General features: G+C 68.4%; 108 protein-coding genes (2 of these 108 running past the window's edge). 60 read left to right on the top strand and 48 right to left on the bottom strand.

Annotation, left to right across the window (positions count from 1 at the left end; all coding sequences use genetic code 11):
- From AB0N61_RS08360 to AB0N61_RS08340, 5 genes are all read left to right on the top strand, one after another.
- Positions 1–900, top strand: the end of a protein-coding gene (locus tag AB0N61_RS08360) for an acyltransferase family protein (protein WP_363363079.1). It extends 1,245 nt beyond the left edge of the window; the window shows 900 of its 2,145 coding nt (coding positions 1,246–2,145); the start codon falls outside the window, past its left edge; its stop codon occupies positions 898–900.
- Positions 901–967: 67 nt separating this feature from the next.
- Positions 968–3,046 carry an acyltransferase family protein gene (locus AB0N61_RS08355; protein ID WP_363363077.1) on the top strand — a complete coding sequence of 693 codons (2,079 nt, stop codon included), beginning with the start codon at positions 968–970 and terminating at the stop codon, positions 3,044–3,046.
- A 107-nt stretch (positions 3,047–3,153) separates the two neighbouring features.
- Complete coding sequence (gene glf, locus AB0N61_RS08350) at positions 3,154–4,290, top strand: UDP-galactopyranose mutase (RefSeq protein WP_363363075.1); 1,137 nt, start codon at positions 3,154–3,156, stop codon at positions 4,288–4,290.
- 10 nt (positions 4,291–4,300) lie between these two features.
- Positions 4,301–5,119 carry an ABC transporter permease gene (locus tag AB0N61_RS08345; protein WP_363363073.1) on the top strand — a complete coding sequence of 273 codons (819 nt, stop codon included), beginning with the start codon at positions 4,301–4,303 and terminating at the stop codon, positions 5,117–5,119.
- Positions 5,119–5,856, top strand: coding sequence for an ABC transporter ATP-binding protein (locus tag AB0N61_RS08340; protein WP_167944949.1), 738 nt, complete (start codon positions 5,119–5,121; stop codon positions 5,854–5,856). The genes AB0N61_RS08345 and AB0N61_RS08340 overlap by 1 nt, the downstream gene beginning before the upstream one ends.
- 25 nt (positions 5,857–5,881) lie before the next feature.
- On the opposite strand, the gene AB0N61_RS08335 is transcribed toward AB0N61_RS08340, so the two are convergent.
- Genes AB0N61_RS08335 through pseB form a run of 3 tightly spaced genes read right to left on the bottom strand, consistent with a single transcriptional unit; the run spans position 5,882 to position 8,726 of the window.
- Positions 5,882–6,724, bottom strand: coding sequence for a glycosyltransferase family protein (locus tag AB0N61_RS08335; protein ID WP_363363072.1), 843 nt, complete (start codon positions 6,722–6,724; stop codon positions 5,882–5,884).
- A complete protein-coding gene (locus AB0N61_RS08330) occupies positions 6,610–7,734 on the bottom strand; it encodes an aminotransferase class V-fold PLP-dependent enzyme (protein ID WP_363363071.1) in 1,125 nt (374 codons plus the stop codon). Before AB0N61_RS08330 ends, AB0N61_RS08335 begins: the two co-directional genes overlap by 115 nt.
- Positions 7,735–7,736: 2 nt before the next feature.
- The gene (gene pseB / locus AB0N61_RS08325) at positions 7,737–8,726 is read right to left on the bottom strand and encodes a UDP-N-acetylglucosamine 4,6-dehydratase (inverting) (protein ID WP_363363069.1); all 990 of its coding nucleotides are present in this window, start codon (positions 8,724–8,726) and stop codon (positions 7,737–7,739) included.
- A gap of 106 nt (positions 8,727–8,832) precedes the next feature.
- Here pseB and AB0N61_RS08320 point away from each other — a divergent pair, with 106 nt between their 5' ends.
- A complete protein-coding gene (locus tag AB0N61_RS08320) occupies positions 8,833–10,329 on the top strand; it encodes a bifunctional UDP-2,4-diacetamido-2,4,6-trideoxy-beta-L-altropyranose hydrolase/GNAT family N-acetyltransferase (RefSeq protein WP_363363067.1) in 1,497 nt (498 codons plus the stop codon).
- Here the strand turns inward: AB0N61_RS08320 and pseI are convergent.
- Positions 10,326–11,387: a pseudaminic acid synthase gene (gene pseI, locus AB0N61_RS08315; RefSeq protein WP_363363065.1), complete on the bottom strand. Its 1,062-nt coding sequence runs from the start codon at positions 11,385–11,387 to the stop codon at positions 10,326–10,328. The two genes, AB0N61_RS08320 and pseI, sit on opposite strands and share 4 nt — an antisense overlap.
- A 91-nt stretch (positions 11,388–11,478) precedes the next feature.
- Here pseI and AB0N61_RS08310 point away from each other — a divergent pair, with 91 nt between their 5' ends.
- Both AB0N61_RS08310 and AB0N61_RS08305 read left to right on the top strand, forming a co-directional pair.
- A complete protein-coding gene (locus tag AB0N61_RS08310; protein WP_363363063.1) occupies positions 11,479–12,168 on the top strand; it encodes a hypothetical protein in 690 nt (229 codons plus the stop codon).
- Between the two features lie 43 nt (positions 12,169–12,211).
- Positions 12,212–12,577 (top strand): hypothetical protein, encoded by a 366-nt coding sequence (locus AB0N61_RS08305; protein WP_363363062.1) that lies wholly within the window; start codon positions 12,212–12,214, stop codon positions 12,575–12,577.
- 30 nt (positions 12,578–12,607) lie between these two features.
- Here AB0N61_RS08305 and AB0N61_RS08300 read toward each other — a convergent pair whose 3' ends face one another.
- From AB0N61_RS08300 to AB0N61_RS08285, 4 genes are all read right to left on the bottom strand, one after another.
- A complete protein-coding gene (locus AB0N61_RS08300) occupies positions 12,608–13,219 on the bottom strand; it encodes a hypothetical protein (RefSeq protein ID WP_363363060.1) in 612 nt (203 codons plus the stop codon).
- A 4-nt stretch (positions 13,220–13,223) separates the two neighbouring features.
- Entirely contained in the window at positions 13,224–14,180 is a 957-nt protein-coding gene (locus AB0N61_RS08295; RefSeq protein ID WP_167944930.1) for a glycosyltransferase family 2 protein, read from the bottom strand.
- Between the two features lie 98 nt (positions 14,181–14,278).
- Positions 14,279–15,577, bottom strand: a complete 1,299-nt coding sequence (locus AB0N61_RS08290) for an O-antigen ligase family protein (protein WP_363363059.1) — start codon at positions 15,575–15,577, stop codon at positions 14,279–14,281.
- Entirely contained in the window at positions 15,574–16,989 is a 1,416-nt protein-coding gene (locus tag AB0N61_RS08285; RefSeq protein WP_363363056.1) for an O-antigen ligase family protein, read from the bottom strand. The genes AB0N61_RS08290 and AB0N61_RS08285 overlap by 4 nt, the downstream gene beginning before the upstream one ends.
- Positions 16,990–17,075: 86 nt before the next feature.
- Between AB0N61_RS08285 and manA the strand changes: the two genes are divergently transcribed.
- From manA to AB0N61_RS08265, 4 genes are all read left to right on the top strand, one after another.
- On the top strand, positions 17,076–18,218 hold the full coding sequence (gene manA / locus AB0N61_RS08280) for a mannose-6-phosphate isomerase, class I (RefSeq protein ID WP_363363054.1): 1,143 nt from the start codon (positions 17,076–17,078) through the stop codon (positions 18,216–18,218).
- Between the two features lie 157 nt (positions 18,219–18,375).
- A complete protein-coding gene (locus AB0N61_RS08275) occupies positions 18,376–18,693 on the top strand; it encodes a WhiB family transcriptional regulator (protein WP_363363053.1) in 318 nt (105 codons plus the stop codon).
- 91 nt (positions 18,694–18,784) lie between these two features.
- Complete coding sequence (locus AB0N61_RS08270; RefSeq protein ID WP_363363051.1) at positions 18,785–21,865, top strand: glycosyltransferase; 3,081 nt, start codon at positions 18,785–18,787, stop codon at positions 21,863–21,865.
- Positions 21,862–23,244 carry a DUF5719 family protein gene (locus AB0N61_RS08265; protein ID WP_363363049.1) on the top strand — a complete coding sequence of 461 codons (1,383 nt, stop codon included), beginning with the start codon at positions 21,862–21,864 and terminating at the stop codon, positions 23,242–23,244. Before AB0N61_RS08270 ends, AB0N61_RS08265 begins: the two co-directional genes overlap by 4 nt.
- A gap of 30 nt (positions 23,245–23,274) precedes the next feature.
- Here the strand turns inward: AB0N61_RS08265 and AB0N61_RS08260 are convergent, their stop codons facing one another.
- Positions 23,275–23,616 carry a metallopeptidase family protein gene (locus tag AB0N61_RS08260; protein ID WP_167945259.1) on the bottom strand — a complete coding sequence of 114 codons (342 nt, stop codon included), beginning with the start codon at positions 23,614–23,616 and terminating at the stop codon, positions 23,275–23,277.
- Positions 23,617–23,781: 165 nt separating this feature from the next.
- Here AB0N61_RS08260 and AB0N61_RS08255 point away from each other — a divergent pair, with 165 nt between their 5' ends.
- The 4 genes from AB0N61_RS08255 to AB0N61_RS08240 all read left to right on the top strand — a co-directional run bounded on the left by AB0N61_RS08255 (position 23,782) and on the right by AB0N61_RS08240 (position 27,076).
- Complete coding sequence (locus AB0N61_RS08255) at positions 23,782–23,988, top strand: DUF3499 family protein (protein ID WP_363363048.1); 207 nt, start codon at positions 23,782–23,784, stop codon at positions 23,986–23,988.
- Between the two features lie 78 nt (positions 23,989–24,066).
- Entirely contained in the window at positions 24,067–25,026 is a 960-nt protein-coding gene (locus AB0N61_RS08250) for a biotin/lipoyl-binding protein (protein ID WP_363363047.1), read from the top strand.
- A complete protein-coding gene (locus AB0N61_RS08245) occupies positions 25,023–25,865 on the top strand; it encodes an ABC transporter ATP-binding protein (RefSeq protein ID WP_363363045.1) in 843 nt (280 codons plus the stop codon). The genes AB0N61_RS08250 and AB0N61_RS08245 overlap by 4 nt, the downstream gene beginning before the upstream one ends.
- Positions 25,862–27,076 carry an ABC transporter permease gene (locus tag AB0N61_RS08240; protein ID WP_363363043.1) on the top strand — a complete coding sequence of 405 codons (1,215 nt, stop codon included), beginning with the start codon at positions 25,862–25,864 and terminating at the stop codon, positions 27,074–27,076. The genes AB0N61_RS08245 and AB0N61_RS08240 overlap by 4 nt, the downstream gene beginning before the upstream one ends.
- Before the next feature lie 30 nt (positions 27,077–27,106).
- On the opposite strand, the gene AB0N61_RS08235 is transcribed toward AB0N61_RS08240, so the two are convergent.
- The gene (locus AB0N61_RS08235) at positions 27,107–27,916 is read right to left on the bottom strand and encodes an RDD family protein (RefSeq protein WP_363363042.1); all 810 of its coding nucleotides are present in this window, start codon (positions 27,914–27,916) and stop codon (positions 27,107–27,109) included.
- 16 nt (positions 27,917–27,932) lie between these two features.
- On the opposite strand from AB0N61_RS08235, the gene AB0N61_RS08230 reads away from it, so the two are divergent.
- A complete protein-coding gene (locus AB0N61_RS08230; protein ID WP_363363183.1) occupies positions 27,933–28,925 on the top strand; it encodes a stage II sporulation protein M in 993 nt (330 codons plus the stop codon).
- An 11-nt stretch (positions 28,926–28,936) separates the two neighbouring features.
- Here the strand turns inward: AB0N61_RS08230 and AB0N61_RS08225 are convergent, their stop codons facing one another.
- From AB0N61_RS08225 to AB0N61_RS08205, 5 genes are all read right to left on the bottom strand, one after another.
- Positions 28,937–30,244, bottom strand: coding sequence for a DUF58 domain-containing protein (locus tag AB0N61_RS08225; protein ID WP_363363040.1), 1,308 nt, complete (start codon positions 30,242–30,244; stop codon positions 28,937–28,939).
- Positions 30,245–31,168 (bottom strand): MoxR family ATPase, encoded by a 924-nt coding sequence (locus AB0N61_RS08220; protein ID WP_363363182.1) that lies wholly within the window; start codon positions 31,166–31,168, stop codon positions 30,245–30,247.
- Positions 31,169–31,267: 99 nt separating this feature from the next.
- Positions 31,268–32,461, bottom strand: coding sequence for a DUF4350 domain-containing protein (locus tag AB0N61_RS08215; RefSeq protein WP_363363038.1), 1,194 nt, complete (start codon positions 32,459–32,461; stop codon positions 31,268–31,270).
- Positions 32,458–33,099: a DUF4129 domain-containing protein gene (locus tag AB0N61_RS08210; protein ID WP_363363035.1), complete on the bottom strand. Its 642-nt coding sequence runs from the start codon at positions 33,097–33,099 to the stop codon at positions 32,458–32,460. The genes AB0N61_RS08215 and AB0N61_RS08210 overlap by 4 nt, the downstream gene beginning before the upstream one ends.
- On the bottom strand, positions 33,096–34,544 hold the full coding sequence (locus tag AB0N61_RS08205) for a hypothetical protein (protein ID WP_363363034.1): 1,449 nt from the start codon (positions 34,542–34,544) through the stop codon (positions 33,096–33,098). The genes AB0N61_RS08210 and AB0N61_RS08205 overlap by 4 nt, the downstream gene beginning before the upstream one ends.
- 96 nt (positions 34,545–34,640) lie before the next feature.
- Between AB0N61_RS08205 and mtrA the strand changes: the two genes are divergently transcribed.
- From mtrA to raiA, 5 genes are all read left to right on the top strand, one after another.
- Positions 34,641–35,321, top strand: a complete 681-nt coding sequence (mtrA, locus tag AB0N61_RS08200; RefSeq protein ID WP_167944901.1) for an MtrAB system response regulator MtrA — start codon at positions 34,641–34,643, stop codon at positions 35,319–35,321.
- Between the two features lie 7 nt (positions 35,322–35,328).
- A complete protein-coding gene (gene mtrB, locus AB0N61_RS08195) occupies positions 35,329–37,005 on the top strand; it encodes an MtrAB system histidine kinase MtrB (RefSeq protein WP_363363032.1) in 1,677 nt (558 codons plus the stop codon).
- Positions 37,002–38,720, top strand: coding sequence for an LpqB family beta-propeller domain-containing protein (locus tag AB0N61_RS08190; RefSeq protein WP_363363031.1), 1,719 nt, complete (start codon positions 37,002–37,004; stop codon positions 38,718–38,720). Before mtrB ends, AB0N61_RS08190 begins: the two co-directional genes overlap by 4 nt.
- A 108-nt stretch (positions 38,721–38,828) precedes the next feature.
- On the top strand, positions 38,829–39,518 hold the full coding sequence (locus tag AB0N61_RS08185) for a phosphoribosyltransferase family protein (RefSeq protein ID WP_363363029.1): 690 nt from the start codon (positions 38,829–38,831) through the stop codon (positions 39,516–39,518).
- 94 nt (positions 39,519–39,612) lie between these two features.
- Entirely contained in the window at positions 39,613–40,269 is a 657-nt protein-coding gene (raiA, locus tag AB0N61_RS08180) for a ribosome-associated translation inhibitor RaiA (RefSeq protein ID WP_363363028.1), read from the top strand.
- 63 nt (positions 40,270–40,332) lie between these two features.
- Here the strand turns inward: raiA and AB0N61_RS08175 are convergent, their stop codons facing one another.
- On the bottom strand, positions 40,333–41,670 hold the full coding sequence (locus AB0N61_RS08175) for a hypothetical protein (protein WP_167944894.1): 1,338 nt from the start codon (positions 41,668–41,670) through the stop codon (positions 40,333–40,335).
- 63 nt (positions 41,671–41,733) lie between these two features.
- Positions 41,734–42,336 (bottom strand): PadR family transcriptional regulator, encoded by a 603-nt coding sequence (locus tag AB0N61_RS08170; protein ID WP_363363027.1) that lies wholly within the window; start codon positions 42,334–42,336, stop codon positions 41,734–41,736.
- Positions 42,337–42,500: 164 nt separating this feature from the next.
- Between AB0N61_RS08170 and secA the strand changes: the two genes are divergently transcribed.
- Entirely contained in the window at positions 42,501–45,308 is a 2,808-nt protein-coding gene (gene secA, locus AB0N61_RS08165; protein WP_363363025.1) for a preprotein translocase subunit SecA, read from the top strand.
- Between the two features lie 66 nt (positions 45,309–45,374).
- Positions 45,375–46,601, top strand: coding sequence for a pyridoxal phosphate-dependent aminotransferase (locus AB0N61_RS08160; protein WP_363363023.1), 1,227 nt, complete (start codon positions 45,375–45,377; stop codon positions 46,599–46,601).
- Here AB0N61_RS08160 and AB0N61_RS08155 read toward each other — a convergent pair.
- Together AB0N61_RS08155 and AB0N61_RS08150 are read right to left on the bottom strand one after the other, a co-directional pair.
- The gene (locus tag AB0N61_RS08155; protein ID WP_363363021.1) at positions 46,525–47,769 is read right to left on the bottom strand and encodes a P-loop NTPase; all 1,245 of its coding nucleotides are present in this window, start codon (positions 47,767–47,769) and stop codon (positions 46,525–46,527) included. The genes AB0N61_RS08160 and AB0N61_RS08155 overlap by 77 nt on opposite strands.
- On the bottom strand, positions 47,766–48,386 hold the full coding sequence (locus AB0N61_RS08150; RefSeq protein WP_363363019.1) for a hypothetical protein: 621 nt from the start codon (positions 48,384–48,386) through the stop codon (positions 47,766–47,768). Before AB0N61_RS08150 ends, AB0N61_RS08155 begins: the two co-directional genes overlap by 4 nt.
- Before the next feature lie 97 nt (positions 48,387–48,483).
- Between AB0N61_RS08150 and AB0N61_RS08145 the strand changes: the two genes are divergently transcribed.
- Positions 48,484–48,762, top strand: a complete 279-nt coding sequence (locus AB0N61_RS08145; protein WP_167944883.1) for a helix-turn-helix domain-containing protein — start codon at positions 48,484–48,486, stop codon at positions 48,760–48,762.
- Here AB0N61_RS08145 and AB0N61_RS08140 read toward each other — a convergent pair.
- Positions 48,750–49,361, bottom strand: coding sequence for a hypothetical protein (locus tag AB0N61_RS08140; RefSeq protein ID WP_363363017.1), 612 nt, complete (start codon positions 49,359–49,361; stop codon positions 48,750–48,752). The genes AB0N61_RS08145 and AB0N61_RS08140 overlap by 13 nt on opposite strands.
- A gap of 126 nt (positions 49,362–49,487) precedes the next feature.
- Here AB0N61_RS08140 and AB0N61_RS08135 point away from each other — a divergent pair, with 126 nt between their 5' ends.
- Positions 49,488–49,874: an Rv3235 family protein gene (locus AB0N61_RS08135; protein ID WP_185274854.1), complete on the top strand. Its 387-nt coding sequence runs from the start codon at positions 49,488–49,490 to the stop codon at positions 49,872–49,874.
- A gap of 24 nt (positions 49,875–49,898) precedes the next feature.
- Positions 49,899–51,386, top strand: coding sequence for a PAS domain-containing sensor histidine kinase (locus AB0N61_RS08130; RefSeq protein WP_167944876.1), 1,488 nt, complete (start codon positions 49,899–49,901; stop codon positions 51,384–51,386).
- Positions 51,387–51,462: 76 nt separating this feature from the next.
- On the opposite strand, the gene AB0N61_RS08125 is transcribed toward AB0N61_RS08130, so the two are convergent.
- On the bottom strand, positions 51,463–51,711 hold the full coding sequence (locus AB0N61_RS08125) for a WhiB family transcriptional regulator (RefSeq protein ID WP_028503730.1): 249 nt from the start codon (positions 51,709–51,711) through the stop codon (positions 51,463–51,465).
- 233 nt (positions 51,712–51,944) lie between these two features.
- Between AB0N61_RS08125 and AB0N61_RS08120 the strand changes: the two genes are divergently transcribed.
- Complete coding sequence (locus tag AB0N61_RS08120) at positions 51,945–52,328, top strand: hypothetical protein (protein WP_363363014.1); 384 nt, start codon at positions 51,945–51,947, stop codon at positions 52,326–52,328.
- A gap of 3 nt (positions 52,329–52,331) precedes the next feature.
- Here AB0N61_RS08120 and bcp read toward each other — a convergent pair whose 3' ends face one another.
- Genes bcp through aroA form a run of 3 tightly spaced genes read right to left on the bottom strand, consistent with a single transcriptional unit; the run spans position 52,332 to position 55,207 of the window.
- Positions 52,332–52,805 carry a thioredoxin-dependent thiol peroxidase gene (gene bcp, locus AB0N61_RS08115; RefSeq protein ID WP_363363012.1) on the bottom strand — a complete coding sequence of 158 codons (474 nt, stop codon included), beginning with the start codon at positions 52,803–52,805 and terminating at the stop codon, positions 52,332–52,334.
- 9 nt (positions 52,806–52,814) lie between these two features.
- Entirely contained in the window at positions 52,815–53,885 is a 1,071-nt protein-coding gene (gene rsgA / locus AB0N61_RS08110; RefSeq protein WP_363363010.1) for a ribosome small subunit-dependent GTPase A, read from the bottom strand.
- Positions 53,882–55,207: a 3-phosphoshikimate 1-carboxyvinyltransferase gene (gene aroA / locus AB0N61_RS08105; RefSeq protein WP_363363008.1), complete on the bottom strand. Its 1,326-nt coding sequence runs from the start codon at positions 55,205–55,207 to the stop codon at positions 53,882–53,884. The genes rsgA and aroA overlap by 4 nt, the downstream gene beginning before the upstream one ends.
- Before the next feature lie 69 nt (positions 55,208–55,276).
- Between aroA and AB0N61_RS08100 the strand changes: the two genes are divergently transcribed.
- The 3 genes from AB0N61_RS08100 to AB0N61_RS08090 all read left to right on the top strand — a co-directional run bounded on the left by AB0N61_RS08100 (position 55,277) and on the right by AB0N61_RS08090 (position 57,550).
- The gene (locus tag AB0N61_RS08100; protein ID WP_167944866.1) at positions 55,277–55,945 is read left to right on the top strand and encodes a sigma-70 family RNA polymerase sigma factor; all 669 of its coding nucleotides are present in this window, start codon (positions 55,277–55,279) and stop codon (positions 55,943–55,945) included.
- A complete protein-coding gene (locus tag AB0N61_RS08095; protein WP_053095677.1) occupies positions 55,942–56,187 on the top strand; it encodes a zf-HC2 domain-containing protein in 246 nt (81 codons plus the stop codon). Before AB0N61_RS08100 ends, AB0N61_RS08095 begins: the two co-directional genes overlap by 4 nt.
- Positions 56,188–56,248: 61 nt before the next feature.
- Positions 56,249–57,550, top strand: coding sequence for a GNAT family N-acetyltransferase (locus AB0N61_RS08090; RefSeq protein ID WP_363363005.1), 1,302 nt, complete (start codon positions 56,249–56,251; stop codon positions 57,548–57,550).
- A 61-nt stretch (positions 57,551–57,611) separates the two neighbouring features.
- Here AB0N61_RS08090 and AB0N61_RS08085 read toward each other — a convergent pair whose 3' ends face one another.
- A complete protein-coding gene (locus tag AB0N61_RS08085) occupies positions 57,612–61,289 on the bottom strand; it encodes a multifunctional oxoglutarate decarboxylase/oxoglutarate dehydrogenase thiamine pyrophosphate-binding subunit/dihydrolipoyllysine-residue succinyltransferase subunit (protein ID WP_363363003.1) in 3,678 nt (1,225 codons plus the stop codon).
- A gap of 159 nt (positions 61,290–61,448) precedes the next feature.
- Between AB0N61_RS08085 and AB0N61_RS08080 the strand changes: the two genes are divergently transcribed.
- From AB0N61_RS08080 to AB0N61_RS08070, 3 genes are all read left to right on the top strand, one after another.
- Positions 61,449–62,903: a GuaB1 family IMP dehydrogenase-related protein gene (locus tag AB0N61_RS08080; RefSeq protein WP_363363001.1), complete on the top strand. Its 1,455-nt coding sequence runs from the start codon at positions 61,449–61,451 to the stop codon at positions 62,901–62,903.
- Positions 62,904–63,017: 114 nt separating this feature from the next.
- Positions 63,018–64,334: a hemolysin family protein gene (locus tag AB0N61_RS08075; protein ID WP_167944857.1), complete on the top strand. Its 1,317-nt coding sequence runs from the start codon at positions 63,018–63,020 to the stop codon at positions 64,332–64,334.
- Positions 64,331–65,392 (top strand): hemolysin family protein, encoded by a 1,062-nt coding sequence (locus AB0N61_RS08070; protein WP_167944854.1) that lies wholly within the window; start codon positions 64,331–64,333, stop codon positions 65,390–65,392. Before AB0N61_RS08075 ends, AB0N61_RS08070 begins: the two co-directional genes overlap by 4 nt.
- Positions 65,393–65,454: 62 nt before the next feature.
- Here AB0N61_RS08070 and AB0N61_RS08065 read toward each other — a convergent pair whose 3' ends face one another.
- On the bottom strand, positions 65,455–66,522 hold the full coding sequence (locus AB0N61_RS08065; protein WP_363362998.1) for an NADH:flavin oxidoreductase/NADH oxidase: 1,068 nt from the start codon (positions 66,520–66,522) through the stop codon (positions 65,455–65,457).
- A gap of 56 nt (positions 66,523–66,578) precedes the next feature.
- Here AB0N61_RS08065 and AB0N61_RS08060 point away from each other — a divergent pair, with 56 nt between their 5' ends.
- From AB0N61_RS08060 to AB0N61_RS08040, 5 genes are read left to right on the top strand one after another with little or no spacing between them, the layout of a single operon-like run.
- Positions 66,579–67,415 (top strand): NAD(P)H-hydrate dehydratase, encoded by an 837-nt coding sequence (locus tag AB0N61_RS08060; protein WP_363362996.1) that lies wholly within the window; start codon positions 66,579–66,581, stop codon positions 67,413–67,415.
- A 20-nt stretch (positions 67,416–67,435) separates the two neighbouring features.
- Entirely contained in the window at positions 67,436–68,650 is a 1,215-nt protein-coding gene (locus AB0N61_RS08055; protein ID WP_363362994.1) for a hypothetical protein, read from the top strand.
- Between the two features lie 4 nt (positions 68,651–68,654).
- A complete protein-coding gene (locus AB0N61_RS08050) occupies positions 68,655–68,987 on the top strand; it encodes a thiamine-binding protein (RefSeq protein ID WP_363362992.1) in 333 nt (110 codons plus the stop codon).
- Positions 68,988–68,996: 9 nt separating this feature from the next.
- Positions 68,997–70,217, top strand: a complete 1,221-nt coding sequence (locus tag AB0N61_RS08045; protein ID WP_167944845.1) for an MFS transporter — start codon at positions 68,997–68,999, stop codon at positions 70,215–70,217.
- Between the two features lie 28 nt (positions 70,218–70,245).
- Positions 70,246–70,854 (top strand): NUDIX domain-containing protein, encoded by a 609-nt coding sequence (locus tag AB0N61_RS08040; RefSeq protein WP_363362990.1) that lies wholly within the window; start codon positions 70,246–70,248, stop codon positions 70,852–70,854.
- Here AB0N61_RS08040 and AB0N61_RS08035 read toward each other — a convergent pair.
- From AB0N61_RS08035 to AB0N61_RS08025, 3 genes are all read right to left on the bottom strand, one after another.
- Positions 70,851–72,059, bottom strand: a complete 1,209-nt coding sequence (locus AB0N61_RS08035) for a homoserine O-acetyltransferase (protein ID WP_167944843.1) — start codon at positions 72,057–72,059, stop codon at positions 70,851–70,853. The two genes, AB0N61_RS08040 and AB0N61_RS08035, sit on opposite strands and share 4 nt — an antisense overlap.
- A 143-nt stretch (positions 72,060–72,202) precedes the next feature.
- On the bottom strand, positions 72,203–73,525 hold the full coding sequence (locus AB0N61_RS08030) for a bifunctional o-acetylhomoserine/o-acetylserine sulfhydrylase (protein ID WP_167944842.1): 1,323 nt from the start codon (positions 73,523–73,525) through the stop codon (positions 72,203–72,205).
- A gap of 141 nt (positions 73,526–73,666) precedes the next feature.
- Positions 73,667–73,843, bottom strand: a complete 177-nt coding sequence (locus tag AB0N61_RS08025; RefSeq protein ID WP_363362986.1) for a hypothetical protein — start codon at positions 73,841–73,843, stop codon at positions 73,667–73,669.
- 73 nt (positions 73,844–73,916) lie between these two features.
- Between AB0N61_RS08025 and AB0N61_RS08020 the strand changes: the two genes are divergently transcribed.
- From AB0N61_RS08020 to AB0N61_RS08005, 4 genes are read left to right on the top strand one after another with little or no spacing between them, the layout of a single operon-like run.
- Complete coding sequence (locus tag AB0N61_RS08020; protein ID WP_363362984.1) at positions 73,917–74,903, top strand: DMT family transporter; 987 nt, start codon at positions 73,917–73,919, stop codon at positions 74,901–74,903.
- Complete coding sequence (locus tag AB0N61_RS08015) at positions 74,897–75,679, top strand: SDR family oxidoreductase (RefSeq protein WP_363362982.1); 783 nt, start codon at positions 74,897–74,899, stop codon at positions 75,677–75,679. The genes AB0N61_RS08020 and AB0N61_RS08015 overlap by 7 nt, the downstream gene beginning before the upstream one ends.
- 2 nt (positions 75,680–75,681) lie before the next feature.
- Positions 75,682–76,392, top strand: a complete 711-nt coding sequence (locus AB0N61_RS08010) for a uracil-DNA glycosylase (RefSeq protein ID WP_363362980.1) — start codon at positions 75,682–75,684, stop codon at positions 76,390–76,392.
- Positions 76,393–76,396: 4 nt separating this feature from the next.
- A complete protein-coding gene (locus AB0N61_RS08005; protein ID WP_363362978.1) occupies positions 76,397–77,014 on the top strand; it encodes an N-acetyltransferase family protein in 618 nt (205 codons plus the stop codon).
- A 9-nt stretch (positions 77,015–77,023) separates the two neighbouring features.
- Here the strand turns inward: AB0N61_RS08005 and AB0N61_RS08000 are convergent, their stop codons facing one another.
- From AB0N61_RS08000 to AB0N61_RS07975, 6 genes are all read right to left on the bottom strand, one after another.
- Positions 77,024–77,818, bottom strand: a complete 795-nt coding sequence (locus AB0N61_RS08000; protein WP_363362976.1) for an ABC transporter ATP-binding protein — start codon at positions 77,816–77,818, stop codon at positions 77,024–77,026.
- Positions 77,815–78,606, bottom strand: coding sequence for an ABC transporter ATP-binding protein (locus AB0N61_RS07995; protein ID WP_363362975.1), 792 nt, complete (start codon positions 78,604–78,606; stop codon positions 77,815–77,817). The genes AB0N61_RS08000 and AB0N61_RS07995 overlap by 4 nt, the downstream gene beginning before the upstream one ends.
- The gene (locus AB0N61_RS07990; RefSeq protein WP_363362973.1) at positions 78,603–79,469 is read right to left on the bottom strand and encodes an ABC transporter permease; all 867 of its coding nucleotides are present in this window, start codon (positions 79,467–79,469) and stop codon (positions 78,603–78,605) included. Before AB0N61_RS07990 ends, AB0N61_RS07995 begins: the two co-directional genes overlap by 4 nt.
- Complete coding sequence (locus AB0N61_RS07985; RefSeq protein ID WP_363362970.1) at positions 79,469–80,416, bottom strand: ABC transporter permease; 948 nt, start codon at positions 80,414–80,416, stop codon at positions 79,469–79,471. Before AB0N61_RS07985 ends, AB0N61_RS07990 begins: the two co-directional genes overlap by 1 nt.
- 13 nt (positions 80,417–80,429) lie before the next feature.
- Positions 80,430–81,950 carry an ABC transporter substrate-binding protein gene (locus AB0N61_RS07980; RefSeq protein ID WP_363362968.1) on the bottom strand — a complete coding sequence of 507 codons (1,521 nt, stop codon included), beginning with the start codon at positions 81,948–81,950 and terminating at the stop codon, positions 80,430–80,432.
- 93 nt (positions 81,951–82,043) lie between these two features.
- On the bottom strand, positions 82,044–82,970 hold the full coding sequence (locus tag AB0N61_RS07975) for an alpha/beta hydrolase (RefSeq protein WP_363362966.1): 927 nt from the start codon (positions 82,968–82,970) through the stop codon (positions 82,044–82,046).
- 171 nt (positions 82,971–83,141) lie between these two features.
- Between AB0N61_RS07975 and AB0N61_RS07970 the strand changes: the two genes are divergently transcribed.
- Genes AB0N61_RS07970 through AB0N61_RS07960 form a run of 3 tightly spaced genes read left to right on the top strand, consistent with a single transcriptional unit; the run spans position 83,142 to position 84,841 of the window.
- Positions 83,142–83,618 carry a carboxymuconolactone decarboxylase family protein gene (locus AB0N61_RS07970; protein WP_167944824.1) on the top strand — a complete coding sequence of 159 codons (477 nt, stop codon included), beginning with the start codon at positions 83,142–83,144 and terminating at the stop codon, positions 83,616–83,618.
- A complete protein-coding gene (locus AB0N61_RS07965; RefSeq protein ID WP_363362964.1) occupies positions 83,615–84,337 on the top strand; it encodes a tyrosine-protein phosphatase in 723 nt (240 codons plus the stop codon). The genes AB0N61_RS07970 and AB0N61_RS07965 overlap by 4 nt, the downstream gene beginning before the upstream one ends.
- A 33-nt stretch (positions 84,338–84,370) precedes the next feature.
- Positions 84,371–84,841 carry an SIP domain-containing protein gene (locus tag AB0N61_RS07960; protein ID WP_363362963.1) on the top strand — a complete coding sequence of 157 codons (471 nt, stop codon included), beginning with the start codon at positions 84,371–84,373 and terminating at the stop codon, positions 84,839–84,841.
- 13 nt (positions 84,842–84,854) lie between these two features.
- On the opposite strand, the gene AB0N61_RS07955 is transcribed toward AB0N61_RS07960, so the two are convergent.
- The 4 genes from AB0N61_RS07955 to AB0N61_RS07940 form a co-directional block, all read right to left on the bottom strand.
- Positions 84,855–85,301, bottom strand: coding sequence for a Fe-S oxidoreductase (locus AB0N61_RS07955; RefSeq protein ID WP_363362962.1), 447 nt, complete (start codon positions 85,299–85,301; stop codon positions 84,855–84,857).
- Positions 85,298–86,101 (bottom strand): arginase family protein, encoded by an 804-nt coding sequence (locus AB0N61_RS07950; protein WP_363362960.1) that lies wholly within the window; start codon positions 86,099–86,101, stop codon positions 85,298–85,300. Before AB0N61_RS07950 ends, AB0N61_RS07955 begins: the two co-directional genes overlap by 4 nt.
- Positions 86,102–86,168: 67 nt before the next feature.
- The gene (locus tag AB0N61_RS07945) at positions 86,169–86,912 is read right to left on the bottom strand and encodes a PspA/IM30 family protein (RefSeq protein ID WP_053095704.1); all 744 of its coding nucleotides are present in this window, start codon (positions 86,910–86,912) and stop codon (positions 86,169–86,171) included.
- Positions 86,913–86,967: 55 nt separating this feature from the next.
- Entirely contained in the window at positions 86,968–89,010 is a 2,043-nt protein-coding gene (locus AB0N61_RS07940; RefSeq protein ID WP_363362958.1) for a TPM domain-containing protein, read from the bottom strand.
- Positions 89,011–89,132: 122 nt separating this feature from the next.
- Here AB0N61_RS07940 and AB0N61_RS07935 point away from each other — a divergent pair, with 122 nt between their 5' ends.
- The 5 genes from AB0N61_RS07935 (at position 89,133) to AB0N61_RS07915 (ending at position 93,154) form a co-directional block, all read left to right on the top strand.
- Positions 89,133–89,972, top strand: a complete 840-nt coding sequence (locus AB0N61_RS07935; protein ID WP_363362957.1) for a DUF3097 domain-containing protein — start codon at positions 89,133–89,135, stop codon at positions 89,970–89,972.
- Between the two features lie 43 nt (positions 89,973–90,015).
- Complete coding sequence (gene trmB, locus AB0N61_RS07930; RefSeq protein WP_167944809.1) at positions 90,016–90,741, top strand: tRNA (guanosine(46)-N7)-methyltransferase TrmB; 726 nt, start codon at positions 90,016–90,018, stop codon at positions 90,739–90,741.
- Positions 90,738–91,592, top strand: a complete 855-nt coding sequence (locus AB0N61_RS07925) for a CPBP family intramembrane glutamic endopeptidase (RefSeq protein ID WP_363362955.1) — start codon at positions 90,738–90,740, stop codon at positions 91,590–91,592. Before trmB ends, AB0N61_RS07925 begins: the two co-directional genes overlap by 4 nt.
- A gap of 28 nt (positions 91,593–91,620) precedes the next feature.
- A complete protein-coding gene (locus AB0N61_RS07920) occupies positions 91,621–92,013 on the top strand; it encodes a DUF1304 domain-containing protein (protein ID WP_363362953.1) in 393 nt (130 codons plus the stop codon).
- 64 nt (positions 92,014–92,077) lie between these two features.
- The gene (locus tag AB0N61_RS07915; RefSeq protein ID WP_363362951.1) at positions 92,078–93,154 is read left to right on the top strand and encodes a DNA polymerase IV; all 1,077 of its coding nucleotides are present in this window, start codon (positions 92,078–92,080) and stop codon (positions 93,152–93,154) included.
- Between the two features lie 19 nt (positions 93,155–93,173).
- On the opposite strand, the gene AB0N61_RS07910 is transcribed toward AB0N61_RS07915, so the two are convergent.
- The 5 genes from AB0N61_RS07910 to AB0N61_RS07890 form a co-directional block, all read right to left on the bottom strand.
- Positions 93,174–93,575 carry a RidA family protein gene (locus AB0N61_RS07910; protein ID WP_363362949.1) on the bottom strand — a complete coding sequence of 134 codons (402 nt, stop codon included), beginning with the start codon at positions 93,573–93,575 and terminating at the stop codon, positions 93,174–93,176.
- A gap of 54 nt (positions 93,576–93,629) precedes the next feature.
- Positions 93,630–94,607 carry a zinc-binding dehydrogenase gene (locus AB0N61_RS07905; protein ID WP_363362948.1) on the bottom strand — a complete coding sequence of 326 codons (978 nt, stop codon included), beginning with the start codon at positions 94,605–94,607 and terminating at the stop codon, positions 93,630–93,632.
- Positions 94,608–94,649: 42 nt separating this feature from the next.
- Positions 94,650–95,072, bottom strand: coding sequence for an organic hydroperoxide resistance protein (locus tag AB0N61_RS07900; protein ID WP_363362946.1), 423 nt, complete (start codon positions 95,070–95,072; stop codon positions 94,650–94,652).
- Positions 95,073–95,097: 25 nt separating this feature from the next.
- Entirely contained in the window at positions 95,098–95,526 is a 429-nt protein-coding gene (locus AB0N61_RS07895) for a MarR family transcriptional regulator (RefSeq protein WP_363362944.1), read from the bottom strand.
- Positions 95,527–95,616: 90 nt separating this feature from the next.
- The gene (locus tag AB0N61_RS07890) at positions 95,617–97,959 is read right to left on the bottom strand and encodes an arylsulfatase (protein WP_363362942.1); all 2,343 of its coding nucleotides are present in this window, start codon (positions 97,957–97,959) and stop codon (positions 95,617–95,619) included.
- Positions 97,960–98,278: 319 nt separating this feature from the next.
- On the opposite strand from AB0N61_RS07890, the gene AB0N61_RS07885 reads away from it, so the two are divergent.
- Positions 98,279–100,729, top strand: coding sequence for a LuxR C-terminal-related transcriptional regulator (locus tag AB0N61_RS07885; RefSeq protein ID WP_363362940.1), 2,451 nt, complete (start codon positions 98,279–98,281; stop codon positions 100,727–100,729).
- 31 nt (positions 100,730–100,760) lie between these two features.
- Here the strand turns inward: AB0N61_RS07885 and AB0N61_RS07880 are convergent, their stop codons facing one another.
- Complete coding sequence (locus tag AB0N61_RS07880; protein WP_167944770.1) at positions 100,761–101,183, bottom strand: DUF6325 family protein; 423 nt, start codon at positions 101,181–101,183, stop codon at positions 100,761–100,763.
- Between the two features lie 26 nt (positions 101,184–101,209).
- Positions 101,210–101,596, bottom strand: coding sequence for an SHOCT domain-containing protein (locus AB0N61_RS07875; RefSeq protein WP_167944767.1), 387 nt, complete (start codon positions 101,594–101,596; stop codon positions 101,210–101,212).
- 170 nt (positions 101,597–101,766) lie between these two features.
- Here AB0N61_RS07875 and AB0N61_RS07870 point away from each other — a divergent pair, with 170 nt between their 5' ends.
- The 8 genes from AB0N61_RS07870 (at position 101,767) to AB0N61_RS07835 (ending at position 111,169) form a co-directional block, all read left to right on the top strand.
- Positions 101,767–103,440 carry a SulP family inorganic anion transporter gene (locus AB0N61_RS07870; protein WP_363362938.1) on the top strand — a complete coding sequence of 558 codons (1,674 nt, stop codon included), beginning with the start codon at positions 101,767–101,769 and terminating at the stop codon, positions 103,438–103,440.
- Entirely contained in the window at positions 103,433–103,864 is a 432-nt protein-coding gene (locus AB0N61_RS07865) for a DUF6325 family protein (protein WP_167944762.1), read from the top strand. Before AB0N61_RS07870 ends, AB0N61_RS07865 begins: the two co-directional genes overlap by 8 nt.
- 1 nt (position 103,865) lies before the next feature.
- Entirely contained in the window at positions 103,866–104,222 is a 357-nt protein-coding gene (locus tag AB0N61_RS07860; RefSeq protein WP_363362935.1) for an SHOCT domain-containing protein, read from the top strand.
- 31 nt (positions 104,223–104,253) lie between these two features.
- Positions 104,254–104,928 (top strand): GAP family protein, encoded by a 675-nt coding sequence (locus tag AB0N61_RS07855; RefSeq protein WP_363362933.1) that lies wholly within the window; start codon positions 104,254–104,256, stop codon positions 104,926–104,928.
- Positions 104,929–104,953: 25 nt separating this feature from the next.
- Positions 104,954–106,315, top strand: a complete 1,362-nt coding sequence (locus AB0N61_RS07850) for a hypothetical protein (protein ID WP_363362931.1) — start codon at positions 104,954–104,956, stop codon at positions 106,313–106,315.
- 76 nt (positions 106,316–106,391) lie between these two features.
- Positions 106,392–107,021 (top strand): hypothetical protein, encoded by a 630-nt coding sequence (locus tag AB0N61_RS07845; protein ID WP_363362930.1) that lies wholly within the window; start codon positions 106,392–106,394, stop codon positions 107,019–107,021.
- 15 nt (positions 107,022–107,036) lie between these two features.
- A complete protein-coding gene (locus tag AB0N61_RS07840) occupies positions 107,037–108,728 on the top strand; it encodes a SulP family inorganic anion transporter (RefSeq protein WP_363362928.1) in 1,692 nt (563 codons plus the stop codon).
- 107 nt (positions 108,729–108,835) lie between these two features.
- The gene (locus tag AB0N61_RS07835) at positions 108,836–111,169 is read left to right on the top strand and encodes an arylsulfatase (protein WP_363362925.1); all 2,334 of its coding nucleotides are present in this window, start codon (positions 108,836–108,838) and stop codon (positions 111,167–111,169) included.
- Between the two features lie 18 nt (positions 111,170–111,187).
- Here AB0N61_RS07835 and AB0N61_RS07830 read toward each other — a convergent pair whose 3' ends face one another.
- Both AB0N61_RS07830 and AB0N61_RS07825 read right to left on the bottom strand, forming a co-directional pair.
- The gene (locus AB0N61_RS07830; protein ID WP_363362923.1) at positions 111,188–112,816 is read right to left on the bottom strand and encodes a SulP family inorganic anion transporter; all 1,629 of its coding nucleotides are present in this window, start codon (positions 112,814–112,816) and stop codon (positions 111,188–111,190) included.
- A 74-nt stretch (positions 112,817–112,890) separates the two neighbouring features.
- Positions 112,891–113,442, bottom strand: the 3' portion of a protein-coding gene (locus AB0N61_RS07825) for an ion channel (RefSeq protein ID WP_363362920.1). 162 nt of this gene lie beyond the right edge of the window; the window shows 552 of its 714 coding nt (coding positions 163–714); the start codon falls outside the window, past its right edge — the gene reads right to left on this strand; it ends in the stop codon at positions 112,891–112,893.

Here is a 113,442-nt window from a genome sequence, read left to right as displayed (position 1 = left end):
GAGGACGTCGTCGCGTCGGCATGCGAGGGGCCTGCGGCGCTCGCTCCGGGGGCCGAGTGCGTCGACCCTTTCGGGGCCGCGGACTATTCGATGATGACGAAGAAGAACGAGTACTTCTACACGCCGAAGGAGTGCGGCGAGTTCCTGCCGATCCTCACCTTCGGCGACCTCAAGACCACGCACGAGTGCGACTTCTCGCGCGGAGTCGAGGATCCGACGAGAGTCTGGCTGATCGGCGATTCCCACGCCCAGCAGTGGCAGGGAGCCGTGTTCGACATCGCCGAGGAGAAGGGCTGGATCGTCGACACGAGTTTCTACGGCGGGTGCCCCGTGGCCGACGTCGAGTTCATCGGGTTCCGCAGCGCGTGGGGCGCCGCCGATGTCGAGCGGTGTCGCGAGTGGTCGAGCGACCTCGCCGACACGGTCGCGGAGGAGGACCCTGACCTGGTCATCACCGCGATGGCGTCGCGACTCCAGCTGGTGGACGACGGGAGCGACCGGCCGCAGATCGATCAGATGTCGGACGGGTTGCTGAGGTACTGGACGCGCTGGAGCGACGAGGGGATCAAGGTGCTCGCCCTCGCCGACCCTCCGTTCAACGCCGAGGTGCGAAACCCCGACTGCGTGCTGCACAATGCCCAAGAGCCGCAGGCGTGCGCACGTCCTCGAGGCGAGGCGCACCCCGTCGACCCCATGGTCGTCGCGGGTGCGGCGGCGAGGTCCCCGTCGATCAGCGTGCTGGATCTGACCGATCGATTCTGCGACGCAGCCTCGTGCTACGCGGTGGTGGGCGGCATGCCCGTCTACTACGACGCGGACCACTTGAATCTCGAATACTCCAGACTGCTCGGAAGCGAGATCGAGGCAGCGGCCGAGCGACTGCTCGCCGCGGGCGGCTAGGCTGACAGAGGCACACGGTCGACCCGAGACGACTGCGGCGAGCCCCACCGCCGGTACGCCACCCCTCATGAAGACGACGCACCCGACATCGCTTGCACCTGCATCGGCCGACACCGGACCACCGCTCGCCCGCCGTGCCGACATCGACGGTCTTCGCGCGCTCGCGATTCTGCTGGTCGTCGCGTACCACGTGTGGTTGGGCCGTGTCTCGGGCGGCGTCGACGTCTTCCTGATGGTCTCCGCCTTCTTCCTCACCGCGTCGTTCGTGCGGCGAGTCGAGTCGCAGCGTCCGCTCGCCCTGTCATCCTTCTGGCTGCGGAGGTTCCGGCGGCTGCTGCCCGCTGCGGCAGTGACGATCCTCGGGGTACTCGGCGTCGCGCTCTCCGCGTATCCGCAGACCGAGTGGCCGCGTGTCTGGCGTGAAGCCTGGTCGAGTCTCTTCTACGTCGAGAACTGGACGCTGGCCCTCTCAGAGGTCGACTACTACGCGCGCGACTCCGTCACTCCGAGTCCGTTCCAGCACTTCTGGTCGCTGTCGGTGCAGGGACAGGTCTTCGTCCTGTGGCCGCTCATCATCGCCGCGGTCTGGCTGGTTCTCCGCCGTCGGCGGCACCTCGTCATCCCTGCTCTGGCCATCGTCTTCGGGGTGATCTTCGTCGCCTCGCTCGGGTTCTCCATCGTCGAGACGATGCGTGCCCAGTCCTTCGCCTACTTCGACACCCGTACGCGACTGTGGGAGTTCGCCGCCGGCTCACTCGTCGCCATCGCTCTCCCGTACGTCCGCGTGCGACCGTCGATCGCGGCACTCCTCGGCTGGATCGGGATCATCGGCATCGTGATGTGCGGGATCGTGCTCGACGTGCAGGGCGGATTCCCCGGCTACCTCGCCCTGTGGCCGGTGGTGTGCACGGCGCTCGTCATCATCGCCGGACGCGACGCCCCTCGCGGCGGCCCGGCGATGATCCTCGAATCCGCACCGCTGCGCTTCGTCTCGCGCGACGCCTATGCGCTGTACCTCGTCCACTGGCCGGTGCTCGTGACCTGGATGATGCTGAGCGGCAGGTCAGCGCCGGGATGGCTCGCGGGAGCCGGCATCGTCGTGGTCTCGTTCGTGCTGGCGCGGATCGTGTCGGCGCTCGTCGAGCGGCCGATTCGCGATGCTGTCGCGCTCGGCCGCTCCCGCCGACTCGGCGTCCTCGTTCTCGCGGCCTCCGTGCTGGTGGTCGCCGCGCCCCTCGCAGCCTGGCAGATCACGATCGAGCAGCGCACGGCCGCCCTGATGGCCAGCGACAGCGGCGGATATCCGGGTGCCGCCCAGATCGACTCGCCGATCGATCTCGCCGTCACCGATCTCCCGCTGATGCCGCTCGCCACGGCGCTCGATGACGAATGGGTCGATCTGAAAGGCAGCTGCGCGGGGGAGCTCGAGCCCGTCGAGCCCGCACTGGAAGGCAGCTGCGCGCAGAACGCGACCGCAGAGGACTCCGACGCCTCGCGGGTGCTGGTCATGGGGGATTCGCACGCGCAGCAGCTCATGTCGCCTCTCACTGTTCTCGCCGACCAGCAGGGGTGGGGCCTCGTCGCCCTGCTGAAAGGCGGGTGCGCGATCGGCATCGGTGCTCCGACGTGGTCGGCGGCGGGTCCGCCCTGCGACGAATGGAGAGCTGCGGCGATCGAGTACGCGATCAGGGTGCAGCCGGATGCGGTCTATCTGGTCGTGACCCGCGCCACGCCGGCGTCTGTCGAGGTGCTCGTGGAGGGGGTTCGCGAGATCGTGGACGAGCTCACGGCGAACGGCATCCAGGTGATCGCGGTGCGCGACAATCCGCGTTTCGACTTCGACATGTACGAGTGTGTGCTGGCGGAGTCGGACGCCGGTCCCGGTGCCGACGCCGCATCGTGCGACGTGCCCGAGCTCGCCTTCGCCGACGAGGACGACTTCGCCGACCTGACGTCGGACGACGGGGTCATCGCCGTGGATTACCGCCCCTGGCTGTGTCCTGACGGCGTGTGTCGCGGATCGATCGGCAACGTCGCCGTCTACATCGACGACAACCACCTCTCCGACTCGTACGGGCGCACGCTCGCTCCCATGCTCGCGGAGATGCTGAACGTCGGAGGGCGCCTCGAAGCCGAGGCCGGCTGACGGGTCGTGGGCTGACAGGTTGCGCCGAGTGCGCTGCAGGTAGAGTTGTCTGCTGTGTGCCGCGCGACGCCGTGCGGATGTCAGCCTTGTGGGCAGAAAGCAGCAACATGGATCTTCTTGTCGTCGGGTCGGGCTTCTTCGGCCTCACCATCGCAGAACGTGCCGCCGATGCCGGCCGCAAGGTCACGGTCATCGACCGCCGCCACCACATCGGCGGAAACGCCTACAGCGAGGCGGAGCCCGAGACGGGCATCGAGGTGCACCGCTACGGCGCCCACCTGTTCCACACGTCGAACTCCACGGTGTGGGAGTACGTCAACAGGTTCACGAGCTTCACGAACTACGTGCACCGGGTCTACACGACGCACGACGGAACCGTGTTCCCGATGCCGGTCAACCTCGGCACCATCAACCAGTTCTTCCAGTCGGCCTACACACCCGACCAGGCGCGTGCCCTCGTGCGCGAGCAGGCGGGGGAGTTCGACGTCAAGACGGCGGCCAACTTCGAGGAGAAGGGCATCGCCCTCGTGGGCCGTCCGCTGTTCGAGGCCTTCTTCCGCGACTACACCGCCAAGCAGTGGCAGACGGATCCGCAGAAGCTCTCCGGCGACATCATCAGCCGCCTGCCCGTGCGCTACACGTACGACAACCGCTACTTCAACGACACGTGGGAGGGGCTGCCGACGGACGGGTACACCGCATGGATCGAGCGGATGGCTGATCACCCCAACATCGAGGTCAAGCTGAACGTCGACTTCTTCGACGAGGGTCAGCCGTTGAACAAGAAGGCGACCGTCGGGCAGCTGCCCATCGTCTACACGGGGCCCGTGGACCGCTACTTCGACTACACCGCGGGCGCCCTCAGCTGGCGCACGCTCGACTTCGAGCAGGAAGTGCTGAACGTCGGCGACTTCCAGGGCACCAGCGTGATGAACTATCCCGACATGGACGTGCCCTACACGCGGATCCACGAGTTCAAGCATTTCCACCCGGAGCGCAAGGACGTCTACGAGTCGGACAAAACCGTCATCATGCGCGAGTTCTCTCGATTCGCGAATCGCGAGGACGAGCCGTACTACCCGGTGAACACCCCGACCGACCGCGACGGCCTGCTCGCGTACCGCGAGCTCGCGAAGGGCGAGAAGGACGTGCACTTCGGCGGACGTCTGGGCACCTATCAGTACCTCGACATGCACATGGCCATCGGCTCGGCGCTGTCGCTGTGGAACAACTCGCTCTCGTAGACTCGACACCGTGAGTCACGCTGCTGTCGGGGCGCCCGGGACGCCCCGGCGCTATCTGCATTCCCTCTGGCTGTTGTCGGCCCGAGACCTCAAGGTGCGATACGCGACGAGCCTGCTCGGGTACCTGTGGTCAGTGCTCGATCCGCTCGTCATGAGCGTGATCTACTGGTTCGTCTTCACGCAGATCTTCAACCGCGACGTCGGCGAGGACCCGTACATCGTGTTCCTCATCAGCGCTCTGCTGCCCTGGGTGTGGTTCAACACCTCGGTGACGGACTTCACGCGCGCGTTCAAGAAGGATGCGCGCCTCGTGCGATCCACGGCGATCCCGCGCTCGATCTGGGTGAACCGCATCGTGCTGAGCAAGGGTGTCGAGTTCCTCTGCTCACTGCCGGTGCTCGCCGCGTTCGTGATCATCAATCTGCTCGTCGAACAGGATCCGGCGCATACGGTGCAGGTCGGCTGGGGCATCCTCTGGATGCCGGTCGCGGTCTTCCTTCAGGCCGTCCTCCTCATCGGACTCGGGCTGCTGGTCGCACCGCTCTGCGTCATGTTCGTCGACCTCGAGCGCACGACCGCGCTGATCCTGCGGGCGATGTTCTACGCGACGCCGATCATCTACAACGTCACCGACCTCCCCGGCATCTTCCAGACGCTCGGCGCCTTCAACCCGCTCGCCGGGATCTTCATGCTCTACCGGATGCCGTTCTTCCCGGACCAGTGGAACCTCTTCACCCTGCTCGTCAGCGTGGGGATGACCATCGTCATCCTGGCGCTCGGCGTGTGGACCTTCAGATCCCTCGAGCGCACCGTGCTGAAGGAGCTGTGATGCCCGTCGCCATCGAGGCCAGGGACCTGGGAGTCCATTTCCGCCGGAACCGCCGCGGCCGCCGGAACTTCAAGGACCTTTTCGCCGGAGCATCGCGGCGGTCGCGTCCCGGTGAGTTCTGGGCCTTGCGCGATGTCTCCTTCACGGTGCAGCAGGGTGAGTCGATCGGGGTCGTCGGTCGCAACGGGCAGGGCAAGTCCACGCTCCTGCGCCTCGTTGCGAAGGTGCTCCTCCCCGACGAGGGCGCGGTGACCGTGCACGGTGGTGTGGCCCCTCTGATCGAGATCACGGGCGGGTTCGTCGGCGATCTGACCGTCCGCGAGAACGTCGCTCTGATGGCGGGGCTGCATGGCATGTCGCGCGCCGACGTGTCGCGACGGTACGACGGCATCATCGAGTTCGCGGAGCTCGCGGGCTTCGAGGACACACCGTACAAGCACCTGTCGAACGGAATGAAGGTGCGTCTGGCGTTCTCCGTCGTCTCTCAGCTCGACGAGCCGATCCTGCTGGTGGACGAAGTGCTCGCGGTCGGCGACAAGTCGTTCAAGGACAAGTGCTACAGGCGCATAGACGAGCTGCTCGCCGAGGGTCGCACGCTGTTCTTCGTCAGCCACAGCGAGCGGGACCTCCGCCGCTTCTGCACCCGCGGTCTCTATCTCGACAAGGGCGGGCTCGTGCTCGACGGCCCGATCGCGGACGTCCTCGATCGATACAACGCGGACTACAACCGCGGCTGACGCGAGTCGATCGCGGAGCGCCCGGTCATTCGCCGAGCTTCTTCTGCTCCACGTGGGCGTTGATGCCGGCGAGCTCGGGATGCGCGTCGAGCACGGCCACGATCTCGCCGACGTCCAGCGCGGCGGCGTCGTGCTCCTCGATGAGGGTGCGGATGACCGTCAGGTCTTCGGGCGTGTCCAGAGTCACCCGATATCGCGATGCGTCGGCGTCCTGGGTGATCGAGTGGATGCTCGCTCGCGGCGAGCCGCCCGCGTAGAGATAGGGGGTGACGTGCTCACGCTCGGCCGGATCCGTGGCGTTCTCGTCGGCTTCCGCGAGAGCACTGGCGGAGAACACCTCGAAGTCGAAGCCCCGCGGATACGTGCGTGTGAGCACGTTCGAGACGTGGGCGTGAGGATCATCGAGCTCGAGGAATCGTCCGACGCCCCGGGTGATCACCGCCGGATCGATCAGCGGGCAGTCAGACGTCACTCGCACGACGACGTCGAGGGCGGAGGCGGAAGCCGCTCCAGCGAATCGACTCAGCACGTCGGCCTCGCTGCCGCGGAACACCTCGACGCCCCGCGCATTCCCGAGGGCGGCGAGCGGGTCGTCTGCAGCATTCGTCGTGGTGGCGAGGATGATCGGCAGGCCGGTGGTGGCGAGCCTGTCTATGTGGTGATCGAGCATCGAGCGGCCGCCGGCAGGGATCAGCACCTTCCCGGGAAGGCGGGTGCTGGTCATCCGCGCCTGCGTGATGATGCCGATCCGCGTCAACGCAGGGCCCTTAGAAGCGACTCGACGACCTGGTCGGCCTGGTCGTCGCTGAGCTCGGGATGGATGGGGAGCGAGAGCTCCTCGGCGTAGAACGCCTCCGCATTGGGGCACATGCCGCGACGATAACCGGCATCCGCATACACGGGATGCCAGTACACGGGCATGTAGTTCACCTGCACACCGATGCCGTCCGCCCGCATGCGGTCGAAGACCTCTCGACGGCGCTCATCGAGGATCCGCACCGGGTACAGATGCCGGATCAGCTCGACATCGTCGCGCTGGATCGGGGTCCGAACGCCGTCGACCCCGGCGAGAGCCGCGTCATACCGGCGGGTGATCTCCGCGCGACGTCTCCTGAACGTGTCGAGCCGTGCGAGCTGGGCGATCCCGAGCGCACAGGCGATGTCATCGAGTCGGTAGTTGAACCCGAACTCGTGGACCTCCTGATGCCACGCGCCCTCGGTCGTGACCTCGAAGCGATCGGCGTCCCGCACCAGCCCGATGAAGTGGAACTCATGCGCCTTCTGCGCGAGGAGCGGATCCTTGGCGACGAGCGCGCCGCCCTCGCCGGTCGTGAGGTTCTTCGTGGGGAAGAACGAGAAGGTCGTCAGATCGGCGAGATCGCCCACGGGCCGGCCCCTGTAGCTGCTTCCGATCGAGTGTGCGGCGTCGTCGAGGACCAGCGCACCGACTCTCGCGGCTGTGGCGGCGAGCCTGTCGTAGTCGGCGGGGTGGCCCGCGTAGTCGACGGCGGCGATCACCTTCGTGCGCTCATCGACGAGCGCGTCGACCGCATCCGGATCGATCAGTGCGGTGTCCTCCTCGACGTCGGCGAACACGATCTTCGCCCCGAGGACGGAAGCCATCGCCGTCGTGGCGATGAACGTCATCGGCGTCGACACGACCGTGTCACCCTGCGAGACGCCCGCGGCCGCATACGCCATGTGGAGCGCGGCGGTTCCGGACGTCGCGGTCACCGCCCGGTGCCCTCCGGCGACCTCGCCGAGCCGTGCCTCGAAGGCGGCGACCGCCGGACCTGTCGTCAGCCAGTCGCCCCGGAGGACCTCGACGACGGCCTGGATGTCGTCTTCGGAGATCGACTGCCGTCCATAGGGCAGCACCGTCAGATCCCCGCTTCGATGATCTCGGCGATCTCCTGCTGCGAATACCACTGGTCGTTGCTGTCGGAGCGGTAGGCGAAGCCTTCCGGCACGGGCACCGCCCCTGCCGGCATCCGGTAGCCCCAGGACGCGAGGTCGGGCTGGATGATGAAGTACTTGCCGTCGCTGACCGTGACCGCTCGACGGCCCTCCTCAGGGCTGATCATCTCTTCGTGGAGCTTCTCGCCGGGCCGGAGACCCACATCGACGAGGTCTGCTCCCGGCACGACGGCGTGCGCGAGGTCCGTGACCTTCATCGACGGGATGCGGGGCACGAGCAGTTCGCCCCCCTGCATGAGCTCGAACGTGTCGACCACCATCTCGACCGCCTGCGGGAGCGTGATGAAGAACCGCGTGCACCGCAGGTCGGTGATCGGAAGAGGCTTGCCCTCGGAACCCAGACGCGAGAAGTACGGGATGACGGATCCGCGCGACCCCATGACGTTGCCGTAACGGACCACTGCGAATCGTGTGTCGTATGCGGCAGCGTAGTGATTGCCCGTGATGAAGAGCTTGTCGGCGGTGAGCTTGGTCGCGCCGTACAGGTTGATGGGACTCGAGGCCTTGTCGGTCGACAGTGCGACCACGCGCTTCACACCGGCGTCGATCGATGCCTCGATGACGTTCTGGCTGCCCAGGATGTTGGTCTTCACGAACTCGAACGGGTTGTACTCGGCGGTGTCCACCTGCTTGAGGGCAGCGGCGTGCACCACGTAGTCGACGCCGTGCAGCGCGCGAGCGAGACGCCTCTCATCGCGGATGTCGCCGATGAACCACCGCAGTCGAGGGTCGTCGCCGAACTGCTGTCGCACCTCGTACTGCTTGAGCTCGTCCCGCGAGAAGATGACGAGACGCCGGGGATTGATGTGGGTCAGGGCGTGACGTATGAACGCCTTGCCGAATGACCCGGTGCCGCCAGTGATGAGGATGCTCGCGCCCTCGAGAACCGACACTCTGTCTCCTCAGCGTTGTCGTGATGGCATGGATGCTCGGGTTGTTCCATGCCCGGCCTATCCTATCGGGTGGGCGTAGGTGCGCCCCGGAGAAGAGGGACGTGGGATGAGCGGGCGTCGGGTCCTCCTGCACTGCAACGCCGGTGTCGAGGCGGGCATGGGCCACCTCATGCGCACCCTCACGATCGCCCGCACGGCGCGTGACCGGGGATGGCAGGCGTCCGTGTTCGGTGACGTGGACGAGGTCGGTGCGGACATCCTGCGGCGGATGGACCCGGAACTCGAGCTGTTCACCCCGGACGGCGCCGCGGCGGGCCTCGACGACTTCGCCGCGCTCGGGCGGGACGCCGATGTGATCCACCTGGACACCTACCGCGAGGTCCCCGATCTCTCCGCTCTCGGACCGCTGCTCAGCAACATGCAGGATGGTCCGTTCGGAGTGCGCGATGCCGACCTCGCGATCGACGGCAATCTCGCGTCCGAGCGCACGTTCGCGAGTCCTGAACGCAGCAGAAGCCATCTGGCCGGCATCGACGCTGCGGTCGTGCGGGCTCAGGTGCTCGCACGGCGCGACGTCACGAGAACGCCATCGGCCACGCCCCGCGTGCTGATCGTCATGGGCGGCACGGATCCCCACGGGGTGACGGCGCGGGTCGTCTCCGCCTTCGATCGCATCGCCTCGCGGGTGGAGATCACGGTGATCGACCCCCGGCGCCGTCCGGACGTGCTGTCGGCCGCGAAAGCGTCGCGTCATGCCGTCGAGGTCCTCGGATTCGTCGACGATCTCCCCGCGCTCGCCGCATCGCATGACCTGGCCGTGACCGCCGCCGGCACCTCGGTCTGGGATTTCGCGTGCATGGGAGTCCCGATGGCGCTCGTCTGCGTGGCGGACAACCAGCGAGCCGGCTACCGTCAGGTGGTCGGACAGGGGCTCGCGGTAGGTCTGGGGGAGCCGCCCCACGAGGGATTCGAGGAGCGGATCGCGTCGCTCGCCGATCTCCTCGCCTCTCCCGCATCGCTCGCGGAGACGGCCGCCGAACTCAAACGGACCGTCGATGGACTCGGGAGCTGGCGGATCGTGGCGTCCTGGGAACAGCTGCTGACGACTCGCCCGTCCCTCGTGTCTCGCCCGGGCGTCGTCGCCCGCGCCGCGACCGTCGACGATGGTCCGAGGCTCTTCGAGTGGCGCAACGACCCAGGGGTCCGCCACAACTCCCGCTCCCGGGGCGAGCTCGACTGGGGGTCGCACAGCGACTGGCTCGCGCGAAGCCTGCAGAATCCCGACCGGCGGCTCCTGATCATCGAGTCCGACGGGGTCCCCGTCGCGACCTGCCGGTGGGACCGAAGGTCGGCCGACGAGTGGGAGATCTCGATCACGGTCGCCCCCGAGAGCCGGGGCCGGGGTCTGGCGGCTTCGGTGCTCGACGCCGCGGAGCGATCGCTCACCGCACGGCCGCCGGTTCGCATGGTCGCCACGGTGCATCGCGACAACACCGCGTCACGGCGATTGTTCGAACGCGCGGGCTATCTGCCGCACCTGCCGACCGACGACGCGGGCTTCGTCACCCTGGCGCGGTGGCGGCTCACGTCCGCGGAGGTCTAGAGCGCGTCCCAGGTCAGCGGGGTGCCGCGTTCCACGTCTCGCGTGAACGTTCGTCCGTTCACCAGGGCGAAGTCATCGGGGCGCAGTCCACCGGCGGGACGGATCGACCGCACGTTCTCGGGTCCCACCGTGTCGCCGGCCCGGACGTCGGCGACGACGAAGAGGGACCGTCGAAGGGCGAGGACCGCCTGTTCCTGAGCTGTCGGCCCGAACGACACACCGCTGGTCGATGCGACGCGTGCCTGCTCGGCGGCGACCACCAGTTCGCGGAATTCGTCGGGTGAGAGCGAGAAGTCGGCGTCGACGCCGCCGTCCGTGCGGTCGAGCGTCACATGCTTCTCGATCACGACCGCGCCGAGGGCGGCAGACGCGACCGCGACACCGATGCCGAGAGTGTGATCCGACAGGCCCACCGGGACGTCGAATGCATTCCGCAGCGCCTCGATGTTGCCCAGACGCGCTTCCTCGGGGACGGCCGGGTAGGCGGCGGTGCACGCGAGAAGCACCAGCTCGGTGCCGCCGGCGCCGCGGATCGCGGTGACGGCCGCGTCGATCTCAGACAGCGTCGCCATGCCGGTGGAGACGATCATCGGCTTGCCGGTTCGGGCGACCTCGCGCAGCAGAGGCAGATCGACGATCTCGGCGGATGCCGTCTTGTACAGCTCCACGCCCAGCTCCTCGAGGAACGAGACCGAGCTCGGGTCGAACGGGGTGGAGAACGGGATGAGTCCGTGACTCCGTGCGCGTTCGAAGATCGGCGCATGCCAGTCCCAGGGCGTATGCGCCTCCTGGTAGAGCGAATAGAGGTTGCGGCCGCCCCAGAGATCGTGGTCGCTCGCGACCCGGAACGCGGGCTTGTCCGAGTCGATCGTGAGGGTGTCGGCCGTGTACGTCTGGATCTTGAGGGCGTCGGCACCGGTGGCGGCGACGGCGTCGACGATCGCGAGCGCTCGATCGAGGTCGCCGTTGTGGTTCCCTGACATCTCAGCGATCGTGAACACCGGTGAGCCGGCGCCGATGCTCGCCGTGGAGAGCTGGATGGTCTGCGAAGAAGTCACGCCGACAACTCTAGACGCGTCTCGCGCGGACTCACCGCGGTGCCGCCGGGGTAGCCGTCGGCGTGCCCTAAGCTGAGGTCTCATGGGGCGTGTGACGGAGCTTGTCGGCGATGACAGGGCGGCGGCTGGTGAGGCCGAGTTCTACGACCGACTCCGTCCGCTCGTCACGACCTACGGGCGAGCGGACCCGGTGCGTCGGATCGCGGTCGTCGGCAACCAGCCTCTCGAGCCGTCGGACGAGCGCGCCGAGCTCATCGATTCGGCAGACATCGTGTTCCGAGTCAACGGCTTTCGCGTGGACGACCTCGACGGTCCGCGGTCGGTGGGGCGCTGTGCCGATGTCGTCGTCTTCAACCGCGGTGTGCGGCCGACCCCGTGGTTCTTCGAGGGGTATTCCGAGCGCCTCTATCTGATGATCGAACCGGGGCGCCTGCTCTGGGAGAATCCGAAGCTCCCCGCCTTCTGGCCTGCAGATCTCGGGCTCGTGACGATGCCGAACCGCGAGGTGGTGCTGCCTCTCGGAGAGGCGATGGGGGCGGACCCGCGCAGCGGCGGTCAGTGGGCGACGACGGGGACCGTGATGCTGTGGATCGCGACCCGACTGTTCCCCGACGCGCTGGTCGATGCCGCCGGCTTCTCGTTCGTGGACTCCCCGGATCAGACATCCTGGAACCACGCCTACGGCGACCCATCGGCCGTGGGCGCCGAGCACCGCATCGACCTGGAATCGGAGCTCGTGCGGCGCTGGATCGAATCCGGACGCGTCAGCTACCGCCCCTGAACCACCCAGACCATCGACAATCACCCGAATGATTGAGGACTGAATGCTGAACCGACTCCGCCGCAGACTGGACGCCGTCGTCGAACGCCGTGTGGATGCGAGAGTGGACGCCCGACTCGGCCGCGCCGTCGAGCAGTTCGAGACCGCGCAGCGCGACTATGAGGCACGCCTCGCCGGCACCCAGGCCGATTTCTCGTACATCAGATCGGAGTTCGACCGCATCGCCCCTCAGCTCGCCGCGCTGGAGCAGCGCTTCGAGTGGCTCCGCGTGCGCTTGGATGTGGCTGATCTGGAACCCGACGAGGCGCTCAGCCGCGCGCAGGCAGAGCACGAGCGCGCGCGACTGCGCCTCGAACTCGCGGCGCACTACGAGGAGCGTCTTCGTCGCCTCGAGGCCGACGTCGACTGAGCCCCAGCAGGCTCGGCCGCTGCAGCGCGCTCAGAGCCCGACGAGACCGCGAAGCTGGTTCGCAGCCGCACTCGCGCGGTCGACGTTCGGCGCTCCCGCGGCCGCCTCGGACTGCAGCGCGCTGAGCGCCTGGCTGTACTCGTTCAGTGCGGCGCCCCACGCGGATTCGATCGAGGCAGGGGGAGAGATCTCGCCGAGACGCTGAGCGTCCGCCTGAAGGCTCGCGATGACCTCGGTCGCGTCCTGTCCGCTGGACTCGCTCACGATCTGGAGTCCCGTCAGGGCATCGTCGAGCCATCCCTGCACCTGCCCACGGAAAGCGTCGACCGAGGGGTCCGCGACGGGCGGCGGCGTCGTCACCGGCGTCATCGTCGGCTCAGGCTCCGCTGTCGGCTGCGGGGCCTCGGTCTGTGACGCAGACGGGGAAGGGGACGGCGATGCCGATGCCGATGCGGAAGGGGATGGTGACCCGCTGGCGCCCGGAGTCGGCGACTCGCCGCGCGGCAGGAGGAAGAACAGCAGCACGCCCACGATCACGAGGGCGGCGACGACGAGCCCGACGATGAGCCAGACACGGCCACGGTTGCGGGGCTTGGGCTCGAGCGGCGCCCAACGGAGCTCCGGCTGGGTGGGGTCGGTCATGCTGTCAGTCCTCCAGAGCGGGCATGGGCGTCCAGGAGCGATCGCGGCCGAGCTTGCCGCCCTCTCTGAGCCCCCGGAACAGATTGCTCGTTCCTCGCACGGTGCGCTCGACGAACAGCAGCCGGATGAGCTCCTTCGCGAACGTCATCGAGGTGCCCAATCCGAACAGCACGGCGTTGTAGTTGTCGTGCACGCGGTAGTAGTTCTTGAGGTACGCGCGGTTGCGCATGATGTAGAAGCGGTAGGCGTTGCTCGATGCGTTCATGTGGCGGATGCCCATGTCCCACTGCTTGATCTCACGGGTGCGACGAAGGACGAATTCGTCGACGATCACCGCCGTGGTCTTGCGCGAGGCGAGCCACCCGTACATCTGGTCGTCCCAGTAGATGAAGAAGCGGTGGTCGGGCAGGCCGATCTGCTTGACGATGGACCGGTGGATGAACATGCCCTCGAAGCATCCGCTGTTCATCTCCTTGTAGCCCGAGGCGTCGAAACCGGACGGCGCGAACGGGATCGGGATCCCCATGCGCTCGGCGATCCGGTACTGCCAGTAGAACTCGCTGCCGTCGTAGTCGTAGCGGCGCCCCTGGATGCTCTTGAACCGCGGGGCCCACTTGCCCATCTTCGCCAGACCGTCGGGCACCACCTCGACGTCGTCGTCCATCATCCAGATCCATTCGGAACCGAGCTCGTACGCCGTGCGCATGCCTTCGCTGAAGCCGCCGGATCCGCCGGTGTTCGTCTCGAGTCGCCGGTAGACGACCTCCGTGCCGAGCCGAGGACGGAAGGAGTCGACGACCTCGGTGGTGTCGTCGGACGACGCGTTGTCGATGATCACGACATGGCCCGGCTTCGGGTCCATCGCCGTGATGCTCTCGAGGAGGCCGGTCAGGAGGTGAGACCGGTTGTACGTGACGATGACGATCGTCGCGGAGGCCGGGTCGAAGGGGGCGTGAGTCACGAGGTGAAATCTCCGGAGGCTCGGGGCCCGCAGGGCGCCGCGAGCAGATCCACCCTACCCGGAGCAGTTCGGAATCCGCCGAGGGCGCGGCGGGGAGCTCAGCGTTCGGGACCCAGCGTCGGGATCGCACCGGTGTGCGCGGCGTCGATGTTCTCGCGCCACGATCTGGTCTGGCCCGCCCGCAGAGCGCACAGCACGAGCATGAACCACCCCGCGGCGACGATCGTGAAGCTCTCGAACATCGACTCCACGGCGAGCGTGACGAGCATGAGCGGCGTCCAGGCGTAGACGACCGAACGCCGCGCGCTCGCGACCAGCCACGACCGCACCGTCGCGATGCCGCCGAACAGGAGGAACAGCACGAGTCCGGCCGTGCCCAGCTGCAGGAGGACGTCGAAATACGCGTTCAAGGCGCTCTGATGGTGGTCGTCGAGCAGGAAGTTGATGTAGGTGAACGGGAACTCGCCGCGGGCCCATGCGCCGAACCAGCCCCACCCCTCCACAGGCTTGAGCGCGACGAAGTCGAGGATGGTGTTCCACAGCGTCGCCCGGATGGAGAAGTCCGAGCCGGCATCGAGCAGCGCGATGATCACGTGGCGCAGGGCGAAGGCGGCGGCGAGAGCCAGGGCGACGAGGACTCCGAGCACCCACTGAACTGCAGTGCGCCGCTCCGCGGGGGCGTGGCGGACGATGGCGAGGGCGACCGCGACGACCCCGACCGCGGCCGCGAGCACGAGCACGGTGGGGGAGGCCGAGAAGAACGCCAGAAGAGCCGCGAGCGCGATCGAGGGAATGGCGACCCGAGCGTTCAGCGACTGCGAACGCCACTCCACCACGAAGGTGATCAATGCGATCACCGTGACGAATCCGAGCATGTTCCTGCTGCCGAAGATGCCCTGCACGGGACCGCCGAGGGCCAGATCGCCCTGGATGCCGAGGAATGTGAACGGCATGTCGAGTAGAACGCCCGAGAGGATCTCCAAGCCCAGGGACACGAGAAGCAGGAACCTCAGCGAATCGCCGAGGGCGCGGACCGTCTGGAGAGTGTCGCGGATGTGGCCGACGGTGATCGCCAGGAAGGCGAAGCCGAAGAGCTCCATCCACCCGAACGCGGTCTCCGACTTGTCGGTCGTCCACGCGATGCTGACCGCCGCCCATGCGAGGAACGCCAGCAGCGAGGAGGGAGCGATCCGCAGCAGGGAGAGCTCCTCCCTGCGCACCCACAGGACGAAGGCGCCGAAGACGCACAGCACGGCGACGATCGTCGCGAGGGTGACCCGCGAGGCGATGTGCTCGATCGCGAACGACGAGAAGACCGCGGTGAGCACGGCGATCGTGTACGCGCGCGCGAACTCCGCTGAGCCGAGCAGATCGCTCAGACGACGTCCGGTCGTCACGGAACCCGCCGGCTTCGCTCGCCGCGCTCGATCACTCGCTCGCGTTCGCCGACCCCGACCAAGGGCACGACCTTGATCTTGAACGTGAGGAGGACGAGCAGCATCCACCCCCACAGCATGATGGGAGTCGACTCCGTCAAGCCCTGCACGAGCAGCACCACCGTCAACAGGCTCGGAAGCAGTGTGATCGCCGAATAGTCCCGGTCGGACCTCAGGTCCCAGCGGGGGCGGTCGACGGCGAAGAACCACGAGCGCCACAGCAGGCTGAGGTAGGCGAGGCCGACGAGGACGACGCCCACCACGCCGAGCTGCATCAAGACGTCGAGCCACATGTTGTGCGCATGGAAGACCGTGATCCCGTGGTCCTCGATCCACCCCGCGAAGGCCGGATCGAACGGGACCCACGGGCTGGAGAACCCATTGCCGAAGATCGGGTGCTCGGCCGCCCGAGCGAGGACCTTCTCCCAGATCCTGTCGGAACGTCCGGTGAGATCCGCGCTGCGTCCGATGAGCGCGAACAGAGGTTCACGCAGGAGCCACACGGCCGAGCCGATGACCACGGCGCCCCCGATGAACAGCACGTACAGCCTGGTTCGGCCGCCCGGAGACGTCGCGCGGCGCATCAGCATGGCCACGACGAGCACGACGGCGGCCGCGGCGGCGCACACGTATGCCGTCGCGGATCCGGCCCTGACGAAGAAGTACCCGGCGAGCAGGATCCACAGCGCGAGGGTGGTGCGCCAGCGAGTGCGTGCGGCGAACAGCACGCCGAAGGTGAGGATCGAGAACAGGCAGATGATGGCGAGCACGTTCGAGTTGCCCACGATGCCCTGGATCCGGCCGCCCTCGAGGAGATTGCCTCGGACCCAGTACCAGTGGGCGTTGATCTCGCCGTCCGGCCGGACGAAGAAGTTCGGCAGGATCGGAGCGTGCACCGCGAGGGCCACCCACAACTCGAGGGCGAGAGACAACCCGAGAATCCACTTGAATGCGGAGGCGAGTGCGCGCACGATCTCGTGCCAGGTCAGCACGTGGACGATGAAGAGCGCGTTCACCGTGACGGTGGCGAGCAGCACCCATGTGATGAGGGTGGCGCCGCGCCACTGAGACCACGCGATCGAGAGCAGAGCCAGAGCGGTGTACGCGACCGCCGCCCAGGGCAGGCGGCGCCACGCGAATGCGACAGGTCGTCGACGGGCGATCAGCGGCACGCCGATCGAGAGCGTGGCGATCAGGAACGCGATGAGGGTGATGAATGCGCCGATCTCGCCGACGAGATTGTACACCGCCGAGTGCGCGAACGTCGCGAAGAGCACAAGGCCGATGTACCCGCGCAGCAGAAGGTGCCCCGTGGACTCGCGCTCGGGAGCGGCGGGCGGGGCGGCGACCGGGTGCTTGGTGTATTGCGCCATCGCGTTCAGGCTACCGCGCGAAGTGTGGGGCTCACCCGATCGGGCGCTCGTGGCACGGCGGGTTCTCCTGCCAATACCCTGGTGGCATGCTGCTCAGTCTCTCGAATGTGCCCCGTGACTATGCGTGGGGATCGCCGACGCTCCTCGCCGACCTGGAGGGTCGCACTCCCACGGGTGCTCCCGAAGCCGAGGTGTGGTTCGGCGATCACCCGGGAGACCCGTCAGACGTGGAGAGCGACGGGACGCTGGACGCTGTCACCGGCGGCTCCCTGCCCTACCTGCTGAAACTGCTGGCGGCCGCGTCGCCGTTGTCGATCCAGGTGCACCCCACCATCGAGCAGGCGAGAGCCGGGTGGGCGCGGGAGTCCGAGCTCGCCGCCACGGATCCGACGCGCAACTATCGCGACGACAACCACAAACCCGAGTTGATCGTCGCCCTGAGCGACCGGTTCGAATCGCTCAGCGGTCTGCGTGACGTCCCCGACACCCTGCGTCTCCTGCGGGAGTTGGAGACGAGCGCAGGGGTCGAGGCGCTCGCGACTCGTCTCGGCGGGCATGGCGATGTCCTGCGCGACACGATCGGCTGGCTGCTGTCGGGCGATGCGCAGTCCGAGGTCGACGACGTCATCGCCGCGGTGAGCGCCGCCGCGGAGTCCGCATCGGGGGAGTGGTCCGACACCCTCCGCGGCGTGGCGGCGATCGCGGAGACCTATCCGGGGGACCCCGGTGTCGTCGTCGCGCTCCTCATGAATCATGTGGTGCTCCGCAGGGGTGAGGGGATCTTCCTGCGGGCGGGGCTCCTGCACGCCTACATCGCGGGCCTCGGGGTCGAGATCATGGCGGCGAGCGACAACGTCCTGCGCGGTGGACTGACCCCCAAGCGCATCGACGTGCCCGAGCTGCTCTCCGTCCTCGACACGACCACGGGCGAGGTGCCGGTGCTTCGACCGATGACGACGGATGCGATCACCGAGTACCCGGTGCCTGTCGCGGATTTCGCGCTGCGGCGGATCGCGCTCGACGGCGCGGACATCGTCATCGACGTCGAGGGACCGACCATGGTCCTCGCCACATCGGGCCATGTCACGGTGAGCGGGGCCGGCGGCGGGCTGCGTGACGTCCCGGTGGGCACGGTCGCCTTCGCCACCCCCGACGAGGTACGTCTGACCGTCGGCGGTCACGGCGAGGCGTTCGTCGCAGCGCCGGGTGACGCCGCGTCCGCGGGCTGACTCCCGACGGGCCACGCGACACGCCGTGCGCGGGTCAAGAACCTTCAAGACCGGATTGAGGGTTTACGATCCGCGACTTGACCGATGGGAATGACACGGGTGTAATTAGTTGAGCACGGCCCGCCGAGGGGGCGGAATTTAGGGGTTGGAGAGCGAGATGACGGGTTACCGTTCAGACGTACCGGAGAACTGGTTCGTCGATCCGATCAACCTCGGTGTCCCCGGGGTTCGCAAGGTCGAGACCGATGAGGACAATGCCCTCGCATGGCAGAGCGATGCGCTGTGCTCGCAGACCGATCCCGAGGCCTTCTTCCCCGAGAAGGGCGGATCGACCCGCGACGCCAAGAGGATCTGCACCTCCTGCGATGTTCGCGGCGAGTGCCTCGAGTACGCGCTCAACAACGACGAGCGCTTCGGAATCTGGGGCGGACTCTCCGAGCGTGAGCGTCGCAAGCTCAAGCGTCGCGCGAGCTGAACCCGCCAGACCCGCCGACGTTCACAGCTTCGCGGCCACGCCGGGTCGGGTGAGCCGCCGAGTCATGACGCGCGCATAGGCTGACCAGGTCATGCCAGCCCGAGTTCACGCAATCATCGTCGCGCGCCCCGGATCCTCCGCCCGCGCGCAGCTGCTCCGCACACTCGATGCGTTGCGCTCTCAGACCACGCCCGTCGCGGCGATCACTCTGGTGATGTGCGGCGACGCGGCCTCGGCCCGCGAGAGCGAGGCGGTCTCCAGCGCCGTCGAAGGCATCATCCAGGCGCGAGGCAACACGTCATTCGCCGATGCCGTCGAGCTCGCCCGACCCCGCGTCCTCGAGGGGAGTGCTGTCTGGCTTCTCGCCCAGGACACCGCTCCGCATCAGCGAGCGCTCGAGCGACTGGTCGGGACTCTCGAACGATCTCCGTCGGCGGCGATCGTGGCGCCGAAGCTCGTGCAGACCGACAACGATCGGGAGATCGTCTCTCTGGGTGTCAGCATGACGACCCTCGGTCGGTCGGTCGAACTCGCCGGCGGCGAGCTCGACCAGGGACAGCACGACGCCAGCGACGATGCGCTCGGCGCCGACATCCGCGGGATGCTGATCCGCGGCGAGGTCCGTGACGCGCTGCGTCCTGATCCTGCGCTCGCGGGAGCAGATCTCGGTCTCGACCTCGGAGTCCGTGCCCGCCTCGGCGGCGGACGTGTCGTGCTCGCGCCGTCGGCGCGCGTGTCGGTGTCGCCGGACGGACCGGGGACACCACCGACGGCGCGCGGCAGGCGCGCGTTCGCGACCAGACTCGCTCAGCTGCACCGCCGCCTCGCGTACGCCCCGACCATCGCGGTGCCGCTGCACTGGCTCACTCTGCTCCCTCTCGCGCTCTGGCGGTCCATGACCGATCTGATCGGCAAGCGTCCCGAGGCGGTCGCGCCCGAGTGGGCGGCCGCGGTCACCGCGATGTTCCGGTTCGGCGCGATAGCGCGGTCTCGCGCGCGCATCCGCTCCTTCCGCACCTCGAGCTGGTCGAGCATCGCACCGCTGCGCGTGAGCAGCTCCGACATCCGTCGCCGGCTCGACGACGGCCACGGCAGCGAGGGCGGAGCCGTCAGCGAGCTCCGATTCTTCTCGGGCGGCGGAGCCTGGGCGGTGCTGGGCGCCCTCGTGGTCAGCATCGCGACCTTCACCACGATCCTCGCGTGGCCGGTGCTGGGCGGCGGGGCCCTGCTTCCGCTGCGCTCGACGGTCGCAGCGCTGTGGAACGATGCGGCATGGGGTCTGAGAGGTCTCGGAGTCGACGTCGTGGGCCCTGCGGATCCGTTCGCCGGCGTGCTCGCCGTGCTCGGCTCCCTCTGGCCGGCCGCTCCGTCGTTCTCCCTCGTCCTCCTCTGGGTGCTCGCGCTGCCCCTCGCCGTGCTCGGCGGGTGGTTCGCGGCCACGCGGGTGACCGATCGTGCGGGTCTGCGCATCTTCGCCGGGATCGTGTGGGCGCTCGCTCCCACCTTCCTCACTGCGCTCGTCGACGGTCGGCCCGCGGGTGTGCTGGTGCACCTCCTCCTTCCCTGGCTCTTCCACGCCGGGGCGGTGGCCCATCGCTCGTGGGGCGCCGCGGGCGCCGCATCCCTCCTCTTCGCCGCGGTCACGGCGTGCTCGCCGTCGCTCGCGCCGGCACTGCTCCTGCTGTGGGTCGTCGCGCTCGGCATCACTCTCGGCGGTGCGCGCATCCGCGGAGCCGTCCGACTGCTCTGGGTGCCGATCCCCGCCGTCGCGCTCTTCGCCCCGCTCGTGGTCTGGCAGCTCAGCCACGGCGACATCCTCGCAGTCCTCGCCGATCCCGGCTCGATCTGGGCCGGTCCTCAGGCGACGGCCGATGCCGCAGGACGCCTCGTCCTGGCCACCGGCTTCCCCAGCGCAGACATGGCGGGGTGGTCGACGTGGATCGGTCCGGAACTCGCACCGTGGGTGGGGGTGCTGCTCGCCCCGCTCGCACTTCTCGCGCTCGCGTCGTCCGTCGCCCCGCGGTGGCGGGCCGGCATCACGCTCCTGCTCGTCGCGCTCTCCGGCGTCGCCACCGCGTTCCTCGCTGTGGGAGTCGCGGTGTCCTTCGCCCAGGGAGTTCCCGTCGCGATCTGGCCCGGCGCCGGACTCAGCCTCGCGTGGATCGGCATCACCGGAGCGGCGCTCGTGACGCTCGACACCGCCGTGACCATCCCCAGGGCGCGTGTTCTGAGCGCGGCGATCGCCGGGCTCTCGATCGCCGTGTGTGCGGCACCCGCGCTGGCCGCCGTGCACTCGGATCAGTCCGAGCTCCGTGACGGCCCGGCGTCGACGCTGCCGGCATACGTCGCCGCGCAGGCGGGTGCCGACCGTCAGATCGGCACCCTCGTGCTCACCCCGCAGAACGACGGCGGTCTCGCGACCGAAGTGGCGTGGGGTGGAAGCGAGACGCTCAGCGCCCAGACGACCATCCTGTCGACAGCGACGGAGCTGCGCGGCGCTGACCTCACGACGCTCGCAGTCGACCTGCTCTCTGCCAGGGACTTCGACGCCGCCGCCGAACTGGCGCAGACCGGCATCTCGTACGTCCTGCTCGCGGAGGTCTCGGGCGAGGAATCGGATCGCGCCCGCTCGCTGCGCACGGCTGCGGTCACGTCGCTCGACCAGCGGGCCGGCTTCGTCCAGGCCGGTTCGACCGACCGCGGTGTGCTCTACCGGCTCGAGGCCGACGCCTCGCCCCGGACCCCGCTCTCGACGGCTCAGCAGGCGACCGCGCGCCTCGTCATCACGGTCCAGCTCGTACTCGTGCTCGCCGCACTGCTGCTCTCGGTGCCCACACGTGCGTCGCGGCGAGCAGCCCGCGCCCGCTCGCGCATCGTCGGTCGGGCACCGGACGAGCCGCTCGTGCTGCCGCGACACCCGGAGGACCGCGAGGGCAGCGCCGCGCCGCACGGCGATCCCGTCGTCGGCGAGGCGGCGGAGACGGCCGATCCCGGACCCTCCGTCACGGCCGAGTCGGAGGCGACGCACGAGTCGCAGCCGCAGGGTGACCCGCATCCGGTCGCCGATGCCGATGCCGATCGCGGCACGTCCGTCGCAGGTCCGGATGGGGCCGCCCGCCCCGATGCAGCCGATGACGACCTACATGCAGAGCCCGAGGAGGACCGGCGATGACCCGCAACCGCGCATTCCGGGTGGCGGCCACCGGCGCTCGAGTCCTGACAGGTGCTGTCGTGGCGGGAGCGTGCGTCATCGGCGTGGTCCTCGGCATCACGGCGCCGTGGCCGACCGTCGCGCACGAGCCGGCTCAGGCGGAGGTGGCGCCTCTTCCGGGCGACACCGTTCTGGTGTGCAACGGCGACCTTCGCGCCGTCGGCCGAGATCCCTCCAATCCGCTCGAGATGGTCTCGGCGGCGTCGCCTCAGCTGACCTCCGAGGGCTCGTCCGGTCGACCCGAGGCGAGCCCCCTCCCCGCGAAAGACCTCGCCGACGGCGGAACCGCTCAACGCCTCGTGGGCGCGGTCGAGGGCCGCGAGGCGCCGCTGATCGGAGCCGCCGAGTCGGTGAGCGTGCAGGAGGCCGACCTGTTCGGTCTGGCCGCGGCGCCCTGCCGCCCCGCGGGCATCGAGTCCTGGCTCATCGGCGGAACCGTCGCCACCGGAACCGAGGATCTCATCGTCCTCACGAACGCCGGCGTCGTGCCCTCCACCGTATCGCTCGGCGTGTACGGGTCGGTGCGGGCGTCCAGCACCGTGATCGTCCCCGCGGAGTCGCAGGTCGCGCTCGCGCTGTCGTCTATCGCCGCCGGGTCGGACGTGCCGATCGTCCGGGTGACCGCGACGGGATCGCCGGTGCGCGCGGTGCTGCAGTCCTCGCTCACTCGCACCCTCGACCCCTCGGGGATCGACCTCCAGGATGCGGTCCCCGCCGCTCAGCGACAGCCGGTGCTCCCCGGGATCCAGGTGTTCGAGAACCAGGGCGACAACGCCGACATGGCTGTGCTGCGCCTGATGTCCCCGGGCGTGGACTCCCAAGCCGTCGTGACGCTCAGAGAACTCGGCGCGTCCGCGATCGCCGATGAGTTCACGGTGCCGCTGTCCGCCGACACCCCGACCGAGCTGTCGCTCTCGTCGCTCGCTCCCGGCGATTACACGATGAGCATCGAATCGGACAACCCTGTGCTCGCCGCCGTGCGGCAGCAGGACGCCGCCGGTCCGCAGGACGACTTCGCCTGGGTGACTCCGGCGCCGGAGCTTGAGGACGACGTGTACGTCGCTGTCCCCGCCGGCCCGAGCCCTCGCCTCGTGCTCGTCAACAACGAGGATGCCGACGCGACTGTCCAGGTCGCGACGACCTCGGGCGGAGACCCTATCGAGGTCACCGTGCCCGCCCGTGCGTCGGCGTCGGTCGATGTCGAGCCGCGCGCGGTGTACTCGCTGTCGACGTCGGCGCCTGTGCATGCGTCAGTGACGATGAGTGCGGCGGGTGCGCTCGCGGTGTGGCCCGTGTGGCCGACCGCGGGAGCACAGCAGAGCATCACCGTGTACCCGTGACCGCGGGGCCGGAGCGCACTCGCCGTGAGCTCAGTGGTCGTGGCCGCCGAGGTCCCAGGGCTCGCGCCCGACGTATTCTGCCGCAGCTCTGAAGACGGCGCTCTCGATCGCCATCCTGCGGTGAGCGGAGTCGTCGTGCCCCGGAGGCAGCAGTCGTTCGATCGGGAGACGGAAGAGCACGATCCGTGCCCTCTCGTGATCGAGGTGCCAACGCGGCACTTCGTCGACGGCGTCGAAAGCCGGCATGGCCCCGATCTCGAACCGCACCTCCTGCAGCTCGGGCCAGGTCCCGCGAAGGAACTCCACCGCCGTGCCGACGGTCAGATCGAATCGGTCGATGCGCCCGTCCAGCGGAGCCAGCGGCGGGCGCACGACCTCACTGCGTCCTACCCGCCCATGGCGTCCGTGTCTGGCTCCGCGGCGAGGAGCGTCGGAGGTGCGGGGACGGCGGGGCATAGCGAAAGTCTAGGCCGAGTCCGTCGGAGGGGGCGGCGCGGCATCCGCTCTTCGGGCGGATGTGGACGTAGCCTGACGTGAATGGACAGAAGACTCTGCTCGAAGGTCGGCTGCGCGCGCGAGGCCGTGGCGACTCTCACGTATGACTACGGCGATCAGATGGCGGCGCTCGGGCCGCTGGGCATGGCCCGGCATCCGAACGCGCACGATCTGTGCGCACAGCATTCGGATCGGCTGTCGGTCCCTGCGGGATGGCTCGTGGTCAGGCACGAGGCGCTTCGGGCCTGATACTCGGTCCCGTCGCCGAGTCGGACACGCCGCCTGACGGCCGCGAGTCCTCGGCAGGTACCGCTACGCTGACCGCGGATGCGCCAGGGCGGCGCCGCCGGAAAGGCAGCCGTGATCGTCTGGCGACGCTGGATCTTCCCCCTTCTTCTCGTTCTCGTCTTCGGGGCGTGCGCCGCGGCACTGGTGAAGATCGCGTTCTTCCCGGACACCGCAGAAGCGATGATCAGCCCGGAGTCGTCGATCGTGGATCCCGTCGTCCCCGTCGAGCGGGGATCCGTCGTGAATGCTCTCACCCTGAGCGGCAACGTGGCACGCGACGACGCGTTTCCTGTGCGGTCGGAGATCACCGGCACGGTCATCGCGGTGCATGTCCCTGAGGGGGCGACCGTCGCCGCCGGGCAGAAGCTGTTCACGATCAGGCAGGACGAGCCGAAGAGGGACGTGGACGTCGTCGCCTCCGAAGCGGGTGACGTCTCGGAGATCGCTCTCGTGAAGGGGCAGGCGACATCCACCGGAACCGAGATCTTCACGCTCACGCCCGCGCGCTACCACCTGCTCGCCACGGTCGAGCCGGTGCAGCTGTATCGCCTGGTGAACGCGCCGGCCGATGCATCCGTGACCATCACCGGGGGACCCGCGCCGTTCGTGTGCACGGGGGTGCGCGTGCAGGTGAGCGCCGAGGGCACGGCGAGCGTGCGATGCGCGGTGCCCGCAGACCAGGTGGTCTTCGCGGGTCTGCCCGCCACGATGGATCTCGCGCTCGGACAGGTGGACGACGCTCTGGTGGTGCCGGTCACCGCGGTGCAGGGGGGCGCGGGCACGGGCAACGTCTGGGTCGATGCCGGCGACGGTGCAGACCCCGAAGAGCGCGCGGTCGAGCTCGGCGTGAACGACGGGGCGATGGTCGAGGTGATCTCGGGCCTCGAAGAGGGGGAATCGATCCGACAGTTCGTTCCCGGATTCGTCGCCCCGGTCGAGGAGGTCTGCTACGAGGTGGCTCCCGGAGTCGAGCAGTGCGACAGCGGGATGAGCTGGTGACGCTCGTCGCGCTCAGCGATGTGACGAAGAGCGTGCGGCTCGCTGACGACTCGGAGCTGGAGATCCTCCGAGGGATCACGCTGGACGTGAGCGCCGGCGACCACGTCTCCATCGTCGGCAGGTCGGGGTCGGGGAAGTCGACGCTGCTCAATATCCTCGGGATGCTCGACGCTCCGACCACCGGCTCCGTGTCGTTCGAGGAGCGAGAGGTGCGGCGGATGCGGTCGGGTCGGCTCGACCGGTTGCGCGGCGACAACGTCGGATTCGTCTTCCAGCAGTTCAACCTGCTTCCGGGGCGCACAGCGCTCGACAACGTGATGATGCCGCTCGGCCACGCTCGGGGTCGGCTGTTCTGGAATCGCAGACGGATCGCCGCGGACATGCTGGAGCGGGTGGGTCTCGGTCACCGCATCGAGCAGATCGCCGACCGTCTCTCAGGAGGGGAGCAGCAGCGCGTGGCGATCGCCAGAGCTCTCGTGCGCCGACCCGTGCTGATCCTCGCGGACGAGCCGACCGGAGCCCTCGACATCGACACGGGCGCATCGGTCATGTCGCTGCTCGACGAGGTGGCGACCGAGACGGATGCCGCGCTCGTGACCATCACCCACGACCTCCACGTGGCCGCCCGCGCCCGGCGGCACTACCGGCTCGACGCCGGGGTCCTCGAGCCGGCGGATCTCAGTCGTGCGTTCGAGGCCTCGACTCTCGCTGCGTCGGTCCCCGCCGCATCCGGGTCAGCGCCCGCATCCGCGCCGTCGTCGGTCTTCACCGGCTCCGAGACGACTGCACCCGGCAGCAGGCCGGCCATGCCGTACTCACGCCGGGGAGCGGCATCATGACCGGCATCCTCGGGGCCCTGTCGGACGCATGGGCGGAGATCCGCGTCCACAAGCTCCGCGTGCTGCTCAGCCTGGTCGGCATCGCCGTCTCGGTGGCGGCCCTCACCGGGGTCGTCGCGGTCTCCGAGTATCAGCGCCAGTTCCAGGCCGAGCAGTCGGATCGCTGGGGAGGCCGGGCAGCGACGCTGGTGGTCTCGATCAGCAGCGACGACGGCACGCCGGTCGACTTCGACGCCTTCGACGAGCGGTTCACGCGAGTCACCGAGCGGTTCGCGTTCAGCCATACGGCGCGGATCGCACAGGGGATCGCCGTCCCTGTCCAGCTTCCGGACGGCATCGTCGACGTCAATTCGCGATTGATCGATCCGCTCTACTCCGAGATCCACCGGGAGCAGCTGCTCACCGGACGGTGGATGCGCGACGCGGATGCCGACGCACTCGCGCCGCCCGTCGTGATCACCGAGGCCCTGTGGGATCGAATCGGCCGCACACCCGTCGCGCAGCATCCGGTTCTCACGCTCGCGGGGTCTGCGGGCGGCACCTACCAGGTCGTGGGAGTCGTGCCCCGCCAGGGGCTCGGAGACGAAGAGCTGAGGGTGGACATCCTCTACGACGCGTATCGCGCTCGCGTCGATGCTCTGCCGGAGGGTGCCTGGCCTCAGTACGAGGTCTGGATCGGGCAGGATCAGGTCGACGAGATCGCACCCGTGCTCGCGATGGATCTGCGCGCGGGGCTTCCCGACGGGCAGACGGTGTCGGTCAGCCGCTCTGACTGGGCGGCCCAACCGGGGGCGATGGATGCGCAGGCGACGTTCGAGATGGTCACGGGCGGTATCGCAGCCGTGATCCTCGCGCTGGGAGCGCTGAGCCTGATCAACATCCAACTCGTCGCGATGCGGCAGCGAGTGCGAGAGATCGGTGTGCGTCGGGCATTCGGCGCGACCTCAGGCCGGGTCTTCTTCTCGGTCTTCCTCGAGAGCCTCGTGGCGACCACGGTGGCCGGACTCGTCGGCATCGCGATCGTGGTCGCGGTGCTCCGCTCGGATTGGGTCGTCACTTCTCTGTTCTATGGGATCCAGGACGTTCCGCCGTTCCCGATGCGCGCGGCCTTCGTGGGTCTCGCCGCATCGATCCTGGTGGGTGCCGTCGCCGGTTTCATCCCCGCGCTGGTCGCTCTTCGGGTGAAGGTGATCGACGCCATCCGATTCTGACGGGCACCACTCAGGGGCGAGGGCGGAAGCTCAGACGCCGACGCGTCGACCGGTGAGCTTCTCCGCTCGGCGGTCGGCGTTCTGCAGCGCCCTGTGCTCCCGTTCGCGCCGCAGCACGGTGATGCCCATCAGCGCCACCTCGGGGGCAGCCTGAGGCAGGGGAGCCACGAACGGCGATGCCTCGGCGAGGAGGTCCTGTGCCACTCGAGCGCGCGCAGCCGGGACCAGTCGTGGCGCGCTCTGCAGAAACTGCGAGATGCGTCGCGCAAGGCGGTCGGGCAGTTGGGCGACATCGGCGATCTGAGCCCAGCCGACGAGCACCGGAGGGAGCACGGGTGCGCTGGACGCGAGCTTCGGTGTGCGCACGCGCTGGCTGTACGTACCGGCGACCATGTCGCCGAGGCGCTGCGAGCGAGCACTGAACGCTCCGGCGAGGACCGCGACGCTGCCCAGCGTCATGTAGATCTCCAGGACGCCCAGAAGTGCCCTGATGAAGGCATGGCGGAACCCGGTCGCGCCACCGTCGAGTCGCACGATCCGACCGCCGACCGCGAGCTTGCCGAGACTGCGACCCTTGAGGGCGACCTCCATCGTGATCGGCAGCACCACGAAACTGATCACGATCGAGGCGATCACCGCGATCGTGTCCGTCGCCTCGGTCAGGACGCCGATGTCGAGCAGCCAGATCCGCAGGAACACGGTCAGCAGGAACACCCCGAGGCCGACCAGGAGATCGATGATCGCGCCCGCGGCTCGCAGGACGAATCCGACCGGCTGCACATCGATCGCGACGGCCTCGCCCGAGAGGACCTCGTCTGATGCATCGAGTGCGGCGGACATGAGTACAGTAAATCAGGTGGATGCCGATGCGCTGACAGATGCACGCCGCGCCGAGTGGGAACGGCTCGAGCAGCTCAGCCGTGCTCGGCTCGACGGGGCGGGCGTCGACGAGCTGATCGTGCGGTACCGCGCCGCATCCGCTGATCTCGCCGAGATCAAGACCTCGGTAGGCGAGTCGCCTCAGGGCGCGTACCTGTCGACGATCCTCGTGCGAGCACGGCTGCGACTCACCGGGGCGTCCGACAGCATCCTCACCCAGACCGGCCGATTCTTCTCCCTGCAGCTGCCGGCCGCGCTCTATCGGCTGCGCTGGACGACACTCGTGATTGCGGCGTCCTTCATCGCGATCGTCGTCGGGACGGCGACGTGGATCTCCGCAGATCCCGCACTCCTCGCGACCCTCGGTCCGCCGGACCTGCTCGAGCAGTACGCCGACGAGAGCTTCACCGGCTATTACACCGAGAATCCGGCTGCGGTGTTCATGGGCATGGTGTGGTGGAACAACGCGTGGATCGCCCTGCAGTGCGTGCTGTTCGGCATCACGGGGATCTGGCCCATCAACGTGCTCGTGCAGAATGCGATGGGTCTGGGAGTGTCCGGCGCAGTCATGGCGGCACACGACCAGGTCGATGTGATGATCCTCTACATCCTTCCGCACGGGCTCCTCGAGATGACGTCGATCTTCGTCGCGGCCGCGGCCGGTCTTCATCTGTTCTGGTCCTGGGTCGCACCGGGGCACCGATCGAGAGGGGAGTCACTCGCGTCCGAGGGGCGCTCGCTCGCGACGGTGGCGATCGGACTCGTCTTCGCGCTCTTCGTCTCGGGACTCATCGAGGGCTTCGTGACCGGGTGGGCGCTGCCCTGGCCGGTCAAGATCGGCATCGGCGCGGCAGCGCTCGCCGCGTTCCTCATCTACATGCTGGTGATCGGCGGTCGCGCCCATCGACGCGGCGAGACGGGGGACCTCGTCGAGTTCGAGGCAGGCACACCGAGGCTTCTGGTCGGCTGACGCTCAGCGCTTCACAGGCGGCCGGCGGCCTTCAGCTCCAGGTATCGGTCGGCGATCCTCGGAGGAAGCGACTCGGGGTCGGCCGCGATCGCCTCGCCGCCGGCGCGGCGCACGGCGTCTGCCACGTTCTCGGCGTCGCGCATCGTGCGCTCGGCCGCCGCCGCGAGGTAGATCTCCTCGCGAGAGCCGCGCTGCACGGCGAGGGCTGCGATGCCGTCGTCGGTGACCGACCCGACGAGGACGGACGTCGCCCTGCTCGCGTCGGGGAATGCCCCGAGGAACCCGCGGGCCGATTCGGCCGCATCCTGGGCGGTGAGCACCACGATCAGCGACGGACGGGTCGTGAGCGTGCGGACGGCGGCGAACGCTCCTGGCCAGTCGGTGTCGACGAGCCGTGCGTGCACGGGAGCCATCGCGTCGGTCAGCGCGGGAAGCAGCGCCGTCCCCTCCACACCGGTCACTCGCGCCCGCACGACGCGGTCGTACATGAGCAGATGCACGTGATCGCCCGCGCGCGCCGCGAGGGCTGCGAGCAGCAGCGATGCCTCGAGGGCGGCATCGACTCTGGTGCCGTCCCCTACGCGCGCAGCAGCAGTGCGGCCTGTGTCGATGATGATCACGACGTGGCGGTCTCGCTCCGGACGCCACGTCCTCAGCATCGTGGTGCCCGCGCGCGCGGTGGCCCGCCAGTCGATCGACCGCACGTCGTCGCCTCGGACGTACTCGCGGAGGGAGTCGAACTCGGTTCCCTGTCCGCGCACCTGGATGCTCGTGTTCCCGTCGAGCTCGCGCAGACGCGCGAGGCGGGAGGGGAGGTGCTTGCGCGAGGAGAACGCGGGCAGCACCCGGATCGTCCCGTGCACGAGGTGGCGGGCCTGTCGGCCGGCGAGACCGAGCGGACCGAGTGAGCGGATCATCACGAACTCGCTCACGAGCTCACCGCGACGTCGTGGCAGCAGGGGGATGGAGACGCGGCGCCGTTCACCCGGCGGCACGCTGAGTCGCTGGCGGTCCTCGCCCGCCCCGGCTGTCGGCTGCCAGGCATCGCGGATCACCGCGTGAAGGGTGCGGGGGCCCTGATTGTGCAGGGCGACGCTCACCGCGACGGGTTCACCCAGGCGGGTGCGAGCCGGCACGCGCCTGGTCACGACGACGGAGCGCGGGCTCGGAGCCAGCAGCACATCGACGACGATCAGCAGCACGCAGAGCAGCACCCAGATGCCGAGGGCGGCATAGGGCGGGAAATCCGCGAGTCCGGCGAGGACGAGCGGAACGATGCCGACGGCGACGGCAAGCGCGAGACGGCCGGTGACGAACACCTAGATCGGCACCCTGGTCTGCTGGACGACCGACGTGAGCACGGCATCCGCCGACACGCCCTCCATCTGAGCGTCCGGGCGGAGCTGCAGCCGGTGCCGCCAGACCGGGACGAGCATCGTCTGCACATGGTCGGGGGTGACGGCGGTCGATGCGTTGAGCCAGGCCCACGCCTTCGCCGCGGCGAGCAGACCGGTGGAGGCACGCGGGCTCGCGCCGAGTTCGACCGAGGGAGACTGCCTCGTCGCTCTGGCGAGGTCGACGACATAGCCGAGGACGTCGTCGGTGACCTCGACGCGCCCCGCCGCATCCTGAGCAGCGCGGATCTCGTCGGCGGAGACGGTGGCCTCGACGCCGGTGAGCTCACGCGGCGAGAAGCCGGAGGCGTGCTTGCGGAGCACCGAGACCTCGGCATCTCGCTCCGGCATGCCGACGACGAGCTTCATCAGGAAGCGGTCGAGCTGGGCTTCCGGCAGCGAATAGGTGCCCTCGTGCTCGATCGGGTTCTGCGTCGCCGCGACGAGGAAGGGGTCGGGAAGAGGTCGACTGACGCCGTCGGCGGACACCTGACGTTCCTCCATGGCCTCGAGCAGTGCAGCCTGAGTCTTCGGAGGCGTGCGGTTGATCTCGTCTGCCAGCAGGATGTTCGTGAACACCGGACCCGCACGGAAGTCGAACTCGCCTGTGCGGGCGTCGTAGACCAGCGAACCGGTGACATCTCCCGGCATCAGATCGGGCGTGAACTGCACGCGCTTGGTGTCGAGGCCCAGCGCCCGGGCGAACGAGCGCACGACCAGGGTCTTCGCCACGCCGGGCACGCCCTCCAGCAGCACGTGTCCTCGCGCCAGCAGCGACACCAGCAGGCCGGTCACCGTGCCCGCCTGGCCCACGACGGCCTTGTCGACCTCCGAGCGCACGCGGTGCATGGCGTGACGCAGCTCGGCGTCGTTGAAGTTCTCAGCGGTCACGTGGTGTCCTCGGCTTCCGGTCGAATGAGGGATGGACGGTGGTTCGGTGGGATCGGATCATTCGGATCGGCCCTCCGTGAAGGACGAGGCCTCGACGGCGTTCTCCAGTTCCTGGAGTCGCCGGGCGAGATCGATCAATGACGCATCGTCGACGGGCGGTGCGCCGGCGAGGAGTGCGTGCAGCGATCCACGGGGCACGCGGAGCCGGTCGGCTGCGGCATCCGCGACCTCCTCGGCGCCAGCGCTGACAGCGAGGCCGAGCCTGCGTGCCAGGCGGCGCCTGCTCCCGTCTCGGATCGCTTCGCCCGCGTGCGCGGCGTCGCCCGCCTTGGCGGTCAGGCGTGCGCGACCGTGCATCGTCTCGGAAGCGCGAACAGTCACGGGAAGAGTCTCGGCGACGAGCGGACCGAAGCGCCGACCGCGCCACAGCGCCGCCGCGACGCCCGCGATCATGAGCAGCAGGATGGCGGGCGTCACCCAGCCGGGAGTGAGCGATCCGAGGGTGTCCTCGGTCTCGCCTTCGATGTCCGTGTCAGCGAAGCTGGGCACGTACCAGACGACGCGTTCGGTCTGTCCCAGCAATGCGAGCGCGAGGGCGGCGTTCCCGTCGTCCGCGAGAGAGGCGTTGCTGAAGAGGCGCGCGCCCTCGACGACGATCCGTGTCCCCTCGGCGCTGTCATCGATGAGAACCGCCGCCGCGTCTCCGTCGCCGAAGCACCCCTCCACGCCCGCGGCAGGGGTGAAGAGCCGATCAGGGCGGATCGTGCCGACGTCCGCGAACTCGGGTGAATCGCACTCTGCCGAGACGGGGGCGAACTCCGGCGTGGCGTTGTCCCCCATGCGCAGGAGGCTCAGCAGGTGCGTGCTGGTCGAGAGGAAGACGACGCGTTCGGCAGGCTCGATGAGCTCGAGAATCCCCTCATCGGAGAGCGTGTAGGGATTGGACATCACGAGGGTGGCATCGTCATCGACCGCCCGGAGCGCGTCGGTCCGCGAGCGGAAGACCGAGACCTCGGCGCCGTTGTCCCGCAGGATCTGTGCGATCGCCATGGCTCCGGTGTCGCGCGCGCTCTCCGGGTCGAGTGACCCCCGCTGATCCGGCATTCGGACACCGACCTGTATCGCGACGAAGACGCCGCCGAGAACGAGTGCGGCGACGATCGCCCACCCGATCAGGCCTCGAGAGCGTCGGCCGCGAGGCGCACGTTCAGCAGTCGACGTCGCGGCCTCGCCCTGCGCGAGATCGCTCACGCGGTCACCGCTTCCGGGCGCAGCGCACTGAGTCTGTCGTCTGTCGCCGCGAGCTCGGCATAGCGCTCACCCGTCGCGGGATGGCGGAGGTAGCGGACGTCGTCGAAGAAGAGGGCGGCCTGACGCACCTGCGCCGTCTCGGCGGGGAACAGGGCGGACACCTCGCGCGCGATCGCCTGCGCGGTCGCTCCGGGCGACGGCTCGATGAGGTCCCGTTCGAGGAGCCCTCTCGCGAGGGCGCGGAATCGCAGGACCGTCGCTTCATCCCAGTCGCCACCTCGCGCGGCGCGGTCGGCATCCGCACGCAGCTGCGCGGCGGAGCGATCGTCGTCCGCGCCGAGCAGCCCAGCACCTGGTCGGCGGATCGCGCGAGCGCGGCGGGGGCGCCCCCAGATGATGAGGGCGGCGACGAGCGCGCCGAAGACGATGACGCTGACGACGATCAACGCGGAGGGCCCGACGCTGGCGCCGTTGTCGGAGCTGAACAGGTCGGCGAGGAACCGACCGATGTCACGCGCGACGAGGTCGAACCAGGTGGGCTTCGCGTCCGCGTATCGCGGGTCGGACAGCTCCTGCTCGGCCCACTGCCTCGCCTCGTCTCCGTCGGGCACCCACACGTCGTCCAGCGCGCGGATCATGCAGATCCTTCGCTGCCCGCTCCTGGCGACGCCCACGAGGAGTCGTTCGGGGACGCTGAGGGCGCCGGGGGAGCGGCGGGCGGCGGCGGAGCAGGCGAGTACGTCGGCGGCTGAGTCGGGATCGCCGCGGCCGGGGTCGCATACGGCGGCTGCGACGTCGGAGGCTGGGCCGGGTACGGCTGGGCGTGGGGCGGGTACGCGTACTGCTGTCCGGGGTACGACTGCGCCGGGTACGGCTGCGCCGGGTACGGCTGCGCCGGGTACGGCTGCGCCGCGTACTGCTGTGCGGGGTACGGCTGTCCTGCGTAGGGAGGCAGGTCGTATCCGGCGGGCGTCATCGTCGCCCACTCGGGCACCTGCGTGGGCGGCGGGGCACTCGAGACGGCGCGCGTGGGATCCACCACGAACGGGTCGCCGAGCTGATCTTCGGTCCAACCGAGGTCGCGCCGCTCGACATGGCTGATCAGTGCCTGATCGAGCCCCTCGTACCGCATCCGACTGTCGAGGTACACGAGGGTTCCCGCGGTGCTCTGCACCACGAGGGTGATGGCCTGCAACACCAGCAGAAGGATCTGCGGGGCGAGGAGCGCGAAGACGAAGCCCATGATCGCGGCGGTGTCGACGGAGCCGGTCGGGGCGATGACCGATCCGAGCATCGAGCTCAGGAGCGAGACCGGGAGGTTCACGAGCTGCATCGCGACGCCCATGATGGCGCCGATGAGGAAGGTGACTCCCCAGGCGATCCAGAAGCGACCGCGGGTGAGCCGCCATGAGCGAACGAGAGCATCGCGCAGTTTCGCGCGCTCGAGGACGAGGATCGACGGCACCAGCAGGAGCTTGGTCGTGAGCCAGACCATGAGGGGGATCGTGGCGAGCAGCACGACGATGACGAGGATCACGACGCCGCCGAGGGCCTCGGCCGATCCACCGAGACCGCTCGCGACGAAGCCGGCGATGATGACGAAGAGGATGATGATCACGCCGAAGATGAAGATGACCGAGAGGGAGGCGAAAGCGGCGAGCCGCCAGAACGACGGGATCATCTTGCGCCAGAGCGTCCTGAGGGTCGCCTTCACCCCGATCGCGGCATAGCCGATCTCGGCAGCGACGACGCCCTGCATCAGAGCGGTGAACGCGACCGACGCGATACCGACGGCCAGCCCGGCGACGATGTTCATGGCGATGGTGCCCGCGAACACGGCCTCGAAGTCAGGCGACGCGGGCGAGAGCGAGTCGAGCCGCGTGAACGTCGTGACGAACACGAAGCCCATCACGGTGGCGCTGAGCACCACGACGGCGAGCTGGATCACGACGCCGAAGCCGAAGAGCACCTTGGGGTTGTGTCGCAGCGCGACGAACGACTTGCTCAGCAGCATCCCGAACGTCAGCGGATGCAGGGGGATGATGCCCTTCTTCGGGGCAGGGGTCCACGTCTGGCCGCTCACCGGCACTCCCTCCGTCGTGCGCTCCCATCGTGTCACATGACCCGTCGGGCGCGTACACAGGAGGACAGTGGTACTGAGTGCCATAAGGTAACAGTTATGACCTCACGCATTCTTGTGGTCGACGACGACACCGCGCTCGCCGAGATGATCGGAATCGTGCTGCGCACGGAGGGTTTCGAGCCGGTGTTCTGCGCTGACGGTGCGCGGGCGGTCGACGAGTGGCGCGCACAGCGTCCCGATCTCGTGCTGCTCGACCTGATGCTGCCGGGCATGGACGGCATCGAGATCTGCACCCGCATCCGCGCCGAATCCGGAGTCCCCGTCATCATGCTCACGGCCCGCAGCGACACCGCTGACGTGGTGCGAGGGCTGGAGGTCGGGGCCGACGACTACATCGTCAAGCCCTTCAATCCGAAGGAGCTCGTCGCGCGCATCCGAACGCGCCTCCGGCCCACGACACAGAACGTGGGGGAGCAGCTGCGCGTGGGAGACCTCACCGTCGACGTCGACGCGCACGAGGTGCGCCGCGGCACGGCTCCGATCGCCCTCACGCCGCTGGAGTTCCAGCTGCTGGTCGCCCTCGCGTCGAAGCCCCAGCAGGTGTTCTCGCGCGAGATGCTGCTCGAGCAGGTGTGGGGCTATCACTACAAGGCCGACACCCGCCTGGTCAACGTGCACGTGCAGCGTCTGCGGGCCAAGGTCGAGCTCGACCCCGACAATCCCAAGATCGTGATGACGGTGCGGGGCGTGGGCTACCGTGCCGGGAGCGCGGGCTAGGTCCACGATGGCCGCGACCACAGCGACCACCACGGCGGTCGCTGTCCTGCGCGACTGGCGTGGCTGGCCGACCGTTCTCCGGGCGCTGTGGCGCAGTTCCCTGCGATTCCGGACGCTCACGATCACGCTCCTGCTGACATCGACGGCGATCCTGATCACCTGCGTGACGATGGCGCTGGTGATCCAGAACGACCTCTTCGAATCCCGCAAGAACGAGGCGCTCGAAGACGCCGCCCGCTCGGTGAATCAAGCCCAGGCGACCCTCGATGCGACAGCCCTCGGCGACGACCCGGCGGCACTGCCGGAACTGTGGGACAGCGTGCAGGAGGATCTCGGTCGCAATTCGACGGCCGAGGGACTCGCGGGTGTCCGCTTGGAGGAGGATCCCGACGTCGCGCTCAACGGCTTCACCGCGGGGCTGAGCCTCAATCTGATCAGCCCCGGCCTCAGGAATCGAGTGGTCGAGTTCGACGACTGGCAGTCCTGGCAGTCCGTGTCTCTCGAGGTCGGTGGCAGAGCGGTCCCGGGGATCGTGGTGGGGCAGCAGCTGCGTGTGCCGGAGGCAGGGCCGTTCGCCATCTACTTCGCCTACGATCTCGCCGATGCCGACAACACGCTCACGTTCGTCCAGCGCACCCTCTGGGTCGCCGGGATCGGCCTCGTGGCGATCGTCGCAGCGATCTCGTTCATCGTCCTCCGCACGGTCTCCACGCCGATCGTCGAGGCCGCCGAGACGAGCGCGCGTCTGGCATCCGGGGATCTCGGGGTGCGCATCGACGTGCACGGCGAAGACGAGATCGCGACGCTGGGGCGTTCCTTCAACGCGATGGCCGACAGCATCGAGTCGCAGATCAAGGAGCTGGGTGAGCTGTCGCTCGTCCAGCAGCGCTTCGTGTCGGACGTGTCACACGAGCTGCGTACTCCGCTCACCACGATCCGCCTCGCCGCAGACATGCTGAACGATCAGCGGAGCGAGTTCGACGCGACCACGGCGCGCACCACCGAGCTGCTGCACACCCAGGTGCAGCGTTTCGAGACGCTGCTGTCTGATCTGCTCGAGATCAGCCGCTACGACGCCGGCTCCGTGCAGCTCGAGCTCGAGGCGACGAGCCTCGCACACCTCGCCGAGGACATCATCGAGCAGATGCAGCCTCTCGCCGATGATCGCGGCAGCGAGCTGAGGCTCGTCGCCCCCGGTGGTTACTCACCCGTCGACATGGATCCGCGGCGGGTGCGACGAGTGCTGCGCAACCTGATCGGCAACGCGATCGAGCATGGTGAGGGCAGGCCCATCGTCGTCACCGTCGACAGCAATCAGCATGCTGTGGCCGCCGGAGTCCGCGACTTCGGACTCGGCATGGATCCGGCCGACGCCGAGCGGGTGTTCGACCGATTCTGGCGCGCGGATCCCTCTCGCCAGCGCACTCTCGGTGGAACGGGCCTCGGGCTGTCGATCGCGCTCGGAGACGCGACTCTGCACGGCGGATCACTCGGAGTGTGGTCCGAACTGGGAGTCGGCACGAACTTCGTCCTGACCCTTCCTCGCCGCGGCGACGCGACGGACGGCCCCTCACCGATTCCGATCGAGCCGCAGGATTCACTCGCGGAACTCGGCGATGCCACGCAGCCGATTCACCTCGCCGACATCCCGGCAGAGCTGTTCGATCGAGGGAGCATCGAATGACGGGCAGGATCCGCCGCGCTCTGCGCGGCCTCGCGATCGCGACCGCAGCCCTCGTCCTGTCCGCGTGCACAGGGCTTCCGACCACCGGTGACGTGCAGCCGGGCATACCCCTCGGTGCGTCCCCCGAGGGCCAGGATTTCCTCCCGCTGGCGTCGGGGCCGGTGGACGGCGCGGGCCCCGCGGCGATCGTCGAAGGCTTCATGGAAGCCGCGATCACTCCGGCCGACAACTGGAACACGGCCCGGAGTTTCCTCACCCCCGAGCTCGCGTCGACCTGGCGCCCGAACACCGGCGTGTCGATCGACGTGAGCTCTGCGACCCGTTCGTTCACCTCGAGCGTCGAGGACGATGATGCTGCCGAGGAGGGCGACACCGCCGACGTGAGGGTCGCGTTCGATCAGGTCGCCAGCGTCGACGCGACCGGAGCGTACTCCGAGGCGTTCGGCGCGTCGAACTCGGCTTTCGTGGTCGAGCTCACGGACGGCCAATGGCGGATCGCCGAGGCGCCGGACGGCGTGGTGATCGATGAGGCGCGGTTCTCACGCGTGTACGACGATTACGCGCTGCAGTACTTCGATCAGACGTGGGAGCGGCTCGTGCCCGACGTGCGCTGGTTCCCCAGACGTGCGACGGTGGCGACGACCATCGCGCAGTCGCTGATCGGCGGTGCACCGAGCCCGTGGCTGGACCCGGCGGTGCAGAGCGCGTTCCCGCAGGAGGTTCAGCTCGCGCGGGACTCCGTGCCGATCAACCAGGACCGGATCGCCGACGTCGCGCTGAACGAGGCGGCGGTCGGGCTCGACCCGACCACGCTCGCGCGCATGCGAACCCAGCTCCAGTCGACGCTCATCGCCGCGGGCGTGCAGATCGACCAGGTGCGGTTCACGGTCGACGGACGCCCGCTGGAGGCCGGGGTCGTCGAAGTGGTGACCGACAAGGCCGATCCCGGCAGCCTGGTGTTGAAGGACGGCACCTTCGGGATGCTGGTGGGCGGCGAGATCACCCCGATCCCCGGTGTCACGGATCAGATCCTCAACGCGGGTCAGCCGGTGACGGCCATCGACGTCTCGGTGGACAGCTCTCACGCAGCCGTGCAGCTGATCGACGGGCACGTGTGGCTCGCCGGAGAAGACGGCTTCAACGAGCTGGACGACCGATCCTCGCTGGTGCGGCCGTCGATGGACCCGTACGAGTACACGTGGTCGGTCCCGTCCAACGCGCCGGCGGCTCTGCAGGCGATCGGCAGCGATGTCGCCCCGCAGACCATCGCGGGCGCGTGGCCCGACGCATCGTCCGTCTCGGCGATCCGGGTCTCCGCCGACGGCGCTCGCGTGGCTGCTGTGGTCGTGATCGGAGGCGAGCGCTGGATCGTCATCTCGGCAGTGATCCGGGACGAGTCGGGTCTTCCCACCGAGCTCGGTCCGACCGAGCCGCTGGCGCAGCTCGACGGCGGCGCGATCGGTCTCGTCTGGTTGGGAGCCGACCGTCTCGGCCTGCTGACGGATCCGGCGGACCGGATGGTCGTCACACAGGTGGTCGGAGGGCCGGGAACGTTCGAGGTCGCCCCGACCGGCGCGGTGTCCATCGCGGGTGCGCGCGCAGCCACCGGCTTGCGCGTCCTGGGTGCGGAAGGCGCCGTGTTCGCGCGCACAGGATCTGCATGGAGTGAGTCGATCAGCGGCGTCTCGGTCCTCGCGACACGAGCGGGGCACTGAGCGCGACTGCTTCTGCACCGTCGGTCCACACGATCCGACAGCCCACGGCGGTCGAGCTTCGGCTCCGTCTGCCGCGCGGCCGCTGGGCGACTGCGAGAGCATCGGCGGATGACCCCGCTGCCGCTCGCCCGCACGGTCGGACTCGAGATGCTCGCCCTTCTGCTCGCGGCGACCTGCGCGGGTTGCGACCGACCCGAGACGCTGCTGTGCGAGGCGTGTCGGCAGGGGATCCGACCGGAGCCTTCGGTGCGCCGGACGCCGGCTGGCCTCGTGGTCCGAGCGGCGATGCCGTTCGAGTCGGTCGCTGCTCGGTGCATCCGAAGGATGAAGGACGACGGCGAGACGATGCTCGCCCGCCCGCTCGGCTCGGCGCTGGGCGAGGTGCTCGACGTCCTCGAGGCGCACCCCGGGACCGGTGGGTCGCTGAGGCTGGTGCCGATACCGACGTCACGGGCGTCCTTTCGCCGGCGGGGCTACCGGGTGCCCGACCTGTTGATCCGCCGGTCGGGGCGACTGCCCGATCGCTGGCTCGTGGCGCGGGGGAGGCGCACCGATCAGCGTGGCCTCGACTCTGAGAGACGAGCCGAGAACGTCCGCGGCAGCATGCGAGCCCGACGTGTGCTCGAGGGAGCGGCTGTGGTGCTCGTCGACGACGTGGTCACGACCGGCGCGACGTTCGACGAGGCGGCTCGCGTTCTGAGCGAGGCGGGCGCCCATGTCGTGTCGGCGGTGGCCCTGGCCGCGACACCGCGTCACAGCGAACGGAATGCGAACGCATCGGGGACACGCAGCAACTGACCCGTGACATCCGACCTCAGGCGGACTACCGTGGGGGGTCACAAGGCGACCACGGTCCGCCCTTGGCCGGGAGGACCGGGACAAGGAGGCAGCAATGGAAACGAGCATCGTTGGCGTCGGAGTGGGTATCACCGATCGATTCCGAGCCGTTGTCGAAGAGAAGATCGCCAAGATCCAGACGTTCGCGTCCCGAGCGCAACGGCTGGATGTCAAGGTCACTCACAGGGTGTACCGCAACGGTCGTGTGCCGGATGAGACCGTGGAGCTGACCCTCGTCAGCAAGGGTCCCGTGGTCCGTGCCGAAGCCACGGACGGAGACAAGTTCGTCGCGCTCGACATGGCCGTCGACAAGATGTCTGAGCAGCTCCGACGCGCGAAGGAGAAACGAGTCGACGGACGTCAGCACCCGCGTGGGGCGCACTTCGAGAAGGAGAGCGGGGCGCTGGAGGGCATCGATGTCCAGCCGGCGTCCGTGGATGTCCTTCGAGCCGTCGCGACGGGCTCCGTGCCGATCCAGAACGAGGACGACGAGGTCTACTCGCCGGTGGTCATCCGCACCAAGAACTTCGGCGCGGAATGGATGACGGTCGAAGAGGCCGTCGACCGGATGGAGCTGGTCGGACACGACTTCTTCCTGTTCGTGGACGCGCGCACAGACCACCCGAGTGTCGTCTACCGGCGCAAGGGGTGGGATTACGGTGTGATCGCTCTCGAGACGCAGGCCCCGCCCACGGAGGCACTCGCGTCCTGAGGCTGAACACGACGACGGCCCGGCTCCCGAAGGAGCCGGGCCGTCGTCACGTCGTGCGGGACGTCAGTCGAAGATGCCGTCGAGGATGCTGCCGATCACGAGACCGCCCAGAATTCCCGATGCGACGTCGCCGCCGCCGCCGCGACGGCCGCCGCCGCTCCAGCCGCCGCCGCCCCAGCCGTTTCCGCCGCCCCAGCCCTGATCCTGCGGCCGCGAGGAATCGATGTCGCGCTGGGCGAGCTGCAGGGCCTCGGAGGCCAGGTGAGCGACGCGTCGTGCGCTGGCGAGCGCCTCGTCGCGCGTCTCTTCCGCCGGGAGCAGGTCCGACAGGTCGACCCGCAGCCTCTCGGCCTCAGCGAGGCGAGTGCGTGCGTCCGCGCCGATCCAGCCGCGGTGCCCGGCGATGAGTCCGCGGGCGACGCCGAGCTGACGGTCGGCGTCGTCGATCGCGTGCTGCACCTGCTGGATGCTGGGCAGCGGATGGGCCTCGCGATGGCGGGCAGTGGCGATCGCGTCGTCGAGAGCCGTGTTCGCGTCGCGCAGCTGTGACAGCTCGGCGAAGGGATCTCCCGGGACGCCGGCCGGCGACAGCGCGCTCAGCGCATCCTGCAATGCGGAGACGGCGGCCGCGACGGCGGGGACCTGGGGTGCGGTGCGAGCGGCGATGAGGTCGTTGCGCGAATCCGCGACCACCTCGGCGAGGGTCGACTCGGCACGCAGGGCCTCGATCTCGAAGTCCTCCACGGCATCCAGCAGAGCCGATGCGCGTCGTGTGGCCTCGGTGGCGGTCTCCAGCGCGAGGTTCGCCTCCTCGTTCTGCTTTGCGGCACGACGACGCTCGGACACTGCGGCACCGTGAGTCGCGAACGCGATCAGCTGCTCCGCCTCGGCAGCGCTCGCCGTGATCTGGTGCATCGCCGAGTCCGAATAGCGGGCGGAGAGACGCGCGACGGTCTCGTTCGTGTGCGGGATCCGTGCGCTCAGCGTCTCGGCATCGGCACGCACCTGGGCGACGACCTCGGGTGCCCGGCGCACCTTCGAGATCGACGCGGCGAGATCCGCCGTCTTCTCGTCGAGCAGGTCCTGTGCCCAGTCGCACAGCTGGACGATCCGCGCGTTGCGCGTGCGGAGCTCCTCGGGGGTGTCAGGGATCTCGTCGTGGTTGAGCTGATGCAGCTGAAAGGCCTCGCGCAGGTGCGTGCGCACCGCACTCAGAGCCATCTTCAGGTCGCGAGTCAGCTGTTCGCCGAGTTCGGCCTCCGCGAACGCGAGTTCGTCGGAGGTGCTCCTGATGCGCTCATCCGCAGAGACGAGTGCCTGCTCCGCACGGCGAGCCAGGTCGGCGTCCTGTGCGGCCAGCTCTTCCTGCTCGCGCTTGCGTCTGCCCCATATTCCAGCCATAGGACTGATCCTAGTTTCCCGGGCGACGACGCTGGCTGTGCATACGCTTCGGGCGAAACCGGTTCAGACCAGGGCCGCGATGTCGTTCCTCGCCGGCCTGCCACGCTTCGGACGCTCGGTCGTCAGCTCCAGGCCGAGCGCGTGCGCCGGATGCTGCGCGAGCCGAGTCTGCACATGGTCGAGCCAACGGACCTCGGCTTCCGCCGCGAAGATCATCGAATCGACGACGAGCGACCATGCGAGCCCCTCGGGGCTGACGTCGTCGCGCGATGCCCTCGTCGCGATGAGATCGTCGAGATGCTCTTGCGATGCAGCGCGCTGAGCCGCGATCACGGTCGCCGCATCCGCACCGGGGAGTGTCGCCGCGACGGCCAGCTTGATGGCGACCTCATTGCGCGTGGTCTGGCTTCGTGGCGCGGGTGACGCGAGCCAGCGGTCCACCTCGGATGCACCGGCGTCTGTGATCTCCCAGTACACGTGGCCGCGCTCGTCGGCCGCGCCTCGAGCGACGAGCCGGTCGCGCTCGAGGCGCTCGAGCGTGTTGTAGATCTGACCGACGTTGAGCGGCCAGACCGATCCGGTTCGGCGGTCGAACTCATGCCGCAGCTGATAGCCGTAGCAGGGGCCCTGAGCGAGGATCGCCAGCAGACTCTGTCGGACCGACATGTGGACCTCCCGGTGTCGTGGACCAATATATACATACTCGGAAACGCGTTGGCGGCGCGGCGTGCAGACGACGTGCAGGTCACGGACCGGTAACATGACAAGGTATGCCTGGTGCGCGCCCGAGAAGCGGCGCCGCCGGAACCATCGACAGGGAGATGACATCTGTGGCGAATCCTCTTGAGAAGCTGCTGCGCGCGGGTGAAGGGCGGGTCATCCGACGCCTGAACCAGGTGGTCAAGGCCGTGAACGCGCTGGAAGAGGACATCTCCAAGCTCACGGACGATGAACTCCGCAACGAGACCGCCGAGCTGCGCGAGCGGTTCGCGAAGGGCGAGTCGCTCGACCAGCTCATGCCGGAGGCGTTCGCCGCCGTGCGTGAAGCGGCGAAGCGCACACTCGGGATGCGCGCCTACGACGTGCAGATCATGGGAGGCGCTGCACTTCACCTCGGCAACATCGCCGAGATGAAGACCGGTGAGGGCAAGACCCTGGTCGCCACCTTCCCCGCCTACCTCAACGCGATCGCGGGCGAGGGCGTACACGTGATCACGGTCAACGACTTCCTCGCGAGCTACCAGGCCGAACTCATGGGTCGTGTGTACCGGGCACTCGGTATGTCGACGGGAATCATCGTCTCCGGCCAGACGCCCGCCGTGCGCCGCGAGCAGTACGCGTCGGACATCACGTACGGCACGAACAACGAGTTCGGATTCGACTACCTTCGCGACAACATGGCGTGGCGCAAGGAAGACCTCGTCCAGCGCGAGCACTATTTCGCCATCGTCGACGAGGTCGACTCGATCCTGATCGACGAGGCGCGGACGCCGCTGATCATCTCCGGGCCGTCGTCGGGTGAGGCGAACCGGTGGTTCGCGGAGTTCGCGAAGATCGCGCGCACCCTGGAGGCAGGAGTCGACTACGAGGTCGACGAGAAGAAGCGCACGGTCGGCGTCCTCGAGCCCGGTATCGAGAAGGTCGAGGACTACCTCGGCATCGACAACCTGTACGAATCGGCGAACACGCCGCTGATCTCCTTCCTCAACAACTCGATCAAGGCGCTCGCGCTGTTCAAGAGGGACACCGACTACGTCGTCATGAACGACGAGGTCATGATCGTCGACGAGCACACCGGCCGCATCCTGGTCGGACGACGGTACAACGAGGGCATCCACCAGGCCATCGAGGCGAAGGAGGCCGTGCCGGTCAAGGCCGAGAACCAGACTCTCGCCACGGTCACGCTCCAGAACTACTTCCGCCTCTACGACAAGCTCGCCGGTATGACGGGTACCGCCGAGACCGAGGCGGCCGAGTTCATGTCGACGTACAAGCTCGGTGTCATCCCGATCCCCACGAACCGTCCGATGATCCGCAAGGATCAGTCCGACCTGGTCTACAAGAACGAGACCGCGAAGTTCGCCCAGGTGGTGGAGGACATCGCCGAGCGCCACGCGAGTGGTCAGCCGGTCCTGGTCGGAACGACGAGCGTCGAGAAGAGCGAGTACCTGTCGCGCCTGCTCGCCAAGAAGGGCGTCAAGCACGAGGTGCTGAACGCGAAGAACCACGCGCGCGAGGCTGAGATCGTCGCTCGCGCCGGACGCCTCGGTGCCGTTACCGTCGCCACGAACATGGCCGGTCGAGGAACGGACATCATGCTCGGTGGGAACGCCGAGTTCCTCGCCGTGCAGGACCTCAAGGGCAAGGGCCTCGACCCGGTCGAGACGCCCGAGGAGTACGAGGTCGCGTGGGACGAGACCTACGAGGCGATGAAGGCCGTCGTCTCCGAGGAGGCCGAGAAGGTCATCGAGGCCGGCGGACTGTATGTCCTCGGCACCGAGCGGCACGAGTCGCGCCGCATCGACAACCAGCTCCGTGGTCGCTCGGGCCGTCAGGGTGACCCCGGCGAGAGCCGTTTCTACCTGAGCCTCACCGATGACCTGATGCGTCTGTTCCAGTCGGGCGCCGCAGAGGCGATCCTCTCGCGCACGAACTTCCCCGACGACGTTCCGATCGAGTCCGGCCTGGTGTCGCGCGCGATCCGCAGCGCACAGTCCCAGGTCGAGTCTCGCAACGCGGAGATGCGCAAGAACGTCCTCAAGTACGACGACGTGCTGAACCGCCAGCGCGAGGCGATCTACGCCGACCGCCGCCACATCCTGCAGGGCGATGACATCGCCGACCGCGTCCAGCACTTCATCGAGGACGCGATCAGCGGCGTGGTGCGGGATCACACGGGCGAGGGCCACAACGAGAGCTGGGACTTCGACGCCCTGTGGACGGAACTCAAGACCCTGTATCCGGTGAGCGTGACCATCGATGAGGTCGTCTCCGAGGCTGCCGGCCGCAAGGGCGGCATCACTGCCGAGGGCCTGACGCGCGAGCTGCTGTCGGACGCGAAGATCGCTTATGAGACGCGCGAGGAATCGCTCGGAGAAGCGGCGACTCGCGAACTCGAGCGACGCGTCGTGCTGCAGGTGCTCGACCGCCGCTGGCGCGACCACCTCTACGAGATGGACTACCTCAAGGATGGCATCGGACTGCGTGCGATGGCTCAGCGCGACCCCCTGATCGAGTATCAGCGCGAGGGCTATGCGATGTTCCAGTCGATGATGGGCCAGATCAAGGAGGAGTCGGTCGGCTATCTCTACAACCTCGAGGTCGAGGTCCGCCGAGCGGGTGACTCGCAGACGGCCGAGGTTGAGGCGAAGGGCCTCGCCGAGGACGCCGGAGACCAGAGACTCGAGTACTCTGCCGCGAACGATGCCGGCGAGGTCGAGGTCCGCAACGACCGCGGCCAGGTCCAGCAGGCGGCGACCGAGAAGCTCCGCCAGGCGGCTGCAGCGCGTCAGGCGCCGGCCGCCGATGAGACCGAGGCCGAGGGTGCCCGCGGTGCCTTCGGTCAGCGCACTGAGGCCCCGGCAGCGCCGGCCGGCAACCGCGAGCAGCGCCGGGCACAGGGAAAGAAGAAGAAGTAGCAGGGCTTCGAAGAGGGGTCGATCCGCGTGGATCGGCCCCTCTTCGCGTCATTGTAGGCTTGCTCAATGACACCAACGCGCAACTTCGACCAGTCGTCGAAGCTCAAGAACGTCCTGTACGAGATCCGTGGAAACACGCTCGTCGAGGCGGCGCGGCTCGAGGCCGAGGGGCATCGGATCCTCAAGCTCAACACGGGCAATCCCGCGATCTTCGGCTTCGAGGCACCCCACCAGATCGTTCACGACATGCTGGCGGCGCTCCCGACCGCCCACGGATACAGCGACAGCAAGGGCATCGTCTCGGCTCGGCGAGCGGTGGTCAGCCGGTATGAGGAGATCGCTGGATTCCCGCGGTTCGATCCAGAGGACGTGTTCCTCGGCAACGGCGTGTCCGAGCTCATCACGATGACCATGCAGGCGCTGCTCGACGAGGGCGACGAAGTGCTGATCCCCGCACCGGACTACCCCCTGTGGACGGCGATGACGAGCCTCGCGGGCGGCACGCCGGTGCACTACCTGTGCGATGAGGACAACGGCTGGCAGCCCGATCTCGAGGACATCCGGTCCAAGATCACCCCGCGCACCAAGGCGCTCGTGATCATCAATCCCAACAATCCCACCGGTGTCGTCTACTCGCGCGAGGTGCTCGAGGGCATGGTGCAGATCGCCCGGGAGAACCAGCTGCTGCTGCTCTCCGACGAGATCTACGACCGCATCCTCTTCGACGACGCGGTGCACATCCCGACAGCCACAGTGGCGCCCGACCTGCTGTGCCTGACGTTCAACGGGCTGTCGAAGACATATCGGGTCGCCGGCTACCGGTCGGGATGGCTGGTGATCACCGGACCGCAGGACCACGCGAAGGGCTTCCTGGAGGGGATCAATCTGCTTGCCTCGACCCGCCTCTGTCCGAACGTGCCCGCGCAGTATGCGGTGCAGGCAGCTCTCGGCGGAGTGCAGTCGATCGACTCGCTGATCGCCCCGACCGGACGTCTGCACGAGCAGCGCGACATCGCCTGGGAGGGACTCGAATCGATTCCCGGCGTATCGTGCGTCAAGCCCGTCGGCGCGCTATACGCATTCCCTCGTCTGGACCCGAACGTCCACGAGATCCGGGACGACGCGAAGCTCGTCTATGACCTCCTGGTCTCGGAGCACATCCTCCTGGTGCAGGGGACCGGCTTCAATTGGCCGACCCCCGACCACCTCAGGCTGGTCACTCTCCCCGAGCCGCGCGTGCTCGCCGAAGCCGTCGAGCGCCTCGGGAACTTCCTCTCGAGCTACCGCCAGTAGACGGAACGGGCGGGGCGGAGACCAGCGTCTCCGCGATGCGGCGCACGCCGGCGACCAGGGATGAACGCGGTGTGAGGTCCGCCATCGGCCGCGCGTGGAGCAGAGCGGTGTCCGCGGCGCGCTGGTCGAAGGGAAGGAATGCGACGTCGGTGATGCCGGCGAACCTCTCGAGGGTGCGCCGGATCTGACCGCGGGCATCGAGACCGAGGGGCCCGGGGCGGACACTGTTCACGACGACCGTGATCGGTGTCGGGGTCGTGAGTCGACGTAATTCGGCGTGCTCTCTGACAAACCGGCTCATGCCGAGGGGGTCTGCCGCTGCGACCGCGACGATGGCGTCCGCTTCCTGCAGGGCTGCCATGGTTGCCGCGTGGCGACGTGGACCTGCGAGGTCATAGGTCGCTTCATCGTCTGCGTCGAAGGCGCTCGCCACGTCGACAACGGTCTCCTCCGCCCAGCTGCGGCACGCACGCAACGTCGTCTGCAGCCGATGCGCTCCGAGCTCGGGCCAACGCCCGGGCCGATTGATGCCTCCGAGGACCTCGATCTCTCCGGCGCTCGTGTCGATGATCGTCGCCAGTCGCGTGAGCTCGGCCGAGTCGAGCGCGCCGAGTTCTGCGCGCCGGCATGCGGCGGCGACTCCGGGCGCATCATCGCCGAGTCCCAGCAGCAGCGCGAGAGAGGGGGCGACGGTGTCGGCGTCCACCAGCGCGGTGCGGCGCCCTGTCCGGGACAGCTCGACGGCGAGCTGGATCGCGACGGTGGATCGTCCCGGTGCGCCCGACGGACCCCACACGACGGTGACGCGATGCGGAGCCGATGCGCTCCGCTCGACGGCCCCCGGAAAGTCGGCGAGCAGCGCTGCCGCGACTTCCCAGCCGCTCGCTTCCGCCGGGAGGGCGGCAGCGAGCCCGTAGCGTCCCAGCACTCTGCTGTCGCTGCTGCCGCCGACCGGCACGATGCGAACACCCGCCCTGTCGCACTCGGCGACGAGCGTGGGCGTCAGAGTGGCGCGGGTGGCCGGGACGATCACCGCATCGACCCCGTCCGGCAGAGGCAGGATGCTGCTGGGCGCCACGACGGAGACGACGCGGACGCCTTCCAGCTCGAGTTCATCGGCCAGGTCGCTGGCGCGGGCCCCAGGCAGAGCGATGACGACGGACGTCATGAGGTGGCGCCGATCGGCACGACGGAGAGGACGGAGCCGCCGGTGATCGCGGCCAGCACGTCGGCGACATCCGCCCGATCGATCACGACCTCGGCGGTGGTTCCGTCGGCAGCGAGCATTCCTTCGCTCGTCGTCACCGACGAGACGATCGCATCCGCCACGAGGATACGCGGAGGCCCTTGGCCGTCACCGTCGTCGACCGGGGGAGAGTGCCAGAGCTCGACGATGCTGCCGGCAGCGACATCGGCCGGGATCCCCGTGCTGCTCTCGATGACTATCGTCGTCGTCCTGTTCGCGTCTGCGTCCTCGGCCGCGGAGACCGGCAGGAGCTCACCGTCGAACACCGTCCGCAACGCCACCTGGCCGGGGCGGAGATCCTGGGGCGACAAGTAGAGATCGGTGATCGAGCCGAGTCCGACCTCGACCACGCGGAAGTCACCCGACACGAGCGGTTCGCCCAGTGTGATCGTGCGCGTCGCCTGCAGCACCGGGGCCGTGGTTCCGGCGGAGGCGACGACGGCCCAGACGCCCGCGACGGACAGGACGACGACGACGATGCCGATCAGGAATCGCGCGTCAGCCCAGACGGAGCGACGGGAACGGGTGAACGTGCTCATGGGGAGATGGTCACAGAAATCGATGCGGGTGCTCGATACTTATCCACAGCATCAGATCGGCTCTCGCGTATAGGCGCGGCAGGGACAGAATGGGAGCATGCTCCATTCCTCTCCGACCGCCGCGCGCTTCTTGGCGCCCGCGCAGGTGGCGGAGCTGCTGAGCATCGGGATAGACGAGGTCGTGGAGCTCGTCTACGAGGGTCGCCTGCGAGGTTCGCAGCTCGGCGCCCCGGCCAGGTGGCGCATCGAGGAGTCGAGCCTCTCGGAATACCTTGCCGAGCAGTCTGAGGAGGCGCGGCGGATGGCGCTGTGGCGACAGGCCAACGCGGCGAGCTTTCCCGAGGTGTGGGGCACCTCCCGCCGTCACGGCATCTGATCTCCGGCCGTCTGGATCGAGGTCACGGCCGCGAACGGGATGATCCGAAAGGCACGCACGGCTGACGCCGTGCGCGCCTCACCCGCATCGTGCAGAGCCAGGTCCAGATGATCGGCACCCGCTCGGTCGATCGTTCCGTGCAGGTCTGAGGCATCGAGGCTGACGACTCGCACCGGAACCCGCCGTCGCGCGAGATCACGCAGCACGAACCCGAGCGACATGCGCTCGCGGAGCACCGGTGCCGCGTGGTCTCCGTCGTTCAGACTCGACAGCAACAGCCCGTGGTCGATCGTCAGTCCGCGCAGAGCATGCAGGGGCACGATCAGGGTCGTCCGTGTCGTCCTCGTCTCCTCGGCCTGGGCGATCGTCGCGGCGATCCAATCGGAGCCGAGGGCGTTCAGCCGGGCCCGGACGCGGACTCCGCCCGGCAGATCGAGGGTCGCGAGAGCTGTCGACGCGCAGAGCACCCTGAGTCGGCTGCGGAGCTCGAGCCTCGAGATGCGCAATCGTTCGGACTCGGCGTCCAGCGCAGCGCGCTCGCCTTCCCACTCGGAGGCCAGCTGACCTTCGAGGTCTTCGAACAGTCGATCCCAGTGCACGCGCCCACCGTAAATCACGTCGGTGAGCGCATGTACGAGTTATCCACATACATCGCGAACCCGGCCCGAACGGCGAGTGGCCGCATGCTCTACTTGGCGCAGTCTTCCCGATGGAGAGTGCCTCAGATGATGCTTCATGAGTACTTCGCGCCGCAGCCCACGCCCCGAGCTGAGCTGCCGGATCCGAGCCCGCTGCTGCGAAGCCTGACCCAGGGTGTGCTCGAGGTGCTCGCGGGAGTCCGAGAAGTCGATCAGCTCGCCCGCTGGTTCAACGAAGACGCGTACCGGAGTCTGGTGACGCGGGCGAATCTCTCGGCGAGGGCGCGCAGCGCGAGGGGGGTCTCGCCTGCGCGCCCGACTTTCGAGATCCTTTCGGTCCGTGTGACGGAGCCCGTGGACGGCAAGGTCGAAGCCGTCGTCGTCGTCGCAGGGCCTGGTCGTACGCGAGCGGTCGCCATCCGTCTCGAAGGACTCGACCGCCGCTGGCGGGCGACGTCGCTGGCCGTTCTCTGAGCGGACGCGCTCTAGGCTGGTGGGGTGTCAACGCTCAGCGACCTCGCCAATGCCCAGGGCCGTCTTGCCGAGAACGATGTCGAGTGGCTGCATCGACTCGCCGGCGACGGCCAGCTCCTCGCAGACCTCGCCTCGGCGGACATCGTGGTCTGGATCGAGACGGACGACGGATCGTTCGTCGCCGTGGCGCACACCCGTCCCAGTGGAGCGGCGACTCTGTTCTATCGCGACATAGTCGGGGAGCGGGTGCGGCCTCAATGGCGCACGCAGGTGCAGGGAGCGTTCGACTCCGCCGAGATCGTGGACTCATCGTCGCCCGATTGGTTCGAAGAGACTCCCACGCGTGTCAGGGCCGTGCCGATCGTCAACGACCGCCGCGGTGGTGAGCATCAGGAGGCGACCGTCATCGGCGTCGTCACTCGCCACACGAACCTCGGCGAGGCTCGCACCCCATCCCGCCAGCAGATCACTTTCGACGAGTGCGCGAACGACATCTTCCGCATGATCGCGGACGGCAGCTTTCCCGATCCTGCGGCTCCGACCTCTCCCCGTCGCGGGGCGCCGCGAGCGTCGGACGGACTGATCCGCATCGACGTCGACGGGATCACGACCTTCGCCAGTCCGAACGCCCTCTCGGCGTTCAATCGCATGGGTTTCGACGACGAGCTCGAGGGCGAGTCCCTCGCCGAGGTCACCACGAGGCTCGTGCCGCCTTCTCGACAGGTCGATGAGTCGCTCCCGGTCGTCGTGACCGGGCGAGCTCCCTGGCGGACCGACATCGAAGCGCGCGGCGTCACGGTGTCGCTGCGCGCGATCCCCCTCAAGGATCATGGGACGCGCATCGGCGCCATCGTCCTGTGTCGTGATGTGTCGGAGCTGCGTCACCAGGAGCAGGAACTCATCACCAAGGACGCGACGATCCGTGAGATCCATCACCGCGTCAAGAACAACCTGCAGACGGTCGCGTCACTGCTGCGCATCCAGGCGCGGCGCACGCACTCGGACGAGGCGCGGGATGCGCTGACCCAGGCGATGAGACGTGTGGATGCGATCGCGGTCGTGCACGACACCCTCGCTCAGGGCCTGACGCAGAAGGTCGACTTCGATGAGGTCTTCCACCGCGTCCTCAAGCTCGTGGCCGAGGTCGCGTCCGCACCGAACACCCGTGCGCGCACGCGGTCGACCGGACGCTTCGGGGTGCTGCCGAGCGAGTACGCGACCCCGCTCGCCCTCGCTCTCACCGAGGTCGTGACGAATGCGGTGGAGCATGGTCTCGCCGGCCAGGAGGGGATGGTCACGATCGATGCGACGCGCACCGAGGAGAACCTGCGCGTCACGGTGCATGACACCGGCAAGGGCCTGCCGGAGGGGCGGATCGGCCAGGGGCTGGGAACGCAGATCATCCGCACTCTCATCCAGGGAGAGCTCAGCGGGTCGATCGAGTGGCGGGGGAGCGAGGGCGAGGGCACCGAGGTCGTGATCGACATTCCGCTCCGCTGGCTGACTGCATGACCGGGAGCGCATTCCCGCAGTGAGCGGAGATGCAGAAAGCGGCCCGAGACGTCGTCTCGGGCCGCTTTCTCTTCACTCAGGAGGCGCGGCGGGCGCGAGCCGCGCGGCGCTTGAGTGCGCGCCGCTCGTCTTCGGAGAGGCCGCCCCAGACGCCCGAGTCCTGGCTGGACTCGAGAGCGTACTGCAGGCAGATCTCGGTCACCGTGCAGGTGGCGCAGACGGTCTTCGCCTTCTCGATCTGGTCGACAGCCGGGCCGGTGTTCCCGACAGGGAAGAACAGCTCGGGGTCGACAGTCAAGCAGGCGGCCTTATCGCGCCAGTCCATGGGGGCTCCTCGGTGTGGTGTTTCAGAAATCGACGCGCTGCGACGACTCGGATTTCGGGTGCAGATCGGGTTCAGCTACCCTGTATGAGATACGGACGGATGCCCGCTTTCTGTGATGCGGGCCAAGCCCGCCCCACGCCGCTGTGGGAGCACATGACGCTGTCTATTCTGTTACATGAAACCGGCGAAATCAAGGGTTTTCGCCGTTCTCATTCGATTCTCAGGAGGCAACTGTGCGCTCACCCGGCCTCGCTCTGGCAGCCTCCGCGGTTCTCGCGGCCGAGGGTCTCGCACTGCTCGTGTTCGCCCTCATCGAGCTTGTCGGCCTCGGTGCAGGCGATGCTGCCTCTCTGTCGACCGCGGTCGCGCTGATCGTGCTCACCCTCACGGGAGCTGCCGCTCTCGTCGCATTCGCGATCGGGACGCGAGCGGGCAGATCCTGGGCGCGCTCGGGAGGCGTGGTCTTCCAGGTCCTCGGCGTCGCGCTGGCCCTGGCCTCCCTCACGATTCAGCCGATCGCCTGGGTGTTCACGCTCGCCGTCGGTCTCCCCGCGGTGCTCGGCTTCGCCCTGCTGATCGCGAGTACCCGGGCCGAGAACGAGCGACCCGCCGAGTGATCGTCAGGCGTCGATTCCGAGCATCTTGCGCAGCCGCGCGACATGCCCGGTCGCCTTCACGTTGTACTGGGCGAGGGTGATCGTGCCGTTCTCGTCGAGCACGAAGGTCGAGCGGATGACGCCCTCGACGACCTTGCCGTAGTTCATCTTCTCGCCCCAGACGCCGTAGGCGGCGTGCACGGAATGATCGGGGTCGCTGAGAAGCGTGAACGTGAGACCGTCACGCTCGCGGAACTCGGCGAGCTTATGGGGCTCATCGCGAGAGACCCCGATGACGCGGTAGCCGGCCCCCTCGAGCGACGCGATGCTGTCGCGGAAGTCGCAGGCCTGCGTGGTGCATCCCGGGGTCATCGCGGCGGGATAGAAGTAGAGCACGGTCTTGCGTCCGCGCAGATCTTCGAGCCGCACGGTGGAGCCATCCTGATCGAGGAGGGCGAAGTCGGGGGCGGCGGTTCCGGGTTCGAGGCGCACAGTCACGCCTCCACCCTACCGGCCGGGGGGCTGCTCAGCCTTGTCGGCGAAGGTCTGCAGAAGCCTCTGCAGCGAATCCAGGCGGGCCAGCCCGGTCTCGCTCAGCTCGCCGCTCTCGGCGGCTTCGATCAGGGCGCAGTCCGGGGCGTCCGCGAGGTGCGTGCACCCGCGAGGGCAGTTTTCGGCGATCTCCGCCAGCTCGGTGAAGGCGGCGAGGATGTTCGCGGGGTTCACGTGCCCCAGTCCGAAGGAGCGGACGCCCGGGGTGTCGATCACCCAGCCGTTGCCCTCAGGTCCGACGTATCGCAGGGACACCGTCGACGACGACGTGTGACGCCCGCGGCCGGTGACCTGGTTGACATGCCCCGTGGCGCGCAGCGCGCTCGGCACCAGCGCGTTGACGAGGGTCGACTTGCCCACACCGGAATGACCGACGAACACGGTGGAGTGCCCCACCAGGGCCGCACCGATCTCGTCGACCGGCATCTCATCCTGTCCGCTGGTGAAGACGCGGAGGTCGAGGCCGTCGAAGTGCGACAGGAACCTACTGGGGTCGGCCAGGTCGGTCTTGGTGACGACGAGAAGGGGGCGGATGCCGGCATCCAGCGCGGCTACGAGGTAGCGGTCCACCAGCCGGGCCCGCGGCTCGGGGTCGGCGGCGGCGACGACCACCAGCATCTGATCGGCGTTCGCGACGATGACGCGCTCGACCTGGTCGGTGTCGTCGGCGCTGCGCCGGAGCAGAGACGTGCGATCGGCGATGCCGATGATCCGTCCCAGTGTGCCGTCCTCGCCGGAGATGTCGCCGACGACCTTCGCCTGGTCGCCCGTGACGATCGGGTTCCGGCGAAGCTCTCGCGCCCGCGCGGCGGTGATCAGCCGCTCGTCAGGCGTGTCCTCGTCGAGCAGCACGGAGTATCGGCCGCGGTCGACCCCGAGGACGCGCCCGATCTGCGCATCGTCATGGGCGGGCCGTCGCTTCGTGCGGGGGCGATTCGCCTTCGGGTTCGGACGCGTGCGGATGCTGCTCTCGTCGAAGTCCTCGAAGTCGTCGTCGAGGTCGTCGGAGTCGTCGAGCCAGCTCACGCGGACGCGCCCCGCAGCATGCGCTCCCACAGCAGAGTGAACTCCGGGAGGGTCTTGGCCGTCGTCCCGATGTCGTCGATCTCGACCCCCGGCACTCGGAGGCCGATGAGCGCGCCTGTCGTCGCCATTCGGTGGTCGTGATGGGCTGCCCACCCGCCGCCGTGCAGCTCTCGCGGGATGATGCGCAGACCGTCGGAGAGCTCCTCGGCCTCGCCCCCGAGCGCGCGGATGTTCCCTACGAGGGCCGCGATCCGATCGGTCTCGTGGAGGCGGATGTGGCCGATTCCGCGGATCGTGGTCGGCCCGGACGCGAAGGCCGCGAGCCCGACGAGGGTGGGGGTCAGCTCGCTCGCCGCCGACAGGTCCATCTCTAGTCCGCGGATCTCGGAGCCTGCCCTGACGGTCATCGTTCCGCTGTGACGGCCGACGTGCGCGCCCATCGCCTGCAGGATCTCGGGAAGCAGCGCTCCCGGCTGGGTGGAATGCACGGGCCAGCCCGGAACCGAGACCGATCCGCCGGTGACCAGCGCCGCCGCGAGGAACGGCGCGGCGTTCGAGAGGTCGGGCTCGATGGCGATCTCCTTCGCGCGGGGCACGCCGGCTTCGACGAGCCATTCGCCCGTCGCTGGCCGCTCGATTCGGATGCCACGTCGGCTCAGCGCCTCGATCGTCATGTCGATGTGGGGCAGGCTCGGCAGATGCTCGCCGGTGTGCACGAGGTGCAGGCCCACGTCGAACCGCGGGGCGGCGAGCAGAAGTCCCGACACGAACTGACTGGACGCCGAGGCGTCGATCTCGACGCGACCTCCGCGGATCCGGCCGTGTCCACGCACGGTGAACGGCAGCGCCCACGTCCCCTCGTCGTCGATGTCGACGCCGAGATCGCGCAGCGCGCTGATGAGGCCGCCCATCGGTCGGTGCAGTGCCGTCTCGTGAGCGGTGAGGTGCACATCGTGCTGCGCGAGTCCGGCGAGCGGCGAGATGAAGCGCATGACCGTGCCGGCCTGCCCGCAGTCGATCGTGGTGCCGCCGACGAGTCTGGCGGGAGTGATCGCGAGGTCGGGTCCGAACTCTCCGGTGCCGTCGACCTCCTCGATGCCCACGCCCAGTGCGCGCAGGGCGTCGATCATCCGGCGGGAGTCGTCGGAGTGCAGCGGTGCGATGAGCTTTCCCGGTCCGTCTGCGATCGCGGCGATGATGAGCTCGCGATTCGTGAGCGATTTCGAGCCGGGGATCGTCACTGTCGCATGGACCGCCGCCGTGCTGGTCGGCGCGACATAGACACCCTGGACAGGGGAGGGGGAATACCTGTTGGCGCTCATCGGTTCCCACCTTAGTAAACGCGAGTGTCGGCATGACCGAATCCGGGCACTCGGCGACAAGGAGAGAGCATGCTCGCAACGCTGGAACGCGAGTCCGTGGACCTCACCCGCCTAGACTGGCCGGTGATGGATGACACGGCAACCGCAGAGACGGTCAGCGACCCTCGGCGCGAATTCGAGGAACAGGCGATCCCGTTCATGGATCAGCTCTATGCCGCGGCGATGCGCATGACGCGCAACCCGGCGGATGCGGCTGACCTCGTGCAGGAGACCTTCGTCAAGGCGTACGGATCGTGGGCGACGTTCTCCCAGGGCACGAACCTGAAGGCATGGCTCTACCGCATCCTCACGAACACGTACATCAACATCTACCGCAAGAAGCAGCGGGAGCCTTTCCAGGGAACCATCGACGAGCTCGAGGACTGGCAGATGGGCGGCGCCGAGTCGACCACGACCACCGCTTCGCACAGTCGTTCGGCCGAGGCGGAAGCCATCGACCACATGCCGGCATCCGTCGTCAAGGACGCGTTGCAGGCCGTACCCGAGGACTTCAGGTTGGCGGTGTACCTCGCGGACGTGGAGGGCTTCGCCTACCAGGAGATCGCGGACATCATGAAGACGCCCATCGGCACCGTGATGAGCCGTCTGCACCGAGGCAGGCGGATGCTGCGGGAGCTGCTGGCCGACTACGCCGTGGAGCGGGGAATCTCCGCGGCAGACCCGAGGAGCAAGAAATGACCGACTGCGGCTGCGACAAGGCCCGCAAGGATCTCGAGGAGTACCTCCGCAACGAGGTGTGCAACACCGAGCACACCGAGATCCGTGAGCATCTCGAGAACTGCCCGTCCTGCCGTGACGAGGCGCTCGTGGCGACCACCCTCACCGAGGTCGTGGCGCGTGCATGCAAGGAGACGGCCCCGGAGGAGCTGCGTGACCAGGTGTTCGCGCGCCTGCGCGAGGTCCAGTCCGCTCAGCACTGAGAGCGGGGAGCAGCCTCGACGCCGAGATCGCGATGTCGACGTCCGCCCGTAGGGTGGAGGCATGACGCTCACCGATTCTCGCGACATCCCCGCCGATCCGACCTCCGCCGAGCGCCTGGCCGAGAATTCGCTGGTCTACCGGGTCGTCGATACCGCTGATGACGCCCAGTCCGAGCGCTTTCAGAGGGCCGTGGCCCGAGGATTCCTCGGCGCTGAGCCGACGGCGGAGGTGCTCGCCTTCGGACGAGCGGCCTTCGAGTCACGGCGGAACATCGGCGTCTACGACGCGGCGGCGACAGACGCGGCGCCGGTCGCGACGATCGACTCCTGGGTCACTCCGCTGACGCTGCCGGGCGGCGAGATCCCGATGTGGGCGATCAGCGGGGTCACGGTGTCTGCGACGCACCGTCGTCGCGGCATCGCGCGAGCGCTCCTCGAGGGGGAGCTCCGGGCGGCTGCAGCGGCGGGCGTGCCGATCGCGGGCCTGACCGTCTCGGAAGCGACGATCTACGGCAGGTACGGGTTCGGCTCAGCCGTGCACATGTCCCGATTCGCTGTCGACACCCGACGCGCCGGGTGGGCTGGTCCTTCTTCGGACGGTCGGGTCGAGTACCTCGACAGGGAGTCGCTGGCCGCAGAGCTCGGAGCGGTTCATGATCGCGTCCGCACGCATCGTGGCGGACAGATCCCCGGGTGGCCGTCGCGGTGGACGGGCATCGCCGGGCTGTCGCCGAGCGACACCGACCGCGATCAGGTGCGCGGCATCCGCTTCTTGGACGCAGACGGTGTGGTTCGCGGGGCGATGGCCTTCACGCTGAGCGAGCGGACCGGGTCGTTCCGATTCGCGCTCCACGTGCGTCTGCTGGTCGCCGAGACCCCGGAGGCCACCGCGGCCCTGTGGGGGTTCGCGCTGCAGCACGATCTCGTCGACGAGGTCACTGCCGATCTCCGTCCGCTCGACGATGCGCTTCCCTGGCTGGTACGAGACCCCCGCGGCGTCACGCAGACGGTGCATGACCACGGATGGCTGCGCCTGCTCGATCTCGCGACGGCTCTCCCCGCGAGGCGGTACTCGGCGCCGATCGACGTGGTCCTGCGTGTTCGAGATCCGCTCGGGTTCGCCGAGGGGGATTGGCATCTGATCGTCGACGCGAGCGGACAGGCGTCCGTCGAGACCGTCGACGATGCCGCGTCCGTCGATGCGGAGCTCGACGTGTCGGCGCTCTCGATCCTCTACGCCGGAGGAGTGCGTGCCTCGTCGCTGCGAACCGCCGGGCGGATCGACGCCGATCCGGCGGTCGTCGAAGCGCTGGATCGCACGTTCGCCTCGTTCCCCGTGCCGGCACTCGACATCTGGTACTGACTGTCACACACGAAAGGGGCGCCTCGACCGAAGTCGGGGCGCCCCTTTCGTGTGTCGGAGATCAGCTCAGCGTGAGAGCGTCCCGCAGGAGCTTCGCCTGCTCGGCGGCGTGCACCTTCGACGAGCCCGTCGCGGGCGATGCCGAAGCCGGACGCGACACCGGACGGAAGCTGCGGTCACCGGGAACATCGGCGAAGGCGAGTGCCAGGAACGGCCAGGCGCCCTGGTTCTCCGGCTCCTCCTGCACCCACACCAGCTCGGCGTTCGGGTACGAGTCGGTGATGGCCTTGAGCCCGTCGATCGGGGTGGGATAGAGCTGCTCGAGCCTGACCAGCGCGATCTCGGGATTCGGGTTCTTCTCGAGTTCGGCCTTGAGATCCCAGTGCACCTTGCCCGAGTGCACGAGGACACGCTTCACGGCCTCGCGATCGAGACCCCGGGCATCGTCGAGGACGGGTTCGAAACGGCCCTGCGTGAACGCGTCGACGGGGCTCGTCGCACCACGCAGTCGCAGCATCGCCTTGGGGGTGAAGACGATGAGCGGCTTGCGCGGACGCGCATAGGCCTGACGGCGAAGCAGGTGGAAGTACGACGCGGGGGTCGAGGGGCGCGCGACGATCATGTTGTCCTGTGCGCACATCTGGAGGAATCGTTCGATGCGCGCGGACGAGTGATCCGGTCCCTGGCCCTCGTAGCCGTGCGGGAGGAGAAGCGTGACGCTCGACTGCTGTCCCCACTTCTGCTCCGCCGCCGAGATGTACTCGTCGATGACCGACTGGGCGCCGTTCACGAAGTCGCCGAACTGCGCCTCCCACAGCACGAGCGCTTCGGGTGCCTCGACCGAGTAGCCGTACTCGAAGCCGAGCGCCGCGTACTCGCTGAGGAGCGAGTCGTAGACGAAGAAGCGGCCCTGAGACTCGGAGAGGTTCGACAGCGGCAGCCACTCCTGACCGTTGGCTCGGTCATGCAGAGTGGCGTGACGCTGCACGAACGTGCCGCGGCGCGAGTCCTGCCCGGCGAGCCGCACGGGCGTGCCCTCGACGAGGAGCGAACCGAAGGCGAGCAGCTCGCCGAAGCCCCAGTCGATGTTGCCGTTGCGGCTCATGTCGAGGCGCTTCTCGAGCTGCTGCTGCAGCTTGGGGTGGACCGTGAAGCCCTCGGGCTTGTTCACGAACGCGTCGCCGATGAGCTGGACGACCTCCTTCGAGACCCCGGTGACGTCCGGGGCGCCGACCTGGTCGTCGACCGGAGGGAGATCCTGCGCGACGGGGTTGGCACCGGTCTCGGCGGCGTGCGTCTCGGCGAAGGCGATCTCCAGACGGTTCTGGAAGTCGGCCTTGGCCTCGTCGTACTCCTCTTCGGTGATGTCACCGCGTCCGACGAGCGACTCGGTGTAGAGCTTGCGCACCGATCGCTTCGCCTGGATCAGGTCGGTCATCAGGGGCTGGGTCATCGAGGGGTCGTCTCCCTCGTTGTGCCCGCGACGGCGGTAGCAGACGAGGTCGATGACGACGTCGCGGTGGAACCGCTCGCGATATTCGAACGCGAGCTGCGCGACGTGGATGACGGCTTCGGGGTCGTCTCCGTTCACGTGGAACACCGGCGCCTGGATGGTCTTGGCGACGTCGGTCGAGTACACCGAGGTACGGGAGTCGTTCGGGAGGGTGGTGAAGCCGACCTGGTTGTTCACCACGACGTGGATCGTGCCGCCGGTGCGGTACCCGCGCAGCTGAGACATCTGCAGAGTCTCGACGACGACGCCCTGACCGGCGAACGCGGCGTCACCGTGCACGAGGATGGGCAGCCAGGCGAAGGTGCCGATCGGCTTGCGATCCTGCTTGGCGCGGACGATGCCCTCGAGGACTCCGTCGACCGTCTCGAGGTGGGACGGGTTCGCAGCCAGGTAGACCGGGAGTTCGGATCCGTCGTCCGCGACGAATGTGCCCTCCGTGCCGAGGTGGTACTTCACGTCACCTGAGCCACGCTGATTGCCGGGGGTCTGGGTGCCCTCGAACTCCTGGAACACGTGCCCGTAGGTCTTGCCGGCGATGTTCGTCAGGACGTTCAGGCGACCGCGGTGCGCCATGCCGATCGCCGCGCCTTCGAGGCCGGCGGTGGCGGCTCCCTGGAGGATCTCGTCGAGCAGCGGGACGAGCGACTCGCCGCCTTCGAGCGAGAAGCGCTTCTGACCGACGAACTTGGTCTGCAGGAAGGTCTCGAACGCCTCGGCCTCGTTGAGCTTGCGGAGCACCCGGAGCTGCTCGTCATGGCCTGGCTTCTGGTACTTGACCTCGACCTTCTCCTGGAACCAGCGACGCTGCTCCGGGTCCTGGATGTGCATGTACTCGATGCCGAGCGTGCGGCAGTACGAGTCGCGCAGGACGCCGAGGATGTCGCGGAGCTTCGCGACCCGACGGCCGCCGAATCCGCCTGTGACGAACTCGCGGTCGAGGTCCCAGAAGGTGAGGCCGTGGCTCTCGATCTCGAGGTCGGGGTGCGAGCGCTGGACGTACTCGAGGGGATCGATGTCTGCCATCAGGTGACCGCGCACGCGGAACGAGTTGATCAGCTCCTGCACGCGCGACTGCTTGTCGACACGCTCGGCCAGATCGACCGCGATGTCGGGGTTCCAGCGGATGGGGGAGTACGGGATGCGCAGTGCGGCGAAGATGTCGTCGTAGAAGCCGCGCTGCCCGATCAGCAGCTCGTGGACCTTCTTGAGGAACTCCCCGGACCCTGCCCCCTGGATGACGCGGTGGTCGTAGGTGCTGGTCAGGGTGATCGTCTTGCCGATCGCCAGCTCATTGAGCGTCTTCTCGCTCGCGCCCTGGAACTCTGCCGGGTACTCGAGCGCCCCGGCGCCGATGATGCAGCCCTGCCCCTTCATCAGACGGGGAACGGAGTGCACGGTTCCGATGCCGCCCGGGTTGGTGAGCGAGACGGTGGTGCCCTGGAAGTCGGCCGCGGTCAGCTTGTTGTTGCGGGCGCGCCTGACGAGGTCTTCGTATGCGGCGAGGTATTCGCCGAAGGTCAGAGTGTCGGCGCGCTTGATGCTGGGGACCATCAGCGCCCGGGTGCCGTCGGGCTTGGGCAGGTCGATGGCGATGCCGAGGTTCACGTGAGCCGGAGCGACGACCGAGGGCTTGCCGTCGATCTCGGCGTAGAAGACGTTCTGACTGCGGAACTCGTCGAGCGTGCGGATGAGCGCCCAGCCGATGAGGTGGGTGAAGCTGATCTTGCCGCCGCGGGTGCGCGCCATGTGGTTGTTGATGACGATGCGGTTGTCGATCATCAGCTTCGCGGGCACCGTGCGCACGCTGGTCGCAGTCGGCACGGTCAGCGACTCGTCCATGTTCGCGGCCAGGGTCTTGGGCAGACCGCGGAGCGGCGTGACCTTGTCCTCCTCGACGGGCTCGGCCGATGCGGGCGCCTCAGCCTTCGCGGCCGGCTTCGGAGCCTGCGCAGGGATCGGCGCCACCGCGGCGGGCTTCGTCGTGGTGCGAGCAACGGGCTGCGCGCCGATGACGGGGATGGGCGCGGTCACCGGGTGGGCGGGCTGCTCCGCGGCGGGCGCTGCGGCACCGGCAGCGGCATCCGACTGGTACTTCTCGAGAATCGGCCACCACTCCTTGTCGACGGAGTCGCGGTTCACCTTGTACTGCTCGTAGAGCTCTTCCACGAGCCAGGAATTGGCTCCGAACCCCCCGTCGCCCCCGACGCCGGTCACCTGGTTCGACACGCTCGATCGCCCTCTTTCATCGCTGAAGTCCATATATGCACACCAGGACGCGTGATGCGTCCGGGCCCGCACACTCTCGACCACCAAGCCTAACGTGTTTCGGCGGGCATTCGTCGAAGGCATGCGCCTCTGTCCGCGCTATCTGAGTACCGTGGGGGTATGGAGTTCTCCGGCGAGTCACCCACAGTCGATCTGACCTATTCCGACGTGTTCCTCGTGCCGCGACGATCCGCTGTCACCAGTCGTCTGCAGGTCGATCTGGCTCCCCAGGACGGCACTCCGGCGAGTCTGCCGATCGTGGCCTCGAACATGAACTCGGTCACCGGTCCACGGCTCGCCGCCGTGCTCGCGCGGCGCGGCGGGCTCGGAGTGCTTCCCCAGGACATGCCCCTCCAGGGTCTCGACGCCGCGATCCGCGATGTCAAGGCGCAGCCGGTCCTGTGGGACACCCCGATCGTTCTGCCACCGGAGTCATCGGTGTCCGACGCACTCCGTCTCATGCCCGCGACCGCCGGGCACGGCATCGTCGTGGCCACGGGCGATGCACCCCACGAGGCGTCGAGGATCCTCGGCGTGCTGCCGGCCGCACGCCTCGCGACCGCGCTGCCGGACGCGCAGCTCGGCGACCTGGTGCACACCGGCACACCCTCGCTCGATGCGGACGACATCGGATCGGAGCGTCATGCGTTCGACGTGATCACCGATGCCGGCGTCGACATGGTCACGATCACGCACCACGGGCACCTCGTCGGGACGCTCAGCGCCCGCAGTGCACTGCGCTCGACCCTGTATCGGCCCGCGGTGGACCGGGACGGTCGTCTCGCCGTCGCGGCGGCGGTGGGGATCAACGGAGACGTCGCCGCCAAGGCCAAGGCACTGGCGGCCGCAGGGGTCGACGTTCTCGTGGTCGACACGGCGCACGGGCACCAGGAGGGCATGCTGCGCGCGCTGCGCACCGTCGGGGCCCTCGACCTCGACATCCCGATCGTGGCGGGGAACATCGTCACCGCCGACGGCGTCACGGACCTCGTCGAGGCGGGCGCAACCATCCTCAAGGTCGGAGTGGGGCCCGGAGCCATGTGCACGACGCGCATGATGACGGCGGTCGGCCGTCCGCAGTTCTCCGCCGTTCTCGAGACCGCGCAGGCGGCGCGGGAGGCCGGAGCCCACGTCTGGGCGGACGGGGGAGTGCGCTACCCGCGTGATGTCGCGCTCGCGCTCGCCGCAGGCGCGGCATCCGTCATGGTCGGCTCCTGGTTCGCCGGAACGATCGAGGCACCCGGCGAGCTGCAGAGTGACGCGCAGGGTCGCCTCTACAAGGAGTCCTGGGGCATGGCCTCGACCAAGGCGGTGCAGGCCCGGTTCGGTCGCCTCGACGCGTACGAGCGCGCACGAAAGGAGCTCTTCGCGGAGGGGATCTCCTCCTCGAAGATCTACCTCGACCCGCTGCGCCCCGGTCTCGAGGACCTGCTCGACATGATCACCTCGGGTGTCCGCTCGTCGTTCACCTATGCCGGTGCGTCGTCTGTGCCCGAGTTCCACGACAGGGCGCTGGTCGGGCTCCAGTCCGCGGCCGGATACGAAGAGGGCAAGGCACTCCCGGTCAGCTGGTAGCGGTCCGCACCGCGGCGCACGGCTATCCCGTAGAATCGTGGACACCATGGACGACCCTCCCAGTTGTAGTACATCGCCCCACTGCCTGCCTCGCCGTATCGGGAGGAACGACTGATGGACTACATCCTCTTGGGCGTGGGGCTTCTGCTCACTGTGGGCACCGGGCTGTTCGTCGCCAGCGAGTTCGCCCTGGTCAACCTCGACCGTGCCGACCTCGAGGCCCGTCAGGCCCGCGGTGAATCCCGCCTGTCGCTGACGATCAGCGCACTCAAGCACACGTCGACTCATCTGTCGTCCGCACAGCTCGGCATCACCCTGACGACGCTGCTGACCGGGTACACGATGGAACCGGCGCTCTCGAACATCCTCGGCCCGACCCTCGTCGCCTGGAACTTCCCCGAGGCGGCCGTCGGACCGATCGCGACGATCGTCGCCATGCTGGTGGCCACGGTGCTCTCGATGATCCTCGGCGAACTGGTCCCGAAGAACTTCGCTCTTGCGCTGCCGCTCGCGACCGCGAAGCTCGTCATCCCGTTCCAGATCGCCTTCACCACCGTCTTCAAGCCCGCCGTGGTCGTGCTCAACGGCAGCGCGAACGGCGTCCTGCGCAGCATCGGGATCGAGCCGAAGGAAGAGCTGTCGGGTGCGCGCAGCGCCGAAGAGCTCTCCTCCCTCGTGCGTCGTTCGGCGAGTGCCGGGCTGCTCGAGGCCGACACCGCGAGCCTGCTCGACCGCACGCTCACGTTCTCCCGGCTGACGGCAGCCGATGTCATGACCGCTCGACCCAGCATGCACGCCCTCGCGGTCGGCGACTCGGCGGATGACGTCATCCAGCTCGCCCGACGGACGGGGCACAGCCGCTTTCCCGTGTACGACGACGATCTCGACGACATCACGGGGGTCGTGCACCTCAAGGCCGCCATCTCCGTGCCGCGCGAGCGTCGCAGCGAGGTGCCGGTGGGCGCGCTCTCGACCGACCCGCTGCGCGTGCCCGAGACCGTGCACGTCGACGCACTCATCTCCGAGCTCAGAGCCCGCGGGTACCAGCTGGCGGTCGTCGTCGACGAGTACGGGGGGACCGCCGGTCTCGTCACCTTGGAGGACCTCGTGGAGGAGCTGGTCGGCGAGGTGTCGGACGAGCACGACCGCACCCGCGCAGGCGTCGTCCGCGGGAGGGACGGGATCATGTTCCCCGGAGAGCTGCGTCCTGACGAGCTTCGTCGCAGGGCGGGGGTCGAGGTGCCCGAGGGCGACGTCTACGACACCGTCGGCGGCTACGTCATGAGTGTGCTCGAGCGTGTGCCGTCGGTCGGCGACGAGGTCGCACTCGACACCGGAAAGCTGCAGGTCGTGCGCATGGACGGACGGCGCGTGGACCGCATCCGATACGTTCCGGATCCGCACATGCCCGGAGAGGTGGTCGGACGATGAGCGACTGGGGAGGACTGGCCTGGCTCGTCGTGCTGCTCGTGGCGAACGCGTTCTTCGTCGGCGCCGAGTTCGCGGTGATCTCGGCGCGTCGATCGCAGATCGAGCCGAAGGCCGACCGCGGGTCGCGGGCGGCCAAGACGGCACTCTATGCGATGGAGCACGCGACCCTGATGCTGGCGACATCGCAGCTGGGGATCACGATCTGCTCGCTGCTGATCCTGAACGTCTCCGAGCCGGCGATCCACCACCTGCTCGCGGTGCCGCTGCACGCGATCGGCTGGTCGGACGGCGTCGTGGACGCGGTGTCGTTCACGATCGCCCTGCTGATCGTGTCGTTCCTTCACGTGGTGTTCGGCGAGATGGTGCCGAAGAACCTGGCATTCTCGGTGCCCGATCGTGCGGTGCTCATCCTCGCCCCGCCGCTCGTGTTCGTGTCGAAGATCTTCATGCCGGTGATCTGGGTGCTGAACGCCGCCGCCAACGGCGTGCTGCGACTCTTCAGGGTCGAGCCCAAGAACGAGGCGGCGTCGACGTTCACGCTCGACGAGGTCGCGACGATCGTCGACCAGTCGCGGCGCGAAGGCGTGCTGACCGACACAGCGGGAACCGTCGCCGCAGCGGTGGAGTTCACCGACAAGAAGGCACGCGACGTGGCTGTTCCGCTCAGCGATCTCGTGACGCTTCCGCAGTCGACGACGCCCGACGACATCGAGAAGGCCGTCGCCCGGTACGGCTTCTCGCGCTACGTGATCGTCGACGACGAGGGCGTGCCAGTCGGGTACGTGCACCTCAAGGACATCCTGCGCGCATCCGACGGCCCGGACGCCGCCGCGAAACTGGTCGAGCCGCTGCCCGCGAAACGCATCAACCACATGGTTCCGGTGCAAGAGGACACCGATCTGGAGGACGCGCTGTCGGTCATGCGCCGAGCGGGCCGACACCTGGCGAAGGTGCGGGACTCGCAGGGGCGCACGACCGCCGTGCTCTTCCTCGAGGACATCCTCGAGGAGCTGGTGGGCGAGGTGCAGGACGCGACCCGTCGCATCCGCGGTCACTGAGTCGCAGGTATGAGAAGGCCCCCGGTACGTGCGGACCGGGGGCCTTCGTCATGATTCCGGGATCAGCGCCAGTGCGCACGCTCGTACTGCGGCGGCCAGGCGACGTCGGCGCCGAGCTCGTGTGCGGCGCGGAGCGCGAAGTGCGGGTCGCGAAGCCATTCGCGGCCCGCGAAGATCGCGTCGGCCGCGCCGTCGGCGAGCACCTGCTCGGCCTGTTCCGCAGCGGTGATGAGACCCACGGCCGACACCGGGATGCGTCCGCCCTGACGCACCGTCTCAGCGAGGGGAACCTGGTATCCGGGGAACACGCTGATCTGCTGATGGGCGACGAGCCCGCCGCTGGAGACGTCGACGAGATCGGCTCCGCGCTCGGTCGCCCACGCAGCCACCGTGGCCGCCTCTTCGGGCGTGAATCCGCCGTCGGCGTGATCGGTCGCCGAGATGCGAACGAACACGGGAACCCCGTCTCCGGCTACGTCGCGGATCGCATCGATCACCCGGAGAAGCAGTCGAGCTCGGTTCTCGAGCGATCCTCCGTACTCGTCGTCGCGCCGGTTCGACAGAGGGGAGAGGAACTGGTGCAGCAGGTATCCGTGCGCACCATGCACCTCGAGCACGTCGAAGCCGGCCTCGAGGGCCCGTCGCGTGGCGTCGGCGAATCCCGTCACGACGGCATCGATGCCGGCCATGTCGAGTGCGACCGGTTCTGCGAAGCCCTCGAAGGCGATCGCGGACGGGGCCGTGGTCGTCCACCCGCCCTCGGTCTCAGGAACCGATCCCCGGGCGTCTGCCCAGGGCCACCACGTCGAGGCCTTGCGGCCGGCGTGCGCCAGCTGGATGCCCGCGACGGCACCGCGCTCGTGGATCGCCTCGACGATCGGCGCCCAGGCGTCGCGCTGCTCGTCGTTCCAGAGCCCGGCGTCGCGAGGGGAGATGCGGCCCTCGGGGACGACGGCGGTCGCCTCGGCCACGATCAGGCCCGCGCCGCCGGAGGCGAACTGGGTGAGATGAGTGTGGTGCCATTCCTGTACGACGCCGTCGACCGCGCTGTACATGCACATGGGCGACACCCAGAGCCGGTTGCGGAAGGTGGTGGAACGGATGCTCAGGGGGGAGAAGAGAATGCTCACCCCTCGACGCTACTGTGCGGCTGGGGTGGCGGGGGCCGCCGCACTAACGTGGAGTCATGCCCGACGCACGCGATTGGTCCCGCGACGACACCGCACGCCTTCTGCGCGTGCCCGGTGCGGACGACGACAAGTACTCACGCGGGGTCGTGGGCCTGCGCACCGGATCGTCGGACTACCCGGGCGCAGCCGTGCTCGGCGTGGAGGCGGCGTGGCGTGCCGGGGCGGGATTCGTTCGATACATCGGCGAGGGGCGAGCGGCGGATGCCGTGATCGCCCGCCGTCCCGAGACCGTGGTCAGCCCGAAGGCCGAGGGCGCACGCGTCGGTACGTGGGTCATCGGATCCGGAACGGATGCCGCGAGCAGGACCGCCGACGAGGAGCGAGAGCTCCGCACGCTGCTCGACGGCTCCGTTCCCGTGGTCGTCGACGCCGGCGCGCTGGATCTCGCGCCCGAGAGTCGCGCCCCGCTCGTGCTCACGCCGCATCGACGCGAATTCGAGCGGCTGCAGCGGCACCTCGGCTCCGCGGGCGATGACGACCGCGCGAGCGCCGTCGCGCGTGTCGCGACCGAGCTCGGAGCGACGGTGCTGCTGAAGGGCGCGCAGACGCTCATCGCCGATGCGGACGGACGTGTGATCCGGGTGGAGGCGGGTACCGGCTGGCTGGCGACGGCAGGCACCGGCGATGTGCTCGGCGGTGTGCTCGGCGCACTGCTCGCGGGCAACCCCGACGCATCTACGGCGGAGGTCGCGGCGGCCACGGCGTGGTTGCACGGGCATGCCGGACGCATCGCTGCGGGCATCGGCGCCCGGGGCGGAGCGACGGGGCATCCGATCGTCGCTCTCGATGTCGCCGAAGCTCTTCCTCGCGCGATCGCGGACATCGTCGCGTGAGTCGGACCTCGTCAATGCGAGTGGTCGCTCTGTGGAGTGCCTTCGTGGTCGTGCATGTCGTCATCGCCGCCGCGGGATGGCTGTATCCGAGCCAGCCGATGGGCGACGTCGTGCTGGTCTACGAGCCCTGGTCCACCGCCGCGCTCTCGGGAGGCGCGATCGTCGGCATCACCGAGCCGTGGGTCTATCCCCAGCTCGCACTGGTTCCCATGCTGGTCGCCAAGGTGCTGTCGACCCCGCTCATCGCGGCGATGGGCGCCTCGGAGGCCTATCTGATCGCCTGGGCTGTGCTCGTGACGGTGCTCGATGCGATCGCCTTCGCGGTGCTCCTCGGCCGGGCGTCCTCTCGACCGCGGCGAGCCGCGGCGTGGTTCTGGGTCGCCGCCCTGCTGCTGCTCGGCCCGATCGCGATGTACCGCATCGACGCGGTCACGGTTCCCATCGCGGTGATCGGCGGGCTCTGGCTGGTCCGCCGACCCGCCACTGCGGCCGCCCTGCTGACGATCGGTGCGTGGATCAAGATCTGGCCAGGCGCGCTCGTTCTCGCCGCTGTCGTCGCGACCACGAGCAGGATGCGCATGCTGCTCACGGCTGCGGCTGTATCCGCCGGCGTCGTGGCCCTGCTGTTCCTTCTCGGAGCCGACACCGAGATCTTCGGATTCCTGACGGAGCAGACCGGCCGGGGCCTGCAGATCGAGGCCGTCGCGGCGACTCCCTTCCTCTGGCTCGCGGTCTCGGGTGCTGCCCGCATCGAGTACAGCTTCGACATCCTGACCTTCCAGATCGGTGCGCAGGGCGCGGATGCCGTGAGTGCGGTGCTCACGCCGCTCATGGTGGTGCTCGTCGTCGTCCTCACGGCGATCGGCAGCCTGAAGGCGGCACGGGGCGCACCCTCCGCGCGGCTGTTCCCTCCTCTCGCGCTGAGTCTGGTCACGACGCTGATCGTGATGAACAAGGTGGGCTCGCCGCAGTTCCAGACATGGCTGATCGCTCCGGTCATCCTGTGGTTCGTGCTCGACCGCGCTCGAGTCGTCGGGCCCGCGGTGCTCGTGCTCGCGCTCTGCGCCCTCACGTGCCTCGTCTATCCGCTCAGCTACGACGCGCTGCTGCGCGCAGAGCTGCTGCCCATCGTCATCCTGACGGCGCGGAACGCCCTCCTCGTCGTGCTCCTCGCCGTCGGCATCCGCGCCGTCGTGGGGGTGCCAACCCACCGTCCGTCCACCACCCGGGAGTGAACCCATGTTGATCGCCTTCTCCGTCGCGCCGAGCGGCACACCCTCCGACGGATCGGCGCGCTCGGACGCGTCGGTCCATGACGCGGTCGCCGCCGCGGTGCGGGTCGTGCGCGAGTCGGGACTGCCGCACCGCACCACCAGCATGTTCACTGAGATCGAGGGCCCCGACTGGGACTCGGTGATGGACGTCGTCAAGCGTGCCACCGAAGCCGTGATGCCGTTCGGCTCGCGGGTCTCGCTGGTGCTCAAGGCCGACATCCGGCCGGGGTACTCGGGAGAGCTCGACGCGAAGATCGAGCGTCTCGAAGCGGCGATCGACGGCTCGGAGACCCCGTAGACTCGACGGGTGAATCCCTCGACTGAATCGAGGGGTGCGGCGAAGTGGGCGCTCCTCTCCCTCGCCATCGGCAGCTTCGGCATCGGCATGACCGAGTTCGTCGTCATGGGCCTGCTGCCCAACATCGCTGACGAGCTGCTGCCCACCCTCTGGGCCAGCAGCCCCGAAGACGCGCTGAGCCAGGCCGGCTGGCTGATCTCGCTCTACGCGCTCGGAGTCGTCGTGGGGGCGCCGACGATCGCAGGATTCGTGGCCCGCTATCCGCGGCATCGCGTCATGATCGGGCTGGCGCTCGCGCTCACCGTCTTCAACGCGCTCACGGTGTTCCTCCCCACCTTCGAACTCGTGGGAGCCTCGCGGTTCCTCGCCGGGCTGCCCCACGGGGCCTACTTCGGCATCGGCGCGCTGGTCGCGGCGGACGTGATGGGGCCGGGCAACCGGGCCAAGGGTGTCGCATTCATCCTCACGGGGCTCACGGTGGCCAACGTGGTCGGGGTGCCGTTCGGAACCTTCCTCGGTCAGCTGTGGGGATGGCGGGCCGCGTTCGCGGTCGTGACCCTCGTCTTCGCTCTCGCGACCGTGTGCATCATCTTCTTCGTGCCCGCGCACCCGGGTTCGCCCGGACGCACCATGCGCGAAGAGCTGGGTGTCTTCCGCATCCCGCAGGTCTGGTTCACGCTCGGTGTCGGCGCGATCGGATTCGGCGGCTTCTTCGCGGTCTACTCCTACATCGCGCCCCTGGTGACCGAAGTGGCGGGCTCACCGGAGTGGGCGGTGCCGATCGTGCTCGTGCTGATGGGATTGGGCATGACCGCCGGGAACCTGGTCGGCGGCCATCTCGCCGACATCGACCTGCGACGCACGCTGCTGTTCGGACTCGCAGCCATGGCGGTCGTGTTCGCGCTCCTCGCCGTGCTCGCGTTCTGGATCATCTCTCTCGCGCTCCTCGTGTTCGTCGTGGGCTTCGTGTCGTCGGTGCTCAGCCCGACGATCCAGACGCGGCTGATGGATGTCGCGGGTGACAATCAGTCGATCGCCGCGGCGATGAATCACTCCGCGCTCAACATCGGCAACAGCCTCGGCGCCTTCCTCGGCGGCATGGTGATCGCCGCCGGATGGGGCTTCGTCGCGCCGTCATGGACCGGGGCCGCTCTCGCCCTGGCGGGTCTCGTGATCGCCCTGCTGTCGTATCGCACAGAGGCGCGCAGGCCCGTTCTCGTCAACGCCTGAGTGGTAGGCCGCCTCGTAGAGTGAGGCTGTGACCGATCTCGACCAACTGCCCGTCGCGGGGACGGCCGTGCTGCTGCGTCCCGCGTCCGAGGGCTTCGCCGTGCTGCTGATGCGCAGGCCGGATCGTGGCTCGTTCGCCGGCGCCTGGGTGTTCCCGGGAGGCAAGGTGGAAGCGTCCGACCGCCGCGCGGCGGCGGAGGAGAGCGACGACGCGCGACGAGCGGCGATCCGTGAGACGCGCGAGGAGGTCGGCCTGACGATCGCCCGTCCGGTGCTGCTCTCGCGCTGGCAGCCGCCGATCGAGGCGCCGATCCGCATCCGCACCTGGTTCTTCCTCGCCGAGGCACCGGAAGGCGACCTGCGCTACTCGCCCGATGAGGTCGCCGAGGCGGTCTGGCTGAGTCCCGCCGAGGCTCTGTCGAGGCATGCGGCGGGGGAGTGGACGCTCTTTCCGCCGACCTGGGTCACCCTGCACCAGCTCAGTCGCTTCGACACGGTCGAGGAAGCCCTCGGCTCGGCAGGAGTTGCGCAGCAGTTCTCGACCCGAGTCGTCGAGACGCCGCAGGGCACCGACTTCGAGTGGGAGGGCTTACGGCTGCGCACCGGCACCCTGCCGTGGATGATCGAACCGATCTAGCTCGCCAGCAGCCGCCGCAGGTTGCCGCCCACCGCCTCGGTCTCGATGAGGAAGCCGTCGTGTCCGAAGTCGCTGTTGAGCACCACCGCCTCGGTGCCATCGAGGGTGTTCGGAATGCTGCGCGCGATGCGGTGCTGGCCGTCGACGGGGAAGAGGCGGTCGCTGTCGATGCCCAGGACGAGGGTCGTCGCCGTCACGGCGCGCAGCGCCTCTTCGACACCCCCGCGGTCGCGGCCGACGTCGTGCGAGTTCATGGCCTCGACGAGGGTGATGTAGCTGTTCGCGTCGAAACGGCGCGTGAACTTGTTGCCGTGGAAGTCCAGGTACGACTCGACGGCGAATCGTCCGCCATGGCCGAGGGGCGACACCCCGGACTGCCACGAGCGCTGGAATCGCTGGTTGAGCTCGATCGGGCTGCGGTAGTTCAGCAGCGCCATGCGGCGGGCGAGGGCCAGGCCGCGGTGCGGGCCGTCGCCGTCGGCCAGATCGTAGTACTCGCCGCCCTGGAAACGCGGATCCATCCGGATCGTCTCGAGCTGCACCGTGTTCAGAGCGATCTGGTCGGCAGTCGTCACGGGAGGCGACGACAGCACGGCGAGGCGGGCGACGCGCTCCGGGTGCGAGACGGCCCATTCGAGCGCGTGCATCCCGCCCATGGAGCCTCCGATCACCGCGGCCCACGTGTCGATCCCCAGCGAATCGGCGAGGCGGACCTGAGCGGCGACCTGGTCGCGGATCGTCAGATAGGGGAAGCGCGACGCCCACTCGTACCCGGACGGGGCGATGCTGGCGGGTCCCGTCGAGCCCTGGCAGCCGCCGAGCATGTTGGGTGCGATGACGAACCAGCGGTCGGTGTCGAGCGGCGCTCCGGGCCCGGTGATGTCCTCCCACCAGCCAGCGGTCGGGTGTCCCGCCCCGGCGGCACCGCGCACGTGACTGTCGCCGGTGAGCGCATGCAGGACGAGGACCGCGTTGTCTCGGGCGTCGTTCAGCTCGCCCCATGTCTCGAACGCGAGGCGGATGCCGGGGAGCTCGGCACCGCTCTCGGTCGGGAAGGCGCCGAACGAGGCGAAACGGCGTCCGCCGGCCGGGTCGCCGTCGCGCCAGGCGCCGGTGGCCGGTGGTCGCGCGCGAAGCAGACGCACGTCGGCCTCCGTCACGGGTGCGGAGGGCACCGTGTCCTCAGAGGTCGTCTGCCAGTCCATGCTCCCATTCTCGCCTGACGCGGAAGGCGTCGCCCGCACGTTACGCTCCCGGGTGCGCCACGCGTCGTGCGCCCTGCGGATGAGCCGGAGACGCGAAGTGCCCCGAGCCGAAGCCCGGGGCACTCGCTCTGTCTGACCGACTATCAGGCGCGAGCGGCCTCCGACACGCGGCGAGCCGCGGCGAGAGCCTCATCGAGGTCGGCCTTGAGGTCGTCGATGTTCTCGATGCCGACGGACAGACGTACGAGGCCGGGGGTGACGCCCGCGGTGAGCTGCTGCTCGGGGGTCAGCTGTGCGTGGGTGGTCGACGCGGGGTGGATGACCAGCGAGCGCACGTCGCCGATGTTCGCCAGGTGGCTGAACAGCGACAGGCTGTTGACGAACTCGCGACCGGCCTCGACTCCGCCCTTGAGCTCGAACGAGAGCACCGCGCCGACGCCCTTGGGGGCGTACTCGTTCGCCTTGGCGTACCAGGGGGAGGAGGGCAGACCCGAGTAGTTGACGGACGCGACGTCATCGCGACCGTCGAGCCACTCCGCGATCTCCTGTGCGTTCTGTACATGACGCTCGATGCGCAGCGACAGCGTCTCGATGCCCTGGATCAGGTTCCAGGCGCTCTGGGGCGCGATGGCCGAGCCGAGGTCGCGGAGCAGCTGCACCCGGGCCTTGATGATGTAGGCGAGCGGGTCGCCGACAGCGGCCGTGTAGCTGGCTCCGTGGTACGACGGGTCGGGCTCGGTGAGACCCGGGAACCGCTCGACGTTCTTCGACCATTCGAAGGTGCCGCCGTCGATGATGGCTCCGCCGATGGTGGTGCCGTGGCCACCGAGGAACTTGGTGACCGAGTGCACGACGATATCGGCACCGTGCTCGAACGGTCGAATCAGGTACGGGGTCGCGATCGTGTTGTCGACGATCAGAGGGACACCGCCCTCGTGGGCCACGTCGGCGACGGCGCGGATGTCGAGGATGTTGATCTGCGGGTTGCCGATCGTTTCCGCGAAGAACAGCTTGGTGTTCGGGCGCAGGGCGCGACGCCACTCTTCGGGGTCGTCCTGGTTCTCGACGAACGTGACCTCGATGCCGAGCTTGGCGAGCGTGTACTTGAACAGGTTGTACGTGCCGCCGTAGATCGAGCTGGACGACACGATGTGGTCGCCGGCCTGCGCGATGTTCAGCACCGCGAACGTCGATGCGGCCTGTCCGCTGGAGAGGACGAGGGCGCCTGTGCCCCCTTCGAGCGCTGCGAGGCGCTGCTCCAGGACGTCCTGCGTCGGGTTCTGGATGCGGGTGTAGATGTTGCCGAACTCGGCCAGCGCGAAGAGGTTCGCAGCGTGGTCGGCGCTGTCGAACACGTACGACGTCGTCTGGTAGATCGGCGTGGCGCGTGCCTTGGTCACGGGGTCGGGAGCAGCGCCGGAGTGGATCTGCTTGGTCTCGAAACGCCAGGTCTCGGGTGCGGACATGTGTTCCCCCTGGAACGGTTGGAAGGTCGATTCGACTGATGTCGTTGATGAGACAGTACGGAATATCCGAAGTTGTCAACAGCGGGCGGGAAATGTGACGTAACGAAGACCCGCCGGACCTCGAGTCGGAGAGCGCGGCCGTCAGGCCCGACCGAGCAGCCTGGCCGCCCAGACGCGGGCGACCGCGAACGGCTCGGCGAACGTCGTCATGCCGACCGTGACGATCGCGCCCTCATACAGCAGCATCATGGCCTGTGCCATCGCCTGCGGATCGGGGATCCCCGCCTCGCTGCAGAGCTCGTCGAACAGATCGAGCAACCAGGTCTTCTGACGGGACACCTCGGGGAAGACCGGGTGATCGTCATTCCCCTCGCCGATCTCGGCGCGGGCATTGATCGCGCTGCATCCTTTCGGGCTGTTCGCACCCGACCAGGAGATCGCGGCGTCGGGGTTCATCATCTCGGCGTTCGCCACCGTCGAGGTCTCGCCGCTGACCCTCCTCGTCTGGCGATTCGCGCCGCTGGCCGCCGTGCTGATCGCGCTCGCGGTCGTCACGGGGGCCGCGAAGGGGACAGGCCGTCGTGATCTGCGGATCCAAGCCTCGATCGGAGTCTTCGCCCAGTTCGGCTACTGCATGGCGGTCTATGCCGCCGTCGCCGCCGGGATCGCCTCGGGCACTGTGGCGTTGATCGACGCGGTGCAGCCGCTGGTGGTCGCGGTGCTCGTCGGGCCGATCCTCGGGCTGCGGGTGCGCGGATCCCAGTGGGCCGGACTGGCCGTCGGCGCCACCGGAGTGCTGCTCGTCGTCCAGTCACAGCTCGGCACGACGGGCGCGTCACCCCTGGCATATGCGCTTCCGCTCATCGCGATGGTGTGTCTCATCGTCGGCACTCTTCTGCAGCGGAAGACGCAGGTGCAGACGGGTGTGCTGGTGACGCTGACCGTGCATGTGACAGTGACGGCGGTGCTGCTCCTCGTCATCGCGGCGGTCACCGGCACACTGGTTCCGCCCGCATCCGCATCTTTCTGGCTGGCCGTGGTGCTGACCGCCGTCTTCCCGACCCTCGTCGCGTACGGGCTGTACTGGTGGCTGTTGAGGCGCATCGGGATCACCGCTCTGCAGGCGTTGCTCTTCCTGATCGCTCCGACCACGTCGCTGTCGGGAAGCATCCTGCTGGGTGAGCCCCTGACGATGCTCACCGTCGCGGGATTCGTGCTGTGCGGAGCCGGGGTCGCGCTCGTCCTGCGCGCGGAGGTGCGGTCGGGCGCGTCTCACGCGTCGGGCATCGACGAGACGGGACGAGAGGGCGATACGAGGCGGCCCGACGAGGCGCACCGGCTTTCGGGCCCGGAACATCGTACGGTGGAGGAATGGTGAACAGGCGTGCAGTGGTGACAGGGGCGAGTTCGGGTATCGGACAGGCGACGGTGCGCGCGCTGCGCTCTCGGGGCTGGGATGTCGTCGGGGTCGCGCGTCGTGCGTCGCGATTGGCGGCGCTCTCGGCCGAGACCGGAGCATCGACGATCGCCTGCGACCTGACGGACCCTGAAGCGGTGGCCGCTCTGGTCGCGGAGCTCGAGAATTCGGGGCCCGTGCATGCTCTCGTGCAGGTCGCGGGCGGAGCGCGAGGCACGGACCGCGTCGAGAACGCGTCGACCGACGACTGGCAGTGGATGTACGACGCGAACGTGCTCTCGAGCCAGCGCCTGGTGGCGGGGCTTCTGCCTCTGCTCCGTCGGGCCGCCGCGGCGGACGGTCACGCGGACACGGTGTTCGTGACCTCGACGGCTGCCCAGGTGGCCTACCCGGGTGGCGGCGGCTACAACGCGGCGAAGGCCGCTCAGGCCATGCTCGTGCACGCACTCCGCCTCGAGTTGAACGGCGAGCCGATCCGTGTGTCCGAGATCGCCCCCGGCATGGTGCACACCGAGGAGTTCACGCTCAACCGTCTGGGCGGAGACGCGGTCGCGGCGGAGGCCGTCTACTCGGACGTCGAGGCGCCGCTGCGTGCCGAGGACGTCGCCGACGTGATCGCCTATGCGCTGGACGCGCCCGCCCACGTGAACCTCGACCTCATCACGATGCGCCCGGTCGCGCAGTCCGCCAACCATCTGCTCGCCCGCGGACCGCTGCGCGTGCGACCGATCGACTGAGGATGACCGCCCGCACTCTCGCCGAGCTCGCCCGCGACGGGATGATGGATCCCGAGTGGGCCGACGCACTCGCACCGGCTCAGCAGACGATCACCGCTCTCGGCGAGCGGCTGCGGGAGGAGCAGGCCGCCGGACGCGGGTACCTTCCCGCGGGCGATCATGTGCTCCGTGCGTTCGAGCGCCCGATGTCCGACGTCACGGTGCTCATCACCGGCCAGGACCCGTATCCGACTCCCGGACATCCGATCGGTCTGTCGTTCGCGGTCGACCGCCACGTGCGTCCGCTGCCCCGCAGCCTCGGGAACATCTACCGCGAGCTCGAGACCGACCTCGGCATCGCGCCGGCATCGCATGGCGATCTGACCGCGTGGAGCGATCAGGGTGTGCTGCTGCTCAACCGGGTGCTGACGGTGCGCCCCGGCGAGGCCGGATCCCACCGGCGCTGGGGATGGGAGCAGGTCACCGAGCTCGCGATCCGCGCGCTCGTCGCTCGGGACCGGCCGCTCGTGGCGATCCTGTGGGGCAAGGACGCCGCGAACCTGCAGTCCCTCCTCGGCAACACCCCCGTGATCGCCTCGGCGCACCCGTCTCCGCTCTCCGCTCGACGGGGGTTCTTCGGCTCGCGGCCGTTCTCGCGCGCCAACCGGCTCCTCGAAGAGCTCGGTACGAGACCGATCGACTGGCGCGTCGGCGGCGAGCCGCCTCTAAGCTGATCGCATGCAGTTCGAGCCCGGTGATCGCCGTCGTGTGCTGCCGCGCCATCTGCGCCCGCAGCCGGAACCGGACGTGTTCTCCTACTCGATCCGCCCCGCACGCCCGGGGGATCTCCCGTACGTGCGCGAGATCTACAACCATTTCGTCAGCAACTCGGTCGTCACTCTCGACGAGCGGCGCAGCAGCATCCCGTACTGGCGCGAGAAGTTCGCGCTGCTGAACAAGCTCGGGCTGCCCTTCCTGGTGGCGGTCTCACCGGCGGGCGTCGTGATCGGCTATGCGCTCGCTCAGCCCTGGGCGGGCAAGAACGCCTATCGGTACACGGTCGAGGATTCGATCTACCTCGGTCCCGGGGCCGGCGGAAAAGGTCTGGGCGTCGCCCTGCTGCAGGCGCTCATCGACGCGTGCGAACAGCTCGGCATCCGCGAGATGGTGGCCGTGATCAGCGACACGAAGGCCGACGCGTCGATCCGGCTGCATGCGAAGCTCGGCTTCGTCGAGGCGGGTCGCATGGGTCGCGTGGGCCACAAGTTCGGCCGCGATCTCGGCACCGTCTACATGCGCCGCGCGCTGCGCCCCAGCCGTCGGCGGAGGTTCTTCAGCACGAGCTCGGGACGCTGACGCGCACGCTCACGACGGGGGAGCGGGGATCACAGGGATCGCCGCGAGAAGGGTCTTCGTGTAGTCGTGCGTCGGGCGCAGGAGCACCTCTGCGGTGGACCCCCGCTCGACGATCTCGCCGTCCTTCATCACGACCACGGTGTCGCAGAGGTTCTGCACGACGCCGATGTCGTGGGACACCAGGACGAGCGTGAGGTCGGCGCTGCGCCGCAGTTCGACCAGGAGTTCCAGGATCTGAGCTCGCACGGTCACGTCCAGAGCGGACAGGGGCTCGTCGCCGACGAGGATGCGGGGCCGGTGCACGATGGCTCGCGCCAATGCGATCCGCTGCCGCTGCCCGCCCGAGAACTCGTGCGGGTAGCGATCGCCCATGTCGGGCTCGAGGCCGACCTGTGCGAGCACCTCGCGCACGCGCGCGCGGTGGTCTCCCTCGATGCCGAGTGCCCACAGCGGCTCGCGGATGATCTGGCCGGCGGTCATGCGGGGGTCCAGCGACGCATACGGGTCCTGGAACACCAGCCCTGTCTGACGACGCAGCCAGTGCAGGGAACGGGCGGATGCGGATGCGTCCACAGCCCTTCCATCGACGGCGACCGTGCCCGATGTCGGTCGGTCGAGTCCCAGAAGGAGTCTGATCAGCGTGGACTTGCCGGACCCGGATTCGCCGATGATCCCGACGGACGACCCTTCGACGATGTCGAGGTCGGTCGGCGCCAAGGCGGTCTGTCTGCGCGTGGGCTCGAAGGGGGTTCGCTTCGGGATGACGAAGTCGCGCCGCAGCGCCCGCGCCTCGATCAGGCTCATCGTGTGCCTCCCTCAGGGCGCCAGAGGGTCGCGGTCGCATCGCGGAGAAGCCCCTGAGTGATCGGGGACGCCGGGGCGGTGAGGAGCGTGCTCACAGGAGCCGCTTCGACCACGTGTCCGTGTTCGAGGACCACCCCCTGGTCGGCGACCTGCGCGAGCACGGCGAGGTCATGCGTGATGAACACGAGGGACATGCCCTGCTCCTCGACGAGGTTCAGCAGCAGAGTGAGGACCTCGGCCTGGATCGTCACATCGAGAGCGGTGGTCGGCTCATCGGCGATCAGCAGGCGCGGCCGACACGCGAGCGCCATCGCGATCGCCACCCGCTGCCTCTGGCCGCCCGACAGCTGATGAGGATAGCGGTCGACGATGGACGCAGGGTCGGGCAGGCGCACACGAGCCGCCTCCTGGATCGCTCGCTCGCGGGCCTCCCGCCGACCGATGCCCTCGTGGATGCGGATCGATTCGGCGATCTGCCGGCCGACTGTGCGGATCGGGTTCAGGGCGGTGCGGGGCTCTTGGAAGACGATCCCGATCTCGTCACCGCGCAGGCGTGCGAGTTCGCGATCGGGCATCCCGATCAGTTCGGTGCCGTTCCACCGGATGCTGCCGTCGGCGACCGCGCCCTCGGGGAGCAGACCGAGAACAGCCAGGGCTGTCAGCGACTTTCCGGAGCCCGATTCGCCGATCAGACCGAGACGCGATCCGTCCGGCACGTCGAACGACACGCCATCGACCACGGGGCGGCCGTCGATGCGGACGACGAGGTCGGTCACTTCGAGGCTCATGCGATCACCGCCGGGGTGTGTGTCTCGGCGGCGCGATGGCGCAGCGTCGGATCGGTGGCCTCGCGCAGACCGTCGCCCAGAAGGTTGAGCGCGAGCACGGTGATCGTGATCGCGAGGCCCGGCCAGATGACCGACAGGGGATGCACGCCGATGTAGCGCTGGAGGTCGGCGAGCAGCAGGCCCCAGCTCGGCTCCACCACCGATGCTCCGAAGCCGAGGTACGACAGCCCCGCCTCGGCGAGCACGGCGACCGCCATCGACCACGAGAGCTGCACGATGAACACGGGGGCGACGTTGGGCAGCAGGTGGCGCATGAGGCTCTGCGCGGTGGTGAGGCCGGACGCTCGCGCGGCGAGCACGAAGTCGCTCTGCTGCACCCGGCGGAGCTCCGGTCGGGTGACCCGCGCGATGTTGACGCCGAAGCCGATGCCCACCGACCAGATCACCACCCACAGCGAGCCGCCCCACACCGAGGAGATCATCATGGCGATGATCAGCACGGGAAAGGCGATCAGGATGTCGACGAGCACGGCGATCGTCTCGCGCGCCCAGCGGGCCGTGAGCGCACCGAGGGCGGCGAGGGCGATGCCGACGAGGGTCGCGACGATACCGGAGCCGACGCTCACGAAGACCGTCGTCCGCGATCCGGCCATGAGCAGGCTGAGGATGTCACGTCCCGTGTCGTCGGTGCCGAGCAGGTGCGGCCAGCCCGGTACTTCCCAGCGAGCCCCCAGATCGGATTCCTGCGGGTCGAACGGCGTCCAGAACAGCGACACGAGTGCGGCGAGAGCGACGACGGCGACGACGACCAGGCCGAATCGACCGGTCGCGGTGCGCCACACCCTCGAAATCCAGCCGGGCATCACGCCTCCCTCTGCCGGGGGTCGATCGCCCGGTGGGTCAGATCGACGAGGAATCCGACCACGAGCACGAATCCGGTGAGGACGAGGAGCTCGCTCTGCACCTTGACGAGGTCGCGGGTGCCGACGTCCGCCACGAGCATGCGTCCGATTCCGGGAAGGGTGAACAGCTGCTCGATGACCACCGACCCGACGATGATCCCGGCGATCTGCAGCCCCAGCACCGTGATGATCGACAGGCCGACGGCCGGGATGCCGTGCGAGATGAGCGCGCGGGTGCGCGTGAGTCCCTTGGCCGCGGCCGTGCGGACGAAGTCCTGCCCCGCAGCCTGCAGCGTGGCGCTGCGCACGAACCGCATGAGCATCGCGCCCTCGACGATGCCGATGGTGAGGGCGGGCAGCAGGAGCGACTCGATCGCCTTGCCGGGTGTGCTCCAGCCGGTGCGCGGGAATCCCTGTGGCGGCAGCCACCCGAGCCAGACCGAGAACACGACGATGAGCATCATCCCGGCCCACACGACCGGAACCGCGGCCAGGGCCTGTGCGCCGACGCTCAGAGCCGTGCCTCCGCGGCTGCCGCGACCCAACGCGGCGAGCACGCCGAACGGCACCGCGATGAGCACGGCGATGAGAAGGGAGAGGATGCCGAGGGGGACCGTCACCTGCGCCTTCTCGAGCAGCTCCTCGCCGACGGACGCGCCAGAGAGGAGAGACGTGCCGAGATCGCCGCGGAAGATCCCCCCGATCCACTCGGCGTACTGCGCCGGCAGAGGGCGGTTGAGGCCGAGGGACTCGCGGAGCGCCTCGACCTCGGCGGGAGAGGCCTGTGTGCCTGCGATCAGCTGCGCGACATCGCCGGGGAAGACCCGCAGGGTCAGGAAGATCAGCGCACTCGACACGAGGAGCCCTGCGATCAGCAGGACTCCTCGCATGAGCGCATAGCGGATCACGACCGGCGCGTCATCACTTCTCGGTCGCCACGGTGACGCCGGCGAGGTTGATGCGCGAGTTGATCGAGTCCTCGGGGAATCCGGTCACGAGCGGGCTCACGGCCGTGATCGTCGCACCGTTGTAGAGCCAGTCGGCCGCGTGGTCCTCGGAGACGATCCGCGCGGCCTCGGCGAGCAGATCAGCCGACTTGTCGGGGTCGACCTCGGACAGGGCCTCGGCGTAGAGACCCTGAACCTCGGCGTTGTCGTAGCCGAAGTAATAGTCCGGGTTCGCGAAGTTGCCGAAGTCGCGCGGCTCGACGTGCAGCACGAAGCTGAGGTCGTAGTCGTGGTTGGTGTAGACGTCTTCCAACCAGGTCGGGAACTCGACGGAATCGACGTCGAGGGTCACGCCGACCTTCTGGAAGTCGGAGATCAGCACCTTCGGGACCGTCGTCCCGTAGAAGCTCGGAATCGTCAGGGTGAGCTCCAGATCCTCCTGGCCGGCCTCTGTCAGCAGCTCCTTCGCCTTCTCGGGGTCGTACGAGATGACATCCGAGAGATCCTCGTATCCGGGGTCGAGCTCGGGGATGGGGCCGTAGAGGGTCGAGCCCGAGCCGACCGCCTCGACGAGCGCCTCGTGATCGATCGCCAGGCGCAGCGCCTCGCGCACGCGCACGTCGTCGAGCGGAGCCTTGGCGTTGTTGAAGGCGAGCGTCGCCTTGTCGGTGGTGCGGCCCGTCGTGAGCGAGAAGTCGCCCGAGTCCTCGAGCTGCGGAGCGAGGTTGGGGTCCACGGCGGTGAGCACCTGCACACCGCCGTCCAGAGCGGTGTTCACGCCCGCCGTGAAGTCGGGAATGTACTGGAACTCGACCTCGGCGACTCCTGCAGGCTCGCCCCAGTAGCTGTCGTTGCGGGCGAACGTGATGGCGCTGCCCTTGTTCCATCGCGTCAGGGTGAACGGTCCGGTGCCGTTCTCGGCTGTCTTCAGATCCGTGGTGTCGCCGGTCTGGAAGACGAGACCGGCAGGCCCGGTGAGTGAGAACAGGAAGTTCTGGTTGGGCTCCGTCAGCACGATCTGCACGGTGGTGGGGTCGGGTGCCGTGATCGACCCCACGGCTGCGAACTCCGCGTTGCCCTGCAGGGTCGCGTCCGTGCGCACGGCCTCGTACGAGGCGACGACATCGGCCGAGGTGAGCGCCGTTCCGCTGTGGAAAGTGATTCCCTCGTTGAGGGTGAAGGTGTAAGTGAGTCCGTCTGCCGAGACCTCGTAGTCCGAGGCGAGTCGAGGCACGATCTCGTTCTCCTGCGTGCGGCTGACGAGGCCCTCGTAGATGTTGTCGATCAGGATCTGCTCGAGCGCTGCGCCGCTGGTGTGACGGATGTCGAGGTTGGTGGGCTCGAGCACGAGTCCGACCTGGAGCGTCGCGTCCGGATCGGGATCCCCGACCGGCGTCGTGGTCTCGGGCTCTGCGGCACCGGAGCAGGCGGTGAGCACGATGGCGCTCGCAGCGAGGGCGGAGATCAGCGCGAGTCGTCGCGTACGTCGGAGCATGGGTGTTTCCTCTCGGAGCGGCAGTTGCTGTGTGCCGGTGAATCGAGCCTAGGGATGTGTCGGGTGGGTGAGGGCGGAATGTGGAACGAAACGTCACATTCCCTGCGGGGGGAGGGAGGCGGTGATCATCGCCGCCAATTCCCCGGGCGCCGTCTCCTGAACATTGTGGGTGGCCTGGACGGCGCTGACGCGAGAGTGGGGCAGACGCTCGGCGAACTCCTGCGCGTCGGCTGCGGTGACGAAGCCGTCGATGGCACGGACGAGTGTCACGGGCGCCGATGCCTGCGAGAGGTCTTGCCATCCGGTGCTGTGGAGTGCGGACGGCGCCGTCGCGTCGCCGCGGTGGTGTGCATCGAGGGTCTGCGCGGCGAGGTGCGCGAAGTGATGCTTCCACTCGATGCGGCCGTCGGGCCGCACGCGCGTGTTCAGGAAGACGCCTCGTTCGGTGTCGGCCCTGGCGCCCCCGAATCCGAACGAGATCGCGCGGTCCACGAGCTCATCGCGCGTCTCGAAATCCGTCGGGCCCGCGTAGAACTCACGCAGGGCGGCGGGCCCGGCCGTCGTGTCGATGCCCGGGGTGATGTCGACCACGATCAGCTCTGCGACGAGGTCGGGGCGGGCCGCGGCGAGAGCGGCGCCGGTGAGGCCGCCGAGGGATTGGCCCACGATCAGCTGCGGCGTCTCCGTCCAGGCGTCGAGCGCCGCCGCGACGTCCAGCGCGAGCGTGCGGGGGGTGTAGTCGAGGTCATCGCGCCACGACGAATCGCCGTGCCCGGCGAGGTCGATCGCGAGCACCGGCTGCTGGAGTGCGAGCACGGTGGTGTCCCAGGTGTGCGCGTTGAGCCCGGCACCGTGCAGCAATGTCACCCGAGGTGCCTCGTCTCCGAATCGGAGTGCACTCACCTGGCGCCCGTCCGGAAGGGGAAGGGTCACGCGTCGGACGGAAGGCTCGGGGACGCCCATCGCCTGCGCCTGCGTCGGAAGATAGCTGAACTCGCTGGTGTCGGTCGCCACGTGCATATTCTGCTCTGCTCTAGAGGTGTCGGGGAAATGCGCGAGCAATGTGCCTAGGCGTACGACCAGTCGGTTGGTCGAAATGTTGCATTACGAGATTTAGAGCTTCGCACTGTGCATTCTGCCTTCTGCAGGCCGGGCCGCCGGGTTGAGTGCACAACGGAATATCATTGAGCCATGAGCGAGACCCGAGTGCACCTCTCAAAGACCGAGCCCGCGGCCTACCAGGCGCTCGACGCCTTCGCCCGCACCGTCGGAGACATCTGCGCGGCGAACGGCATCGATGATCGGCTCAAGGAGATCGTGATGATCCACTCGTCGCAGCTCAACGGGTGCAGCTACTGCACGCGTCTGCACGTGGATCGCGCGCTCAAGGCGGGAATCGACACCGACACGCTCATGCAGATCGCGACGTGGCGTGAGAGCAACGTCTTCAGCGACCGCGAGGAGGCCGCGCTCGAACTCGCGGAGGCATTCACGTTCATCTCCGAGGAGGGGATCTCCGATGAGGTGTACGACCGGGTCGGCGGAGTCTTCACCGAGAAGGAGTACGCGGCGCTGAGCTGGGCGTGCATCTCGATCAACGCCTTCAACCGCGTCGTGATCGCCGGACGGTACCCCGTTCCACCGCGCGCCCCGCAGGCGCAGGCATGAGCGTTCTCGAGGTCGACGGGGTCAACAACTTCCGTGATGTCGGAGGCATCCCGGCGGACGGCGGGCGGATCCGTGCGGGAGTGCTGCTGAGGTCCGGGCAGCTTTCGGCGGCGACCACGGCCGGGGTGAACGAGGTGCGTCGCCGAGTCGCGCACATCGTCGATCTCCGCGACGGCGAAGAGGTCGCCGCTGAGCCGACCGAGATCGAGGGCCCTGACACCACACATCTGCCGCTGTTCCTCGGATCCGTGCGGTCGTTCTTCGAGTCGGACACCAGTCTCGAAGATCTCTATCTGCACCTCCTGGAGGAGAGCGGCGATCGGCTCGTCGCCGCGATCCGCATCATCGCCGAGGGGGAGCCGACCCTCATCCACTGCACGGTCGGCAAGGACCGGACCGGCGTGACCGTCGCTCTCGCCCTCGCCGCAGTGGGCGCCGACCGCGAGGCGATCGTCGCGGACTACGCGCTCACGGAGTCGCTGCTTCCCGCCGAGCGCTCCCGGCGCATCGCCGCCTACCTCAGGTCACAGCATCCGCAGGCCGTGCACGCCGTGGCATTGGCGACTCAGTCGCCGGCCCACGTGATGAGGGCGCTGCTCGCGCAGATCGACGAGCGATGGGGCTCGGCTGCCGGCTACCTGCGTGCGAACGGCATGACGGATCACGAGCTCGTCGCCCTTCGAGAGGCGCTGGTGGAAGAGGACTCTGAGCAAGGTTAGGCAACCCTTCATGTGCTGTATGATGAATGCATCATGGAGACCTTCGTCGAGACCCGCAGCACGCGAGCGGAGCGCCGCGCCGCACGTCGCCGTGCTCACCACCTGGTGACGGCTGACGAGCACTCGCTCACCGAGCTCGAGGTCTTCCTCGCCACGCTGCCGCTGTGTGCGTCGGGTCGGATTTTCGTCGAGGTCGCCGACGCGTCCGACATCGGCGTCATCGAAGCCCCTGGGCGCATGACGGTCACCTGGCTCGCTCGATCGCAGCGCTCGGGTGCACCGGGGACCGGTCGCTCGTGCGCTCCCGGTGAGGCGCTCGCTCGAGCGACCTGCGCATGGGCCGATGAGATGCTCTGCGACGACCAGCTCGAGACCCACGTCACCCTTCTGGGCGGGTTCCTCGGCACGGCGGACATCGTCGAGCACCTGACGGGCGCCCTCGACGTCGAGCCTGCTCAGATCCACGCTCCCGAGCGGTTCGGGCTGCTGCCCGCCGACCGCTGAGCACCTCGGAGATCTACGGCTGCACCCTGCTGCGTCGGACGTAGTTGCCGTCTTCCAGGCCGGCCTCGATCTCGAAGCGATTGCGCAGCGGATTCCTGCCGGCGAAGAGGTAGAGCACCGGGAGGAGAAACCCGTAGCGGAGCCATTGTGCTTTGTGCACGGCTTCGTGCCGCAGAACGGCGTCGCTCGGACGAGCGTCACCCGTCAGGAAGCAGCCTCCCACGCACACTCCGCCTCGATTGAACGTCCAACTCGGCATCCCCCGGAACACCCACAGTCCCGCTCGGCGTTCGACCGGACCGGTGCTCCAGAGCGACCCCCAGATCCAACCCACGGACGTGCCCCACCAGTAGCCGATCCGGCTGATGGGCGATCGCAGGAGGAATGCAGGGATCCGTCGATCGACTCTCCGACCGCGCGCCAGTGCGAGCTCTGCCGCGGGCTGCCAGTCAGACGTCATGCGACCGCACCGACCAGGCGGAGGAGTGCGCCGAGGTCGTCGACCGCATCGGCGGGTGACCGCGGGGCGAAGCCCGCGATGGTCGCGCCCGCCAGCGGTACGCGGGACCGCAGCGCGCGGATCGCTGTGCTCAGAGTCGCCGGTGCGAGCCCGAACGGCGCAGGGGAGGAGACGCCCGTGATCTCCGCAGGGTCGAGCACATCGACGTCGATGTGCACCCACACACGGCGTGCACCGGTCGCTTCGACCGCGTCGGCGAGAGCATCGGGGGACTCCAGATCGTCGACGGAGAGCTGGGCGAGACCCTCGATCTCGGTGACCTCTTCGTCATCGAGGTTGCGCATGCCCACCGTGACCACTCGATCGCGCGCGACCCCGGGTGAGAGCCGGAGTTGCGGCTCGCCCTCGCCGAGGACCGCGCGGAGCGCCATGCCGGAGAAGGCTCCGGAGGGCGACGTGTCGGGAGTGTGCAGGTCAGCGTGCGCATCGCACCACACGACGGCCAGGTCGTCGGTTCCACCGGGCAGAGCCGCCAGAGCCGCGACCGTCACGCTGCAGTCACCGCCGATGATGACGGTGTCCGAGGTCATGCCGGCTGCGACGAGCTCGCGAGTGCGAAGGAGAGCGCTGAGACGGCGGACGCCTGTTCCGAGCGACTCGCCCGCCTCGACCGGCACGTCCAGAGCGGTGGTCGCAGCGCGGGGAAGATCCCCGGCGATCGCCGAGGCGCCGTCGACGAGAAGCATCGCGCGTGCGGCGGGGGAGCCCTGCCACTGCGGGACGACGAGGAAACGCACCACGGGTGCCTCCAAGGGGAAAGAGGAGCGGGTGCCTCGGATGCGAGGATCCGAGGCACCCGCGGGTGTATCAGGAGCCTTCGATGGCCTGGCGAGGAGCGGAGCCGCCCGCCTTCAGCTCGGCGAGACGAGCCTCGACCTCGGTGAGCTCACCGAGGTCTTCGAGGCTCTCGAACTGCGCGTCGAGGCTGGAGGCCGCGAGCTCGATCTTGCCCTGGGCGAGGGCCTCCTGGCGGCGGACCTTGTCTTCGAAGCGACCGAGCTCGCTGGTGGGGTCGAGGACGTTGATCGACGAGACCGCATCCTGGACCTTCGTCTGAGCCTCGGCGACCTTGGCGCGGGCGAGCAGCTCGCTGCGCTTGTTCTTCAGCTCTCCGAGCTTGTCCTTCATGCCGTTGAGACCGGACTTGAGCTTGTCGACGATCTCCGTCTGAGCGGCGATCTGAGGCTCGGCCCCGGTCGCCTCGCGTTCGGCGCTGATCTGGCGCTGAAGAGCGATCTTCGCGAGGTTGTCGAACTTGTCCGCATCGGCGGCATCGCCCGTGGAACGCATCTCGTCAGCCTTGCGGCTGGCGGCGAGTGCCTTGTTGCCCCACTCGGTGGCCGCCTGGACGTCCTCTTCGTGATCGCGCTCCAGCAGACGCAGGTTGCCGATGGTCTCGGCGATGGCCGACTCGGCATCGGCGATGCTGTTCGTGTAGTCACGGACGAGCTGGTCGATCATCTTCTGCGGGTCTTCCGCGGAATCCAGGAGCGAGTTGATGTTCGCGCGGACGAGGGTCGAGATACGTCCGAAGATGGACTGCTTGGTCATGCGTGGTTCCTTTCAGAGGGTCGGACTCGATGTCTGGGGTCGATACGTGTGCGGTTCAGAAGCGTCGTCCTCCCGAACGGCCGCTGCGGCCACTGGAACGGCCGCCGCCGCCGCCGAAACCGGAGCTGCGGAATCCGCCGCCGCCGCTGGAGCGCCAGCTGCTGCTGCGCGAAGATCTGCCGCCGCCGCCGCCGGAGAGCAGGCCGCCGATGATGCCGCCCAGGATGTCTCCCCCGAGACCGGAACCGCCGGAGCCGGATCCGCTGCCGAAGATGCTCCCGCCGCCACCGCCCCATCCGCTGTCGTAGCGGCTCGTATCCATGGCTGCGACGTCCGCCTGAGCGGATGAAGCGGCCTGTCGGGCGAGGTCGAGTGCACGTCCGGCCTCCCTGAGGGCGGCCTCGGGATCGGACGACCGCAGGCTCAGGGCCTGAGTGAGCGTGGCGTCGGCCTGAGACAGTCTGGTGCGAGCCGTGGAGCCCACTGTTCCTCGTCGCGTCTCGATGTACTCGCGCGCAGCTCTGATCTCGGAGCCTGCCTGCGTCAGCGTCTGTTCGAGAAGCTGCTGCGCGCGTCGAGCCCGTTCCACCGCCTGCGCGCCCTCCGCGATGGCGGCGTCGATCTGTGTGTTCGCGGCGCTGAGCGCATCGAGCACGCGCTGCGGGCTGCGACCCGTTCCCGACAGCTCGGCCTGCGCGCGCTGCAACTGCTGCGACGTCGCGGCCGAGACAGCGGCGAGTGTGCCTCCCGCATCCGGCAGCTGCTGTGCCGCGGCGATGTCGGACTGCAGCTCGGCGACCAGGGCCTGGGCCTGGGCCTCGATGCGGGAGAGTTCCGCGCCCAGCGCGGTGATGGCCTCGATCAGCTGCGCCGCCTGCGCCACCGACTGCTCGGCCGTGCGGATGGCGAAGGCCGCCTCGCCCGCGCGACCTGCCGCGATCGCCTGCTGCGCTGCCTCTATCGAGCGGTCGGCGAGGGCCGCCCTCTCCTGCGCCTGGGCGGGGTTGTCGGCGATCGTGCTGAGAGCCGAGGCGTCGTACGTGGCGGAGAGCGCAGCCAGGGCGGGCGCCGCTCCGGCCAGGAGAGGAGTGAGAGCGGCGCGCTCTCCGCGCACCCGGTCGAGTTCCTGGGGTGCGTTCTGTTCGAGCTTGCGGAGCGCGTCGAACGCCTCGGTGTTCTCGTCGAGGACATCGTCGATCTCGTCGCAGAGGCGGATGATGCGGATGTGCCAGGCGCGGCGATCGTGGACGGTGTCCTCGATCTCGTCGTCGAGCTTCTGCTTCAGCTCGAAGGCCTCGGACATCTTGGCCCTCGCGGTCTCGAGGGCTGCGCTGAACTCGGAGGTCGCGGCGTCGCCGAACTGGGCGATCGCGAAGCCGAGCTCCTCTCGACTGGAGGTGATCGCATCGTCGGCCTGCACGAGAGCGGCGCCGGCCTGTGTCTGCACCTGCTCATCCGTCAGGGTCGAGAACGGATCGTTCGGATCGGGCTTCTCGGGCATGGCCCCGCGTCTGCGGATCGCGGCGTTGCGCCGGGAGCGGCGGACGAGGGCCACGATCAGCCAGATGACCAGCGCCGCTGCGATCACCCCGACCACGATCAGCGCCGCGCGGAGAGCGCCGGCACCGCCGTCGCCCTCGATCTCGTCGGCGGCGAGGACGATCATGCCCTCCCAGTCCTCCTGGGCGGCCAGACCCTGGATCTTGTCTTCCACGTCGTCGAGCTTGGCGTCGCTGAGGGGGCCGTCCGGCGCGGCGGAGATGTAGTAGCTGCGTCCGTCCACTGCGATCGCGAGCAGATACTGCTCGGAGCCGAGATTGTTGTTCTCGGCGACGGTGTCGGCCCAGGCGACGTTGTCGGTCGGCGAGGTGAAGTCGTCGACGAGGACGACGAAGAGATCTGAGGAGGAGTTGTCGCTGAGCGTCTGCAGTCGAGCCTCGACAGCCGCCTCTTCACTCGGGCTGAGGACGTCGGCCTCGTCGGTCACGTATCCCGGGTCGAGTGTGACGGGGTCGGTCGCGTATGCCGCCGACGACGAGAACGCCGCAGCTGCAGCCGCCGCCGTCAGTGCGGCCAGCGTCAGCCACCGTGTCTTCATCGTGTTCCCTCCGACCGGCAGCCGAGCCCCATGGCACGAGTCTATGCACAGAGGCCGACACGCGACACCTTCCGGGCGGGGATGGCCGTTCGCCCTCAGCGGAGACACATACGCTGGATGGCATGGACGACAGGTACGGATCGGATGTGCTCGCTGCCGGCTGGAGAGAACGAGCGGCCAAGCCGGTGCCGCAGGTGCCCGCCGAGCTCGATCTCGTCGTCGAAGTCGCGCAGGACGGATTCTGCGGAGCGGTCACGAGGGTGCAGGGCGGCAACGTCGAACTCGAGGATCGAGTGGGGCGCAAGCGCCTCTTCCCCCTCGGAGGCGGGTTCCTGATCGACGGATCGCCCGTGCGCCTCACGGTTCCCGCCGCGAAGGAGCAGGGGGTGCGCCGCACGGCATCCGGATCGTTCGTGGCCGCCGATCAGCGGGCCAGGGTCGCACTGCCCAGCCGGATCCTGGTGGAGGGCAAGCACGACGCCGAACTGGTCGAGAAGGTCTGGGGCGCGGACCTGAGGGTCGAGGGCGTGGTCGTCGAGTTCCTGCAGGGAGTCGATCTCCTCGACGAGCTGCTCGCCGCAGAGCCCCCCAGCGCATCGCGCCGCTACGGGGTGCTCGTGGATCACCTCGTGCCGGGTTCGAAGGAGTCGCGCATCGCGGAGGCCGTCGCCCGAGGTCCGCACGGAAGGCATGTGAAGATCGTCGGCCACCCGTTCGTGGACGTCTGGCAGTGCGTCACCCCTCGGGCCCTCGGCATCGCGAAGTGGCCCGAGATCCCTCGGGGGACGGACTGGAAGACCGGAATCTGCCGCGCATTCGGGTGGCCGTATGAGACGCAGGCCGACACCGGTCGCGCGTGGCAGCACATCCTGTCGAAGGTGCACACCTATCGCGACCTCGAGCCCGCGCTCCTCGGTCGGGTGGAGGAGCTGATCGACTTCGTGACCGCGCCCTCGTCCTGACCGGCGGTCCGTGGCCCTCAGCGCCGCCGACTACCCTGGAAGCATGCCCGAACCCCGCACCTTCCGCGACGAACCGGTCTCTTTCGTACGCCGCAGCGGCCGGATGTCAGACGCTCAGGAGCGCGCGTTCGACGAGCTCGGACCGCACTACCTCCTCGACGTGCCTCGCGACGTCGCCTGGACCTCGGTGCACCCCGAGGCGCGTCTCGATCCGGCGGCCGAATATGGGCGAGATGCGGATCTGTATGTCGAGATCGGATCCGGCCAGGGGCACGCGATCGTCGCCGCCGCATCCTCGCGCCCGGATGACGACTTCCTGGCGGTCGAGGTCTTCCGGGCGGGTCTGGCGAGGACCATGCTCGACGCCGACCGCGAAGGTGCTCGCAACGTCCGTGTCGTCGAGGCGAACGCGCCGGAGGTGCTGTCGTCATATCTGCCGGAGGCAGCGGCCGCCGAGGTCTGGATCTTCTTCCCTGATCCGTGGCACAAGAAGAAGCACACCAAGCGTCGTCTCGTCCGCCCCGGCTTCGCCGACTCCGCCGCCCGCGCGCTTCGCGACGGAGGTCTGCTCCGGCTCGCGACCGACTGGGAGGACTATGCGCTGCAGATGCGCGAGGTGCTCGACGCGGAGCCGCTGTTCGAGCGCGCATTCGCCGGCGAATGGGCTGAGCGATTCGACGGCCGGGTCATGACGGCCTTCGAGCGCAAGGGCATCGCCAAGGGGCGGGACATCCGCGATCTCGTGTATCGGCGGAAGTCGCGCGCGTGATCGCTGCGCAGCGCACGCCGGTGACGGCGACGGCTGTCGTCTCCGCGCTGCTCGTGTGCGCCGCGGCGCCGGCCTTCTTCGTGGTGCAGATCCCGTGGCTCGGCTGGGCGCTGCTCGTGCTCGGCGTCGCGAGCGCGTGGCTGATCGAGCGTGGTCGGCCCGTCGAGCGAGACGCCGCCGAGACGAGTCGACAGCCCTCGCTCACCAGAGACCTCTCTCTGATCGCGATCGGCATGCTCATCGTGAGCGTCATCCCGCTGGCCGCAGAACTCGACAACCTCGCGATGCTGCGCTTCACACTCGCGCTGGGCGGCGCGGTCGCGGTGCCGTATGTCGTGTCGCGCTTCGTGTTCCGCGACCGGGCGATCAGCTTCCCGTGGCGCGCGCACCGGCGATGGGGGCGACTCCAGTGGGGTTGGCTGGTCGCCGTGCTCGTGCTCGGCTGGTTGATCCTGCCGTTCTACTTCATCACCAGCGGCGTCTACCAGAACTGGCCGGTCGTGGACTCTCCCGACCTCATCGCACGGCTGTTCGTCGGCGTCGGAGCGGTGGGCATCTGGGATGAGCTCTTCTTCATCTGCACCGTCTTCGCGCTGCTGCGCCGACACTTCCCGGACGCCCTCGCGAACGTGCTGCAGATGATCGTGTTCGTCTCGTTCCTGTGGGAGCTGGGCTACCGCGAATGGGGACCGCTGCTGACGATCCCGTTCGCACTCCTGCAGGGCTTCATCTTCATGCGCACCCACTCGCTCGCCTACGTCGTCACGGTGCACCTGCTGTTCGACGCCGTGGTGTTCGGGGTGCTGGTGCACGCCCACAATCCAGGGCTGCTGCCGATCTTCCTGATCTAGCGCGAGCCGGGATCGATAGCATCGGATCATGCTCATCGTCGGACTCGTCCTCGCCGCGGCGGCTGCCGCCTTCCACGTCTTCATCTTCGCGCTCGAATCGCTGAGGTGGACCGAACCCGAGACGAGGAAGATCTTCGGCGTCGCGAGCGAGGCGGACGCCCTCACCACCAAGGCGCTCGCGTTCAACCAGGGCTTCTACAACCTGTTCCTCGCGCTCACCGCGCTGCTCGGCGTGGGCTTCGTGATCATCGGCCTCACGACGGTGGGACTGACGCTCGTCTTCGCGGGCACGGGAATGATGCTCGCTGCCGCACTGGTGCTGATCCTCTCTGATCGCACGAAGGCGCGCGCCGCGATGATGCAGGGCACTCTGCCGCTTCTGGCTGTGATCTCGACCGCGATCGCCGTCTCGATCGGCTGACACCGGTCACGCTCCGATCGCGCCGGAGGGTGACATCGCGCGCGACACGGGGCACACTCGGTGCATGACCGACTGGGTGCTGCACGTCGACATGGACCAGTTCATCGCCGCGGTCGAGGTGCTGCGCAGGCCCGAGCTGGAGGGCCTTCCAGTGATCGTGGGCGGCCGCGGCGACCCGACCGAGCGCGCTGTCGTGTCGACGGCGTCGTACGAGGCGCGGAGATTCGGAATCGGTTCCGGGATGCCGCTGAAGATCGCGGCCCGCAAGGCGCCTGAGAACGCGGTCTTCCTTCCGGTGGACCACGAGGCGTACGAGGCGGCGTCGAGCGAGGTGATGTCGACGCTGCGCGCGATGCCCGGCGTGGTGCTCGAGGTGATCGGCTGGGACGAGTGCTTCCTCGGCGCGACCACGGATGACCCCGAGCAGACGGCGCGCAGCGCGCAGAACGCCGTGCTCGAGTCGACGGCGCTGCACTGCTCGGTCGGGATCGGCGACAACAAGGTGCGTGCCAAGATCGCCACCGAGTTCGGCAAGCCCCGAGGTGTCTTCCGGCTCACCGCGGAGAACTGGTTCGAGGTGATGGGCGACCGGCCGACCCGGGACCTGTGGGGAGTGGGACCGAAGGTTCAGAAGCGGCTGGCCGCCCACGGCATCGCGACCGTCCGAGAGCTCGCGGACGCGGATGAGCAGACGCTGGTCGCGGAGTTCGGACCGCGGATGGGCGTCTGGTATCACGGTCTCGGGTCTGGTCTCGGGCCGACCGTCGTCGACAGCACTCCGTGGGTGGCGCGCAGTCACAGCCGGGAGACGACGTACCAGCAGAACCTCACCACCGCCGTAGAGGTCGAGGCGGCACTGACCGACCTGGCGAGGCAGGCTTTCGACGACTGCGCCGCCGAGGGGCGACCGGTCGTGCGCGTGCACCTGAAGGTGCGATATGCGCCCTTCGAGACGAAGACCTTCGGGCGCAAGCTGCCCGAGCCCACGACCGATCGCGCCGCAGTGGTCGCCGCGGCGCTGGCCCTCGGCGCCACGCTCGATCAGGACCGCGAAGTGCGGCTGCTCGGCGTCCGCGCCGAGATGACGATGCCCGCCGGGGGCGACTCGATCGAGCGGACGCCCGTGCGCGGAAGGATCTGAGTGGGCGGGCCTGATGCCGTCATTCGCGGATGACGGCGGCGATCGCGCTCACCTCGATCAGCGCTCCGGGAACGCCGAGGCCGGACACGAGGGCCGCGGTCACGAGCGGAGGAGCGCCGTCGCGGGCGAGTGTCGCTGCGACGGCACCGTACGCGGCGCGAAGATCGGCATCCTCGTGGATGTAGATCGTCCAGCTGATGACGTCATCGAGGCTCGCGCCCGCTGACTCGAGGGCGATGCGAGCGTTCTGGACCGCTCGGAGGGACTGCTCGGCGGCGTCCGTCGAGACGAGCGCGCCCGTCTCGTCGACGCCGTTCTGGCCGCCGACGTGGATCGTCGTGGCCCCGGGCGGGACGACGGCGACGTGACTGAAGGCGGGGCTCACGACGAGTCCCGCCGGCTGTGCGAGTATGATCTCCATCTGTCGAGTGTGCACCCGGCCGCCGACATCGCCGCAGCCGGGTGCTCTCGGACCTCAGAACTGCAGGAGCACCTTGCCCACGCGGCCAGCGGTGTTGCTCGCGCGCACGGCCTCGGCGGCGTCCGCCGCATCGAAGACCCCGGCGACGGGCAGGGTCAGGGTGCCGTCGCTGACCCGCTGGATCAGTTCGGCGAAGAGGGCGCCGCGTGTGCCGGCATCCATCGTCTGGATGACCTTGCTGCCCCAGAAGCCCTTGACGGTGGCCTGCTTGAAGATGACGTCGCCGGAGGCGATCTCCATGGTGGGGGAGTTCATGGCGCCGAACGCGACGAGAGTGCCGCCCTCGCCGAGGAGCGACAGCACATCGCCGGCGGACGAGCCGCCCACCGAGTCGATGCCGAAGGCGATATGAGCTCCCGCGGTGATCTCGGCGACCTGCTCACGCCAGTCGTCCGCGTCCGTCGAGACCACGTTCTCGATGCCCTGCTCGCGCAGCTCGTCGACTCCCGCCGAGCGGCGGACGAGCCCGATGACGTTCACCCCGCGCGCGGCGCCGAGCTGCGCGAGCATGCGCCCGACGGCGCCGTTCGCGGCGTTCTGGACGATCCAGTCGCCCTTCTCGGCGCCGAGGAACTGCAGGAGGCTGATGGTGCTGAAAGGCATCGAGACGAGCTGTGCCGCGCTCTCGTCGCTGAGCGATTCCGGCACCGGGATGAGCCCTGCGGCGTTCGCCACGACGTACTCCGCCCAGGCTCCGAAGGTGCCGCCGGTCGCGACCCGCTGACCCACGGAGAGGCTATCGACGCCCGCGCCGAGCGCATCCACGATGCCCAGAGCCTCGGTTCCCGATGCTGCCGGGAGCTCCGGCTTGAAGCCGTAGGTGCCCCGGATGGTCCACAGGTCGTGGTTGTGGATCGGCGACAGGACGATCTTGAGCCGCACCTGCCCTGGTCCGGGCTCGGGCGTCGGGCGCTCCGAGACGGTGAGGACCTGCTCGGGTTCGCCGAAGGTGTCGTGGGTGAGTGCGCGCATGATGTCTCCTTGTGGGATCGGTGTGGTGGATGCGGTCGCGGGTCAGTCGTCGGTGACGGTGATCTCGACGTCGATGTTGCCGCGGGTGGCGTTGGAGTAGGGGCAGACCTGGTGCGCAGCGTCGGCGAGTGCCTGCGCCTGCTCGGGCGGAAGGTCGGGGATGACGACTTCGAGCTGCACGGCGAGGCCGAATCCGCCCTCGCCGTTCGAACCGATCTGCACACGCGCGCCGACCGACGAGTCGGTGATCTTCACCTTCTGCGCACGGGCGACGGTCTGGAGCGCGGAGTGGAAGCAGGCGGCGTATCCGGCAGCGAACAGCTGCTCGGGGTTGGCGCCGTCTCCGCTGCCGCCCATCTCCTTCGGGATGGCGAGGTCGAGATCGACGCGACCCTCTCCCGTGGTGACGCGGCCGTTTCGTCCGGCTCCGGTGGCGAGTGCTTCGGCGGTGTAGAGAGCGTCCATCGTGTGGACTCCTTCCGGTGTGGGGTCAGTGGGCGTGCTGCAGTCGCGCGGTGAGCTGCTGCAGTTCCGCGATCAGGCGGTGGCGCTGGTCGTCGTCCTGCATGCCGGCGAGGGCGGCGATCCTGGTGTGGACCGGGGCGACCTCGGTGCGCAGAGCCATGCCTGTGTCGGTCAACCCGACCGTGACGACGCGCTCATCGGCCGAGCTGCGGGCGCGCACGACGTAGCCGGCCTGTTCGAGGCGGCGGACCAGGGGAGAGAGGGTGCCGGAATCGAGCTGCATGGCGTCGCCCAGCGAGCCGATCGTCTGCTCGCCTTCCATCCAGAGGATGGCGAGCACAAGGTACTGCGGGTAGGTCAGGCCCCAGGGCTCCAGAAGTGCACGGTATGCCTGCGTGGTCGCGCGGGCGGCGGAGTAGAGCGAGAAGCACACCATCTCATCGGTCACGGCCATGAGACAAGTATTGTACTCGATTAAGTTGTGCACAACCTAATGCAGGATCGAGTGCGCACCCGGGACACGGAGTCCCGGGTGCGCGCGTCGTCAGTCCCGCGCCATCGCAGCGGCGAGGTGCGCCTCGAGATCGAGGTAGGCGTCGTCCGCGATGTCGAACACCACCTGAGTGATCTCCCCGCCGGTGAAATCGAACCCGTAGCCGTAGAGCGAGGACACCGGATCGGCGCTGTCGCGTCCGATCGTCAGACCCTCGCCGCAGAGCGAGAAGTGCCCGAGCACCGTGCGGATCCGGCCCTCGCCGACCTGCTCCTCGTCGATGTACAGCGTCAGCGGACCGACGCCTTCTCGATGCTCGCCCATGCCCTCCTTGACGAACTCCACGCCGATGATGTGGCGTCCAGAGGTCGGAGCGGGTGCGGAGACACGATCCTCCGGCGGGATGCCGAGGAAGTTGTAGACATAGTGCACCTCGCCGTCCTTCACGACGAGCGCGTGCCCGCCGAACCGCGAGCCGTGGGCGAAGATGACCCCTTCGGTCTCGGGTGTGAACTCGACCTCGGCGGCGATCTTGTATGAGACGCCGTGCACGTTCGCGGCCGAGCGCTCGGGCACCTCGCTGGTGTCGGGATAGTAGATGAACCGGCCCGAAGGAGGAGCCGGCTGGTGGAACTCCATCGCGACGAACGTCTCGAAGTCCTTGGCATTGCCGATGACCTGCAGGTCGTTGAGGGGCAGCACCAGGTTGGCCTTCGCCTCCTGCATCCAGAGGTCTTTGAGCTCGTCGAGCTTCTCGGGGTTGTCCGCGGCGAGGTTGTGCGACTCGGCCCGGTCGACATCCGTGTGATACAGCTCCCACTCGTCCTCGTCGAAACGGCCTCGTCCGCTCACCGGCCCGTGCACGGTGACGGCCTTCCAGCCGTCGTGCCAGATGCCCCGCTGCCCGAACATCTCGTAGTACTGGGTCCGCTTCGTCGTCGGGGCATCGGGGGCGGCGTCGAACGAGTAGGCCATCGACACGCCGGACAGAGGCGTCTGATCCACGCCGTTGTAGATGTCGGGGAACTCCACGCCACAGGCCTCGAGAATGGTCGGGACGATGTCGGTCGAGTGGTGATACTGATGGCGGATCTCGCCCCGGGCTCTCATGCCGGCCGGCCAGTGGATCACGAGCGGATCGCACACGCCGCCCTGGTAGGTGTAGCGCTTGAACATCTTGTAGGGCGTCGAGAACGCGGTCGCCCAGCCCGTGGGGTAGTGGTTGTAGGTGTCGGGAGAGCCGAGCTTGTCGACCATCTTGAGGTTCTCCGCCTCGTCGTCGGGATAGCCGCCGAAGATCTTGCCTTCGTTCACGGAGCCGTTGGGGCTGCCCTCACCGGAGGCGCCGTTGTCTGCGCAGTAGATGATGAGGGTGTTGTCGAGCTGACCCGATTCCTCGAGATAGTCGACGATCCGCCCGACCTGCGCGTCGGTGTACTCGCTGAAGCCCGCGTAGACCTCGGCCATGCGCGAGAACATCGCCTTCTCCTCGTCATTCAGGTCACCCCACGGACGGACTTCATCGGATGCCGAGAAAGTGCCGTCGGGCATCGGATTGAGGTCGTTGAGTGCGGTATCGGCGGGCACGATGCCGCGCTCGATCATGCGGGCCAGCACCCACTCCCGGTAGGCCTCGTATCCGTCGTCGAACTGACCCTTGTACTTGTCGATGTACTCCTGCGGTGCATGGTGGGGTGCGTGGTTGGCACCCGGGCAGAACCACAGGTACCAGGGCTTATCGGGCTCGGTCTGCTTGACGTCGCGGATCATCCGCAGCGCCTGATCGGCGAGGTCCTTCGACAGGTGGTAGCCCTGCTCCGGGAGATACGGCTGGTCGATGTAGTGATTGTCCTCGGCGAGTGAGGGATACCAGTTGTTGGTCTCGCCGCCGATGAATCCGTAGAAGCGGTCGTAGCCCTGAGCCAGCGGCCAGTGCTTCTTCGATGCCCCCGCGGTCCACTCGTCGATAGGGACGTTGTGGTTCTTGCCCACCCAGAACGTCGCCCAGCCCGCGTCGCGGAGGACATGCGCCATCGTCGCGTTCGACTCGGGGATGTGCGAGTTGTACCCCGGGAACCCGGTCGACGACTCCGAGATCGTGGCGAAGCCGTTCTGGTGGTGGTTACGGCCCGTGAGGAAGGTCGAGCGCGTGGGGGAGCAGAGGGCGGTCGTGTGCCACTGCGAGTAGGTCAGGCCGTTCTGGGCGAGCCGATCCATCGTCGGCATGTTGATGCGACCCCCATAGGGAGACCACGCGGCCATGCCGGTGTCGTCGTACAGCACGACCAGGACGTTCGGCGCGCCCTGCGGCGGTGCGGTCGGGAGGAAGGCGTCCCAGTCCGCCTGCGAATCGCGGACGTCGAGCTCGATCTTCCCCTGGAAGTCACGGACCATGTCTGCCTCCTTCTCGTCACGGGGGCACCGTGCCCCCGAATGCTGCAGCCGACCGATCTCAGACTGCACTGCGGATGACGCGGATGGGGCGTCTCTCACCCCGGGAGGGTGAGGGGCTCGCGATACGGCCGCGCCGACGAGGGGGAGACGTGGAATCGCTCCCACACGCCATGAGTGCCGCGCGAAGACTGCCCTTGTCCGATATAACGGTCGTCGCTAGGTTGAGGGCATGGCCTCCCCCACGCGCCTGTCTCGACCTGTACCCGCTGTGCGGTTTCGCCCTCCGGAACGACAACCGGGAGGCGTGCGGCGAGCGCGTGTGAACGATGCTCTGATCGAGGCGGCGAGGGGGCGGCACCTCAGCGTCGTCAGCGCTCCGAGCGGGTACGGCAAGACGACGGCGGTCGCCGAATGGGCCTCGGGCGCCGGCGAACTGGCGTGGCTCGCCCTGGCCCCGAGCGACGCCGAACCCGGAGTCCTCGCGCAGGGAGTGGTCGATGCGCTGATCGTCGGCAGTGAGAGAGCGGGCCGCGCCCTGGACCTCACCCGCGGTCTGGTCGATCCGATGCGCGCCTACACCGAGATCTGCGACAGCCTCGAGGCGGTCGATGACGTCGTGCACCTCGTCATCGACGACGCGCAGCGGGCGGGCGAGCACTGGCGAGATGGACTTCTCGGCCTGCTCGCCGAACAGCCGCCAGACAATCTGCACCTGGTGCTCGTGGGGACGACCCTGCTGGATATCACGCTCTCGCGTGAGCATCTGATGGATCCCGGAGCCTTCGTCGGATCCGACACATTGCGCTTCACACGGTCGGAGATCGAGCGGATCGAGGGCGTGGGTGCGGCGGGACTCGACGCCGAGACCATCCTGCGCGAGACGCACGGATGGCCGATAGCGGTCAAGCTCGTGGCCATCGGCGGAGCGCGTCCGTCGTCCGACGCCGCGACGGCATCGGCGTTCCTCGGCGACTACGTGCGCGACCACGTGCTCAGTGCGCTTCCCCGGGAGACGGTGGAATTCGTCCTCGACGCCGCCATCTGCCACGAGCTCACTCCGGAGCTGGCGACGGCTGTCACGGGACACGCCGACGCGGCATCGCTGCTCGATGACTGCGTGAGGCTCGGACTCTTCCTCGATCGGTTCGAGGAGCCGCAGGGTGTGGTCTACCGCTGGCATGGCTCCTTCGCCCGGCAGTGCATCGAGATCGCGCGGAGAGATCCCGAGCGCAAAGCGGAGCGCCACAGACGCGTGGCGGAGTTCGTGGAGGCGACCGATCCTCTGACATCGGTCGCGCACTCCCTGCGGGCGAACGACCCCACGCGGGCCAGAACCACCTTCATGCGCCACTGGATGCGGTTGGTCATGGGAGCCTCCGCCGCGGAGGTCGAGCGCGTCGCGACGGTGCTTCTGGGATATCACTCGGATGACGCCGAGATCTTCGCCGTCCGAGCGTGCGCGACGGACGTGCTGGGGGAGCACCATCTCGCCCGAGAACTGCTCGACCACGCCGAGGCCGCTCACAAGCGGGCCGGGGGAGGATGTTCGACCACCCTCGCGATCGCGCAGCTGTTCGTGGCCGACGATCGGGAGCGCGCGATATCCGCCGGCGCCACCCTGCGTTCGCTGCTCGCCGGCTCGGCAGCGTTCCAGGGCGACCGCGCTGCGGCCAACTACCTGATCGGATGGTCGGAGATCCGGCATCCCACCAACCCCGCGCTCCCGGCGGAGTACTTCGGCGCCGCGGCCAGGGAGGTCGAGAGCTCCGGCGATGTGAGTCTGTGGAAGCGGGCGCTCGGCCATCTGGCGTTCGCCCAGACCTGGGAGGGGCGTTTCACGGATGCAGCTCGAACCCTCGCCCGGATCGATGCTCCCGGCGTGGCCCTCTCGGCCGCCATCGGGTATGCCGGAGGCAGCACCGCGGCCGCAGCGGGTCTTGTCGCCTACTGGGCCGGCGAGACCGATGACGCCGTGCGTCACTTCGAGACGGTGCTGCTCACGAGCGGGCACGACCCCTCGTTCACGGCGATCGCTCGAATGATGCAGGCCTACGCGACGGCCGAGGGCGGTGACGCTCCCGCGTGTCGACGGGCGGCGATCGGCGTGCAGGACATCCCGCTCGAAGTGCTTCACGGCGTCTCGTGGTCTGTGTTCCGCGAGTCGGCGATCGCGCTCCTCGAGGAGGCCGTCGGCAACGGGCAGCGTGCTCTGCGGATCGCTCGACGGCACCTGTCGATCCCCGACCTCCCCGTCATCGGCGTCGCGCTCGCCGGGGTGCTCCGGCGAGGGGGTGACCATGCCGCGGCGCTGGAGATGCTGCGATCCATGCGGCTCTTTTCCGAGGTCTCCTACGTCAAGGTGTCGACGCTCATCACCGCGGCCGTCATGCGTCGTCAGGCCGGCGACCACGACAAAGCCCACGACCTGTGCGAGGCCGCGATCGCTGTCGCGTCGGGGGAGAACGTGCGCCTGCCGTTCGGGCACCGCGAGACGGCCGTGCGTCGACTGCTCAGCGAGCACGTGCATCATGGCACCGAGTTCGAGGACTTCATCGGTCGATGCCTGGCCTCCGATGCCGTCGGCACGGTCACCGGCTCGCTGTCCGACCGCGAGAGAGACGTGTTCCGGCAGCTGCAGACCTCACGCACCCTTCCGGAGATCGCGCGGGAGCTGGGGCTGTCGATCAACACGGTGAAGACGCATCAGCGATCGATCTATCGCAAGCTCGAGGTGTCGTCGCGCCGCGAGGCCGTGCGGACGGCGTTGTGATCGGCGCGCCGGACACGGGGCTGGGCGCGCCTCACGTGCGACGACGTGCGCGCTCCCACACGGCATTGGCCGTCGCCGCCGACACGGTGTAGGTGTCGATCACGGGGTGTCCGAGACGGGCGAGGTCGGCGGAGAGCTGCGCGAACCACGTCGGCTCGACGAGCACCACGGCCGCCCAGGCGCCGATCGGAAGCTCCATCGCGATGCGCCGTGCGTCGTCGCTGCCGACCAGGCCTGCGATCTGCAGCGTCAGGCCGGCGAGCGCGAACTCGGCCTGGTCGATCTCGGTGAGGTCATAGCCTCCTTCGCTCCGTCGATGCAGGAGGAAGAAGTCGAGGAGTCGCAGCGTGCTGTTCTCGACCCGGCGCAGCAGCGACTCGAGCAGCGCCGGGCTGGGGCGGTCGGAGCCGATCCTCACCACGAGGATCTGCACATCCCCGAGTTCGCGAGGCATCGGTCCGCCCGCCCCTCTCTCAGACGTCAGGCCAGGGCCCGAGCCTTGATGGACGCGAACTCCGCCTCGGTGATCGTTCCGGAGGCCAGGAGCTTGGCGGCCTTGTCGATCTCGTCGCTGGGGCTGCTGCCGGCGACGCTGCGGATGTAGGTGTCGGCAGCCTGTCGCTGCGCCTGCATGGACGACATGGCCCTCTCGCCCATCCCCGGACCGCGGGCGATCAGGTAGATCAGAGCGGTGAGGAAGGGCACGAAGATCAGGAAGATGATCCAGATCGCCTTCAGCCAGCCGTTCAGCGCGTGGTCGCGGAACAGGTCGGCGATGATGTTGAAGAGCACCATCAGGTAGGAGATGAACACGAAAGCCCAGAAGAACCACCAGATGATGGCCCAGAAGCTATCCCAAATGGACACAGCAGACTCCTCTCGTTGAGTTTCTGTCATTGGTGATAGTGGCACCGCGGATCATCGTGATCGCCGCACCCTTCACCCCCTTCGGGTGAGCGCCGATGTCTCCGCTGCTGCGCCGATGTCAGCATGGGCACATCGTCCCGCATCGAGGGCGCGAGTGCGGAGGTGACGAGGTGCAGAGACCGCTGGCCGGTGTCACCCGCCACAACGTCGTGCGGGAGATGCTCGCCGGCGTCACGCTGCTCGCGATCGCGATCCCCCTGAACATCGGCTATGCGCAGATCGCCAGCCTCCCCCCGACCGCGGGCCTCTATGCACTGGTCGTGCCGACCATCGTCTATGTGCTCGTCGTGTCGTCGCGACAGCTCGTCGCCTCGCCGGATGCCGCGGCGGCTGCTCTCGTCGCGTCGTCGATCGGGGGCCTCGCCGCTGCCGGCTCCGACGACTACGCCACCATGGCGCTGGCGCAGGCGATCATCTGCGGGCTCATGTTCGTTCTGCTCGCGATCTTCAAGCTGGGGTTCCTCGCGAACTTCCTCTCGAAGCCGATCCTCGTCGGCTTCGTCGGAGGTCTGGCCCTCGACATCCTCGTCTCGCAGATCGCCAAGATGCTCGGCGTCTCGATCGACTCAGGGGGCGAATTCGTCGAGAAGGTCGGGGGTCTCGTCTCCGGACTCGGCACCACCAACCCGTGGTCGCTCGCGATCTCCATCGCATCCGTCGTGGTGCTCGTGCTGGGTCGGCGGATGCTGAGAGCGGTGCCCTGGGCACTCGTCGTGATGGTGGCCGCCACGCTCCTGGTGATCGGCACGGGCCTCGCAGATCGCGGAGTGGCCGTGCTGGGCGAGGTGCCCGCGGGAGCGCCGATGCCGACCTGGCCCGTGCTCGACTGGCACACCTGGTTGCTGCTCGTGCCGTCGGCGATGGCCCTCACCCTCGTGACGACCGCCGAGGGGCTTCTGGTGTCACGTTCGTACGGCGAGAAGCGGCGCTACCGCACCTCGCCCAATCGGGACCTCCTCGCGTTCGGAGTCGCGAACATCGCCGCCGGCGCACAGGGCAGCTTCGCGGTCGGATCCTCGACCAGTCGAACCGCGGCGATGGACCAGTCGGGCTCTCGCACGCAGCTGCCCTCGCTCGTGCTGGCGGCAGGCACGCTCCTCCTCCTCCTCTTCGGAACGGGGTTGCTCGAGGACATCCCGTCGCCGGCCATCGGCGCGATCGTGGGCGTGGCGATCCTCCCGCTGCTGGGCATCAGGGAGTTCGCGGCGCTGTGGCGGATCGACCGCTTCGAGTTCGCCATCGGCGCCGTGTGCTTCCTGGTGACGTTGTTCGTGGGGTCGATCCCCGGCATCCTCATCGCCTTCGTGCTCGCCCTCATCAACCTGGCCCGGCGCGCGTCGAGTCCGGCCATCGATGTGCTCGCCGCCGACGACAGTCCGACGGCATCGCTGCTCGACGCCGCGCAGCCGGGCACGGTGACAGCGCCGGGCGTCGTCGTCGTGCGCATGGCGGCGCCGCTGTTCTTCGCCAACGGCGACACGTTCGCGACCGCGGTACGTGCAGCCGTCGACGCACCCGGGGCGGGGGTCGTACACCACGTCGTCATCGACATGGAGGCGGTCACCGATGCGGATGTCACGGCGGCGGAGTCTTTCGACAGCCTCATGGAATCGATGCGCGACCGCGACGTGACGGTGTCGTTCAGCCGTCTGCGCGCCTCTGCCGTCGACCGTCTCACGAGGCTGGGAATCCTCGGCGATCAACAGGTCTTCGAGACCAACCGTGCTGCGATCCAGGAACTCAGCCGGCCCGCACCGTCGGAGAGGGGAGCGAGAAGTGAATGATTTTCGATACGGACCCGTGGAGTACTACCTCGTCGGGTTCGAGGGGAGGCATCCGGATCCGAGCATCTTCGGAGCGCTGGACGACCTCATAGACACCGGGACGGTGCGACTGCTGGACGTCGTGGTGCTCGCCAGATCGCACGACGGAGGGATCGAGACCTTCGACCTCGAGGCGGGCGAGGTGCCCGGCCTCAGCGATCTCGACCCTCTGGTCGCCGGTCTCGCCGGTGACGAGGACATCGAGATGCTCGCCGAGTTCGTGCCCGCGGGCAGCTCGGCGGCGATCGTCGTGCTCGAGCTCACCTTTGCGAGGGCGCTCGCCGAGAAACTCGCGCAGGCGGGGGGAGAGGTGCTGCGCACCGACCGCATCCCCGCCCCCGTCGTCAACGCCATGATGGACATCCTCGAGCAGGAAGGAGAGTGACATGCCCCTGAGGAGATTCGGCCGTCCGGGACTGATCGGACTCGCCGCGAGAACAGCGGTCGTCGCAGGAACCGCTTCGGCGGTGTCCGGAGCGACGATGCGTCACCAGCAGCAGCGGGCGGAGAGGCAGTACGAGCAGCAGCAGTACGAGGCGGCGCAGCAGCAGGCGCAGATCGACGCCGCTGCTCAGAACGCGGCGGCCCAGTATGCGGCTGCTCCCGCCGTCTCACCGGCGCCTCCGGCGTCGGGCGGCGCAGACGACATGATCGCCAAGATCCAGCAACTGGCGTCGCTGCGAGAATCCGGCGTGCTCTCGGAGGACGAGTTCGCCGCCGCGAAGCAGAAGCTGCTGAGATGAGCCGCCGCGCGGCCGACAGGAGGGAGAGGTCATGGGGCCGGTGATCGGTCAGCTGCTGCCGCTCGCGGTGGGCATCGCGATCAGCCCGTTGCCGGTGATCGCCGGCATCCTGATGCTGATGTCTGCCCGCGCCCGCTCCACGGGGGTCGGCTTCCTCGTCGGATGGCTCGGCGGGATCGTGATCGTGGCCGTGGTCTTCGCGGCGCTCTCTGCAGTCGTGCCCGCGCAGTCCGACGACGGACCCACCCCGATCCTCGGGGCGGTGCAGATCGTCCTCGGCGTGCTGATGCTGTTCCTGGCGGTGCGCCAATGGCGAGGTCGGCCGAAGCCGGGCACGCAGCCCGCGATGCCGAAGTGGATGGCGCAGATCGACGGCATGACGTTCTTCGGGGCGCTCGGACTCGGACTGCTGCTCGCGGCAGTGAACCCCAAGAACCTGCTGCTCGGAGCCAGCGCCGGCGTCACTCTGGGCGGGGCGGGGCTCGGCATCGGAGACATGGTCGTGGTGGTCGTGATCTACACGCTCCTCGCGTCGTCGACGGTGTTGATCCCTGTCGTCGGATACCTCATCGCATCCGAACGTCTGCGAGCGCCGCTGGGCAGATTGCGCGACTGGCTGCAGACGGAGAACGCCGTGATCATGACCGTGCTGCTTCTGGTGCTGGGTGTCGTGATCATCGGCAAGGGCATCGCCGCCATCGGGTGAGCGAGGAGTGACGGAGGAGACTCGGATGAGTGAACTGGATGAGCTCCGCGAGCGCGTCGTCGCGCTCGAGCGAGAGAACGATGAACTGCGCGCGCCGAAGAAGCGGCGATTCCGCGGCATGAGCGTCGTCGGTGCGATTCTGCTCGTGGTGGCGGTGCTGCTCGCGCCGGTCGCGGCGATGGGGACCTGGGCTCGACTGCAGCTCGTGGACACCGAGCGCTTCGTCGCGACATTCGCCCCGCTCGCGTCCGATCCGGATGTGCAGGACTTCGTCGCCGATCAGGTGACCACGGCGATAGACGAACAGGTCGACATCTCCGCGGTCGTGGGCGAGGTGTTCGACGGCATCCGATCGCTGGGGCTTCCTCCCCGAGCGGACACCGCCCTCACGCTGCTCGAGGGACCCGCTGCGGACGGCGCGATCTCGCTCATCGACTCCGTGGTGCACGATGTGGTGCAGTCCGAGCAGTTCGCCGACATCTGGACGCAGTCCCTGCGCTTCACGCATGAGCGCGCCACGGCGATCATCCAGAACGCTCCCGGCACGGCGGTGCAGCTCGGCGATGACGGCGCCGTCACGATCGAACTCGGAGTGGTGATCGACCGGGTCAAGGAGGCGATGACAGAGCGGGGGATCGGCTTTGCGAACGCGATCCCCGAGATCGACAGGTCGATTCCGATCGCCCAGGCGGATGCCCTCGTGCTGGTGCGCACGGTCTACCAGATCGCGGACATCGGCGGATTCTGGCTGCCGTGGCTCGTGCTCGGCCTGCTCGTGGCCGGCGTGCTGCTCATGCGCGATCGTCCGCGAGCGCTCTTCTGGTCGAGTGCCGGCTTCGCCGTCGTGTTCCTGATGCTCGCGGCGGGCATGGGCATCGGACGAGGGGTATTCATCCGTGCGGTGAGCCCATCGGTCATGTCGGCCGAGGCCGCGACGGCGCTGTTCGAACAGCTGACGTCGCTTCTCGCAGGAACCATCGCCGCGCTCGCCCTCGTCGGCGTGCTCGTCGCGATCTGGGCGTGGCTCGCCGGCTCCGCTCGCACGGCAGTCGCATTCCGGGGACTCGTCGAGAGCGGGTTCTCGTCGGTGCGCCGTGCCGCCGAACGACGGGGCCTCACGACGGGTGGCTTCGGTCGCGGGGTGGACCGCTTCCGCGGCCCGATCTTCATCGTCGGCGCGCTCGCGGCGATGACGCTGCTGATCGTCATGAGACCCGTGACGTTCGGGGCGGTCATCGGGGTAGCGGTCGGGCTGCTGGTCTTCGCGGCCCTCATAGAGCTGCTGCGCCGACCCGACGAGGAGGAGGTGCAGGCAGCGGCCGGCGACTCGCTCGACGACCCGGTGTCCCAGACTCTGGCGGCGCCTGCTCCGGATGCCGTGAGCTAGCCGTGCCGCGCCGACGCTCACCCTCGATGGGTGAGTGTCGCCGCATCGGGGTCGGATCAACGCAGAAGATGGGCGCATGACGGACGACTCGACAACCGGACGCACGAGAAGCACACGGATCCTCGACATCGTCACGGTCGTCCTGCTCTCGGTCACCGCCGTCATCACGGCATGGTGCGGCTTCGAGGCATCGAAGTGGGGCGGAGAGATGTCGATCGCCTTCAGCCAGGCCTCCAGCGCCCGAGTGCAGGCGGCGTCGGCCCAGTCGACCTCGCAGGCCGCGCGTCAGTACGACCTCACCATCTACACCGAGTGGGTGCTGGCGGAGGCAGACGGCAGGACGGAGCTGGTCCAGTTCATCGAGCAGCGATTCACTCCCGAGTTCGCGGTCGCGTTCGACGCCTGGATCGCTGAAGATCGCGAATCCCAGGGGCCCTTCGCTATGGAGGAGTACGTGCCCGCGGGGACGAGAGAGGCCGAGGAGCTCAACGCGAGAGCCGATGCGAAGTTCGACGAGGCCTTGGCCAACAACCAGCGCGGCGACGACTACTCGCTGCTGACCGTGCTGTTCGCGCTGGTGCTGTTCTTCGCCGCGCTGTCGCAGCACCAGAGCGCGGTCTGGCGGCGTAGGACGTTCCTCGCACTCAGCGGGGCGATCGCGCTTGCGGGCCTCGTGACTCTGCTGACGTTTCCGATCAAGATCTGACGCCGTCCGATGCGGATGACCGGCGAGAAGATGCGACAGCGCTGGCTGCGCTATCGGCGTCGGTTCGGCTCGCGTCGCACCATCGTCAGCGATCTGAAGGCCGGGATCGTGCTGGGAATCGAGAGCGTCCCCGACGGACTCGCGTCGGGTCTGCTCGCCGGGGTGAACCCGGTGATGGGGTTGAACGCGTACATCGTCGGGACGTTCGCCGGCGCGCTGGCCACGGGATCGGTCTTCATGTCGGTGCAGGCGACGGGCGCGATGGCGGTGATCATCGCCGATGTGCCCGAGGTGCACGGCGACGACGGCATGGGTGCGATGGCGATGCTGACCGTGATGGCCGGCATCGCGATGCTGCTGCTCGGCATCGCGCGACTGGGGAGCCTCGTGCGCTTCATCCCGACGGCGGTGCTGATCGGGTTCGTCAACGCGGTCGCCGTCAACATCGTGCTCAGCCAGCTCGAGAACTTCACGGGTTTCGACAGCGATGCCGACGCTCGCCTGCTGAGAGTCGTCGACATCGTCGCGAACGTGCTGCAGATCAGCTGGTGGTCGGTGCTCGTAGGCACGGTCACGATCGGACTGATCCTCGTGCTCGAGCGCACTCCGCTCGGCGCCCTCTCGATGGTCGTCGCGATCGTCATCGGATCCGTGCTCGCGGTGGTGCTGCCCGACGGTGCGGTCTCGACGATCTCGGACGTGGCGGAGGCAGGGCGGAGTCTTCCTTCGATCTCCCTCCCGGACCTGTCGATGTTCTTCGTCCTCATCGTCCCCGCGCTGTCGCTCGCGCTCGTCGGTCTCGTGCAGGGTGCCGCGATCTCCGGGTCCATTCCGAACCCCGACGGACGTTATCCCGACGCCTCCGCCGACTTCCGGGGGCAGGGCATCGCCAACATCGCGACCGGGATGCTGCAGGGCATCCCCGTCGGCGGATCCATGTCGGCGACGGCCCTCTCCCGGGCAGCCGGTGCCCGCAGCGCTGCGGGCAACCTCATCGCCGCCGTCGTGATGGTGCTCAGCGTGCTCGTCTTCGGGCCGCTCATCGGATACATCGCCATGCCCGCGCTCGCCGGCCTCCTGATCCTGATCGGAGTCCGCACGGTCAAGCCGCGGCAGATCGTCATGGTGTTCCAGACGGGGGCCGTGCAGATCGCGGTGTTCCTCGTCACCTTCGCGCTCACGCTCCTGATCCCTCTGCAGTACGCGGTGCTCGCCGGCGTCGGTCTCGCCGTGGTGCTGCAGATCGCGCGGCAGTCGAATCGGGTGCGGGTGCGTCGGTGGGTGTTCGACCAGGCGAACGGGCGTCCGATCGAACAGGATCCGCCCCCGACCCTGGAGCCGGGGGAGACGATCGTGCTGACCCCCTACGGCAGCCTCTTCTTCGCCTCCGCGCCGTCATTCCGCCAGCAGCTGCCCGATGCCGAACACAACAGTCCCGGCGCCGTCGTGATCATCCGGCTCCGCGGCACGGATGAGCTGGGAGTCACCTTCCTCACGATGATCCGCACCTATGCGCAGGAGCTCGCGGCCGTGGGGGCCACACTGATGGTTGCGGGTGTCGGGCCTCGGGTTCAGGCGCAGCTGGCGTCGACGGGCGTCCGTGACGTGGTCCGCGAAGAGAACATCTTCGTCGAGCAGCCGCGACTCGGCGACGCGCTGCAGAACGCGCTCGCCGAGGTGTCGCGCCGCCGACTCGACCCCGGGTGACGCGCCGTCGCTCACCCTCCGCGGGTGACACCCCGGGGCCGCAAGAGCGCGGCGTGGCTAGCCTCCTCGGGACGGGCCCTTTCTCATACGGCGACGAAGGAGAGACGATGTCGGAATTCAACGCGGACTTCTCGGGCAAGATCGAGCTGGACGTCCGGGACTCGGTGCCGGACTGGTCACCGTATGAGCTGCCGGTCGCACCCGAGGGGGCGCCGAACGTCCTGGTGGTGCTCTACGACGACACCGGCCTCGCCTCGTGGTCCCCGTATGGCGGACGTATCCACATGCCGACCATGGATCGACTCGCCCAATCGGGCCTCACCTACACGCAGTGGCACACGACCTCTCTCTGCTCACCGACCCGGTCGACGATGCTCACCGGTCGCAACCACCACGTCAACCGGGCCGGCGTGATCATGGAGGGCACGAACGGCTTCCCCGGGTTCGCTGGCCGACTCCCGGCCGAATGCGCCACGGTCGGTCAGATCCTGCAGCAGAACGGGTACTCGACGTTCTGGATCGGCAAGAACCACAATGTCCCCGAGGAGGACGTGGCCCCCGGTGGCAGCCGCTCCATGTGGCCCCTGCAGATGGGCTTCGATCGCTTCTACGGCTTCCTCGGCGGAGAGACGAACAACTGGTATCCCGACCTCGTCGAGGACAACCACTTCATCGAAGCCCCGGCGACGCCGGAGGAGGGCTATCACCTCTCGAAGGACCTGGCGGACCAGGCGCTGCGGATGATCCGCAACCAGCAGTCCTCGAACCCCTCGAAGCCCTGGTACATGTGGTTCTGCCCCGGTGCCAATCATGCGCCGCATCACGCCCCCGAGGAGTACATCGAGAAGTACAGGGGCGCCTTCGACGACGGCTACGACGCGTACCGCGAATGGGTCCTCGCCCGCATGATCGAGAAGGGCGTCATCCCCGAGGGCACGGCGCTGACACCGATCAACCCGCTGCCGGACGACGTCGCGAATCCCGCCGACCAGGTGCGACCGTGGGATGAGCTGAACGACGACGAGAAGCGCTTGTTCGCGAGGTTCGCCGAGGTGTTCGCCGGGTTCTCCGAGTACACCGACGCGCAGGTCGGCCGCGTCATCGACTACCTCGAGGAAAGCGGCCAGCTCGAGAACACCCTCGTGTTCTACTGCGCCGACAACGGCGCTTCCGGCGAGGGATCGCCGAACGGCTCGGTGAACGAGAACAAGTTCTTCAACGGGTACCCGGACGACCTCGCAGAGAACCTCGCGATGCTCGATCGCCTGGGGTCCGCCGACACATACAACCACTATCCGACAGGGTGGGCGGTGGCGTTCTCGACACCGTTCCAGATGTTCAAGCGCTACTCGCAGTTCGCCGGTGGCACGTGCGACCCGATGGTCATCCACTGGCCCAAAGGGATCCAGGCCAGAGGAGAGCTGCGTCACCAGTACCACCACTCGGTCGACGTGGTCGCCACGGTGCTCGATGTGATCGGCATCGAGATGCCCGAGACGTTCCGCGGTGTGCGGCAGCATCCGCTCGACGGTGTCTCGATGAAATACAGCTTCGATGCGGCGCCGGACTCTCCGACCGAGAAGCGGGTCCAGTACTACTCGATGCTCGGGACCCGGGGCGTGTGGAAGGACGGATGGAAGGCAGCGGCTGTGCACGCGCCTCTCAGCGGCAGGGGGCACTTCGAGGACGATGTGTGGGAGCTCTACAACGTCGAGGTCGACAGGTCGGAGTCTCATGATCTCGCGGGGAGCGAGCCCGACAAGCTTCGGGAGCTGATCGACGTGTGGTTCGAGGAGGCCGAGTCGAACTTCGTGCTGCCGCTGGACGATCGCTCGGCACGCGATGTGCTCAATGTCGAGCGCCCGCAGGCTGAGAAGCCACGGCAGCGCTATGTCTACTATCCCGACACCGCAGCGGTGCCCGAGAGCGTCGCGGTCAACGTCCGAGGGCGTTCATACAAGATCATCGCCGATGTCGTGCTCGAGGACGGCGCGGAGGGAGTGCTCTTCGCACATGGCTCCAGATTCGGCGGACACTCCCTCTTCATCAAAGACAACCGCCTCACATACGTCTACAACTTCCTCGGCATTCCGCCGGAGCAGACATTCACATCGGAGGAGCTCGCTCCGGGGCCGCACACGCTCGGCGTCGAGTTCGTGCGAGAGGGTGCGGGTGAGCACGGCGAATCGCTCGGCACCGCCACGCTCTATGTCGACGACCGGGCGGTCGCGTCAGGACCCATGCGCGCCCAGATCGGCAAGTTCACGCTGTGCGGTGATGGGCTGTGCATCGGGTGGGACAGCGCTGACCCGGTGAGCGGCCAATACGGACCTGCGTTCGCCTTCACCGGAGGCAAGCTGCTCGGTGTGGGTGTCGACGTCAGCGCCGAGCAGTATCTCGACCTCGAACGCGAGGCCGCCGCGATGCTCTCCCGCGAGTAGCTGTCGGGGCCTTCGCCGCTACTCCGTCGCAGTGAACGCCTCGTCGACGCTCGCGTGCACGCGGCCCTGCGCGATCATTCGCTGATACCACTGCGTCTTCACCGCGATCGAGGTGGCGCGCTCGGGCAGCGAGGCGATGTGCAATGTGGTTCCCGTCGAGGACAGCTCGCCGTCGAGGTTCTCGAGCATGTCGAGCACGGTGATCGTGACGATCTCGAGTCGCAGGGCATCGAGGATCACGATGCGCACCGGCTCCGGCCGGTCCGCCACGATCTCGGTGATCGCCCTCTCGTACGCGAGGGCGTTGGCCGTGTACAGCCCGCGGACCGAGCGGATCGCGATGCGGCCGTCGTGTTCTCCCACGATCTCGAGTTTCGGGATGTTGAGTTCTCGCAGCACCAGGATGAGCGTCAATGCCACCCCGGCGGCCACGGCGGGCAGCAGACCGACGGTGAGGCCGAGCACTGCCACGATGAGCGCGATCCAGAAGTCGATCGGACTGATGCGCGCCCACCGCACCAGCAGGGGGATGTCGATGAGCCCGGCCACTGCGAGGAAGACCATGGCGGCGAGCGTCGCCTGGGGGAGAAGCGAGACGACGGGGCCGAGGAAGACGGCGACCACGATCGCGAGAGCGACCGTGACGAGGGTCGCGAGCTGCGTCCTGGCACCGGCATCCCGGTTGACCGCGCTCTGCGAGAATCCGCCGGCGGCGGGGAGCACGGTGAAGAAGGTGCCGGCGAGGTTGGCGGCGCCCACCGCGACGAGCTCCTGGTCGGCGTCGATGACGGGCTCGTTCGTGCGTCGCATGCTGCGCGCGACCGCCGCGGTCTCGAGGAAGACCATCACCGCGATCGCGAGGGCGCCGGGAATCAGCGCAGCGATCTGCGTGAGATCCGGGAGTCCCGGCATCGGCAGCCCTGAGGGCACGGGATCGATGAGCGCCACGCCCCTCTCGTCGAGGTCCGCGAATGCGACCAGGGCGATGCCGCCGACGACGACCACGAGGGTCCCCGGGATCCTCGGAGCGAACCGCTTCATCACGAGCAGGATGATCAGACTTCCCGCCGAGAGCGCGACCGTCGCCGGGTTGATGCTCGCCGCAGCCGCGATCGCGGCCTCGATGGTGCGGAAGAACCCTTCGCCCGAGACCTCGGTGGTCTCGCCCAAGAGCTTCGGGAGCTGCCCGACAGCGACGGTTCCGCCGACACCGATCTTGACACCCAGGGTCGTCGCCGCGCTGATGTTCTCGACCAGCGATCCCCATCGCAGCAGGCGCGCGCCGATGAGCAGCAGGCCGACCAGCATCGCCAGGGTCATCAGGCTTCCCGCCGGGTCGTCGACGCTCGATGCGACGGATGCCGTCACCAGCGTCGTGGCCGTGAGAGTTGCGATCGTCGAGGTCGTCGACACGCTCATCGCGCGGGATCCGCCGAGCAGCGCGTACACGAGCATCGGGATGATGCACGTGTAGAGACCCACCTGCACCGGCAGGTCGGCGATGGTGGCGTAGGCCATCGCCTGCGGCACGACGACGGCGCCGGCGGCGAGGCCGGCGACGACATCGGGCACCAGCCACTCGCGACGGTATCCCGCCATGCTGGGCAGGAGGACTCGCGAGGCGCGTCGCGTGGCGTGGTCGCTCATGTGCTCATGCTGGCATCGCCACTCAGCCGGGTCGTCGACATGTCACCCGTCGAGGGCGATGCGGGTCGGGTCGGTCAGAGTCCGTCGCGAGTCTCGTCGCGGTGCGTGATCCGCCGCACGCGGTCTCCGATGTACGAGATGACGAGCGCCGAGGTGGTGCCCACGATCGCGATGCCGCCGATCATCAGGCACACGGCGTACACCCGCCCGAGCGCTGTCACCGGATAGGTGTCGCCGTAGCCGACCGTCGCGACGGTGACGCATGCCCACCAGATCGCCGAGCCGAAGTCGATGATCGTCGCGCCGGGGGCGCCGCGTTCCACCTGCAGTGTCGCGAGGGAGATGAAGTACACGAACAGCACGGTGTAGGCGAGGGCGATGGTGACGATCTGGGCCCTGACCGCGCTGCCGGTGCGGCGGTGGAAGTAGGGGAGTCCGCGTGCGAGCTCGACGACGCGGAATGCTCGGAAGAGGGGCACGAGAACAGACAGGACCTCGACGGGATGATGCACGAGGAACGACGTGCGGCTCCCGACGGGGGTGAGCGCCACCCGAACGATGAGGTCGATGACCATCGCGACCCAGGTGATCACGATCTCGACCGTGAGGATGATGCGCACCCAGCC

The organism is Microbacterium sp. NPDC089320, from assembly GCF_040684875.1.
Lineage (GTDB): Bacteria > Actinomycetota > Actinomycetes > Actinomycetales > Microbacteriaceae > Microbacterium.
Note: the sequence above shows the minus strand (reverse complement) of the source record. Positions and strands in the feature narration are given on the sequence as shown.

Excerpts from the sequence above, each read along its gene's own strand:
- AB0N61_RS08355 (WP_363363077.1), top strand. The coding sequence starts at position 968 with ATGAAGACGACGCACCCGACATCGCTTGCACCTGCATCGGCCGACACC.
- glf (WP_363363075.1), top strand. The coding sequence starts at position 3,154 with ATGGATCTTCTTGTCGTCGGGTCGGGCTTCTTCGGCCTCACCATCGCA.
- AB0N61_RS08340 (WP_167944949.1), top strand. The coding sequence starts at position 5,119 with ATGCCCGTCGCCATCGAGGCCAGGGACCTGGGAGTCCATTTCCGCCGG.
- AB0N61_RS08320 (WP_363363067.1), top strand. The coding sequence starts at position 8,833 with ATGAGCGGGCGTCGGGTCCTCCTGCACTGCAACGCCGGTGTCGAGGCG.
- AB0N61_RS08305 (WP_363363062.1), top strand. The coding sequence starts at position 12,212 with ATGCTGAACCGACTCCGCCGCAGACTGGACGCCGTCGTCGAACGCCGT.
- AB0N61_RS08300 (WP_363363060.1), bottom strand. The coding sequence starts at position 13,219 with ATGACCGACCCCACCCAGCCGGAGCTCCGTTGGGCGCCGCTCGAGCCC.
- AB0N61_RS08285 (WP_363363056.1), bottom strand. The coding sequence starts at position 16,989 with ATGGCGCAATACACCAAGCACCCGGTCGCCGCCCCGCCCGCCGCTCCC.
- manA (WP_363363054.1), top strand. The coding sequence starts at position 17,076 with ATGCTGCTCAGTCTCTCGAATGTGCCCCGTGACTATGCGTGGGGATCG.
- AB0N61_RS08275 (WP_363363053.1), top strand. The coding sequence starts at position 18,376 with ATGACGGGTTACCGTTCAGACGTACCGGAGAACTGGTTCGTCGATCCG.
- AB0N61_RS08270 (WP_363363051.1), top strand. The coding sequence starts at position 18,785 with ATGCCAGCCCGAGTTCACGCAATCATCGTCGCGCGCCCCGGATCCTCC.
- AB0N61_RS08265 (WP_363363049.1), top strand. The coding sequence starts at position 21,862 with ATGACCCGCAACCGCGCATTCCGGGTGGCGGCCACCGGCGCTCGAGTC.
- AB0N61_RS08255 (WP_363363048.1), top strand. The coding sequence starts at position 23,782 with ATGGACAGAAGACTCTGCTCGAAGGTCGGCTGCGCGCGCGAGGCCGTG.
- AB0N61_RS08250 (WP_363363047.1), top strand. The coding sequence starts at position 24,067 with ATGCGCCAGGGCGGCGCCGCCGGAAAGGCAGCCGTGATCGTCTGGCGA.
- AB0N61_RS08240 (WP_363363043.1), top strand. The coding sequence starts at position 25,862 with ATGACCGGCATCCTCGGGGCCCTGTCGGACGCATGGGCGGAGATCCGC.
- AB0N61_RS08235 (WP_363363042.1), bottom strand. The coding sequence starts at position 27,916 with ATGTCCGCCGCACTCGATGCATCAGACGAGGTCCTCTCGGGCGAGGCC.
- AB0N61_RS08220 (WP_363363182.1), bottom strand. The coding sequence starts at position 31,168 with ATGCACCGCGTGCGCTCGGAGGTCGACAAGGCCGTCGTGGGCCAGGCG.
- AB0N61_RS08210 (WP_363363035.1), bottom strand. The coding sequence starts at position 33,099 with ATGATCCGCGCGCTGGACGACGTGTGGGTGCCCGACGGAGACGAGGCG.
- mtrA (WP_167944901.1), top strand. The coding sequence starts at position 34,641 with ATGACCTCACGCATTCTTGTGGTCGACGACGACACCGCGCTCGCCGAG.
- mtrB (WP_363363032.1), top strand. The coding sequence starts at position 35,329 with ATGGCCGCGACCACAGCGACCACCACGGCGGTCGCTGTCCTGCGCGAC.
- AB0N61_RS08190 (WP_363363031.1), top strand. The coding sequence starts at position 37,002 with ATGACGGGCAGGATCCGCCGCGCTCTGCGCGGCCTCGCGATCGCGACC.
- AB0N61_RS08185 (WP_363363029.1), top strand. The coding sequence starts at position 38,829 with ATGACCCCGCTGCCGCTCGCCCGCACGGTCGGACTCGAGATGCTCGCC.
- raiA (WP_363363028.1), top strand. The coding sequence starts at position 39,613 with ATGGAAACGAGCATCGTTGGCGTCGGAGTGGGTATCACCGATCGATTC.
- AB0N61_RS08175 (WP_167944894.1), bottom strand. The coding sequence starts at position 41,670 with ATGGCTGGAATATGGGGCAGACGCAAGCGCGAGCAGGAAGAGCTGGCC.
- AB0N61_RS08170 (WP_363363027.1), bottom strand. The coding sequence starts at position 42,336 with ATGTCGGTCCGACAGAGTCTGCTGGCGATCCTCGCTCAGGGCCCCTGC.
- AB0N61_RS08160 (WP_363363023.1), top strand. The coding sequence starts at position 45,375 with ATGACACCAACGCGCAACTTCGACCAGTCGTCGAAGCTCAAGAACGTC.
- AB0N61_RS08155 (WP_363363021.1), bottom strand. The coding sequence starts at position 47,769 with ATGACGTCCGTCGTCATCGCTCTGCCTGGGGCCCGCGCCAGCGACCTG.
- AB0N61_RS08150 (WP_363363019.1), bottom strand. The coding sequence starts at position 48,386 with ATGAGCACGTTCACCCGTTCCCGTCGCTCCGTCTGGGCTGACGCGCGA.
- AB0N61_RS08145 (WP_167944883.1), top strand. The coding sequence starts at position 48,484 with ATGCTCCATTCCTCTCCGACCGCCGCGCGCTTCTTGGCGCCCGCGCAG.
- AB0N61_RS08135 (WP_185274854.1), top strand. The coding sequence starts at position 49,488 with ATGATGCTTCATGAGTACTTCGCGCCGCAGCCCACGCCCCGAGCTGAG.
- AB0N61_RS08125 (WP_028503730.1), bottom strand. The coding sequence starts at position 51,711 with ATGGACTGGCGCGATAAGGCCGCCTGCTTGACTGTCGACCCCGAGCTG.
- aroA (WP_363363008.1), bottom strand. The coding sequence starts at position 55,207 with ATGAGCGCCAACAGGTATTCCCCCTCCCCTGTCCAGGGTGTCTATGTC.
- AB0N61_RS08100 (WP_167944866.1), top strand. The coding sequence starts at position 55,277 with ATGCTCGCAACGCTGGAACGCGAGTCCGTGGACCTCACCCGCCTAGAC.
- AB0N61_RS08095 (WP_053095677.1), top strand. The coding sequence starts at position 55,942 with ATGACCGACTGCGGCTGCGACAAGGCCCGCAAGGATCTCGAGGAGTAC.
- AB0N61_RS08090 (WP_363363005.1), top strand. The coding sequence starts at position 56,249 with ATGACGCTCACCGATTCTCGCGACATCCCCGCCGATCCGACCTCCGCC.
- AB0N61_RS08080 (WP_363363001.1), top strand. The coding sequence starts at position 61,449 with ATGGAGTTCTCCGGCGAGTCACCCACAGTCGATCTGACCTATTCCGAC.
- AB0N61_RS08075 (WP_167944857.1), top strand. The coding sequence starts at position 63,018 with ATGGACTACATCCTCTTGGGCGTGGGGCTTCTGCTCACTGTGGGCACC.
- AB0N61_RS08070 (WP_167944854.1), top strand. The coding sequence starts at position 64,331 with ATGAGCGACTGGGGAGGACTGGCCTGGCTCGTCGTGCTGCTCGTGGCG.
- AB0N61_RS08060 (WP_363362996.1), top strand. The coding sequence starts at position 66,579 with ATGCCCGACGCACGCGATTGGTCCCGCGACGACACCGCACGCCTTCTG.
- AB0N61_RS08050 (WP_363362992.1), top strand. The coding sequence starts at position 68,655 with ATGTTGATCGCCTTCTCCGTCGCGCCGAGCGGCACACCCTCCGACGGA.
- AB0N61_RS08035 (WP_167944843.1), bottom strand. The coding sequence starts at position 72,059 with ATGGACTGGCAGACGACCTCTGAGGACACGGTGCCCTCCGCACCCGTG.
- AB0N61_RS08030 (WP_167944842.1), bottom strand. The coding sequence starts at position 73,525 with ATGTCCGCACCCGAGACCTGGCGTTTCGAGACCAAGCAGATCCACTCC.
- AB0N61_RS08015 (WP_363362982.1), top strand. The coding sequence starts at position 74,897 with ATGGTGAACAGGCGTGCAGTGGTGACAGGGGCGAGTTCGGGTATCGGA.
- AB0N61_RS08010 (WP_363362980.1), top strand. The coding sequence starts at position 75,682 with ATGACCGCCCGCACTCTCGCCGAGCTCGCCCGCGACGGGATGATGGAT.
- AB0N61_RS08005 (WP_363362978.1), top strand. The coding sequence starts at position 76,397 with ATGCAGTTCGAGCCCGGTGATCGCCGTCGTGTGCTGCCGCGCCATCTG.
- AB0N61_RS08000 (WP_363362976.1), bottom strand. The coding sequence starts at position 77,818 with ATGAGCCTGATCGAGGCGCGGGCGCTGCGGCGCGACTTCGTCATCCCG.
- AB0N61_RS07995 (WP_363362975.1), bottom strand. The coding sequence starts at position 78,606 with ATGAGCCTCGAAGTGACCGACCTCGTCGTCCGCATCGACGGCCGCCCC.
- AB0N61_RS07990 (WP_363362973.1), bottom strand. The coding sequence starts at position 79,469 with ATGCCCGGCTGGATTTCGAGGGTGTGGCGCACCGCGACCGGTCGATTC.
- AB0N61_RS07980 (WP_363362968.1), bottom strand. The coding sequence starts at position 81,950 with ATGCTCCGACGTACGCGACGACTCGCGCTGATCTCCGCCCTCGCTGCG.
- AB0N61_RS07975 (WP_363362966.1), bottom strand. The coding sequence starts at position 82,970 with ATGCACGTGGCGACCGACACCAGCGAGTTCAGCTATCTTCCGACGCAG.
- AB0N61_RS07970 (WP_167944824.1), top strand. The coding sequence starts at position 83,142 with ATGAGCGAGACCCGAGTGCACCTCTCAAAGACCGAGCCCGCGGCCTAC.
- AB0N61_RS07965 (WP_363362964.1), top strand. The coding sequence starts at position 83,615 with ATGAGCGTTCTCGAGGTCGACGGGGTCAACAACTTCCGTGATGTCGGA.
- AB0N61_RS07960 (WP_363362963.1), top strand. The coding sequence starts at position 84,371 with ATGGAGACCTTCGTCGAGACCCGCAGCACGCGAGCGGAGCGCCGCGCC.
- AB0N61_RS07955 (WP_363362962.1), bottom strand. The coding sequence starts at position 85,301 with ATGACGTCTGACTGGCAGCCCGCGGCAGAGCTCGCACTGGCGCGCGGT.
- AB0N61_RS07945 (WP_053095704.1), bottom strand. The coding sequence starts at position 86,912 with ATGACCAAGCAGTCCATCTTCGGACGTATCTCGACCCTCGTCCGCGCG.
- AB0N61_RS07940 (WP_363362958.1), bottom strand. The coding sequence starts at position 89,010 with ATGAAGACACGGTGGCTGACGCTGGCCGCACTGACGGCGGCGGCTGCA.
- AB0N61_RS07935 (WP_363362957.1), top strand. The coding sequence starts at position 89,133 with ATGGACGACAGGTACGGATCGGATGTGCTCGCTGCCGGCTGGAGAGAA.
- trmB (WP_167944809.1), top strand. The coding sequence starts at position 90,016 with ATGCCCGAACCCCGCACCTTCCGCGACGAACCGGTCTCTTTCGTACGC.
- AB0N61_RS07920 (WP_363362953.1), top strand. The coding sequence starts at position 91,621 with ATGCTCATCGTCGGACTCGTCCTCGCCGCGGCGGCTGCCGCCTTCCAC.
- AB0N61_RS07915 (WP_363362951.1), top strand. The coding sequence starts at position 92,078 with ATGACCGACTGGGTGCTGCACGTCGACATGGACCAGTTCATCGCCGCG.
- AB0N61_RS07910 (WP_363362949.1), bottom strand. The coding sequence starts at position 93,575 with ATGGAGATCATACTCGCACAGCCGGCGGGACTCGTCGTGAGCCCCGCC.
- AB0N61_RS07905 (WP_363362948.1), bottom strand. The coding sequence starts at position 94,607 with ATGCGCGCACTCACCCACGACACCTTCGGCGAACCCGAGCAGGTCCTC.
- AB0N61_RS07900 (WP_363362946.1), bottom strand. The coding sequence starts at position 95,072 with ATGGACGCTCTCTACACCGCCGAAGCACTCGCCACCGGAGCCGGACGA.
- AB0N61_RS07895 (WP_363362944.1), bottom strand. The coding sequence starts at position 95,526 with ATGGCCGTGACCGATGAGATGGTGTGCTTCTCGCTCTACTCCGCCGCC.
- AB0N61_RS07890 (WP_363362942.1), bottom strand. The coding sequence starts at position 97,959 with ATGGTCCGTGACTTCCAGGGGAAGATCGAGCTCGACGTCCGCGATTCG.
- AB0N61_RS07880 (WP_167944770.1), bottom strand. The coding sequence starts at position 101,183 with ATGCCTCGCGAACTCGGGGATGTGCAGATCCTCGTGGTGAGGATCGGC.
- AB0N61_RS07860 (WP_363362935.1), top strand. The coding sequence starts at position 103,866 with ATGCCCCTGAGGAGATTCGGCCGTCCGGGACTGATCGGACTCGCCGCG.
- AB0N61_RS07855 (WP_363362933.1), top strand. The coding sequence starts at position 104,254 with ATGGGGCCGGTGATCGGTCAGCTGCTGCCGCTCGCGGTGGGCATCGCG.
- AB0N61_RS07850 (WP_363362931.1), top strand. The coding sequence starts at position 104,954 with ATGAGTGAACTGGATGAGCTCCGCGAGCGCGTCGTCGCGCTCGAGCGA.
- AB0N61_RS07845 (WP_363362930.1), top strand. The coding sequence starts at position 106,392 with ATGACGGACGACTCGACAACCGGACGCACGAGAAGCACACGGATCCTC.
- AB0N61_RS07840 (WP_363362928.1), top strand. The coding sequence starts at position 107,037 with ATGACCGGCGAGAAGATGCGACAGCGCTGGCTGCGCTATCGGCGTCGG.
- AB0N61_RS07835 (WP_363362925.1), top strand. The coding sequence starts at position 108,836 with ATGTCGGAATTCAACGCGGACTTCTCGGGCAAGATCGAGCTGGACGTC.
- AB0N61_RS07830 (WP_363362923.1), bottom strand. The coding sequence starts at position 112,816 with ATGAGCGACCACGCCACGCGACGCGCCTCGCGAGTCCTCCTGCCCAGC.